The following is a 113393-nucleotide window of genomic DNA, read 5'->3' as shown; positions in this document are numbered from 1 at the left end:
CGCCAGCTTCCGCTCCACCGACAAGCGCGGCGGCGCCAACGGTGCCCGGATCCGCCTGGAGCCGCAGCGCGGCTGGGAGGTCAACCAGCCCGACCAGCTCGCGAAGGTCCTGGACACCCTCGCGGGCATCCAGCGGGAGTTCAACGACGCCGGCGGCGCGAAGATCTCCCTCGCCGACCTCATCGTCCTGGCCGGTTCGGCCGCCGTCGAGAAGGCGGCGCGCGACGCCGGCTCCGAGGTGACGGTGCCGTTCCGCCCGGGCCGCACCGACGCCACCCAGGAGCAGACCGACGTCGAGTCGTTCCGCGTGCTCGAACCGCGCGCCGACGGGTTCCGCAACTACCTGCGTCCGGGCGAGAAGACCCCGCCGGAGGTGCTGCTCGTCGACCGGGCCTACATGCTCGACCTGACCGCGCCCGAGATGACCGTCCTCGTCGGCGGCCTGCGCGGTCTCGGGGCCAACGTCGGCGGCAGCCGCGACGGCGTCCTCACCGACCGGCCCGGCGTGCTCACCAACGACTTCTTCGTCAACCTGCTCTCCCCCGGCACCCGGTGGACGGCGTCGACGTCGCGGGAGCACGGGTACGAGATCCGCGACTCGGCCACGGACGAGCTGAAGTGGACGGCCACGGCGGTCGACCTCGTCTTCGGCTCCAACTCCCAGCTACGGGCCCTCGCCGAGGTGTACGCCAGCCACGACGCCCGCGACAAGTTCGTGACCGACTTCGTCGCGGCCTGGACCAAGGTCATGGAGCTCGACCGGTTCGACCTCGCCTGATCCCGCTCCAGCCGCCGAGCCCGGTCGATCCACAAGCGATCGACCGGGCTCTTCCATCGACCAGCGGCGGCGCCCGCGGTGCCCAGGACGCTAAGCGGCCGCGGCGGTGGCGATGGGCGCGGGCTTGAAGCCGTTGACCACGAGGTAGACGCCGAGGGAGACCTCCCACAGCGCGATCGGGACGGTCAGCAGCGCGGACGCCGGCGAGACCTGGTCCCAGAGGCCGAACATCGTGGCGGCGGCGGAGGTGACCAGCAGCGGCACACCGGCGAGCCCGAGCAGGGGAAGGACCCGCGGCACGAGGCGGGACCGGTACAGCGCGGTGCCCAGGAGCAGGGCGTTCACGGCGGGGAGGAAGCCCTGTCCGAGGAGGAACGTCCAGTCCCGCAGGGCGATCAGTGCCTGGCCGGTGACCAGCCCTTCCGGTCCGACGCCGGCCTGCCGCAGGGTCACCACCGACATCAACGTCACGATGCCGGCGACGATGGTGGCGGCCTCCAGGACCCGTACGCCGACGAAGCCCAACGCGAGGCCTTCGTCGTGTCGCTTGAGCACCGGATAGAGCACGACGGCCGTGCCGATGCAGGCGAGGGCCACGATCATCTCCAGGACGCCGCCCCAGATCACGCCGGTGTCCGGGCCCGGGCCGGCGATGTAGTCCGGTTCGCGCACCGGACCGTAGAGGGCGAGGGTGGGGATCGAGGCGAAGGTGAGCAGGTAGAGCACGCCCGCGACGAGCGCGGTCCTACGCAGGGGGGTCATCGGAACTCCGTTCGGTCGTGCCGGGCTCATGCCGACCCGTCGCGGGTCGCGCCGGCGGGTTCGTCCGCGTACGGGGGCGGGCTCGGCCGCCGCGGTGCCCGTACTCCCTTGAACAGCAGCCATCCGCCGCCGATCACCTCGAAGAAGAAGGCCGGTAGGTAATGAACCATCACTCCCCCGGCACTGTTCTCGGCGCCGGATACGATGACGGCGAGGTTGCCTACCGCCATCACGACGTATGCGAAGACACCCCACGCGGCAAGTGCGCGGGGCACATAGTTCGACGTGAACAGCAGATAGGCGAAGACACCGTTTCCGAGCGCGAGGAATATCAGCCCGAGGTTGAAGCCGGCGGTATGCGCGCCCACGTACGTGTTCGCCAATTCCTGGAGCTGGTCCCCGTTGAGCGCCCGCAGGTCGCCGGAACCACTGAGGACCGACGACGCCATGAGAAAGCTGAGCCCGTTCATGGCCATGATGGTCGACTGCGCCGTCCTCCACAGCAGTGCGAGCATGGCGAGGCCCGGACTCACCGGCCTGAGCAACACGTAGAAGGCGACGGCCATCACGATGTCGCCGGCGAAGATGAGGATGTCGGCGGCGATGCCGATCCGAAACAGCTGTTCGGACGCCACGATGTTGTGCGCCGTCGCCGCGACGTCGTCGACCACGATGATGTGCGAGGGGACATAAGCCTGGGAAAAGAACGCGGCCGCCATCAGGAGCAGCAAAACGAATCCCGCGACCCGCGCCGCCGTACGTTGGGATTTGTCGATCGCCATGACACGAGCATGCGGCGAGGGCGGTGGCGGCACATCGGAACATGGGCCCGAGCGGAGCCGGCCCATAGTAGGGGAAGGAGACCGTACTTCCAGCGCTTGGTCTGGTCGGGCCGCGGCCGCGCGGTGCGCGTCACCAGCGGGTACGGATGTTCCAGCGGGTGCGGTACACCGGCCGCCCGCAGTGTGGGACGAAGGCGATCGCCATCATCCCGGCGGTCATGACCGCGGCGACCGCGATCGCCGGCAGCCCTCGGGCCATCGGGCCGGCGACTGACAGGACGACGACGCCGATGGGCAGCCGCCACAGCATCGCCCGTAACACCACCAGTGCGTACGCCGCGCGGCCGGCGAGGAACACCACCGGCCCGGCGACCACGACGGCGAGTGCCGCCGGATGGGCCGGGCCGCTGGGATCTCGGGCGACGATGTCACCGCCGGCCGCGACGAGGACCACGCCGGCCACCATCACCAGATGCGCGTACGCCGCGACCAGCCCGATCCGGCCGGGATTGGTGGCCTCGTCGATTCCGATGGCGAGATGGCTGGCGACGTAGACGATGTAGGTCCGCCACATCGTCACGGTCAGGACGAACAGCAGGACCACCCCCGCGGTCCGCAGCGACACGAATGGCGGGTCTCCGTACAGCCGGACCCCGACCAGGATGATCTCGCCCAGGGTGACGATGAACATCTGCCGGTAGCGTTCTGACAGGTGCTCGCCCCCGACCCGCAGCTCCTCGGCGCTCGACCGACCCAGCCGGGGCAGCGGATAGCCGAAGAGGCCGACCGCGAAGTCCGTCGTGACCGCCACCGCCCAGAGCACCAGCCTCGCCGGGCCGGGCAGGAACGCGCCGACCAGCCACAGCACGCCGGTCAGGCAGAACCAGACGAGCACGCGCATGGGCCGCCTGCGCAGCGCGTGCCCCCGCAGGGCGGCGACGAGGATGAGCCCGCGATAGAGATGCAGGCCCACGTACGCGGCGGCGAAGGCGAACCCGTTGGGCCCCTCGAAGGCGCTGCTGACGGCCAGCGACATCAGCAGTCCGCCGAACATGACACCGAGCACGATCAACTGGACCAGCGGCAGGCCCGGGTCGTACCAGTTGGTGGTGTACGCGGTCACCGTCCAGACCCACCAGATCGCGGCGAGCAGGACCACGGTCTCCAGCGCGTGGTTCCAGCCGAGATCGCCGGTCAGCCGACTGGACAGCCGGGTGAGGGCGACGATGAGGCCCAGGTCGAAGAGGAGTTCCAGGTAGGAGATCCGGCGTGGATCGCCGCGACCGCGCAGGACCCACCCCGACCGCGCCCGCGCCACGGCCGCCGGTTTCCCGCGACAAACCCGTCCAAACCCCCGCCGGAGGTGCCGTCGGCCGCGCGGCCGGTCAGTCCGGGTCCGTCGTTGCCGTGCACGGGACGCGGGCCTGGTGGTCGCCGGCCGCCATGGAACGCCTCGACCAGCCGCCCGCGGGGCCTTCCCACTAAACCCATAGATTCAATAGACTATGTGGCCATGGGAAGATCAGCGCGTCGCCGCCGTCTCCAGGCCGCTCTCGGCGCCCTCCTGATCGCCGCCGCGGGTGTGCTCGCCGGATGTGGCGACGACGCCTCCGGTGGCGAGGCGGCCCCGCTGCGCGTCGGCTACCAGCGTTACGGCAGCTTGAGCCTGCTCAAGGCCCGCAACGAGGCGCCCGGCGTGACCTGGTCGCTGTTCGAGAGCGGGCCGGCCCTCACCGAGGCGCTCAAGGCGGGGTCGATCGACATCGGCGAGACCGGCGAGGCGCCGCCCATCTTCGCCGCCGCCGGCAAGATCCAGTTCAAGATCGTGGCGACCTCGGACGAGGTGCCGCAGGGCGAGGCCGTGCTGGTCAAGGAGAGCAGCGGGTTCACGACCTTCGCCGACCTCAAGGGCCGGACGGTCGCGTTGAACAAGGGCTCCAACGTGCACTGGCTGCTGGTCAAGCTGCTGCGGGCCAACAACATGACCCTGGCGGACATCACCGTCAAGTACCTCAAGCCCGCCGAGGGGCGGCCCGCCTTCGACTCCGGGCAGGTCGACGCCTGGGTCATCTGGGACCCGTACTTCGCCCTGGCCGAGCGGCCCGGCGTCAAGATACTCGCCGACGCGACCGGGCTGGCCGGCAACCGCGAGTACATCCTCGCCGCGCCCGAAGCCGTCGAGAAGAAGGCCGACCAGGTGCGTGACCTGCTCACCAGGCTCGACACCACCACCGAGTGGGGCATCGCGAACCCCGACGAGCGGGCCCGCGTCCTCGCGCCGGAGCTGAAGATCCCCGAGGACGTGGCCAAGCGCTCCCTGGACCGCAGCGCCAAGCCGCTCGCCCCGGTCACGCCGGCCATCGGCGACGAGCTGCAGGCGATCGCCGACGGCTTCGCCGAGCTGAAGCTCATCCCCGAGCCGATCGACATCAAGGCCCGCGTCGACACCCGGTTCACCGAGGTCTTCACATGACGACCGCGGTGACCCCACGCCCCCCGGCCACCACCCGGAAGGCGCCCGCGCGGGCACCCAGGACGGCCCGGCGCTGGCGGTGGCAGCGCGCCGCCACGCCCGTCGCGCTGGTCGCGCTCTGGGAGATCTCCTCGCGTACCGGCGTGCTGCCCGAGGAGAAGCTCTCCCCGCCCAGCCAGGTGTTGCGCACCGGCTGGCGGCTCGCCGCGGACGGCACGCTCGCCACCCACCTGCTCGACTCGCTGACCCGCGCCGGCGCCGGCCTCGCCATCGGCGCCGGCCTGGCGCTGGTGCTCGGCTCGGTCGCCGGCCTGCTGCGGATCGGCGACGACCTGGTGGACCCGCCGGTGCAGATGGCCCGGATGCTGCCCCACCTCGCGCTGGTACCGCTGCTGATCATCTGGGTCGGCATCGGCGAGGAGCTGAAGATCACGCTGGTGAGCCTGGGCGTCTTCTTCCCGATGTACTTCAACCTCTACGCCGGCATCCGCGACATCGACGAGCGGCTCGTCGAGGCCGCACGCACCTGCGGGCTCGGCGCGCTGGCCCGGATCCGCCACGTCATCCTGCCCGGCGCGCTGCCGTCGCTCTTCCTCGGCCTGCGCCTGGCGACCGGCGCCGCGTGGCTGAGCCTGGTGGTCGGCGAGACGGTCGCCACGCAGAGCGGCATCGGCTTCCTGATGATGGAGGCCCGCGAGTTCAGCCAGACCGACGTGGTGCTCGTGGGTCTGTTCGTCTACGCCCTGCTCGGCCTGCTCTCCGACCTCGTACTCCGGATCGCGGAAAGGAGGGCGCTGACATGGCGACGCGGCCTGCGGGCGACGTAGTCACCGCCACCGCGGTGCGGCGCGCCTTCGGGGAGACGGCGGTCCTGGACGGCGTCGACCTCACGATCGGCGCCGGCGAGGTGGTCGCCCTGCTCGGCGGCAGCGGCTCGGGCAAGACCACCCTGCTGCGGATACTCGCCGGCCTCGACCCGGACGCGACCGGTGACTGGCGGGTGCGCGGCAGCCTGGCGGTCGTCTTCCAGGAGCACCGCCTGCTGCCGTGGAAGCGGGTCTCCGACAACGTGGCGCTCGGTGTGGCCGGCCCGGACGTGCGGCGCCGCACCGCCGCGGCGCTGGCCGAGGTGGGCCTGGCCGGCCGCGAGCGGGCCTGGCCGGCCGAGCTGTCCGGCGGGCAGTCCCAGCGGGTCGCGGTCGCCCGCGCGCTCGTCCGCGAACCGGACCTGCTGCTGCTCGACGAGCCCTTCGGCAGCCTGGACGCGCTGACCCGGCTGCGGATGCAGGCGCTGTTCGGGCGGCTGCGCGCCGAGCACGGCTTCGCCGCGCTGCTCGTGACCCACGACGTCGAGGAGGCGCTGCTGCTCGCCGACCGGACCCTCGTCCTGGACGGCGGCCGGATCGTCGACGACGCGCCGGTGCCGCTGGCCCACCCGAGGGCGCCGGACGACCCCGGCTTCGGCACGCTGCGCCGGCACCTGCTCGACCGCCTCGGCGTACCGGCCGCCGCCTAGCACTGCCGCGTCAGTGGCGTGACAGGGCCGTGACTGGCGGCGCGCCGACTCTTGCGGGCGGTGGTGTCGCTCGCCCTCACCCCACTGGACAACCTCGTCTTCGACACGTTCTTCACGTGGATCCCCTTCGAGGGTGCGGGCGGCAGCGCCACCACCTACCTCGACGGGTACGCACACTCGCGCCTGGTCGTCACGATGCTGATCTGCCTTCCGCTGACCGGGTTCGCCCTCCCCCTCGTCGAGGAGCTCTACTTCCGCGGATTCCTCCTCCCCCGCATCTCCCACCTGCGCTGGAGGGCGCCCGTGCTCAACACGGTGCTGTTCTCGGTGTACCACTTCTGGGCGCCGTGGACGGTACTGTCGAAGGTGATCTTCATGTTTCCGGCGGTCTGGCTGGTCTGGCGCAAGCACGACATCCGGCTGTCGATCGGCATGCACGCCGGCACCGCCCTGCTCATGGCCACGATCGGCACCATCGCCCTGATCCTCGGCCTCGTGCCGTAACGCTCGAAGGCGCACGGCGCGCCGTCCACGGTGGACGGCGCGCCGGCGTCAGCCGGGCTGGAGCCGGCCGAACCGGCTGCGGTGGAAGACCAGCGGCGACGGGTCGCTCAGCCCGGCGGGGCGGACCGCGTGCAGGCGCAGCAGGACGATCGTGTGGTCGCCGGCGGGTACCTCGCGGTAGATGGTGGTGTCGAAATGGGCGAGTCCGTCGTCGAGGGTGACCGCCCCCTCGGCCGTCGCGGTGACGGTCAGTCCGTCGAACCGCTGGCTGACGGCGCCGGCCAGCTGGCGGGCCACGGTGGAGTGGTGGTCGGCCAGGATCGTGACCCCCAGATGCGCCGCGCGCCGCAGGTCCGGCCAGGTCTTCGACGCGTTGGCGATGGAGAACGACACCAGTGGCGGGTCGAGGCTCACCGACGTGAACGAGCTGGCGGCCAGGCCGACGGGCGCGCCGTCGACGAGGGCGGCGACCGCGACCACCCCGCTGGGGAAGATGCCGAACACCTCGCGCAGCCGGTGGGGGTCGAGGTCCTGGTTGGTACGCAGGGTGGTCACGTGGCCGCCTCCTCCCGGATCCGTAGGAAGGCCGCGACGACCGGCCCGGTGGCCGCCAGCCAGTCGGCGTAGGCGGCGGGGTCGTCGTGCTGCCGGTCGATCACGAACAGGCCGCGCCCGGGGACCGTCGCGCCGATCTCGGTGAGCACGGGTCGCAGCGTGAGCTCCGCGGCCAGGTGATGGTGCGGTGCCGCGCCGAGCAGCAGCGGCACGGCCAGGCCGCGCAGGCCCGTACCGCCGGCGAACCGGTCGAGGAAGAGCTTGAGCAGGCCGGTGTAGGTGCCCTTGTAGGTCGGGCTGGCCACCACGACCAGGTCCGCCGCGCCGACCTCGGCCACCAGGTGGGCCACGCCCGGGTCGTCCCAGTCCAGCAGCGCCGGGCCCAGGGTGGCCAGGTCGACGGTGAGGTCCGGCTCGCGCCCGGCGAGCTGCCGGGCGACGTACGCCGCGGCCGCGAGGGTGCGGCTGGCCGGCCGGGGGTTGCCGACCACGACCGCGATCCGCGCGCTCATCGCGCCACCGCCGGGGCCGGCGCGCCGAAGGGTACGGCCGGGGCCAACCGGCGGCCGGGGGCCGGATGGCGCCAGAGCCCGCGGCGGGACAGCTCGGGCAGCACCCCTTCGCCGAACCGGTACGCCTCCTCCAGGTGCGGGTAGCCGGAGAGCACGAACTCGGTGATGCCCGCGTCGACGTACTGCTCGATCAGGTCGGCGACCTGCTGGTGGCTGCCGACGAGCGCGGTGCCGGCGCCGCCGCGGACCAGCCCGACACCGGCCCACAGGTTCGGGTGGATCTCCAGCCCGTCCTTGGTACCGCCGTTGAGGGCGAGCATCCGGCGCTGGCCTTCGGACTCGCTGCGCCGCAGGCCGGCCTGGACCTGGCGGATCTGGTCCTCGGAGATGCCGGCCAGCAGCCGGTCGGCCTCGGCCCAGGCCTGCTCCGCGCTGTCCCGGGCGATGGTGTGCACCCGCAGCCCGAAGGCGACGCTCCGGCCCCGCCGCTCGGCGAGTTCGCGCACGCGGCGTACCTTCTCCGCGACGGCGGCCGGCGGTTCGCCCCAGGTGAGGTAGACGTCGACGTGCCGGGCCGCCACGTCGAGGGCCGCCGGCGACGACCCTCCGAAGTAGACGAGCGGGACCGGGTCGGGCAGTTGGGAGAGGACCGCGTCGGCGAGGCGGAAATGGTGGCCCTCGACGTCGACGGGCTTGCCGGACCACAACGCGCGGACGATGTCGAGGAACTCCCCGGTGCGCTCGTAGCGGGCGTCCTTGTCCAGGAAGTCGCCGTACATCCGCTGCTCGTGGCTCTCTCCCCCGGTGACCACGTTGAGCAGCAGCCGGCCGCCGGACAGGTTCTGGAAGGTACCGGCCATCTGGGCGGCCAGGAACGGCGAGACGAGCCCGGGCCGGAACGCGACGAGGAACTTCAACCGCTCGGAGACGCCGCTCAGCATCGCGGTGGTGATCCAGGCGTCCTCGCACCAGGCGCCGGTCGGGGTCAGGGCCGCTTCGAAACCGAGCTGCTCGGCCGAGCGGGCGATCTGCCCGAGGTACGCGACGGAGGCGGGGCGCCCGCCCGAGCCGGCGGGTGTGCCGTGGCCGCCGCCGACGATCTGCCGGCCGTCGCCGCCGTTCGTGGGGAGGAACCAGTGGAACTTCAGGTCGGTCATGGCTCACACCTGTCCGTGGTTGGGGGGCGGGGTGCCGTCGGCGGCCCAGCGGCCGAGGTGCTGGACCTTCCACGCGGCGGGGTCGTGGAGGGTGTGGGTGCGCGCGTTGCGCCAGTGCCGGTCGAGGCCGAGCCCGCCGGCGGCCGACCGGGTGCCGGCCACCTCGAAGAGCCGGCCGCTCGCTTCGAGGGCCGCGTGTGTGGTGGCCGCCCGGGCGGCGCAGACGGCGAGGGAGGCGTGCGCCGCGGCGGACGCGGTCAGGTCGGCGTTGGCCGCGTCGACGGCCCGGGCCGCCTCGGCCAGCAGTGCCTCGGCCGCCCGCACCGACAGCTCGATCTGGCCGAGGGCGTGCACCACGAGGGGATCGTCGGCGGCTCGCTCCACCTGCGCGTCCGGGTACGGCCGGCTCTTCTCGCGGACGAACGCGGCCGCGTCGGTCAGGGCCGCGCGGGCGATGCCGGCGTCGATCGCCGCGTGCAGCGCCTGCGCGTACGCGCCGTAGGTCTGCGGCCCGTCGAAGGTGACCGCGTACGGCGTGACGAGGTCGTCGGGTACGGCCACGTCGGTCAGCACCACCGAGCCGCTGGCGGTGGTGCGCTGGCCCAGTGCGTTCCAGTCGTCGACGACCTCGACGCCCTCGGCGTGCCGGTCCACCCAGGCGACGTGCAGCGGGCCGCCGTCGCCCCGGTGGGCCAGCACCGGGATCCGGTGGGCCAGCAGCGCGCCGGTGGCGTAGAACTTGCGGCCGTTGAGCCGCCAGTGTCCCGGGCCGTCGGCGGTCAGCGTGGTCCTGACGTCGCGCCCGTGCCGGGTGTTCGCCTCCGACTGGGCGTTGCCGAAGCGGCGGCCGGCCAGCACCTCGCCGAAGAGCAGCTTCCGCTGGGCGTCGGTGCCGCGCAGGCGCAGCTGGTTGACGTAGACGAAGTGGCTGTGCGGGATCTGGCCGATGTTGGGGTCGCCGGTCGAGAGCAGCCGGAACACCTCGACGACGGTCGCCACCGGCAGGTCGGCGCCGCCGAACCGCGCCGGGACGGTGATCGCCAGCAGCCCCGACTCGCTGAGCTGGTCCAGCTCGACCAGCGGCAGGACGCGTTTGGTGTCGCGGTCGGCGGCGTCCCGGGCGAAGGTGGCGGCGAGGTCGGCGGCGACCGCGACCGCCTCGGCCGGCCCGAGCACGGGTACGCCGCTCACGCCGACCCCAGCCGCGGCACCGCGGTGAGCAGCCGCCGCGTGTACGGGTGCCGGGGCCGTTCGAAGACGTCGGCGGCGGTGCCCTCCTCGACCACCTTGCCATCCTTCATGACCAGGATCCGGTCGCTCATGTGGTGGATCACCCCCAGGTCGTGGGATATGAACAGGTAGCTCACGCCGAGCTCGTCCTGCAGGTCGGTGAGCAGGTCGAGCACCTGGGCTCGGGGTCGAAGACGCGCCACCGGCCCTTCGACCTGGAACCACCGTCCTTTGTGGTGGATCGGACGGATCTTGGCCGGGTCGGCGAAGACCTTGCCGTCCCGGTCGGCGAGGATCGCGTCGTCGTCCCACGAGCCTTCCCAGAGCTTGTAGAGCACGTCGAGGTACTCGTCGGCCATCAGGTGCTTCGTCACCGCGGCCATCGCCGGTACCACCGACGCGGGGTCGTTGTCGGGGATCCGCAGCCCCTCCCGGATCGCGGTCGCCGCCGACCCGCGGAAGAGGATGAGGCGTTTCTTGGCGGTCACGGGCAGGTGCTCCAGGCGTTCACGGGCGCCACTCCAGGCTTGACGGGCGCCACTGCGGGCGTTGACGGGACTGCTCCGGGGGTTGACGGGCACTGCTCCGGGCGTCGACGGGCGCGCGGAGGCGCCGCGGTAGCGGGCAGTGGGTGTGCGGAGCCGCGCGCGGGCGGACCGGCCCGCGTCAGCTCACCGACAGCTGGCGGTGCGCCGGAGGTCGACGTGCCGACGGCAGACGAGACCCGGCTCGATCATCGGCACCTCCTCGCACGTCACGGGCCGAACCGGCCACAGGGTCGGGGTGATCGGCAGATCGGGCTGATCGGCAGACCAGGGTGATCGACAGATTCCCTATAAGCACTATAGGCTTAGTAGGTAATTGTCGCGCAAGCCGTCTCGTGGAAGGTGTTGCCGATCACCCGGACGCCAGACCCGATCACCCACGGGAGTGCGCCATGCGCATAGAGCAGCTCGAGTACCTCGCCGCCGTGACCCGCTACGGCTCGCTGCGCCGGGCCAGCGAGCAGCTGCACGTCTCCCAGCCGGCCATCAGCGAGGCCATCCGCAAGCTCGAACGGGAGCTCGGGGTGACCCTGCTCGACCGGCACCGCTCCGGCGCGCGGATCAGCCTCGCCGGCCGCGAGCTGCTCCAGCCGATCGTCGACGTACTGGAGTCGGTCGACCGGCTCAAGGCCGCCGCCGGCGACCAGCTGGCCACCCGGCGGTTGCTGCGCATCGGCACCGTCAACGCGGGCACCGCCTCGCTCGTGCTACCCGCCGTGCGCGCCTTCCAGGCCGGAAACGGCCGCGCCGCCGTCGAGATCCGCAACCTGCAACAGGACGAGATCCAGGTGTCGCTGGCCGAAGGCACCCTGGATCTCGGCCTGGTCAACCTGCTCGACGGCGACGACGTACCACCCGACCTCGAACCCACTCCCCTGCTCGTGGGCCGCCCCGCGGCCGTCCTGCCGGCCGGGCACCGCTTGGCCGCCCAGGCGACCATCTCGGCCGACGACCTACGCGCGGAACGCTTCGTCGCGATGCGCTCCGGCTACCTCATGTACCGCTTCGCCCACCGGCTCTTCGGCTCCGACCTGCCCGCCGCGTGGCACTCCACCGACGGCGCCGAGATGGGCAAGATGATGGTCGCCGAAGGCATCGGCCTCACCGTCCTGCCCGACTACAGCGTGCTCGGCGACCCGCTCGAACGGGCCGGGCTGATCGTCACCCGGCCACTGGCCGGCGACAGCACCGTCGTCACCATGACCGCACTGCACCGCCGCCAGGCGCGGGTGCTGCCCGCCGTACTCCAGGTGCTGCGACACCTGCGCGAGCACGCCCGACAGCCGCTGCCCGCCCGTACGGCGTGACGGCCCGCGGCGGGTTACCGCTGGCAGGAGATGGTGAGCTGGGCCCGGAAGACGTGCCCGAAGTTCGGGTCGTTGAAGGTCTCGAAAATGGCCGGCGTACCGACGATCGCGCACTCGCCGTAGAAGCCGACGGACTGCGCGGTGATCTGCGCGTCCCAGAAGGCGCTCTGGACGGCGACCTCCGCGGTCGGACCGCGGCCGCCGCCGTCGAACAGCGGGCTCGCGGCCGCCGGTGCCGCCGCCAGGGCGACCAACGCCGCGGCGCCCGCCACCACGCCAAGACCCGCACCGACGCGACGACCCACGTTTACTCTCATCGATCCACACCTTTCCGATAACCGACAGATACCCGCTGTCGCGAGGAACGCGACAAGGATCATGGTCGCCCGGGGCGGTCAAGGATCTGTCAAGATCGCAGATGGCGGCGCCCGCGGGCCGCCGTCGATCCGGCGGCGGTCATGGCGAGGCCGGACGGCGCGGCAGTGGGCGATGTCGGGGACCTTGCCCACTGCGAGCGGTCGCGATGGCCCCGCGCAACGGTCCGGACCACGACGAACGTCGCGGTAGCCCATCCCTTGGAATGCTTCACCGGCGAGTGCCGCCGCGTTCGTCCCTTTCGGCCAGGCGCTGAGCTTGCCCGTCGTGCACATCGCTCACCCACTCCCAGCCGGGCTTGGCCGATGGGCCGATCCGCGGGTCACTGGGGACCTCGCCCTCGCGCAAGGCGAGCACGTACGCCCGATCCCGCTCGATCCGCGCGGGTACCTGATCAGCCGCGCCGACCGACCCGTGGCCGGGGACGAGGACGTCGACCTCGCCCGCCACGGCCTCCAGCAGCCGCAGCGCCGCGAGGTAGTCCTCGATCGGGTCGGCGGTGTCGTTCAGGTCGAGCATCGGAACCAGGACGTCGGAGAGCATGTCGCCGGCGACGAGGACGCCGCGATCCTCGACGAACAGCGCCGCATGGCCCGGTGCGTGCGCTTGATGCTCGATGATCCGGACCCCAGGGCCGTCCCAGGGAATCCGCGCCGTCCCGGCGGGCAGGGCGGTGACGAGGCCGTACAGGTCCAGCGGCACCTGATCGGCGATCTCCGTTTCGGCCAGGTGCTCTGTGATGCGGGCCTTGGCACCCGGGTCGGACAGCTCGTCGCGGACAGCGGCCGCGCAGCGGGCGGTGCCGTACCGGGGGGCCGCGCCGAGCTCGGCGTGCCAGAGGAGGTGATCCCAGTCCGGATGCGTCGAGAAGCCGGCCACGACGGTCTGGCCCGCACGGGACAGGTCGTTCGCGAGGCAGGCCATCTCGTGCTCCCGGACCCCGGGGTCGACGAGCAACACGCCGGCGCGGCCCTGCACGACGACGGCGTTGCTCTGGACGAACTCGCTCTGGTGGACCAGCACACCGTCCGCGACCCGGGTCAGCACGGGCTCGCCTCCTTCACGTCGCGGATGGCGTAACGGTGCGTCGTGCCGCCCCGCTCGAACGACCGCCGCTCGAGCAGGGCGAGCGCGATCGGCCGGTCGCGGTCATCGCCCAGTGGTTGCGTTCTGCAACCACTATATTGGGGGCGTCAGCGGTTCATGCGCGATGCGGGCCCGACGTTCATCGAGGAGCTCATGGACGAGCTTCGGGTGCGCCACCTGGACGCCCCGCCCAAGCCGCACGACGGCCCGGGACCCCTCGATCGGCTGAACGCCGCCTACGCCGCCGAGCAGGAACGGGTCGGACACCACCGCGCGGCGGGCCCGCCACACGACTGATCGGCGCGACGGCCGGCGAGCATCGCCTCGACGTCGCCCCGCCGCCCCCTCGTCCGGGACGGGTTTCGCGCCAGCCAGGTCCGCACGATGCCGGCGGCGCGCTCCACATCGGCTTCCGTGGACGGCGCCGTCCCGCCACGGGCCGCGCGCGGCTGGTCCCGGTTCTGCGGTTGAATGATGCCGTCGTGGCGAGTCGAGCAGAGGGAGCCCGTCGATGATCACCGATCCAACGGTCGCTCGCATCGGCCAGGGGGTCGAGCTGCACCATGGTCAGGGCCAGCGTGACGCCGCTCGCGACGTGTTCGCGCGGATCTGGGAGGAGATCGGCGGAGAGCAGGGGGATCCGCTGCACGTCTGCGTGCTCGCGCACTCGATGGCTGATGTACAGGACGACGTCCACCAGGAGCTGATCTGGGATCAGCGCGCCCTGGCGGCGGCCGACCTGCTCACCGACGACCGGGTGGCACAAGCGGGGGTGACGCTGTCCGTGTCCGGCCTGTATCCGTCGTTGCACCTCAACCTGGCCGACTGCTACCGCAAGCTCGGTGATCTCGGCCGGGCCCGGGAGCACCTCCAACGGGCGCGGGCGGGGATCGGCGCGCTTGGCGATGACGGGTACGGGCAGCTGATCAAGGACGGCCTGGATCGGCTGGCGCGGCAGCTGACCGCCGAGTAGAGCCTCCGGGGTCGGGCGGCGCGTCCAGCTTTTGGATTCTTGCCCCGGTCCACGCCGCCGGCTGTAGACCGCATGCGCGGGGTCCCCGGGGAAACGTGGAGCGCAGCGGAGCGTTTCTTGGGGTGCTTTCGGCGGCGAGCTTGGCGCTCGCCGAAAGCCCCGGCCTCCGCTGCCGGACCCGCGACACAAGCCCACCCCAGCGCCGAAGCCGCGCTCACCGGCGCGGCGCATGCGCGGTAAGCCATGGGCCGCACGCACAGACGGGGCAGGTCGAGAGCTTCCCGCACACACACGTCCACCTCCGGCCGCGGCCGGGGTGGAGAGGTGCCGTGGACGCACGGCCGCCGGCTCCCCGCAGGGGCCGGGGTGAGATCGCCGGTCGCGGAGGGTGAGGCCGGTGATCGATGGCCTTGATCAAAATCAGGACGAGCGAGATAGGGTCCGGACCGTCGCTCCGGCGGCCTGACCCTCCACCGCTGGTCACCCTCCTCCCGGTCGGTCTGGCCGACGAGCACCGGGCGGGCGTTGAGATCGTGGTATCTAGGTGCCCTCGGAGGGGCACCGGAGTACCACGATCGCGGCCCGCGGAGGGTGAGGCCGCGGGAGCAACGGTCCGGACCACCGCGGACGTCGCGGTAGCCCGAATCGGGGTTTGGTGCGGGTAGCTCTCCACGATCCGCGGACCGCGGACGGGGCTGCGGTAGGGTGAATCGATCTTCCGGATCGTGGCAGGGGGTTGCCGCGGTGGCGACCGACGTGACGCCCGAACTGGCCGAGGCGATCCAGCGCGGCTACGACCAGCGCGACCGGGCCGACATGGCGCCGACGATCGCCTACTTCCAGGCGCTGCTCGCCGAGCACCCAGACCATCCCGTCGTGCTGTACGAGGTGGGCGGGGCCTACGACACCGCGGGCCAGGAAGAGACCGCCCGCGGCTACTACGAGCGGGCGCTCGCCCTCGGCCTGGACGGCGACGTGCTGCGCCGGTGCCTGTGCCAGTACGCCAGCACGCTGCGGTGGCTCGGCGAGCTGGACGAGTCCCTGGCGGTGCTCGACCGCGCCCGCGGCCAGTTCCCCGGCTCCGATTCCGTCCGCGTCTTCCGCGCCCTGACCCTCAACGACGCCCAGCGGCCGGACGAGGCGGTGGCCGAGTTGCTCACCGTCGTCACCGAGCACGCGGAGGTCACCGACCTCGGGCGGTGGGCGGTCGGGCTGCGCGGCCTCGCCCGGTGGCTCGCCGACGGGCGTCCCGCGTAGCGCGTCCCGCACGAGGCTCGTGCTCAGGAGGGGGCGTGGCGAGTTCTCCTCGGGGTGTGACAGCCGCGTCACCGCGGAGGATGGGCGAGGGCGGCGCGCACTCCAGCCAGCATTGTGTGTGCCTGCGAGGTCGTCTGGGTGATCCGCGGTGGCGACTGCCCGATCTCGCCGAGCAGCCTCTGGACACCTTCGGCGAAGCCCGGTGGTGCGATCGGCAGCCCGGCCGCCGATGCCACCATGCCTTTCTCGTTGATCAGCCATCGACGGGCCCGGCCGTGCAGCGCGTGGCAGGCCACGCCCACAGCGCGAAACAGGCACCCGGCCGCGTATGTCGGGTCGGCGCCGTCCGCGCCGTAGCGGGCCAGCCGCAGCGCGAAGTCCGCCTCCCACAACCCGTCCACGAGCGCCTCCCCCAGCGCCGCCGGGTACCGCCGGGTCTGCGCCCGCAGGTCGGCGACCTCCCCGCTGGGGTCGGCGAGCACCCGGCACAATGCCACCTCCCCGGCGTAGGCATGCGAGTAGAAGCCCAGCGGATGGCCAACCTGGAACCCGACCTCGTAGCGGCCGGCCCGGCAGTCGTCCCACACCCGGTGCACCCGGTCGACATCGCGGTAGATCCAGTCCACCCGCCGACCCTGGACAGTCAGCCAGCCGCCGCCGTCGACCCACGGTCCCCAACCGCCCGGCGCCGTCACCTCGACCGGCTCGTCGGCCACCCGCCCCGCCAGCTCCCGCAACGCCGCCACGTCGAGCGCGCCGCGGTAGTACAGACCCAGGTCGAAATCCGAATCGGGGCGGTGGGTGCCGCGGGCGCGGCTACCGCCAAGCACGACCGCCACCACCCCGCCGACCGACACCAGCCGCTCGCCGAGCTCCACCAGCGTGCTGTCGTCCACAACCTCGGATTCCACCACGCCCCGCTCCCCCGCCTCCAACCGGCCAACAGCGACGAGCCGCCGCACGGGTGGGTGGACTGGTGGTCCGGCCGACCTCGCGCCGGCCTCACGTCAGGTGTCGGGCGAAGAACCGGTTTCCGGCGTCCCCCTCGAACCACGGGACGCCGGTGTGCCCGCCCATGTTGGCGTGCAGCGTCTTCTCCGTGGAGCCGAAGGCGTCGAACAGGTCCAGGGCCAGCTGCCGGTCGTTTCCCTCGTCGTCCCACTGCAACGTGCAGCGGAATGGTGACCTGCCGGGCCTCCTCGAACAGGGCACGGGGCACGAAACTCCCGGCGAACAGGAGGGCGGCCGAGACGCGCGGCTCGACCACCGCCAGCCGGATGCCGATGGCGATCACCCCTCCCGCGTACCCGACCGGGCCGCCGATCCCGGGCAGCGAAAGGAGGGCGTCCAGGGTGGCCCGCCACTCCGGGACCGCCGTGTCGACCAGCGGGAGCACGAGCCGGTCCACGATCTCGTCGTCGACCGGCTCACCGGCCGCCAGCGCCCCGCGCAGGTCGGCGCGGGCCTGGTCGGCGGCGGCGCAGCGGGGCCGGTCACCGCTCCCGGGGAGCTCGATGGTGGCCGCGGCGAAGCCCTCCGCCGCGGAGCCGGGGTGTGTGGCGTAGCCTCGCGGTGATGGGCTATGCCGGCGGCCGCGGGGGCGGTTCGAATCGGATGGGCGAGTCTGCCGCGGCGCGGTTGTTGGTGGCGGCGCGGGCGGGTGACGGCGACGCGTTCGGCCGTCTGGTGGGGCCGCTGCGGGACGAGCTACGCGCGCACTGCTACCGGATGCTGGGGTCGACGCACGACGCGGAGGACGCGGTGCAGGAGACCCTGGACCGGGCGTGGCGTGGCCTGGAGCGGTTCGAGGATCACGGGTCGATCCGGCCGTGGCTGTACAAGATCGCCACGAACCGGTCGTTGACGATCATCGAGCGGCGGGGGCGGCGGGAGCTGCCCACCGACCTGAGCCCGGCGGGGGCGCCGCTGGCCGAGGCGGCGTGGCTGGAGCCGTACCCGGATCAGCTGATGGGCTGGACCGAGCGGTTGAGCCCGGAAGCCCGCGCCGTCGCGCGGGAGAGCGTGGAGTTGGCGTTCGTCGCCGCCCTGCAGCACCTGTCGGCGTCGCAGCGGGCGGTGCTGCTGCTGCGCGACGTGCTCGGGTACGCCGCCGGCGAGGTCGCCGACGTGTTGGACACCACGGCCGCCGCGGTCAACAGCGCTCTGCAGCGGGCCCGCAAGGCGGTCGCCGAACTGTGCCCGGACCCCAGCCAGCGGCAGACCCTCAGGACGCTCGGCGACGCGGCACAACGGGAGTTGGCCCGGCGGTACATGGCGGCGTGGGAGGCGGGCGACGTCGACGCCATCGTGGCGATGCTGGCGAAGGACGCGCGGTACTCGATGCCGCCGCTGACGACCTGGTACGCCGGCCGGGCGGACATCCGCGGGTTCCTGGTCGACGCGGTGCCGCGGCATCGCTGGCGGTTCCTGCCCGCGCGGGCGAACGGCCAGCTCGCGTTCGGCACGTACCTGTGGAGCGACCAGCGGGGCGCGTACGTCCCGGCCGGCCTGGACCTGCTGGCGCTGCGCGGGCGGCAGGTGGCCGAGGTGGTCTCGTTCCTGGACGCCGACTTCCCGGCCTTCGGCCTGCCGGACCGCCTGACTCGCGATGAGTTTGCGGACCGGCCCGGGTTGTAGTCCTGACGGACACGTCAACCAACGAGGACGGAGCAGACCATGGGTACCGACGAGGAGCAGATCCGCACCCTGATCGAACGCTGGGCGCGGGCGGTCCACCGCGGCGATCTCACCGCGGTGCTCGCCGACCACGCCGAGGACATCGTGATGTTCGACGTGCCGCCACCGCATCAGGGGGTGCGTGGCCTGGACGCCTACCGCGAGACCTGGCCGCCGTTCTTCCAGTGGCAGGCGCGGGGCGCCGTGTTCGAGATCGAGTCGCTGGACGTCACCGCCGGTGACGACGTCGCGTTCGCGTACGCCCTGCTGCGCTGCGGCACCGAGCGGGACCTCGCCGACGATCCCGGCAACCGACTGCGGCTGACGTTGGGTCTGCGCAAGCGGGACGGCCGGTGGGTCGTCGTCCACGAGCACCACTCCTTCCCGCTCGCCGACGCCGCCACCGCGGCGCGGCCCGCGCCCGACCGGGACCGCACCGCCGCCGAGCGGGACCTGCGCCGGCTGCACCAGCGCTGGTTCGACAGCACCGCCGCCAAGGACCTCGACGGCCTGATGGCCCCCATCGCCGACGACGTCGTCTCGTACGAACACGACCAGCCGCTGCGGCACGTCGGCATCCGAGCCGTCCGCGAAGTCTGCGCGGCCGGACTCGACGCGGCCGGCGACGGCACCGTCACCTGGACCGTTCCCGACCTGAGAATCCTGGTCGACGGCGATCTCGCCGTCGCCTGGGGCCTCAACCACATCCGGGTCGAACCCGCCGACGGCCAGGCCGTGGAGAGCTGGTCCCGCGGAACCCGCGTCTTCCAGCGCGGAGACGGCGCCTGGCTGATGACCCACCAGCACCTCTCCTACCCCTACGATCCGGCCACCGGCGACGCCAGGACCGACCTGCGCCCGTAACCGGGGCACCGGGACCACCTCACGGGTGCGGCTTGCCGTGCGCGGCCAGCGGTATCCGGAAGGGGCGCCCGGCCGGGGGCCGGCAGCCGGACCGTCCGGATCTACCCGGCGGACTCGACGGAGGTCCGACCCGGCCGGGGACACAGGCAGAACGGGTGGCCCGCCGGGTCGGCGAAGACCCGGTGCCGGGTCGGGCTCGCTTGGTGGTCAAGCCGGGCGGCGCCCAGGGCGAGGACCGCGTTTTCCGCCGCGTCCAGGTCGTCGACCCGGAAGTGGAGGTGAAGCTGCATCGACGAGGCCGGGTCGGGCCAGGTCGGTGGCTGGTAGCCGGGCGCCCGTTGAAACGACAGGTGCAGGTCAGCGTCCTGGCTCTCGCCGACGGAGTACCAGTCCGGGTCGGCGTACACGATCGGCCAGCCGGTGACCCGGCTGTAGAAGTCGGCGAGCGCGGCGGGATCGGGACACTCGAGCGCGACGCCACTCAGACTCCCGACACCGCTCATTGACCCGCTCCTCTCGCTGCCCGCCGTTGAGCGTAGCGAGGATGCGGCGCCGGCAGCGCGCCGGCCGCCGTCCGCGTCTGGCCGATCGCGGTGTACGAGCCAACCCCAGGTCGAGTTAAGGATTCTTGACACCATGTCGGGGCTGTTTTACCTTCGACATGTCAAGTTTTCTGTACATGGTCCCAGGCATTCGAATCAAGGAGAGCTCATGCGAACCCCTCCACGCCCCCGCTCCGATCGAGAGCACGCGCTGACTCGTACCGCCCGCGTGACCGGGCTGTTCTACCTGGGCGTCGCCATCACCGGCGTACTCGGGTTCCTGATCATCCGCCCGCGGCTCTTCGCCGCCGACGACGCCCAGGCGACGCTGGCCAACCTGGTCGCGCACGAGTCGCTCGCCCGCGCCGGCGTCGCCTTCGAGCTGGGCATGGTCGTCACCCAGACCCTCGCCGCCGTCTGGTTCTATCGCCTGTTTCGCGGCGTGGACTCCTTCGCCGCGAGCGGGATCGCCGCGTTCGGCCTGGTCAACTCGGTCGTGGGCCTGGTGAGCGCGGCCCTGCTGGCCACGGCGGTCGAGGTATCGGTCGACCCGGTCGGCGACGCGGCCGCGAACGTCCAGGTCCTGTACCTGGTCAGCAACGGCCTGTGGGGCGTCGGGGCACTCTTCTTCGGCCTGTGGCTCATCCCCATGGGCTGGTGCGTGCTGCGGTCCGGCTGGATGCCCCGCGTCCTGGGCTGGATCCTCGTCGGTGGCGGTGTCGGGTACGTGCTCAGCGCGTTCGTCCGGTACCTCGCCCCGGACGCGCACGTCGTCGCCGAGGCACTCGCGTACCCCGCCTCCGTCGGCGAGTTCTGGATGGTCGGCTACCTGCTCGTCCGCGGCGTGCGCCGGCGGGCGTTGGACCAGGCGCCGCCCGCCGTACACACGCCGGCGCCGGTGGCCGGCTGAACCGTGCACCGCCCACACCTCCCGCCCGTGCCACCGAAGGTTCTGTGCCTCGAAGTCGGCGTAGCCCAGCACGCACGGGCAGCCCGGCGGCCAACATCCGCGCGCGGGTGCGATCCGGCGCGGGCGTGGTCCGGGCGTCAGGCCGCCACGGTCACCGCGATCCGCTCGGAGAACTCCACGAGGCGGTTGGAGAACCCCCACTCGTTGTCGTACCAGCCGAGCACCTTGACCTGGTCGCCGACGGCTTCGGTCAGCGGCGCGTCGAAGATCGACGAGTAGGGGTTGCCGACGATGTCCGCGGAGACCAGCGGCGCCTCGGAGTACTGCAGGTAGTGCCGCAGCCGCTCGGAGCCGGCCGCCTCGCGGAACGCCGCGTTGACCTCCTCGACGCCGGCGCGCCGCCGCAGCACCACCGTGAGGTCGGTGATCGAGCCCGCCGGCACCGGGACGCGCAGCGCGGCGCCGGTCAGACGCCCGTCGAGCTCCGGGATGACCTTGCCGATCGCCTTCGCCGCGCCCGACGAGGTCGGGATGGTCGAGACGGCCGCCGCGCGGGCCCGGCGCAGGTCGGAGTGGGGCGCGTCGTGCAGCCGCTGGTCGCCGGTGTAGGCGTGGATCGTCGTCATCAGCCCGGACTCGATGCCGAACGAGTCGTTGAGCACCTTCGCCAGCGGCGCCAGCGAGTTCGTGGTGCACGAACCGTTGGAGAAGACGTCGTGGCTGTCCGGGTCGAGCCGGTCGTCGTTCACCCCGAGAACGAACGTGGGGACGTCCCCCTTGGCCGGCGCCGAGACGATGACCTTCCGCGCGCCGCCCTTGAGGTGGGCCGCCGCCACGACGCCGTCCGTGAAGTGGCCGGTGGACTCGATGACGATGTCGGCGCCGACCTCACCCCACGGGATGGCGGCCGGGTCGGACCGCGCGAAGACCCTCATGCGCTTGCCCTGAACGGCGATCGCGTCGCCGTCGAAGGCGACGCCGTCGAGGTGGCCGGAGATGGAGTCCCACTCCAGCAGGGTGGCCAGCGTACGGGCGTCGGTGAGGTCGTTGACCGCGACCACCTCGACGTCGGCGTCGTTCGCCAGGGCCGCGCGCAGGTAGCCGCGCCCGATCCGGCCGAACCCGTTGATGCCGATGCGTACCGTCATGGCGTTCGATTCCTCCTGTTGTTCTCGTGGTTGGGCACGGATGGTGCCGCCGCCCGGAGCAGGTCGAGGACGCCGGCGCGGGCGCCGTCGAACGGGCCCGGGTCCTGCTGCGCGATCGCGAGCACGTAGCCGCCCTGCAGGACGGCCATCAGGGTGTGGGCGAGGTGCTCGGGGTCGAGGTCGTCCCGCAGCTCGCCCGCGGCGATGGCCTCGCGCAGCGCCTTGACCCAGCTGACGTGGACCTGAGCGAACGCGCGCGCCACCGGAGCCAGCAGCACCGGATCCTCCCGGACCTGCGGGTCCTGCGTCATCCGGCCGACCTTGCAGCCCTTGAGGGCGTCGCGCGGACGCATCAGGTATGCCTCGATCCGGGCCATCGGGGCGCCCGGACCGTCGAGCTCGGACGCGGCCGGCAGCAGGTCGGCGACGTTGCGCTCGAGGGCGGCGAGCGCGAGGTCCCGCTTGGTCGGGAAGTGGTGGTACATGCTGCCCTGGCCCACGCCGGACCGCTCGCGCACGTTACGCGGGCTGGTGTCGGCGTAGCCGCGCTCCCACATGAGCTCGCCCATCGTGTCGACCAGGAGCTGTCGCGAATCCATCGCCTCACTGTACATACCAGTAGGTACAGCACCTCGACCGCCCCCACCCGCCGGCGGAGGCGGGCCGGCGAGCGCCGGTGAACTCTTGCGGGTTTCGTGGCGGCGTCGACATGACCGACGGACGAACGTCACGTCGACGGCGGCCAGCGGCCCGAAGATCCGCCTGGCCCGGGGCCCGGAGGCGGCGACGCCACGCCCTATCTCAACGATGGTCGTCGATCCCAAGGGCGCGTGGAGGACGTTTATGATCACCGCGTGCGGTGGCGGCGGATCCTCGTGTTCGGCTTGACCGGTCTGCTGGTGGTGGCGGTCGCGGCGACCGCCGTCGGGATCTACTCCTACGGTTCCTTCTACGGCTGGTGGGCCCGCCCGACCGTGCGTGACGCCCCGGTCGTGGAGCCGGCGGCCGTGGAGCCGATCGCGCGCGGGCTGCGCATGCCGTTCGACCTGGCTTTCCTGCCGGACGGGTCGGCGGTGGTCACCGAGCGGGAGAGCGGCCGCCTACGGAGGGTCACCGCGGACGGGCAGGTCACCGAGGTCCGGACCATCACCGAGATCGCCCATCCGGTCCAGGGCGGGCTGCAGGGGGTCGCGGTCTCCCCCACCTATCAGCGGGACGGCTGGATCTACATCTTCCACACCACCGAGCGGGACGACCGGGTCAGCCGGCTACGGCTGGACTCGCCGGCCCCGCTCGAGCCGATCCTGACCGGCATCACCCCGGGCGAAATCCACAATGGAGGGCGGATCAGGTTCGGTCCGGACGGCATGCTCTACGTGACCACCGGCGAGGCCGACGACCGTCCCAAGGCCCAGGATCGCAACGACCTGGGCGGCAAGATCCTCCGGGTCACACCGGACGGGAAACCCGCACCGGGCAACCCGATCGACGGCTCACCGGTGTACAGCTGGGGGCTGCGCGACCCGCAGGGAATCGCCTGGGACGAGACCGGCCAGCTCTACGCCTCCGACTTCGGCCACCACAAGCTCGACGAGCTCGACCGGATCGAGCCCGGCGCCAACTACGGCTGGCCGGAGGTGGAGGGCACCGGCGGGGAACCGGAGTTCACCGACCCGATCGCGACGTGGAAGCCGGCCGACGCCTCACCCAGCGGGATCGCCTACCACGACGGCCGGATCTGGATCGCCTGCCTGCGCGGGGAGCGGCTCTACCGGATCAACACCGACGGCTCGTCGGCGGAGCAGCTGCTGACCGGGAAGTACGGCCGACTGCGGCAGGTCACGCCGGCCCCGGACGGCTCGCTGTGGGTACTGACCAACGGCCACGCCGCCCCCGACTACGACATGATCCTGCGGGTAACCCCCTGACCGCCTGACCCGGGCCGGTGTCCGGCCCCGCGTCTCTTCCCTGTGCTCGCCGCACCTTCCGAAGGCGAAGCGCCCGGCCCGGGAAAGCCGTTGACCGATCGACCGAGTGGAAGTTAGGGTACCCTTTGTTACCCCCTATAACTTCACTCGGGAGTGAGCGACGGTGCCTGGCAGGGCCCACGCCGGCGGGCGCGCGCCGCGCATCAGCACGGACGACATCGTCCGGGTCGGTCGGGCCCTGGGCATGGGCGCGCTGAGCGTGAAGGCGGTCGCCGCCGAGCTCGGCGTCACCGCGGCCGCGCTGTACCGCCACGTCGACGGGCGGTGGGGGCTGGAGCGGCTGGTCGGGGAGAGCGTCCTGGCCGAGCTGGTCCTGCGGGACGATCCGCGGCACGGCATCGAGCCGCATCTGCTGTCGTTCGCGCTGCAGCTGCGGGCGTTCACCCTCACCCGTCCGGGGATGGCCCGGTACATGCAGGTGCTGTTCCCGCGCGGCGAGGCCGGCCGGCGGGTGCTGACCGCGGAGGTCGAGGCGCTCGCGCGGCGCGGCTACGCGCCGGACGCGGCCGTCGTGGTCAGCGGCGCGGTCGCGTCGCTGACCATCGCGATGGCGGCGTCGGAGGAGCAGAGCGTCGCGGTGGAGCGCGAAGATGCCGGCGGGCTCGACCGCGAGCGCCGGGCCGCGACCGCGGGCCTCGACGTCGACGACCGCCTCGCCCCGGCGCACGCCGCGCTGCCGCGGGTGCCGCGAGCGGAGTACGTGCGGCTGGTGCTGACCGGCGCGATCCGGGGCCTGCTCGGCGTGGCCCCGCCCGGCCGCCCGGTCGCCGACATCGTCGCGGACCTCGCCACCACGGAGAAAGACCTCGCCACCACCGAAAAAGACCTCGCCGCCGAGGATCTCGCGATCGAGAAGGAGTCATAGATGGCCAAGCGCGGATTCAGCGGAGTGGTCATCCGGAGCTACGGCGCCCGCGACCACGAGGTCACCGTGGTCGGCAAGGAGTCGCTCGCGCCGCACTTCGTGCGGGTGCGGCTGACCTCCGCGACACTGTTCCAGGACGCCGTGGCCGTACCGACGGCGTGGCTGCGGTTCTGGTTTCCGGACCCGGACGGCGGGGAGAGCGAGCACCAGCGGGCGTACACGATCTCCTCGGCCGACGAGACCACCGGCGAGTTCACCATCGACATGGTGCTGCACGAGCCGGCCGGCCCGGCCTCGCTGTGGGCCAAACGTGTCGAGCCGGGCTGGACCATCATGGCGACCTCGCTCGGTTCGTCGAAGTTCGACGTGCCCGAGGAGCCGCCGGCCGGGTACCTGCTGATCGGCGACTCCGCCTCGATCCCGGCCGTCAACTCCATCCTCGCCGCCGTCCCGGTGGACGTGCCGGTCGAGGTCTATCTCGAGCAGCACGACGACGCCGACCCGCTCGTCCCGCTGACACCGCATCCACGGGCGCGGATCCACTGGGTACCTCGGCAGGGGCCGGCGTCCCTCGCGGCCGCGATCGAAGCCCGGGACTGGTCGGACTGGTACGCGTGGGCCGGCCCGGAGTCGGGTTCCCTCAAACACCTGCGCACCCGCCTGCGCGACGAGTTCGGGTTTCCGAAGTCCGAGCTGTACGCCCAGGCGTACTGGTACTACGGCCGCGCGTTCGGCAAGCGGCGCGGCACGCCCGAGCCGGAGCCCGCCGCGGCCCCCGAACCCGCGCCCGCCGCCGCCGCACCGTCCGGCCCGGCGGTGCGCGGGGCGTGGCGGGCCCAGGGCGCGGGCCGGTTGCTCGCGCCGCTGAAACGGACCCTGATCCTGTCCGGCGCGCTACAGGCCGTGGTCACGCTTGTCCAGCTCGCCCCGTTCGTACTCCTGGTGGAGCTGGCGCGGCGGATGCTGGCCGGGGCCGCGGAATCCACACTGTGGACCCTCGGCGGCTGGGCACTGGGCCTCGTCGGCGCCGGTACGCTCCTCGGCGGGGCGCTCACGCTCTGGCTGCATGCCGTCGACGCCCGGTTCGCCCGCGACCTGCGGCGGCGGCTGCTGGGCAAGCTCGCGCGGCTGCCGCTGGGCTGGTTCACCGCCCGCGGCTCCGGGCACGTCAAGCAGGTCGTGCGGGACGACACGCTGGCGCTGCACTACCTCGTCACGCACGCCGTCCCCGACGCCGTCGCGGCCGTCGTCGCACCGGTCGCCGTCCTGGCGTACCTGTTCGCCGTGGACTGGCGGATCGCGCTGGCACTGTTCCTGCCGGTCCTCGTCTACGTCATGACGATGACGGTGATGGTCGTCCAGTCCGGCGCCCGCACCGCCCTGGCGCTGCGCTGGTCGGAGCGGATGAACCGGGAAGCCGCCGGCTATCTGGAGGGACAGCCGGTGATCCGGGTGTTCGGCGGTGCCGCCGGGTCGACCTTCCGCGCCCGCCTCGACGAGTACATCGGGTTCCTCGACGACTGGCAGCGGCCGTTCACCGGCAAGAAGACACTGATGGACCTGGCCACCCGACCGGCCACATTCCTGCTGCTGATCGCCTTCCTCGGTACCTGGCTGGTCAGCTCCGGCGCGATGGATCCGGTGTCGCTGCTGCCGTTCCTGCTGCTGGGCACCACCTTCGGGGCCCGGCTGCTCGGCATCGGCTACGGGCTCAGCGGGCTGCGCACCGGCCTGCTCGCCGCCCGCCGGATCCAGACCACGCTCGACGAGTCCGAGCTACAGGTCCGCGCCGGGCCCGCCGCGGCGGCGGCCGAAGCGCCGGGAACGGTCGTGTTCGACCGGGTGGACTTCGGGTACCGGCCGGGTGTCCCGGTCATCCACGGCGTCTCGATCGTGCTGCGGCCGGGCACGCTCACCGCGCTGGTCGGCCCGTCCGGCTCGGGCAAGTCGACCCTCGCCGCGCTGCTGGCCCGCTTCCACGACGTCGACACCGGGGCGGTCCGCGTCGGCGGCCACGACGTGCGCGACCTGACCGCCGACGAGCTGTACGCACGGGTCGGGTTCGTGTTCCAGCAGACCCAGCTCGTCCACGGCACCGTCCACGACAACATCGCGCTCGCCCTCCCCGACGCCAGCCGCGAGCGGGTGGAGGCCGCGGCGCGGGCCGCGTACCTCCACGAGCGGATCCTGCGCCTGCCGCGCGGCTACGACACCGTCCTCGGGCCGGACGCCGCCCTCTCCGGCGGGGAACGGCAGCGCCTCACCATCGCCCGCGCGATCCTCGCCGACCCGGCCGTTCTGGTGCTCGACGAGGCCACCGCCTTCGCCGACCCGGAGTCGGAGTACGCCGTCCAGCGGGCACTCGACCGGCTCACCGCCGGCCGCACCGTCCTGGTCATCGCCCATCGCCTGCACACGATCACCGGCGCCGACCAGATCGTCGTGCTCGACGGCGGTCGGGTCGCCGAAACCGGTACCCACGACGAGCTCCACGCCGCCGGCGGCCGCTACCGGCAGCTGTGGGACGCCGGCGCGAACCGCACCACCGCGCGTGCGGAGGCGACCCTGTGATCCGCACCCTGCTCCAGCTCCTGCCGGCCGACCGGCGCCGGCTGGCCGCCGGCCACGCGGCCCTCACCGTCCTGGGCGTGGCGCTGCGGGCCGCCGGCGCGGTCCTGCTCGTACCCCTGGTCGCCGACCTGTTCGGCCCCGACCCGGGCGGAGCGTGGCCGTGGCTGGGCGCGCTGGCCGCCGTCACCGCCGCCGGCTGGGCGGTCGACACGGCCGCCGCGCGGATCGGGTTCGACCTCGGCTTCGCGTTGCTGGACAACGGGCAGCACAGCATCGCCGACCGGCTCACCCGGATCCGGCTGACCTGGTTCACCGCGGCGCACACCGCGACCGCGCGGCAGGCCGTCGCGACCACCGGACCCGATCTCGTCGGGCTGGTCATCTACCTCGTCACGCCGGTCGCCGGCGCGGTGCTGCTGCCCGTCGCGATCGGGCTCGCCCTGCTGCCGATCTCCGTGCCGCTCGGCCTCGCCGCCCTCGCCGGCGTGCCTGTGCTGCTCGTGGCGTTCTGGACCACCCGCCGCATCGGCCGGGTCGCCGACCGGACCGCCGAGGACGCCAACACCGCCCTCACCGAACGGATCGTCGAGTTCGCCCGTACCCAACCGGCGCTGCGCGCCGCCCGGCGCGCCGAACCGGCCCGCGGTCTCGTCGGCGCCGCCCTCGCCGCCCAGCACGGGGCGACCGTACGGCTGGTGCTGCTGCAAATTCCCGGGCAGCTGCTGTTCGGCCTCGCCAGCCAGGCCGCCCTGGTGCTGCTCGCGGGTACGACCACGGCACTCGCCGTTCGGGGCGATCTCGGCGTGCCCGAGGCGATCGCGCTCCTCGTCGTCGTCGCCCGCTACCTGGAGGCGTTCGCCGCGCTCGGCGAGCTCACGCCCGGCATCGAGACGGCCACCACCGCCCTGCGCCGGATCCGCGCGGTACGCGACGCCCCGACCGTCTCCATCGGAGCGTCGGCGCGGCCGGGCACGGCGACCGGCGCGCCGCGGATCCGGCTGGAGCGGGTCGCCTTCCGCTACGCCGACGACGGCCCGCAGGTGCTCGACGGGCTCGACCTCACCCTGGAGGCGGGCACCACCACCGCCATCGTCGGGCCCTCCGGATCCGGCAAGAGCACCCTGCTCGCCCTCCTGGCCGGTCTGCACCAACCGACCGCCGGACGGGTCCTCGTCGACGGCGACGACACCGCCGCCCTCGCCCCGGACGAGCGCCGCGCCCTGGTCAGCGTGGTGTTCCAGCAGCCGTACCTGTTCGACGGCACCATCCGCGACAACGTCCTCGCCGGTGACCCCGGCGCCGGCGAAGACCGCCTCGGGCACGCGGTCGCGCTCGCCCGCGTCGACGAGGTCACCGCCCGCCTACCCGACGGGGAGCGCACCGCGGTCGGCGAAGCCGGCACCGCCCTGTCCGGCGGGGAACGCCAACGGGTGAGCATCGCCCGGGCACTGCTCAAGCCGGCGCCCATCCTGCTCGTCGACGAGGCCACGAGCGCGCTGGACACCGAAAACGAGGCCGCCGTCGTCCAGGCCCTCGCCGACCGCACCACGCCCCGTACCCGGGTCGTCGTCGCCCACCGCCTCGGCAGCATCCGCCACGCCGACCGGGTGGTGTTCCTCGAGGACGGCCGCGTCGTGGAGGACGGCACCGTCGAGGGACTGCTGGCCGCCGGTGGCCGGTTCGCCGACTTCTGGCGCCGGCGCGAGGCGGCCACCGGATGGCGGGTCGTCTCGGCGGGCGGTAGCGACACCTGAACGCGGCGGTGCCCACTCGACCCCGCCGACCTCAACGGGTCTCGTTCCAGGCCTCGGCGAGGATCGCCTCCACGTCCTCGTCGGTGAGCTGGCGGTAGTCCTCGTACCAGGCGCCGACCGCGGTGAAGTCGGTCGGGACGCGAAGGCAGACGATGGCGTCGGCCTCCTTGCCCAACGCGACACCGGTCTCGACGGCGCAGACCGGCGTCGCGAAGACCAGCCGCCGCGGGTTCCGCATCCGCAGCTGGCGCAGCGCGGCCGTCGCGGTGACGCCGGTGGCGACGCCGTCGTCCACGACGATCACGGTGCGGCCGGCGACATCCGGAGGCGGCCGGTCCCCGCGGTAGCGGCGCAGCCGGCGGCGTGCCTCGGCCCGCTCCGCGGCGACCGTCGCGGTGATCTCCGGCCCGGTCAGGTCGACCTGGTGTACGTGGGCGCCGAACATGGGCGGCCCGTGCGCGCTGACGGCGCCGATGCCGAACTCCGGCCGGCCCGGCATGCCGATCTTGCGAGCGACCACCACGTCCAGGTCGCCGCCGATCGTGCCGGCGACCTCGTAGCCGACCGGGACGCCGCCGCGCGGCAGGGCGAGGACCAGCGGGCGGCCCGATACCCCGTCCTGGCCCAGGTGGGCGGCGACCTCGGCGCCGAGCGCATGGCCGGCCTCGGCGCGGTCACGGAAGGCGGCTGGATCGGTGGATGGCATGGCGGACCCTCTCGTTCCGGTGCTGCTCGACGAGGTCCGTACCCGCCTGTCCACGGCGGTAAGCGTGCCGGTGATCACCATGTTTTGTCCCGATGTACGCCCTTTCGGCGCCGGGCGGTGGCCGGGGGCGTAGGGATCGCGTAGCGAAACGGGGTCGAGGCGCTTGGCGGGTGCACCGTGGAGGGCATGACCTTGTTGGACGTGATCCCCTCGCTGCGGGCGTCGCTGCCGCCGAGCCTGCCGGCCCAGCTGTGGCCGGCGACCACGGCGCGCGGCGGCCACGGGGAGATCCAGGTGGGCGGCACCGGCCTGGCCGGCGTCGCCGAACAGTTCGGCACGCCACTGTATGTGCTGGACGAACAGGACGTCCGGGCGCGCTGCCGGCAGTACACGGCGGCGTTCGGCGCGACCGGCGTCGCGTACGCCGCCAAGGCGCTCACCTGCCGCGCGGTGCTGCGGTGGGTCGCCGAGGAGGGGCTGGGCCTGAGCGTCTGCTCGGCCGGCCAGCTCGCCGCCGCGGCCGCCGTCGGCTTCCCCGCCGACCGCGCCATCCTGCACGGCGACGCCAAGACCCCCACCGACCTGGAACGCGCGCTCGCGTACGGCGTCGGCACCGTCGTCATCGAGTCCCCCACCGAGGTCGCCCGCCTCGCCGCGCTCGCCAAGGGCCGCCAGCGGGTGCTGCTCCGCGTGCTCCCCGGCCCCGGCCGCCCCGGCCTCGACCCGGCCGCCGCGCTCCCCGCCGGCCCCGACACCGACCGCTTCGGCCTGCCGGCCGACTCCCTCGCCGGCATGCTGCGCCGCATCGCCGACCAGCCCGCGCTCGACCTGGTCGGCCTCGACTTCTACCTGGGCTCGCAGGTGACCCGCTTCGGCGGCTACGAACGCGCCATCGACCAGCTCGTCGCGCTCGCCGCCACGCACCGCGTACCGCTGCGCGAGATCAACCTCGGCGGCGGCCACGCGGTACCCGGCACCGAGGCGGAGGCCGAGTTCGCGCTCCCGGCCTTCGCGGCGCGCGTGCGCACCATCCTCCAGATCTCCAGCCAGCGGTACCGGGTGCCGGTGCCACGGCTGGTCGTGACCCCCGCCGGGCGATCGTGGCCCGGGCCGGCGTCGCGCTGTACCGAGTCCTGGCGGTGCGCCGGGACACCGGCGGGCGCCAGCTCGTCGCCGTCGACGGCGGGCTCAGCGACAACCCGCGCCCGGCCATGTACGGCGCCCGCTACACCGCCGCCCTGGTCGGCCGGCTCAGCCGCGACACCACCCGGCCGACGACGGTGGTCGGCCGGCACGACGAGGCCGGCGACGTCATCGTGCGGGACGCGCCGCTGCCGGGCGACCTGCGCCCCGGCGACCTGCTCGCGGTGCCCGGCTCGGGCGCCTACCACCTGCCGCTCGCCTCGAACTACAACCTGGTGCCCCGGCCGCCCCTGATCGGCGTCCACAATGGAGTCGCGAAGGTGCTGGTGCGCCGGGAGACGATCGACGACATCCTCGTCCGCGACCTCGACCCGGGCACGGCCTGAGCACCGCGGGACCGCCCGCGCCAAGCTGTCCATCGTGGACGCACGGTGGTCGCCCGTCCCCGCGCCCGAGCCGCCTTCTGCACAATGGTCGCCATGGACGAGGGCAGCGCGAACGAGGCATGGTGGCGGCGGCAAGCCGCCGCACAACGCGTCAAGACGGCGTAGGTTTTTGCCCGGGCCCGTTGCCGGACCGGGCCGACCGCCGGACCGTGAAGACGTGAGCACCTCTATCAACCGGCGCGACATCGTCCGCGAGGCGCGGTCGCGGCGGGCGTGTCGGGCCGACCGGTCGGCGGCGGCCGCTTTCCTGTTCGTCAGGGGCCTGGCGCTGGTGGTGTTGCTGTTTCTGGCCGGCGTCGCCCTGCTGTAGCCGCGCGCGCGACGCCGGCCGGCTACTGCCACCGCATGAGCGTCGACGCGACGAAGTGGTTCGGATCCAGTAGGCAGGTGTCACCGCCTGCAGGACGACAGCGCGCCGGCCGTGGCGGGATCGTGATGTCTTCCGACACTTCAGATGGAGACGTCCTGTGGCAGCGTTTTTGGCTCGGCTCGGCCGGTTCGCTTTCCGGCGCCGCGGTCCGGTGGTCGTCGTGTGGCTGGCCGTCCTGGCCGGGGCGGTCTTCGCGGGTCTGACGGCGGCGTCGGTTCCCGATGACGACTTCTCGGTGCCGGGCATCGAGTCGCAGACCGCCTTCGACCTGATGCGGGAGCGGTTTCCCGGGATCACGGCCGATGCCGGCGACGCGACGGTGGTGTTCGTGGCACCGCGGGGCGACCAGGTGACCTCGGCGCCGTACCGGTCGGCCATCGAGTCGGCGGTTCGGCGGCTTGGCGAGGGTGGTCAGGTCGCCATGGTGGATGACCCGTTCGAGGCCGGCGCGGTCAGCGGCGACGGGTCGGCGGCGTACGCGAGCGTGATGTACACCGTGAAGGCCAGCGGGGTCACCGAGGCCAGCCGCGCGGAGATCGACGCCGCTGCCGACGTCGCCAGGAAGGCGGGGCTGACCGTCGAGGCCGGCGGGAGCGCGATGGAGGCCGGCGGCGGTGGGGGTGTCGCCGAGATCATCGCCATCGGGTTGGCCGCCGTGATCCTGCTGGTCACCTTCGGGTCCCTGGTCGCCGCGGGGCTGCCGCTGCTGACCGCGCTGCTCGGGGTCGCGGTGAGCATGCTGTCGATCCTGGCGGTCAGCAACGCGCTCGGCCTGTCCGCGACCACCGGCACCATGGCGATGATGCTGGGCCTCGCGGTGGGGATCGACTACGCCCTGTTCGTGGTCTCCCGCTACCGCGAGGAACGTGCCCGCGGCCGGTCCGCGGTCGAGGCGGTCTCCCTGGCGGTGGGCACCGCCGGCTCCGCCGTGGCCTTCGCCGGCCTGACCGTCGTGATCGCGCTCGCCGGCATGGCGGTGATCGGCATCCCGATGCTGACCAAGATGGGGCTGGCCGCCGTCGCGGCGGTGGTGGTGGCTGTCCTGGTCGCGCTCACCCTGGTGCCGGCGGTCCTCGGGTTCGCGCCCGACAAGGTGCTGACCCGCTCCGCACGGCGCACCGCGGGTGGAGCCGGCAAGGCCGCGGGGCGTGGCGGCGCACGGTGGGCGCGGCTGGTGCTTCGCCGCCCCGTCGCGGTCCTGCTCCTGGGTGTGGCGCTGCTCGGCGCGCTCGCGATCCCGGCCACGGCGCTGCGGCTGGGCATGCCGGGGGACGAGTCCAGGCCGACCTCGACCACCCAGCGCCGTGCCTACGACGCGCTGGCGAAGGCGTTCGGGCCCGGGTTCAACGGCCCGCTCATGATCGTGGTCGACGCCAAGGGCGCGGCCGACCCGAAGAGCGCGGCCGACTCCATCGCCGGCCACATGGCGCGGGTCGACGGGGTGGTATCGGTCTCGCCGGCGATCCTCAACGACGCCGCAGACACCGCGATCTTCGAGGTCGTCCCCTCCACCAGCCCCACCGACGAGGCGACCAAGGACCTGGTGCGCGACCTGCGCGACGCGCGGGCCGAGCTCACCGGCGGCACGGGCGCGACGTTCCAGGTCACCGGGACCACCGCGGTCAACATCGATCTGGCCGGCAAGCTCCAGGACTCGCTGGTGCCCTACCTGGCCACCGTGGTCGGGCTCGCCGTGCTGCTCCTGCTGGTGGTGTTCCGCTCGATCCTGATCCCGGTCAAGGCGGCCCTGGGGTTCCTGCTCTCGGCGCTGGCCGCCCTGGGGGCGATGGTCCTGGTGTTCCAGAAGGGGTTCGCCGCCGGCCTGCTCGGCGTCGAGCAGACCGGTCCGATCATGAGCGCGGTGCCGATCTTCATGATCGGGATCGTGTTCGGGCTGGCGATGGACTACCAGGTGTTCCTGGTGTCGCGGATGCGGGAGGACTACGTGCGGGGCGAGGAGCCGCGCGAGGCGATCGAAACCGGCTTCCGGCACAGCACCCGCGTCGTCGCCGCGGCCGCGTTGATCATGATGGCCGTCTTCGCCGGGTTCATCGCCGAGCACGACCCGTTCATCAAGATGATCGGTTTCAGCCTCGCCGCCGCGGTCTTCCTCGACGCGTTCGTGGTCCGCATGGCCATCGTCCCGGCCGTCATGGCGCTTCTGGACCACCGCGCCTGGTGGCTGCCACGGTGGCTCGACAGGATCCTGCCGCGGGTCGACGTCGAGGGCGCGAGCCTGGAGCGGGATCCGCTGGGCGCGCCGGAGCCCGAGCGGGAGCCGGTGCCCGCAAGCGCTCCGTGACGGCCTCGCCCGGGCGACAATTGATCCGGTACCGCCGGTGCAGCGCGCGAGGAGGAGCGGCCATGGCCAGCCTGGAGTACGCCGAGCGGCATCCGCGGCTGACCGACGCGGTCATCGTGCTCGCGCTGCTCGGTGCGGCGGTGATCGGGGCAAATCTGATCGGCCCGGGTGAAAGCCGTCCGCAGGACATCTGGGTCGCCGAGGTGGTGACCGGGATCGCCTGCCTGGCGCTGTTCAAGGCCCGCGAGCGCCCGCGCGGCACGGTCGTGGTCGCCACCGTCTGCGCGGTCGTCACGGGGAGCCTCGGTTTCATCCTCTCCCCGCTGCTGCTCGCCCCGCTGATGGTCGCGCTGTACTGGCTGGCGGCCACGACCGACTCCCGGACGACCTGGTGGTACGGCGGCGTCGCGACCGTGCTCACCGTCGGCACCGCCGTGGGGGTCGACTTCGACGAGATGGTGGCGCTGCGCGCCATCGGGCCCGCCCTGTGGCTACTGCTCCCGCTGGCGATGGGCAGCAGGATCCGGCTGCGCCACGCCTGGCTCGACGCCGTCCAGGCGCGTGCCGAGCACGCCGAGCGGACCCGCGAGGAGGAGGCCAGGCTGCGGGTCACGCAGGAGCGGATGCGCATCGCCCGCGACCTGCACGACGTCGTCGCCCACCACATGGCGGTGGCCAACGCGCAGGCCGGCACGGCGGCCCACCTGCTGGAGTCCGATCCGGCACTCACCAAGAAGATCCTCACCGACCTCAAGGCCACCACCTCCTCGGTCATGCTCGAACTGCGCGACACCGTCGGTGTCCTGCGCCAGACCGGTTCCGACGCCGAGACCCTCGAACCGGCGCCGGGGCTGGCCCAGCTCCCGGACCTGCTGAAGGTCTGCGGATCCGCGGGCCTGGCGGTCAGCCTCGAGATCGAGGGCGAGCCCCGGGAGCTGCCGCCCGGGATCGACCTGACCGCGTACCGCATCATCCAGGAGGCGCTGACCAACGCCACCAAGTACTCCGCCTCGGCGACGGCCGCGCTGCGCCTCCGCTACGGCGGCACCAGGCTCACCATCACGGTCACCAACGACCGGCGCTCCAACGAGCAACCACGCCGCGGCTCGACCGGCTACGGCATCATCGGCATGCGGGAACGAGCCAACGCGGTCGGCGGCGACCTGCGGGTCAGCGACAGCGGTGCGGCCGGTTTCGAGGTCGTGACCGCCCTTCCGCTGCCTCCCCATACCCCGGCACCCCAGGCGGCGCTGTGACGATCCGGGTCCTGCTCGCCGACGACCAGGCGCTGCTGCGCGGCACGTTCCAGATGCTCATCGACTCCTGCGACGACCTCGAGGTGGTCGCCGAGGCCGCCGACGGCGCGCAGGCCATCGCCCTGGCCCGGGTGCACCATCCCGACGTCGTCGTGATGGACCTGCGGATGCCCGGCACCGACGGGCTGACCGCCACCGAGACCATCTGCGCCGACCCCGCCCTGACCGGCACCCGGGTGCTCATCCTCACCACCTTCGAGAACGACGAGCACGTCGCCCGCGCCCTGCGCGCCGGCGCCAGCGGCTTCCTCGGCAAGTACGTCACCACCGACGCCCTGCTGGCGGCCATCCGTACCGTCGCCAGCGGTGACAGCCTGCTCTCCCCCGGCGCGACCAAGGCCCTCATCACCCAGTTCCTCGCCACCCCGCCACCACGCGCCGCCGCACCGCCGGCCGCCGCGCCGGGGATCCGCGACCTGACCGACCGCGAACGCGAGGTCATGAGGATGGCTGCCGACGGCAGGACCAACGACGAGATCGCCAAGGAGCTCCACCTCAGCGTGCTCACCGTACGCAGCCACGTCCAGCGGGCCATGGCCAAGGTCGGTGCCCGTGACCGGGCGCAGCTCGTGGTCGTGGCCTACAAGAACGGCCTGGTGTCGCCGGACGCCCCGTAGGGGTGTACCGCGATCGCAGTACGCCGCGGTGTCTGCGGCTGGACGATGTCGCCGCCCGGTGTTCCGGCGAGTCTTGAGCGATCGAGCCAGACAGCTGGAGGGTGGCACATGATCGAGGTGAACGACCTCAGCAAGCGGTACGGCGAGAAGCTCGCGGTCGACTCGTTGAGCTTCGCCGTACGGCCGGGCGTGGTCACCGGCTTCCTCGGCCCCAACGGGGCGGGCAAGTCGACGACGATGCGGGTGATCATGGGCCTGGACCGGCCCACGTCGGGGCAGGTACGCGTCAACGGCCGCTCGTACGCCCAGCTCAAGGCGCCGCTGCGGGAGATCGGGGCGCTGCTGGAGGCGAAGGCGATCCACCCGGGTCGCCCGGCGTACCACCATCTGCTGTCCCTGGCGGCGAGCAACGGCATCGGCAAGGGCCGGGTGCTCGACGTCATCGACATGGTCGGTCTGAGCGAGGTGGCCCGCAAGCGGGCCGGCGGGTTCTCGCTCGGCATGGGGCAGCGGCTGGGCATCGCCTCGGCGCTGCTCGGCGACCCGCGGATCGTCATGCTGGACGAGCCGGTCAACGGGCTGGACCCCGAAGGCGTGCTGTGGATCCGCAACCTGCTCAAGAGCCTGGCCGGGCAGGGGCGGACGGTTTTCGTCTCCTCGCACCTGATGAGCGAGATGGCGCTGATCGCCGAGGACCTCATCGTGATCGGGCGGGGCCGGCTGCTGGCCGCCGGACCGATCGCCGACTTCATCGCGCGGGCGTCGAGCCGCGGCGTACGGGTGCGTTCGCCGCAGGCCGCCGGCCTGCGCGCCCTGCTGCTGGGCGAGGGCGTCACCGTCACCAACGCCGAACCGGGCGTGCTGGAGGTCACCGGGCTGGACCCCGCGCGGATCGGTGAGCGCGCGGCCGCCGCCGGCCTGGTCCTGCACGAACTGTCACCGCGGGAGGCCTCGCTGGAGGAGGCGTTCATGGAGCTCACCCGCGACGCCGTCGAGTACCACGCCACAACCGACGCGCTGGCCACCGCCGGAAGGACGAACCGATGAGCACCACCACCCTCACCCGCCCCGCGGGCGACCCGCGGGTCACGCCGTCGCGGGTACTGCGCATGGAGTGGATCAAGTTCTGGTCGCTGCGTTCCACAATCTTCACGTTGGCGATCACCGCGCTGCTCACGATCGGGATCGGATCACTCATCAGCGGCCTCGTCGGCTCCGGGGACGGCGGGCCCGGCCAGAACGACTTCGGCGATCCGGCCTCGATCAGCCTGGCCGGGGCGATGCTCGCCGCGCTCGCCACCGCCGCGCTCGGCGTGCTGATGAGCACCGGCGAGTACGCCTCGGGGATGATCCGGGCCACCCTCGCCGCGGTGCCGGCACGCCTGCCGGTGCTCTGGGCCAAGGCGACCGTCTTCGCCGCGGTGAGCTTCGTGCTGATGCTCGGCACGTCGCTGGTGGCCTTCCTGGCCGGCCAGGCGATCCTCTCCTCCCGCGGCTTCGACAGCGTCACGCTCGCCGATCCCGGGGTGTTCCGGGCGGTCGTCGGCGCGGCGGTCTACCTGACCGGGGCCGGGCTGATCGGTCTGGCCGTGGGCGCGCTGCTGCGCAACACCGCCGGCGCGATCACGACCGTGGTCGGCGCGCTCTTCGTACTGCCCGGTCTCGTCCAGCTGCTGCCCGCCAGCTGGGGCGACACCATCTCCCCCTACCTGCCCTCGAACGCGGCCGGGTCGTTCATGGCGGTCGAGGCCACCAGCCCGTCGCTGTCGGCCTGGTCCGGGCTGGCCGTCTTCGCCGGCTACGTCGCCGTACTGCTGGCCGGCGCGGCCGTACTGCTCAAGCGCCGCGACGCGTGACAGTACGGTGAGTACATGATCGGCCCGGCGTGGCTGCGGCGGGTGAACCGTAAGTACCCGTACCTGCTCGACGCCGCCCTCGCCACCCTGGTGGCGGGGGTCGGCGTGCTGCCGCTGGTGCTCGGGTTCGGCCCCGACGGTCATCAGCCGACCGGGGCCGACGCGGTGGCCGCCGGGATCGCGTTCGTCCTGCTGCTGGCCCGGCGCCGGGCGCCGCTGGCCGTGCTGGCGCTCGCCGTCCTCGGCCAGATCGTGCTCACCGCCGCGTCCGGCGACCGGACGCCCGTGCTCGAGGCCGCCGCGGTCATCGCGGTCTACACCGTCACCCGGACCGCCAGCCAGCGGGTCGCGGTGGTCGCCGCCCTCGCCACGGCCGCCAGCCTGTACGCGACCAGTGCCGTCACGGCCGGTTCGGTCACCGGCGCCGAGAGCCTGGGGGCGATCGCCTGGACCGGCATGGCCGCCGCCATCGGCGGGACCGTCCGCACCTGGCGCGACTACCTCGCCGCGACCGAGGAGCGAGCGGTCCGCGCCGAGGCGACCAAGGAGGAAGAGGCCCGCCGCCGGGTCGCCGAGGAGCGCCTGCGCATCGCCCGGGAACTGCACGACGTGATCGCCCACCACATCGCCTTGATCAACGTCCAGGCCGGGGTGGCCAGCCACGTCCTGCGCAGCCAGCCCGACCAGGCGGACGAGGCGCTCGGCCACATCCGCCAGGCCGGCCGCACCGTCCTGGACGAGCTCGGCTCCCTGCTGTACGTGCTGCGCCAGTCCGGGGAGGAGGCGCAACCGACCGAGCCCGTCCCCGGCCTGTCCCGCCTCGGCCACCTCCTGGAGACACTGACCGCCGCCGGGCTGCGCATCCAGCACCGGCAAGCCGGACAGCCACGGCCGCTGCCGACCGCCACCGACCTGGCCGCGTACCGGATCATCCAGGAAGGGCTGACCAACGCCCACAAGCACGGCGCCGGCGGGGCCCGGCTGCTGGTCGACTACCGCCCGGACGTGCTGCGCATCGAGATCCGCAACGCTGTGCGCACCCGCCCGCCCGCGGCGACGGGCACCGGAAACGGGCTGACCGGCATGCGCGAACGCGCCCACGCCGCCGGCGGCAGCCTGGACGCCGGACCCGACCCCGACGGCACCTTCCACCTCGACGCCCGCCTCCCCCTGCCCGACCTGCCGGCCGCCGGGCACCCCGCCGCGATGGAGACCGCCGGATGACCATCCGCGTCCTGCTCGCCGACGACCAGGCCCTCATCCGGGCCGGGTTTCGCATGCTGATCCAGAACGCACCCGACCTCGATGTCGTGGGCGAGGCGACGAACGGGCACGAGGCGGTGCGGCTGGCCCGGCAGACCCGCGCCGACGTCATCCTGATGGACATCCGCATGCCCGACCTCGACGGCCTCGCCGCCACCCGGGCCATCACCGCCGACGACGCCCTGGCCGGGGTACGGGTGCTGATCCTGACCACGTTCGAGGCCGACGAGCACGTCTTCCAGGCCCTGCGCAGCGGGGCCAGCGGCTTCCTCGGCAAAGGAGTCGAACCGGCCGACCTGCTCGACGCGATCCGGGTCGTCGCCAGCGGCGAGGCACTGCTGTCGCCGAAGGCCACCAAGGCGCTCATCACCCGCTACCTCGCCGGCCCGGAACCCGCCACCGGCACCGCACCGGCCGAACTGGCCGCCCTCACCGAACGCGAGCGCGAAGTGCTCACCCTCGTCGCCGCCGGGCTCTCCAACAACGCCATCGCCGAACGCCTCTACGTCTCCCCGCTGACCGCGAAGACCCACGTCAACCGCATCATGGCCAAGCTGGGCGTACGAGACCGCGCCCAACTCGTCGTCCTCGCCTACCAGACGGGCTTCGCCCGTTCCGCCTCCCCGTGACCACGACTCGGGGCCTGCGGCCTGGCCTGGTCCAGCGGGTCGGCCCGCTGGGGCCGGCCGGTGATCGTGCCCAGCGCGGCGGCCACCAGTTGGATCGCCGCGATGCCCCGCAACCGGATGCGAACGGGTCTTCGTCACCACCTCACGACAGCGGATCCGCCGCTACTGCTCCCCCGCCTGCGCCAGCCGCACCCGGGTCACCGCGCACCGCGCACGCAAACGACGGTCCGCCTGATCCGGCCGGCGGCCAGCCGGGCCTCACCGCTCAACCGCGCGGTGAGCGCCCGCCGCACCTTCCGTCCACATCGGAGTACGTCCGCTCGCGGTTCGTCAACCGCGGCCCCGGCGACATCACCCGCTTCTTCACCGCGCGCCCCACCCAACCGGCACCCGCCTCGTCGGCATGAGCGTGCGTTTGGTAAAGGTGGCCGGGTTGCGGTGTCTGCTTGACTGGCCGCGTGGAGCTAAGTATCGACGCCGGTGACGTGTCGCTGCCCGCCACGCTGGACACACCGCCCGAGCGTCCGGCGCGCGCCGGTGTGGTCGTCCTGCACGGCTCCGCCGCGCCGCGACGTTCGTCATTGCTGTACGCGCACCTGGCACGCGAGCTTCCCCAGGCTGGCGTGGCGGTGCTGCGCTTCGACCGCCGCCCGCACACGCACGGCGACGTGCCGTTCGCCGTCCAGGCAGACGACGCCCTCGCGGCCGTCACGCGACTGCGCCGCGAGATCGACGGCGTCCCGGTGGGCCTGTGGGGGTGGAGCCAGGGCACCTGGCCGGCGACCGCGGTCGCGGCCCGCCGGCCCGAGCTGATCGCCTTCCTCATCCTGATCGGCACCAGTGGGGTCAGCCCCGCGGTCCAGATGCGGTACGGGACCGCACAACAGCTACGGCTGCACGGCTACGGCGACGCCGACCTCGCCGGACTGGCCGACCTACGCCAAGCCCTCGAGAGTGCCGTCCGCGGGCACATCGACCGCCGCAGCGCCCAAGCGGTCATCGACCGCTACGCCGACCGGCCCTGGTTTCCGCTGGCCTACGTCCCCCGCGACCTGAACGATCACCCCGGCACCTGGGACGACATGGACTACGACCCGGAGCCGTTCATCGCCCAGGTACGCTGCCCGACGCTGCTGTTCTACGGCGAGAACGACGAATGGACCCCCGCCGGGCAGAGCATCGACGTATGGCGACGCACCGCCGGCACCGCCGACCTGACCGTCCACCAGCTCGCTGGCTGCACCCACGCACCGACCCTCGCCGGCGCCGACACACCCCAATCCATCAGCACCGACTACACCAACACACTGCTCGCCTGGCTGCGCGGACGAACCAGCCACCGACCGCAATAGCCACCCGTCACCGCGGCTCCTGCGGGGGCGGTCAGCGGAGCAGGTTGGCGTCGAGGAAGGCGGCGACGACCGCGGCGATGTCCGGGCGGTCAAGTCGCAGAGCGTGACCGCCGTGGGTGATCAGCGAGTGGACCGGATGCCCGGCACGCAGCAACGCCGACACCAGCGCGGCGGTCTGGCTGACCGGTACGGCGGTGTCGTGAAGGCCGTGAACGACCAGCACCGGCACCTGATTGCCGACGTGGCTCAGCGGGATGGCGTCGACCGTCAGCGGATCGCCGGCCGCCGGTTCGTGGCCGAGCAGATCCCGCCACGGATTGTCGCCCGAGCGCGTGGTCCGCAGCGCGCGGAGCCAGTCGTCGGCGAGCGGGTCGACCGGTGGCCAGAACGCCAGTACGGCGTCGACGTCACCCGGCTCGGCGACGCCGCGCAGGCCCAGCTGCAACGCCAGATGTCCACCGGCTGAGTCGCCGGCGACCAGAAACGGCACACCAGCGCTCCGGGCCCGCGCGAGCGGCTCGTGCGCGGCCGCCCGTACGTCGGCCAGCTGCGCCGGCCAGGGCGCCTGGTGGCTGAGCCGGTAGCGGCCCGGCACCACCGTCAGCCCGTGCCCGGCCAACGCCGCGCCGTCTTCGGTCGACCATCCGCGCCAGCCACCACCCGGCAACCACAACACCACGCCCCGCTCCGTCACCGCCCCAGCATGATGCGCCCCTCACCCGCCGGGCTACCAAACCCACCCGCCTACCTTCGAGTAATTGTCGCGCGGCTACCCTGACGGGCTTGTCGTCTGGTGTAGCGGCTGGGCGCCGTCGATGAAACGGTCCAGGGCCGCGCCGTGCAGCACGACGCCGGCGACCGGGTCACGCAGCGCGCGGGTGGTCAGACGGGCCACCGGCAGCCGGCCGGGTTTCCGCGCCGCGGCCAGCACGACGTTGCCGTACCGCCGGCCGCGTAGCATCGCCCGGCCGGCGATCAGGCAGACGTCGGCAAACACGGCGCGCAGCGTCGCCGCCTGGACCCGCGAGTAGCCCAGCGGGGGCAGATCGGTCAGGTTGACGGTGTAGAGCCCGTCGGGCCGCAGCACCCGCGCCACCTGCGCCGCGAATTCGACACCGGCGACGTGTGCCGGCATCTTGGCCGCCTCGTAGACGTCGGCGAGCACCAGGTCGTAGCCGGCGGCCGGCTCGGCCTCGATCGCCTCTCCGGCATCGGCCAGCCGCACCCGCAGATCCCCATGGGGCAGCGGGAGCTCGCGCTGTACCAGGTCGAGCAGGGCGGCGTCGCGCTCCACCACGACCTGGGTCGAGTCGGGACGGGTCGCGGCCAGGTAACGCGGCAGCGTGAAGCCGCCCCCGCCCAGGTGCAGGGCGTCTACCGGCTCCCGCTTGGGCGCCGCCGCGTCGATGACCGAGGCCATCCGGCGTACGTAGTCGAAATGCAGGTACGTCGGGTCGACCAGGTCCACATAGGACTGGGCCACGCCGTCGACGTACAACACACGGGCCCCCGGACGGGTCGAAACAGGCACGAGCTCGATGACATGCGAGGCGACCGGCACCCGTACGGCGGCACGTCGTCGCTGGTGTCGGGCCATAGCGCACACCGTATCCGACCCGAAAGAGACCTGGTCTACCGCGCTGCGGCGGGCGGTGAGCGCGACGTCGGCGGGAGGGTGGCTTACGCGACAAGCGTGGGCACGCTGACCGCCGACGCGTCGGGCCGGGCCGGGTGGCCGGTGTCGTACCGATGTGTGAGGCTTCGGGGTATGGCGACGTTCGTTCTGATCCACGGCGGCGGGGGCAGCGCTTGGGACTGGCATCTTCTGGTTCCCGAGCTGACCGGCCGCGGCCACGACGTGGTGGTGCCGGAGCTGCCGATCGAGGACAGCTCGGCGGGCTTCGCCGAGTTCTGCGAAACCGTCGTGAACGCGATCGGCGGCCGCGGCGACCTCGTGGTCGTCGCACACTCCTATGGCGGGTTCACCGGGCCGCTGATCGCCGACAAGCTGCCGGTGCGGCTGCTGGTGCTGCTCAATCCGATGATCCCCAGACCCGGCGAGAAGCCCGGCGACTGGTGGGACAACACCGGCTACCGCGGCCCGGAAGGGCTCAGCGAGCAGCAGCAGTTCTTCAACGGCGTACCGGCCGACGTCGTCGCGCGGGCCGCGGCGCACGGCCGGGACCAGGTCAGCGGCGAGTGGAACGAGCCCTGGCCCCTGGACGCCTGGCCGCGCGTGCCGACGAAAGTGCTCATCGGCCGCGAGGACCGGTTCTTCCCAGCGGACTTCCAGCGCCGGGTGGCCGCCGACCGGCTCGGCACCGCCCCGGACGAGATCGACGGCGGCCACGCATTGACGCTCAGCCACCCCAAGCAGCTCGCCGACCGGCTGACCGGATACCTGCGCCCGGCCGGCGGCGGATGAACTCACCGGGGCGGGAGCAGCCCGCGGCCGGCCATGTAGGCTCGCAGCGTCTCGGCGTCCTCGGCTGACATCAAGCGGCGTGGAATCACGGTCGCCGGCATCCGTCCGACGTAGACGATCCAAAACTCCGGGGTGGCTTTTACCCGTGCGACCCCGTCCCAGGCGATCCCGCCGGACTCCGAGCCGCTGCGCATCATGATGTTGTCGTCGGTGATGTCGTACGCGCCCTCGACGGCGTAGCGACCGGAGCGACGCCGGGCGCGCCACCGCACCCACGGCGGGTACAGCATCGACAGCAGGCCACCGACGACCAGCGGCATGCACAGCAGCGAGAGCTTGTCGCCCCACGCCAAGCCTCCGGAAACGGCCAGACCGATCGCCCCGACCGCCGCCAGCACCGCGCCGATCAGCTCGTACTTGCGCAGCCGAACGCGGCTGAGCGCGTCGGCCACGCGGCCTGGGTAGGCGGGATCGGCTGGCACGTCGAAACGGATGTGCACGCCAAGACGATAGTGCCCCACCCGCCGGCCGCGTCCCTGGGCTCTCGACTCACTCGACCAGGAGCGCGTCCCGCATGCGTTCGGAGAGCCACGCGCGGAAGGCGTCGTCGGTCCAGCCGCGGCGGCGCACCAGGGCGTCGTAGAGAGCCGGGTCGTTGAAAACCCACAGCACGTCGACCGCCCGCTCCACATCGGACCCCTGACGCAGCGGACCGAGTGCGTTGACCCGCTCGACGACCATGCGCGCGCCGATCCTCCGGTTACGCAGCAGCGTCTCCCACACCTCGGCGACCTCGGGTCCCTGGTCGGCGGCGCGGCGGACGGTCTCGAAGATCGGCGCGGCGCGGCTGTTGATCCGGGTGGCCGCGGCCGCCTCACCGTCGTCGAGTTCGTCAACCCGCCCGGATTCGCGCCGCCCGTGCACCGGCACCAAGCCGAGGACGAACTGTTCTACCTGCTATCCGGGACCGCCGAGTTTCGCTGTGACGGGGAGAGCTTCACCGCCGGGCCGGGCGACTTCGTGCTGCTGCCGGTCGGGCTTCCGCACACCTTCCTCGTCGGCCCCGACGAGCCGCTGCGCACGCTGCAGATCACCACCCCGTCCGGCTTCGAGCGCTTCGCCGCCGAGGCCGGCACACCCGCCGTCGAACGCCGGTTGCCGGACCCGGCGCCGATCGATCCCGCCGCCCTGGGGCATGCCGGCGCCCGGCACGGCATCGAACTGCTCGGGCCACCCCCACAGCACTGACCAGCTGCCGGCCCGTGGCGCGGGCGGTCGGCGGCCGGCTCAGCCGGCGTAGCAGCTGATCTCCATCCCGTCCTCGACCGGGAAGTCCACGCTCAGGTATCCGCTGGCCGGGTCCCGGACGTAGTCGAGGTAGGGCCGCACGGTGGCGAAGCTCGTGTCATCGCCGATCACGAGAGCGCCGGGAGCCAGTTGCGGCTCGAGTAGCCGCAGCACCGGCAGGTACAGGTCCTTCCAGCCGTCGAGCAGCACCAGGCCGACCGGGCCGTCGATGGCGGCGAGGGTCTGCCGCGCGTCGCCCGGCAGGACCTCGACCACGTCGGCCACACCCGCATCGGCGAGGTTGGCCCGGGCCGCGGCGACCTTGGCCGCGCTGAGCTCGGTGGTCACCACCTTCCCGGCTCCGTTGTCGCGTACGGCGGCGGCCAGGTAGAGCGTGGAGATCCCGTACGACGTGCCGAACTCGACGACGGTCCGCGGCCGAGCCGAGCGGACGAGGCTGTAGAGCAGCCGGCCACCCTCGGCGGAGACCGGCAGGTAGGCCGACGCGAGGGCGTCGGCGCGCTGCTGAGCGGAGGCGTCCGGCGGCGGCGGCGCGAGGTGCAGATCGTCGTCGTGCCGGGCAGCGTCGTGCAGCCGTTCGAGGACACCGCGGAGGGGTTCGGTCAACAGTGCGGTCATGACCGCTAGAGTAGACGGGACGTTGCGTCTACTCAAGACAAGGAGATGGCTGTGCATCGCGGAAACCGGCACGGACGCAGCGAGCAGGCACGGCTCGCCGTCCTGGAGGCGGCCGATGACCTGCTGGTGGAGAAGGGATTCGCCGCGCTCACCGTGGAGGGGATCGCGCAGCGGGCCGGTGTCGCGAAACAGACCATCTACCGATGGTGGCCATCGAAGACCGACATCCTGCTGGAAGCCTTCCTCACCGACGCCGCCGAGGAACTGACCCCACCGGACACCGGCGACCTGACGCGGGACCTGGTCACACACCTCACAGCGATCAGCCGCTTCCTGACCGCCTCGGACGCCGGAGCGGTATTTCGCGCGCTCGCCGCCGAAGGCCAGCACAACCCCCGACTGGCGGCTCGATTACGCGCCGAACACCTCACCCACCAACGGGCCCGCGACCGGCAGCCGCTGGAGCGTGCCCAGCGGCGGGGCGAACTGCCGGCCGAAGCCGACCTCGACACCCTCGCCGACCGCCTCGTCGGACCGCTTTACTACCGGGCGCTGGTAACCGGCCAGCAGATCACCGAGGCGTTCGTGGCACAGCTGGTCAGAGCAACCCTCGCCGGCGCCTGACGCGGACGCTCACGGACGCGCGGATACCTCCGGCACCGCCGAGAGCAGGTCGTCATACGGGCCGGTGCGGCGCCCCTCGTGCGCGACGGAGCGTCCGCACATCGGCGACAGCGTGTCGGAGCAGCCGGTCGGAGTCGTAGCCCGGCCGTGTGTTTCGATGCTGCCGTGACAAGCACAGATGAACCACCGCAGGTCGTCACCGCCAGCCGCGACATCGCCGCGCCCGCGGTGGAGATCTTCGAGCTGATCGCCGACCCGTCGCAGCAGCCACGCTGGGACGGCAACGACAACCTGGCCCAGGCGCCTTCCGGGCAGCGCGTCCGCGCGGTCGGCGACGTCTTCGTCATGGCGCTCACCGTGGGCAGTGTCCGGGAGAACCACGTGGTCGAGTTCGTCGAGGGGCGCCGCATCGCGTGGCGACCGAGCGAACCCGGCCAGCCGCCACCCGGTCATCTGTGGCGGTGGGCACTCGAGCCGATCGACCCGGCGCGCACGCGTGTCACGCACACCTACGACTGGACACAGCTCAGCGACGACAAGCGCATACCGCGCGCCCGAGCGACCACGGCGGACAAGCTACGCGCCTCGCTCGACCGGCTCGCCGCGCTGGCCGAACGCCGCTGATCCAGGCCCGTCGCGGTCAGCACGCGGCCGGCGAGCCGCGGCGCGATGAAATCGGAATGCCGGCAGGGAGCCCGCCCCGAAAGCGACCGCCGAAGGCACGGCCATCGGTCTGATGTGGACTTCGCCGCAACCGGCCGCGCGACCGGCGCCGGGCCTCACGGGGAGTGTCCATCATGGCCAACCGGGTTCTGGTCACGCGACCGCTTGCGGCGCCAGATGCGCCGGGCGATCAGGGGAAGCGGCGCGAGCAGGACGACCACCAGCGCGTACGCCCACCACTGGGCCTCCCACATCGAGGGCTCGATGCCGGGGCCGCCGAGCGTGCCTTCCTCGAGCAGGTCGCGGGCGTAGTCGGCGCAGCCGATCCCGGCGGCGGTCAGCGGCAGCGTCCGCGTGCCGGTCGGTGTGAGCGCGACCGTTTCGCATGAGCGGTCGTCGCGGGTCAGTTGCGCGATGGGTTCGCCGTCGCGCCAGGCGACGACGCTCGGGGTGCCGCGCCGGCCGCGCGTGGTCTCGTCGGTGACCGTGCCGGTGGCGACGTCGATCCGCTGGAGGTGCCAGGTCTGGCCGGCGCACTGGGCCCCCCAGGCGCAACCCTCGGCGGCGGCGAGCAGGATCTGGGCGCCGTCGGGCGTCCACGCGGCGGGCCCGGCGAGCCGCTGCCGCTCGGAAACGGTCACCGTGCGGGGCGGGTCCGGGGAGTCGGTGTCGACGATCGTCAGCACGCTTTCCGTACCGGCGCCGAGGGCGTGCATGGCGATCGTGTCGCCGTCCGGGGAAAACGCCGCCTGCCACCTGGTCGCGTCCGGAAACGTGCCGATCGTGCGTACGCCACCGCTGGCGGCGTCGACCAGGACGGCCTCGTCGTCCGGGCCGTCGAGCTCCTCGCCGTCCGGGCCGTAGCCGGTCGCACCGCCGTCCGGCATGATGACGCCGACCGCGGTGCGGCTGTCGGGCGCCCACACGGCCGGCACGTAGCCGGTGAGCGAGCGGTCCAGGTCGCGGGTCTGGCCGGTGACCAGGTCGCGCAGGTTCCGGTCGAGCAGCCAGCGGCCGTCCGGGGAGAGCACGGCGGGCTCCAGGCCCATTTCGGTGTAGTCCAGCCGGTAGCCGTCGTCGGCCCCGACCAGCACCAGCGCGGTCTCCAGGTTGAGGCTGTGGCCGGTGGTGAAGGCGAGCTTGACCGGCCCGTTCGGGTCGCCGTCGAGGGTGCGCTGCCACAGGTGCGGCTCGGCGACCGAGGAAGGCAGCACCGTCGCGCCCGTGCCGGCGAACTGGAGGCTGGTCCGCGACCGCTGCGGTGCCCAGACCAGGGCCGCCGCCACCGTCAACAGGCAGGCCAGCGCCGCGGCGGTCCGGCGCCGTCGCCGCCTGCGGCGTCCGCGCCGCCACATGTCCTCAGCCGGGGGTACCGGTGGGGCCTGCTCCGTCGCGTCGAAAAGCACCCGTGCCAACCGGGCCGTCATCGGGATACCTCCTGCGTGTCGACGGGGTCGGCGGCGCCGCCCCGGGTTGGAGGGGGTCGGGAGACACTTTGCTCAGGACGCGTAGCCGCGGGGGCGAAGGTCCTCGATCCGGTCGTCGGCGCGGCGGGTGGCCAGCCTCAGCTCGCCGGTCTCCCGGTCCATCAGCTCCAGGTCGACGGTTCCGTCGAGCCGGTGGTGCAGCAGCAGAACGCCCTCCGGCGCCGTCACCAGTAGGTCGCGGGCGTCGGTCACCGGGTCGGCCGGCCTACCGCGCGGGGCCGCGCGAAGTACGGGGTCGGGCAGCTCGATGCGGCGCTGCGCCGCGCCGCTGCCGGTGTCGACCACGAGGACGTCGTCGGCCGACACGGCGGTCACGTCGCCCACGGCCTGCGCGATCCAGGTGCGCATGATGGCGTGGGAGCCGTCGACCAGCACCTGGCCGGGCGTCACGTTGAGCTGCTCTCCCGGCCGCAGGACCCCGGCGATCCGCCGCAGGGGAAGGGTCCGCGCCGCGCGGGACGGGTGGAGTACGCCGAGCGACTCCACGCCCGTGCGCGGGGCGTCGGGCTCCGTGCCGAGGTACACGGTGAAGATCTCGCCGGAACCCGACACGCCCAGCACGAACGTGCCCGGCGGCAGCGTACGACTCCACACCGGTCCCCCGGCGGTCAGGTCGATCAGGCGCAGAGTGTGGTCACCGGCGGGTGCCGTGGTCTCGGCCAACGCCGGTGCGAGCACGAGCCACCTGCCGTCCGACGACCAGCGCCAGGAGATCCGGTCCGGAACGGTGGTGCTGAGCTCCCGCCGGCCGCCGTCGCGCAGGTCCTGCATCAGCAGCCGGTGATCGACGTCCAGCAGCAGCCACCGGCCGTCCGGCGAAAGGGCCAGGGCGACCGGATCGCCCGCGTCCGGGATCGTGTACTGCCGACCGTTCTGGGCGAGCAGGATCGTGTCCGGCCGCCCCCGCACCCGGTAGAGCAGCGAGCCCAACCCCACGCGCTGGTTCGCGCCCAGCACCGGCGGTGCCTGCGCGGGCGCCGCGACCACCTCCGGCAACCACGGCACCGGACCGGCCACCATCGAGTCACCGGTGCGGGTCGACGCGAGCGGGATCCAGACGCCGCCCACCACCAGCGCGACCACCGCTAGCGCCGCGACCGGCGCGTACCGGCGCGCCCGGGCCCGCCGCCGCGCCGCCCGCACCGCGCGGTCGGTGACGTCGTACCTCCTGGCCTGCTCCGCCACATCGGACAGGAGCTCGCGCAGGTCACTCATCTCGGCACCTCCGTGGAACGTTCGAGCAGCTCGGCGAGTTCCGGCGCCAGAGCGCGCAGCCGGCCGACGGCGTGGTGGGTCTGGCTCTTGACCGCGTTGACGGAGCAGCCCAGCACCTCGGCGGCCTCGGCCGGCGACAGGTCCTCGAAGAACCGCAGCACGATCGTCGCCCGCTGCCGGGCGGTCAGCCGCGCCAACGCCCGCCGCAGCATCAGCCGGCGCGCCACCGCCTCCGCTTCGTCCACGGTGGACGGTCGCTCGGGGGGCGTGTCGGTCAACACCTCGGCGCCCCGGCCGCGCCGCCGCCAGGCGCTGATCCGCTCGTTGTAGAGGATCCGGCGCACGTACGCGTCCGGGTCGGCCGCCTCGCGGACCTGGTGCCAGCGCAGCGCGACCTTCATCAACGTGCTCTGGACCAGGTCTTCCGCCGCGTTGTGGTCACCCGCCAGCAGGTAGGCCACCCGGGACAGCGACATCAGCCTGGCCCGCACGAACTCCTGGAAACCATCGCGGTCCTCCACCCGTACCCTCCGATGCGCGCCGGCTCGCCATAGATGTACACGCCGAGCCGGCCCGAAAGGTCAGAAGCCCACGCAAAGAAGTGGCTGTGATCGAAGCTCCCCTCAAGTCGTTCTAGCGACTTGAGGGGAGCCTCGATCACAGCCGTGGGGACCGCCGGCTAGCGCTCGACGGACAGCGGCTCGTAGTTCTGCCGCACGACGCCGTTGCCGAAGACCCTGGAGTCCTTGAGCCGCATGCGGACCCGGCCGAGGCCGTGGAAAGGCCGGTCCGCCTCGCTCCACACGACCGGGTGCAGCCAGAAGTGGACCTCGTCGACGAGACCCGCCGCGACCAGCGCGAAGGCGAACTTGCCGCAGCCGTAGGTCAGCAGGTCGCCCTGGTGCTCCGCCTTGAGGTGGCGCACCCGCTCGGCGAGGTCGCCCTCGATGAGCGTGGCGTTCCAGTCCAGCGGGCCGGTCAGGCTCGTCGAGGCCACGTACTTCGGGATGCCGTTGACCCGGTCGGCGAAGTCACCGGTGGTCTTCGTCCAGATTGGAGCGAGGGCCTCGTACGTCTTGCGGCCCAGCAGCATCGCGCCGGCGAGGCGCACCTCGTCTTCGCCGGCGGCCTCGTGCGCGCCGTCCGGCTCGTACCATCCGATGGACGGGCCGATGCTGGCGTCCGCTGACATCTGCACCGTGACGATCGACCTACCCATGGCTCCCCCGCCGCTCAGGAGAGCTTCGCCAGGTAGGCGGCGAGCGAGTCGTACGACTCCCGGGCGCCGTCGGCCATGCCGGAGGCGACCATGCCGTCGCGGTCCTGCTTGGTGTCGAACCGGGTGACGCTGGTGACCACGGTCCGGCCGTCCTCCTCGGTGAGCTCCAGGGTCTCGACGCAGACGTGGCCCGGCATGCCCTCGAACTCGAAGGTCTGCACGATCCGCTCCGGCTCCCGGATCTCCCGGTACTCGCCGCGGAACGCGTAGTCGCCGTCCGGCGCGTGCTCCACGAAGCGCCAGCTGCCGCCGGGGCGGAAGTCCATCTCGCAGTCGAGCGGGTTGCCCCGACCCCACCAGTGCTTGACGTGCTCCACCTGCGAGTGCGCCGCGAAGACCAGCGCGCGCGGCGCGTCGAAGACCCGCACCATCTTGATCTCCAGGTCGGACGGCAGGGTCACGGTCAGGTTGTCGCTCATCTCAGTCCTCCGCTCGGGTGTCACGCTCTTGAATCTGTCGCAGGTATCCGCCGAGGGCGTCGTACCGCTGCTCCCAAAAGCGCTGGTACTCCGCGATCCACTCGGCCACCTCGCGCAGCGGGCCCGCGTCGAGCCGGCACGGCCGCCACTGCGCCTGCTTGCCGCGGCTGATCAGGCCGGCGCGCTCCAGCACCTTCAGGTGTTTGGAGACGGCCTGGAGGCTGATCGGGAACGGCTCGGCGAGCTGGTTGACGGTCGCCTCACCCTCCGCGAGCCGGGCCAGGATCGCCCGGCGCGTGGGGTCCGCGAGCGCGCCGAACACCTCGCTCAGCCGGTCCACCCCGCCGCCTTTCTCAACCACTTGGTTAATCAACCTATACGTTGAATATGCTCCACCCCGCGCCCCTTGTCAACCCGGTCCAGGAAAAACGCCTGGCCCCGGCGGCCGGGGCCAGGCGTCCACTGTGGAGCGTCAGGAGGTCGCCGGCAGCGGCACCGGCTCGGGCTTCGCGGCGGGGGCGGCGACCGCGCGGGCCAGCAGCCCGTACGCGGCCAGCAGGAGCAGCGGCGCCACCAGCCCCGGCACCCGCCCGACCGTCAGCGCGAAGAACGCCACCACCCCCGCGCCGGCCAGCACCGGCACCGGCCAGCGCACGAGGCCGGCGCGGGCCGCGGCCACCGGCACCAGGACCAGCCCGAGCAGCGCGCCGAGCATGCCGGGCACGGCCACGCCGAGCGACAGCGACGCGTCCCCCTCCACCCGAGCGGTCACCGCGTCCACCCGCGCCGGGTCGAGGACCTGCTCGGCGGCGAGGGCGGCGTAGTCGCCGATCATCAGGCCGTTGAAGTGCAGCAGGCCGAGCAGCGCGACCGCGCCGGCCACCTGAGCCAGCCGCCAGCCACGCCCGGTGAGGCGCCCGGTGACCTCGACGACCGCGGGCACGAACAGCAGCCACGCCAGGTGCAGGAAGAACGCGCTGGCCTGGGCCGCCGCGGGATCCGCGGCGAAGTCGGCGGCGATGTGGAAGGCGCCACCCGGCAGCGTGGCCATGCCCGCGGCCAGCGCGAGCGGCGCGCCGATCAGGCAGACCACGCCGAGGGTACGCCGGAACGGGGCGGGCCCGTCCTCGGCGGTCCCTGCCGGCGGGCGTGCCCACAGGCGCGCGGCGAGCACGGCGTTGGCGACGGTGAGCAGCACCGGGCCGGCCAGCGACAGCGGCGGTTCCGTGATCGCGAAGAGCAGGTACAGCACGAAGCCGGGCAGCGCCACGGCCGGGTACCACCATCCGGTGTGCCCGGCCCGCGCGGCGGCCAGCGGGGTGAGCAGCGGCGCCAGCGCCCAGCCGAGCAGCCCCGGCACCTGCCAGCCGGCGGCCAGCCAGCCGTACCCGCCGACCTGGTCCTCGACCCGCTCGAAGGTGGCCACGTCGGTGACCTCCAGGACGGCCAGGCCGAAGTAGTCGGAGAGGGTGAGCCCGGCGAACGTGGCCAGCCCCAGCACGGCGGCCGGCCAGGCGATCGTGGCGAGCACCCGGCCGCGGCGGCGGATCGGGGCGAGCAGCGCCAGCAGGCCGGGCACGAAGAGCACCCAGGACCAGTGCAGCAGCAGCGTGTGCAGGCGGGCCGCGCCGGGGTCGGCGGCGATCGCGGCGGCGAACTCCACGTCGCCGAGCGCCGGGTCCACCGCCGTGGCGGCGGTGAGCAGGATCGGCGCGGCGACCAGGCAGGCGAGGCCGGCGCGGCGGCGGGCCAGTCGGGCGGGTGACAGCATGACGTCGTTCCCTTCGAACGTCTCTCGGTGACGCCTGGCGACGCTAGGCCGCGGACCACCCCAAGATCGCCCGCACGGGGAGCGATCGCGGGTCCCCCGCGAGGCGGACCGCGGATCCCCCCGCGGGTGGGCGAAATCCCCGCCACAGCGCCCGTACGCTCGGCGAATGCGACTGTGGCGGATCAAGCGGGTAGACCTCGTGGTCGCTGTCGTGTTCCTGACCGTCGGTCTCGTCGAGGAGCTGACCGCCCCGCACCGCCTGCCGTACTGGTGGCTCCGCCTCGGCTTCGCCGCCGCGCTCGTCGTGGTGCGCCGGGGCGCGCCGCTGGCCACGCTCCTGCTCGATGTCCTGGTCGTGCAGGTGCTGTGGCTGCCGAGCGAGGTCGACGACTACCGGGTGTGGCAGGCGTTCTGCCTCTTCATCGGCCTGCACACGGTCGGCCGCGAGATCATCCTGCGCGGCCCCGACCGCGACCCGTGGTGGCGCCGGCTGCTGGCCGCCGCGATGCTCGCCACGACGGTCGCGGTCCTGGTCGGGCAGCGCACCACGATGACCTCCGACGTGTTCGCCTCGGCCGGCTACACGGCGGCGGCGTGGCTCTCCGGCCTGCTGCTGCAGATCCAGGCCCGGCGCGACGCCGAGCGGTCCGCCGCGCTCGCCGCCGCCCAGGCGCTCCGCGCCGACCAGGCCCTCGCCGACGAGCGCGCCCGGATCGCCCGCGAGCTGCACGACATGGTGGCCCACAGCGTCACCGTGATGGTGCTGCAGGCGGCCGCGGTGCGCCGCCGCCTCGGCCCGGCCCAGGAGGCCGAGCGTGGCCTGCTCTCCGGGGTGGAGCAGGCCGGCCGGGACGCGGTGACCGAGCTGCGCCGCACGCTCGGGCTGCTGCGCGGGGCCGACACCGCCGGCACCGTCCCGCAGCGTGGCCTCGCCGACCTCGACGAGCTGCTCGACCAGATCCGCGAGGCCGGCGTCGCCGTCCAGCTCGCCACCGAGGGCGAGCCGCGGCCGCTGCCGGCGAGCCTCGACCTGTCGGCCTACCGGATCGTCCAGGAGGCCCTGACCAACGTGCTCAAGCACTCCGCCGCCCGCCGCGCCGCGGTCACGATCGGATACGGGCCGGAGGAGCTCCGGATCACGGTCACCGACGCCGGCGGCGGGCGACCCCGGACCGGCGCCACGGTCGGTGCCGGGCACGGCCTCGTCGGGATGCGGGAGCGGGCGGCGATGTTCGGCGGGCGGCTGGTCGCGGGGCCCGAGCCCGGCGGCGGATACCGGGTCAGCGCGACGCTGCCGCTGGCCCGCCCGCACGCGTACGCGCAGGTGCGCCGGTGATCCGGGTCGCGCTCGCCGACGACCAGGCGATGATCCGCGCGGGCCTGCGCATGGTGCTGGAGACCGAGCCCGACCTGCGGGTGGTGGCGGAGGCGGCGGACGGCGCCGACGCGCTCGCCGTGACCCGGCGCACCCAGCCCGACGTGGTGCTGCTCGACATCGCGATGCCCCGCCTCGACGGGCTGGCCGCGGCCCGGCGGATCGCCGCGCTCCCGGCACCGCCGCGGATCATCATGCTGACCACGTTCGACAGCGACGACAACCTGTACGCGGCACTCCGCGCCGGCGCGAGCGGGTTCCTGCTCAAGGTTTCGCCGCCCGAGCAGCTGGTCGCCGCGATCCGGGTCGTGGCCGGCGGGGCCGCGCTGCTCGACCCGGCCGTCACCACCCGGGTCATCGCGGCGTTCGCGCACCAGCCCGCGCCGCAGCCGCCACCCGAGCTGGCCCAGCTCACCCCGCGCGAGCTCGACGTGCTGCGGCTGCTCGCCCGCGGCCTGTCCAACGCGGAGATCGCCGACCGGCTCACGCTGGGCGAGGCGACCGTCAAGACCCACGTGGCGCGGGTGCTGATGAAGCTCGGCCTGCGCGACCGGGTCCAGGCCGTGGTGTACGCGTACGAGAACGGCGTCATCCGGGTCGGCGGGTGAGGCCGAGGAGAAACTCGGCGTTGCCGCCGGTCTCGGCGAGCCGTTCCAGCAGGTGTTGCAGGGCCTGCTGCGGGCTCTGGCCGTGCAGCGCGCGGCGGAGGCGGGCAACGACGGCGGCCTCGTCCACGCCGAGCAGCCGCTCGTCCTTGCGGGTGCCGGAGCCGAGCACGTCGACGGCCGGGTAGAGGCGGCGGTCGGCGCTGGCCCGGTCGAGGCGGAGCTCGGCGTTGCCGGTCCCCTTGTACTCCTCGTAGATGAGCGTGTCCCCGGCCGACCCGGTCTCGACCAGCGTGCTCGCGACGATGGTCAGCGACCCGCCGTCCTCGATGTTGCGGGCGGCGCCGAGCAGCCGCTTCGGCGGGTGCAGGGCGGTCGTGCTGATGCCGCCGGAGAGGATGCGGGCGTTCGAGGGCGCGGTGTGGTTGTACGCGCGGCCCAACCGGGTCAGGGAGTCGAGCAGCAGCACGACGTCGTGGCCCAGCTCGACGAGGCGCTTCGCGCGTTCGACGGCGAGCTCGGCGGTGGCGGTGTGCTCGTGCGGCGGCCGGTCGAACGGCGAGGCGATCACCTCACCCTTGACCTCCCGCCGCATGTCGGTGACCTCCTCCGGCCGCTCGTCGACGAGCAGCACCATGAGGTGGCACTCGGGGTGGTTGCGGGTGACGGCGGCGGCGATCGCCTGCAGCACCATCGTCTTGCCCGCCTTGGGCGGCGAGACGACCAGCGCCCGCTGGCCCTTGCCGATCGGCATGACCAGGTCGACGACGCGGGTGGTGAGGATGTGCGGGTCGGTCTCGAGCCGCAGCCGTTCGGTGGGGTGCAGCGGCGTGAGGTCGTAGAAGTCGGGACGGGACCGGGCCTGGTCGGGCGCCATGCCGTTGACGGTGTCGAGCCGGACCAGCGGCGCCGGCTTGGCCGCCCGCCGCCCCCGCTGACCGCCGTCCCCGCCTTCCCCGCCGCCCCCGGTCACCGCGACCCGGGCGGCGGCCTCGGCCTTTCCGGCCCGCGCGGCGGGTCCGGCCGGCCCGGCGGGTCCACTGTGGTCGGACGCCGGCGGCTGCCCGGCCGCGACCGCCCCGGTGACCAGGTCGCCGGGGCGCAGGCCGTGCCGCCGGACAAGCGCGGCGGGCAGGTAGGCGTCGCCGGGGCCGGCCGTGTAGCCGCCGGTGCGCAGGAAGCCGTGCGCGCCGGCGATGTCGACGATGCCGCTGGCCGGAGTCAGCGGGCGCGCGTCGACGGCGTTCTCGTTGTCGTTCAACGGGTTCTCCTCGGGATGTGAGAGAGCGTGCGGTGACACCCTGGACGGCGACGAAGGCCGCGGGAACGCGTGCGGGAAGGCGACACGGGCGTTACGCCAGCTTTGTCTACCCTCGGACCGTCACGTCCTGATCGGGGTGGGACACCTGGGGCGGGCGGCAGATGTGCCGGCATCCGCGGCAGGCGGCTACGACCAGGTTAGGCCGTCTCCGCCCCAAAAGCAAAGCGCCGCCCCCGCCGTCGCTCCCCGGCCGCCGTCCGCCCGCCGCGCCGGTCCACATCGGACAGAGGGCCGGTGTCCCCGCGGCGCGGGGACGCACTGCCGGTGGCCGGGCCCGCACCAGCGGTGGTTCGCCCGCGCCGCCGGTGGCCGCCCGCACCACCGCTAGAGCATCCTAGGAGGCTGGGTCGGATGCTCCGACAGGTCGTCCGGACCCGGTGATCGTTCACCCGAAACCCGCGTCTTCCCCGGCGTTTCACGCGGAAACCGGGCGAACGATCACCGGCACCCGCGCGGCGCCGCCGCAACCCGGCTCGAGCCGACTCCGCGACACGATGCGGACCCCGGCGCGGCCTAACGGTTGACGAAGGTCGGCTCGCTCAGCGGCCCCAAGGAGACCTTGGAGAGTCAGGGTCCGTATGGCGCCCTGACTCTCCAGGATCTGCGCGATCGCGCGCCGGCTAGCTCTCGTAGCCCCACTGGGGCAGCGACTTGTCGAGGGCCCGCTCCACGGCGGCGACCTGGGCGGGGGTGAGCTCGTGCCGGTACGCGGCGTCGCGCTCGGTGTGGAAGTGGTGCCGGGCGAAGCCGGCCTCGAAGCGCGGTGTCCACTCCAGACCCAGGAAGCTGAGCATGCGGGCGGTCTGCTCGTTGGGCGCGCGGACCAGGTCCTCGTAGCGGACGTCGAGCCACTGCGCGGCCGGGTGCACGGCGCGGGCCTGCGCGTACGCGTCCATCAGCATCCGCCAGCCGAGCGCGGCCAGCACCGGGAACGAGCGGCCGGAGTCCTCCCACTCCTGGCGCAGCGGGGCGGGCAGCGGCCCGTACAGCCAGTTGTCCGGCCCGCGCCACCCGTCCCACCAGCCCATCTGCAGCCACGAGTTGGCCACCGCGCGGCCGTCGCGGACCACGTGGATGACCCGCAGGTCACCGAACGCCGCGTGCAGGAACCCGGTGCGCGGCCAGCCGGTCAGGTGCTGCAGCAGCACGTCGCAGCGCTGCCGCTCGATCCGCCGCTGGAAGAACGCCCGCAGCCGGGCGGCCATCCGCGGCGTCAGGTCGTCGGCGAGCAGGTCGCGGCAGGGGCGGGAGAAGCCGGCGAAGACGTGCCGGTCGATCAGCCGGTACGCCTCCGAGGGGGCGACCCGCAGCCGGCCCCGCTCCAGCAGCCGGGTGCTGTGCCTGAGCGAGGTCATGCCCGGCGGGCGGGGCGCCATCCGCCGGTACACGCGGCCGTTGAACCGCCCGTCGAGGTTGAGCCGGGAGAGCTTGTCGTCGACCCCGGAGATGAACCCGACCGCCGGATGGCGGGTGAGCAGCTCCTGTACCAGGGTCGACCCGCACCGCCCGGTGCCCACGACGACGGCTAGCACGGCCTCATCCTCGTCCTCCCGTTGCCCGGGTGGGGGCGCCGGCCGGCGGACCGGCGGCGGCGCGGCGCAGGGGGTAGCGCCAGCGCCACAATAAGGGCGCGGTGATCGCCGTGACCAGAGCGAAAGCGGGTCGGGACAGGCCGCGCACCCATTCGTCGTCCGCGACCACCGGTGTGGGCCCGGTCCGGTGGCGGGACGGGTTGCCGGCGACGGCGTGGGTGGGTGCCAGGTGGACGGTGTGCGCGTCGAACGGCACCGCGGGCACGCCGGCGAAGTCGGCGATCCGCCGGGTGACGCCGGCCGGGTCGGCGGCGAAGTCCTCGTACCGCACCCGCAGGTAGCGCCCGGAGCGGCGCCAGAGCAGCGCGGCGGTGGCGTTCCAGACCAGCCAGAGCAGCGCCGCCTTGGCCACCGGCGGCCGGCTCATCAGGCGGGCGTCGCCGGGGCCGTCCAGCCCGCGCCTGCGGCGCCAGGAGAAGGCGGTGGCCCGCGGGTCGCGCACGAGGTGGAGCACGCGCACCTCGACGCCGGGCAGGCCGTCGACGAGCAGGCCGTACGGCGGGAGCTTGGAGGAGTCGACGACGAGGTCGCCGCCGAGCGCCGCGTAGAGGGCGGCGACCGCCGGATGCGGCTCGACCCGGCGGCGCCACAGCAGTGCCGGCAGCCGCCGCATCCGCAGCCGGTCGCGCAGCGCGGCGGCGACCGCGGCCGGGTCGGCGTCGACCTCCTTCATCACCCGGGTCCACATCGGACACCGCGCGAAGGACTGTCCACAGCCGCACGGGCGGTCCTCCACGGCGCCGCGCTGCCACAGGTAACGCAGCTCGCCGGCGGCGAGGACGCCGTCGGCCTGGCCGAGCACGTTGGTGACCAGTGTGGAGCCGCTGCGGCCGCTGCCGGCCACGAAGAGCACCCGGGTCACGCCGGCGCTCCACTGTAGACGGCGCGGAGGCGGGCGAGGTGGACGTCGGGGGCGAAGTCGCGCTCCACCTTGGCCCGGCCGGCCTTGCCCATCGTGAACGCCCGCTCCGGGTCGGCGAGCAGGGGGGCCAGCGCCGCGGCGAGCGCGGCCGGGTCGCCGGCCGGGACGATCGCGCCGTCGACGCCCGGCTCGACCAGCTCGGGCAGCCCGCCGAGGCCGGTGGTGACGACCGGCAGCCCGCAGGCGAACGCCTCCAGTACCGCCATCGGTTGGTTTTCGTGCCAGCGGGACGGGGCCGCCGCCACCCGGGCCCGCCGCATCAGCTCGTGCAGGTCGTCCTTGGCGAGCCGGCCGTGGAACGTCACCAGCCCCGGCGCCGCCCGCGCCGCGAGCCGCTCCAGCTCGGCCCGGGCCGGCCCCTCCCCCGCCACGTCGACCCGGAAGCCGCCGAGCCCGGCCGCGGCGATCAGCGTGTCGACGCCCTTTTCGGCTACCAGACGCCCGGCGTACACCACGCCGTCACCGGGGGCCGGCGCCGGCGCGATGACCGTTCCGTCCACGAAGTGGCTGACCACGCGGAGCCGGTCGGGGTAGACGCCCGCCTTCGCCATCACCTCGGCCAGGAAGCGGCTCGGACTGACGAAGGCGCGCACCGGCCCGTACGCGCCGGTGACCCGGTGCAGCCAGGTCTCGGCGGCCAGCACCGCGCTGTGGCCGAGGGAGCCGTCCTTGCACCGCGTGCGCGCCGCCTGCCAGGGACCGCCGGTGACGCAGGCGTCGCAGACCGCGCCGCCGGCCAGCAGCTGGTAGCTGGGGCAGGCGAGCTTGTAGTCGTGCATGGTCAGCACGCACGGTACGCCCGCGTCGGCCGCGGCCCGCAGCACCGACGGCGACAGCTGGTGGTACACGTTGTGCGCGTGCACCACGTCGGGCCGGAAGTCGGCGATGGCGCGGGCCAGCCCGCGGCGGCTGGCCGGGGAGTGGAGCATCCGGCCGACCGCGGCGGCGCGCCTGGCGAGGCCCGGTGGTGGCGGCTCCAACTGGACGTACGGCGGGAAGAAGTGGCCGTACCGCTGAGGCGCGTCGTTGTCCGGATGCGCCATGCCGAAGTACGCCACCTCGTCGCCGCGGGCACGCTGCAGCGCGGCGAGGTCGAAGAGGTAACCCTCGGCTCCGCCCCGCCGGTAGAGGAACTTGTTGACATGCAACACGCGCATCGACCGTGAGGCTACAGGCATGCGAAGATGCTGTGCGTGCCAGCAGTCGATCATCCCAGCGCGGTCGCGTACACCGCGCGGCGCATCGCCCGGCACGTGCGGTGGGCGCGCACCGAGGGGCTGCGCCGGCTGGTCGAGGAAGACCGGCTCAACCCGGTCGAACGCGCCACCACCGCCTGGGCCAAGCTCCGCTGGCGGCGCGCGCACGGCGTCACCCCGGGCCAGGCCACGCCGGTGTACGTGGTGGGGCTGCAACGCTCCGGCACCAACATGCTGATGCGCGGCCTCGACACGGCGCCCCAGTTCGAGGTCCGCAACGAAAACGACCGGCGGGTCTTCCACCGCTTCCAGCTCCGCTCCGACGCCGTCCTCGGCGCCGCGATCCGCTCCAGCCGCCACGCGTACGTCATCGTGAAGCCGCTCTGCGAGACCCACCGCGTGGACGAGCTGCTCGCCCTGCCCGACCTGCCGCCCGGCCGCGCGCTGTGGGTGTGGCGCGACGTCGACGACCGGGCCCGCTCGGAGGTCGCCAAGTTCGGCACCGCCAACCTCGACGCGCTGCGCGCCATCGCCGGCGGCACGATCGGCGACCGGTGGCAGGGGCAGCGCCTCGACCCGGCCGCCCGGGAGCTGATCGGCGGCTTCGACTACGCGGCGATGAGCCCGCACACGGCGGCCGCCCTCTTCTGGTACGTGCGCAACGACCTCTTCTTCCGCCTCGGCCTGCACCGCCGCGACGACGTGCTGCTCTGCTCGTACGACGCGCTGGTCGCCGACCCGCAGGCGGTGACCCGGCGGCTCTGCGACTTCCTCGGCCTCCCCTTCGACCCGCGGCTCTGCGCGCACGTCGAGCGCCGTACCCCGCGGCGCCGCCCGCTCGACGTCGACCCGCGGGTGCGGGCGCTCTGCGACGAGCTGACCGAGCGGCTGGTGGCCCATGCCTGACGCGCCCATCTTCCTGCTCGGCTGCCAGCGTTCCGGCACCACGATGCTGCGCCTCGTACTCGACTCGCACTCCCGGATCAGCTGCGGCCCGGAGACCCGCTTCCTGACCGACATGGAGCGGATCGTCGGGCGGGACTGGGAGCGGCTGGCCCGGTTCGGCTTCCCCCGCGAAGACTGGCTGCGCCGCATCCGCGAGTTCTTCGGCGGCGTCCACGCCGACTACGCGGCCGGGCGGGGCAAGGCCCGCTGGGCCGACAAGACCCCGCTCTACGCGCTCGCCATCCCGTTCGTCACCGAGGTCTTCCCGGACGCGCAGATCGTGCACGTCATCCGCGACGGCCGCGACGTGGTCGTCTCGCACCGCAAGCGGTTCGGCTACTGGTCCGCGGTCAAGTGCGTGGTCAAATGGCCGCGCTACATCCGGGTCGCCCGCGCCGCCGGCCGCGCGCTCCCGCCGGAGCGCTATCACGAGCTGCGGTACGAGGAGGCGGTGCGCGAGCCGGAGAAGACGTTGCGGGCGCTGTTCGAGTTCCTCGGCGAGCCGTGGGAGCCGGGCGTGCTCGACTACGGCGACAAGGACCACGACGTCGCCGACAAGTACACCGCCGAGGCGGACAAGCGCCGCGCCGCCGCCCGTACCGACGCGCAGATCTACGGTTCGCGGGTGGGGACGCACCGGCGCGAGCTGGACCCGTTCCTGCGCCTGCTGGTCTGGGTCTTCTCCCGCCGGACGCTGCGCGAGCTGGGCTACCGATGAGGCGCTGGCTGGTCGTCCTGCTCGTGGCCCTGTTCGTCGCGGGCTGCACGTCCTCCTCTCCGGCGCCGGTCGTCACGAGCGCACCACCTGCGCCCACGCCGGCCGGCGCCACCCTTTTCGGTGCCCACTGGGACTGGAACCGGTACGAGCGGTTCACCCCGTTCCTGCGCAAGCTTTCCGGCTCGGCCACCTACCACGAGCTGAGCTGGTGCGACATCGAGCCGGAGCAGGGCAAGCCGGACTGGAGCGCGGTCGACCAGGTGGCGCAGCGCAGCCGCGCGCTCGGCATCACCCTGCACCTGAAGATCCGCACCGGGGTCTGCTGGGCGACCGGCGGCACCGCGCAGCACGTACGCGGGCAGGCGGGCAAGACCGAGTCGGCGATGCCCCGCGACCTCGCCACGTACAAGTCCTTTGTGGACAGCGTGGTGCGCCGCTACGCCCCGTACGGCGTGACCGAGTACGCGATCGAAAACGAGGTGAACGCCCCGCAGTACTGGGCCGGCTCCCCCGCCGACTACACCACGCTGGTCACCGCGGCCGCCGAGGCGATCCGGGCCGCCGACCCGAAGGCCCTGGTCGTGGACTCGGGCATCAGCAGCGTGGCGTACGGCTGGGGCGTGGCCGACCGGCTACTCAGGGCCGGGCAGGACGCCGAGGCGGTGCGCGCGTACAACGCGTACTTCCAGCGCCGCGTCGGCACGAGGGGCAAGCAGATCCCGGCCGTCTCCAGCCCGGCCGACCTGCGCGCGGCGCTCACCGTGGCGCAGAACGCGCGCAACCTGGAGTACCTCGCCGCGACCGAGAAGCTGCTCGACGGCAAGGTGGTCGACGTACGGCAGGTGCACTTCTACGAGCACTGGAGCGCGGTACCCGACCTGCTGGGGTACCTGTCCGCGCAGACCCCGGCCGGCACCCCGGTCGAGGCGTGGGAGGTCGGCCAGTTCTGGCGCGACGGCGACGCCGACGCCGCGTCCCGCTCCGCCGAGATGGTCAAGGCGGTCGCCCAGCTCGCCGCCGGCGGGGTGCGCGAGGTGATCTGGCTGCCGCTGGCGTACAACCCGGACAACCGGCAGGGCAGCGAGGTCCGCTACGGCCTGCTCGACCCGGACGGCAAGGAGCGCACCGCCGGCCAGATGCTGGCCGGCTTGGCGTCGCTCGCCCAGGGCGCCACGGCGGAGCCGGTGCGCGACAAGGGCCTGACCGGCGCCGCCTTCCGCCGCGGCTCCGAGACCGCGCTGGTGGTGTGGGCATCGGCCGGCCCGGTCACCGTTCCCGGCGCCGCCGGCCTGACCAGCGGCGCGGTCGGCGGGGCGCCGTCCGCCTCCGGCGCCGTCGAGGTGGCGGCCGACCCGGTGGTCCTGAAAGCCCGACGCCCGCCTGCCGACATCATCTCCAGCGCCCGCCAAGGCGGCTGACGACCACGCCTTGCGGGGGTGCGTCCCGCCACGCGCTGTGCTGCCGGCCCGTGGTTCCGGGGCGGAGGGCGGGGCTGGTCAGGGATGTGGCGTGGTGGCGTCGGCCGCGGCCTGGGGGAAGTAGAGCTCGAGCTTGCGGCGCAGGTGTCCGGAGTAGACGAAGCCGAGCGCCGCCGTGCGGCGGAAGCAGCCCACGGCGCCGGTGGTGACGTCGACCGCGACCGGGCGGGCGACGCTGCCGAAGCGGACGAGTTGGCGCTGCGCCGCCCAGGCCAGCGCGGCCGGGTCGGCGTGGGTGCCGACGAGGGCGGGGAAGACGGCGACGCCGGACTGGAGGCCGCGCAGCTGGCCCTTGCGCGCCTGCGCGTAGTCGAACGCGGTGTTGGTGAACGCCTCCAAGCCTGCCTGGGTGACGGTGGCCGCGGGGGCGACGACGGTCAGCAGGTGCAGCTTGGTCGCCATCCAGCGGAGCCGGAAGTCGGCGCGGTAGCCGACCAGGACCGGCGTGCCGTGCCAGTCCTCGGTGCTCACCTCGCACCCGTCGGCGGCCAGCCGGGCCGCGGTCGCCTGGATGTACGCGTCTACCGCCTGGTCCGCCATCACGACGTCCTCCCTCTCCCGAGCGCCCACCGGCCGAGACCCGCGCGCACCCCGGCCGGAAACCGAACACCGACATCCCGGCCGGAAACCGGGCGCACCCCCGGCCGGAAACCGGACGCGCCCGCTACATCTAACCGGACGGCCAGGTCCGCGGCCACCCCAGCAGGTCGGCCAGGCGGTCGTTGTGCGGGGCGAAGTGCGCGCGGAGCTCGCGTGCCACCTCGGGTGGGGGGCCGTCCCGGTCGACGCGGCGGGTGTGCACCGCGAACTCCGGCGGGGTGAACGGCGCCAGCCCCAGGAACGCCAGCACCTGGGCGTAGACCGCGGCCGGGTCGGCGTAGAGGTCCTCGCTGCGCAGTACGAGCATCCGGTCCCGGGGCACCTGCCGGAACCAGCGTTCGAGCTGCTCGGCGTAGCGGCCGCGGGCGGCGTACGAGTAGCGGCGCCAGCCGTCCGGTGTCGCCGAGCGTTCCTGCTCGGCGGCGAGCGCGGCGGCGAAGTCCAGGGGCTCGTGGCCGTACGAGCGGGTGTGCAGGTAGTGCGACCAGGCGCGCTCGACCGGGTCGCGGAGCAGGGCGACGTAGCGGCCGTCGGGCAGGGTGGCGGCCGCCCGGGACGGGGCCTGCGGGTGGAAGAGGTAGAGCGGGCTCGCCTCGAAGCAGACGAGGCCGGGAGCGGCCGGCGGGAAGTGGCCCCGGTACCAGCGCTCGCCCCGTCCATAGTGGAGGCTGAAGAACTGGAGCTCCTTGCCGGTGGCGGCGCGGACCTGGGGGTGGGCGGCCAGGTAGCTGTGCAGGGAGGTGGTGCCGCAGCGCTGGCCGCCGACGACGAGGAAGTCGGGCAGCGCGCCCGGGGTCGTGGCCCAGGCACGGGCGCTGCGGACGGCGCGGCGCAGGGCGTCGACGGCGGGGCGGCGGCTCACGGGCGGACCCGCCGGCGGGCCAGCGCGCGCAGCACCATCGTGTCCTCCTTGGACAGTCGCAGCGCGAGGATGGCGGCGACGTACACGAGCGCGATCGTCGACAGGCCGGCCACGAGGCGGGCCGGGCCCTCGGGGAGCAGCGCCCGGACGGCGAGGGCGGCCACGAGCGCGGCCACGCCGGCGGCCAGGCCCTTCGCCAGCCCCGCCGTCACCGGTACGGCGCGGACCAGCCACCAGACCTGGGCGACCCGGGCCAGGTTGACCGCGACCAGCGAGGCGCTCCAGGCGACGGCGGCGCCGACGATGCCGTGGGCCGGGATGAGCCAGAGGTTGAGGCCGACGTTGAGGACGAGGGCGCCGATGTTGTCGAACATGTTCAACGACACCCGGCCGGACATGTTGAGCAGGGTGCCGCAGGGACCGGTGGCGGCGTTGACGAGCTGCCCCACGGCGAGGATCACGGTGACCGTGGCCCCCTCGGCGAAGCCCGGGCCGAACAGGGGCAGCAGCGACGACGGGAAGACCAGCAGCGCCACGAACGCGGGCAGCGACAGCCGCACCACCCAGCCGGTGGCGGCCTTGTAGACGCGGCGGACCTCGCGCCGCTCGTCGCGGTGGTAGAGGTACGCGATGTACGGGCCGAAGGCGGCGTTGATCGGGGCGAGCACGAAGATGGCGACGGTGACCAGGCGGGTGGCGACCGTGTAGACGCCGATGTCCTCGTTGGCGAACGCGCCGAGCAGCAGCGTGTCGATCCAGATGAGGCCGGTGGAGGCGAGCGACGAGGCCCAGCTGACCGTGGAGAAGCTGAACAGCTGCCGGGGCCGGTACGCGGGCGGGGCCGGGGCGACCGTGCGCATGAGGCGGAGCAGCGCCCCCACGGCCAGCGCGGCGGCGCTCCAGGCGGCCACCACCACGGCCCAGAGCGCGCCGGTGACGCCGAGGCCGGCGAGCAGCGCGACCCCGGTGAGCAGGAGCCGGGTGAACGGCTCGTAGAGCTGCCCCACCAGCGTGAACGGCCGCTGGGTGCGCCAGCCCCGGGTCGCGGCCAGCGCCGCCTCGCAGACGACGGCGGCCGGCAGGGCGAGCGCGACGAGCCGCAGGCCGCCGGTCAGCCCCGGGTCGTTCAAGACCTCGGCCAGGGCGGGCGCGAAGGCGGCCAGGACGACCGCGATCAGCACCGCACCGGCACCGGAGATGGCCAGCCCGAGCCGCACCGTGCCGCGGATGCTCGCCGGGTCGTCGTCGGCCAGGTGCACCGCCACGAAGCGGGTCAGCCCGGCCCGGAAGCCGGAGAGGGAGAGCAGCCCGAGGAGGGCGAGCAGGGCGTAGCTCTGGGCGTACCGCCCCACCTCGTCGGTGCCGAGCGAGCGGGCGAGCAGCAGCATGACCAGGAAGAGCGCGCCCTGGCTGCAGAGCGCGCCGAGCAGGTTGAGGCCGCCGCCGCGGGCCATGCCGCGCACCTGGCGGTCGCCGTAGTCCGATGTGGACTCCGGGGCGGTGGAGGTGGCCGGGGCGCTCACGCGGCCCGGGAGAGCACCGGCGGCTGCCCGGCGGCGGCCGCCGGCTGGGCCCGCCGGGCGAGCAGTTCGAGCACCACGACGAGCAGGACCGCGAGGAGGAGCCCGGCGGCAGCCGCGGGAGGAACGGTGGTGGCCAGTGCCCGTACCCGGGAAACGACGCGGACGTCGCCCACGCTCGCCACCTGGGCCGGATCCGCGGCCTGGGCCTGGGCCCTGGCCCCCTGCAGGCCCTGCCGCGCCTGGGAGAGTGCGCTGGTCGCGGCGTCGCGCTGGGCCAGCAGCGACTGGTAGTCGGGCAGCTTGGGGCCGAGCGCGTCGAGCCGCTTCTGGGCGGCCTCCAGCGCGGAGGTGGCGGCGGAGACCGCGCGGCTGTTGCCGACCGCCTCCATGGAGAGCTTCTGCTGGCGCAGGTTGGCGATCTCGGTGAGCGTGGCCTGGTAGAGCTTGTCCGGCTGGGAGACCTTGTTGGTCTTCTCCCAGTCGGCGATCGCGGCGGTCGCCGAGGTGACGTCGGCGCTGGCCGCGGCCACCTGCTCGGTGGCGATGTTGACCTGGGAGGCGAAGAGGAAGTCGAGGGCGCGGCGGGCGGTGGCGGTGAGCACCGGCTCGACGGTGGCCCGCTTCGCCGCCGTGTAGGTGAGGGTGAGCTGGCTGCTCGCCCCGACCTGCGCCACCGCGAGGCCGTCGCGGAGCGTGCCGGTGCCGACGCCGGTGTCGGCGGCGACCTGGTCGAGCACCCGGGGCGAGGTGGCCGCCGCCTTGAACGCGGCCACGAACTGGCTCGCCCCCTGCGTGCCGGTGTACTGCTGGGCGGCGGCGCCACCGACCAGGGCGGGCGCGGCCACGTAGCAGGTGGCGGTGTACCGCTGCGGCGCGAGACCGATGTACAAACCGACCGCCAGGGCGGCGGCGAGCGGCACACCCACCAGCACCCACAGCCGCCGCCGGGCGATCCGCAGATAGTCGACGATCTCCACGCTAGCGCTCCTCCGAAGGGTCTGTGCTGCCTACGCTCGCTTCGCTCGCTGACGCCCCAGGGCGGCCGACGCGCTGCGCGCTCGTCGCTGCGCTCCTCGCCGCGGAGCTTGCCAGCCTCCTGGGTCGGGCGGCAACGAGGCCGGCCATCGCCGCGAACGCGACGAAGTACCACAGCGTAACGACATTGGATATCACGTTGGAGGCGGCACTCACCGCCACGAACGCGACCGCGCAGCCGGCGAAGCCGACCGCGATCCCCCGGTCGAGCGTGCCCGGCGGCGCCCGCCGGACGGCCAGGGCCGCGGTGTGCAGGCAGAGCAGGATCATCCCGAGGTACGCCAGGAGGCCGAGCACGCCGGTCTCCACGTACGCGCGGAGGAAGTCGTTGTGCGGCTTCTTGGCCTCGTCGGTCTCCCGCTGGGTCATGTTGGGGCCGATGCCGGTGACCGGGTTGCGGTTGGCCAGGGTGACCACCTGTGACCAGTACTCGGCGCGCCAGGCCAGCGTGTTGCCGGTGGGTCCGCCGCCGACCTCGCGGGCGTCGCCGAGCTGGGCGAAGCGGTCGGCAACCCCGGGCGCGACCGCGACGGCGGCGACCGCGGCGAGGCCGAGCGCCACGACCAGCCGGGCGCTGCGGTGCAGGACGGCCACGACGAGCAGCCCGATGGCGGCGCCGAGGATCGCGCTGCGGGTGTTGGTCAGCGCGAGGAAGCCGAGCGAGAGCGCGAGCAGCACGCCGAGCCCGATCTTCGCGCGGCGGCCGAGGAACCGGTAGACGCCGCACCCGAAGATCACCATGAACATCAGGTAGCGGCCGAACGTCGTGGACTGGCTGAACGGCCCGCTGATCCGGGTGAAGCTCCCCTTGACCTCCGACGGCGGCGAGCCGAGCAGCGACATCAGCACCGTGTAGGCCAGGGCGAGGGCGAGCGAGACGTACACGGCCAGGAGCACCCGGCGCACCATCCCCTGCCGGGGCAGCAGCTGCTCCAGCACCAGGAACATCGCCACGACGGTCAGGATCCGCAGCACCTCCAGGGCGCTGCTGGACGGGCGGGCCGAGCCGAGCGTGGAGACCGCGCCGGTCGCCGCGACCAGCACGAGCGCGACGCCGAGCGGCGAGGTCTTCACCCGCCGGCCGGCGCGGGCCTGCGCGGCCAGCCAGAGGCCGGCGGCGAGCAGGAAGAGGACCCCGACGAGGGTGGACGGGTCGAGCGCCCGGGCCGTGCCGCCGTCGCCGCCGGTGCCCGCCGTCGGCCCGCTCAGCTTGAACAGGTCGACGCAGGAGCGGGCGGCGAGCATCAGCAGCACGTACGCCGCGAACCGGGTCAGCGCGAGGACCGCCACGAGCACGCCGGCGGTGACCGCGAGCGGGAGGACGGCGAGGGTGCGGCTGCCGCCGCCGATCGCGAACGCGGACACCACCGCGGTCGCCGCGGCCGCCAACGCCGCGGCGGCGGTCAACGCTGTCCCCGCCGGCCTTACCGGACCTCGAAGCAGTACCGTCACGCTGCTCTCTCGCTCGTGCCCCGCTGGGACCTTAGCGTGTCCCGTGGGACCTTAGCGCTTCGCGGCCAGCTCCAGGTAGAGCCGTTCGAGCTGGCGTGCGGCGGCGTCCCAGCTGTAGTGGGCCGTCACCCGGCCACGCAGCCCGAGCGCGCCGGCCCGCTCGGCCCGCGGGTTGGCCAGGGCGGCGCGGAGCGCGCGCACCAGGTCGTCTTCGTCACCGTCGCGGAACAGCCGGTGACCGGGCCCCTCCCGCTCCAGCACCTCCAGGTGCGGGGAGATGTCGCTGGCCACCACGGGCAGGCCGTACGACGCGGCCTCCAGCAGCGTCAGCGGCAGGCCCTCCACATGGGACGGCTGCACGAAGACGGCCGCGTGCGAGTAGAGCTCGGCGAGCAGGTCGCCGTAGGCGAAACCGGTGAAAACCACGCGCGGGTCGCCCTCCGCGGCCGCTTTCAGCCGCGCGACGAAGTCATCCGTGTACGACGAGCCACCGACCACCGCGAGCTTGACGTCATCCGGTATCCGCCGGAACGCCCGGATGAGCAGGTCGGCCCGCTTCTCCGGGACCAGCCGCCCGACCAGCAGCACGTACCGCCCGGGGGTGAGCCGGAAGCGGGCGGTGATCTGGTCCGGCGGCGCGTGGTTGGCCGGGTTGACGCCGTTGGGGTGGTACCGGGTCAGCCGCCCGAACTCCGCGTCGTAGTGGGCGGCGAGCCCGCGGGAGACCGCGATCCGGGCGTCCGGGACGTGCCCGCTGAACCAGTACGCCGTGTTGAGCACCGTCCGCGCCGCCCGCCCCCATTTGGCCCGGGTGTGGTCGAGGCCGTGCACGGTGAGTACCACCTTGGCGCCGGAGAGGTAGCGCGGCAGCGGCGCCACCAGCCCCGGCCCGAGCCCGTGGTAGTGCACGACGTCCGGCCGCTGCCGCATGGCCACCATCGTCGACGCGGCACTGTGGACGATCGCGTCGAGGTGCTTGCTGGCCACGGTGCGCACCCGGCGCAGCCGCACGCCGCGATGTGTCTCGGCGGCCAGGTCGCCGTAACTGTCCCGACAGAAGACCGTCACCGTGTGCCCGTAGGAAGCCAGTCGGCTGCCCAGCTCCTCGACGTGCCGCTCCACGCCCCCGTACGTGGCGGGCATCCCCTTCTGCCCGATCATCGCGATCGACAGCGGCCGCCAGTCGGTCTCCGGCGCGTCGCGCTGGCGGGGGATGGAATGTGCGGCTTCTCGGCTGAGCTGCTGCAGATTAACGGCGGCTTGGTCGCTGGCCGTCATCGGTCCTCCTCGTCGGGGTCGGCGGAGCAACCGCCGCGCCGACGACGGTGTGGAGGTGAAGATCGTGTCGCTGGGTGGGACGCTAAGCCATGGAGCGGCCGCGCGCCACCCCCGAAACCGCAGCTGGTGTCCACAGTGGTGTGGTCGCGCGTCGGCCCGCCGGGCCGACGCCGAGCGGTCCGGTGAGCCGGAAACTGCCGAGAAACCTCGCCGACATCATGCGTGCCACAGCATGTAAGCCGCCGTAAAGTTGTTGACATTAAACGCCGGTGATCACGTATCTGGCAACACCCTGACCGGCTCCGGCCAGGGGCGAAATCTCACAGCGCCAGCGCGGCCCATACAGTCCACTGAGGACAGTGGATCGCGGGGGCCGAATCCGGCCAAATCGGCGCAACATCTGCTCATCACGCGTTACGGTCAGATGACGCGAAGCGAGGTGCGTCATGACCGTGCCGGTGAACGCCGGGGTGGATGGCCCGCGGGCCGAGGCGCCGCGCGCGCGGCCGGGTCGGGCGGCCCGGGCCGGGCGCTGGCTGGGCGCGGTCGCGTTGCTGGTGGTGGCGGTGGTACTGGCGGTGGCGTCGATCACCGCGGTCTTCGTGCGCGAGCAGCTCCTGGACACCGACCGGTACGTGGCCACGGTGGCGCCGCTCGCCCGCGACCCGGTCGTACAGGGCGCGATCGCCGACCGCCTCGCCCGGGAGGTGGTGACCCGGGCCGACCTGGCCGGGCTGGCCCGGGAGGCGGCCGCGTGGCTGCGCGCCGAGGGGGCGCCGCCCGCGGTCGACCAGCTCCTCCCGCCGGCGGTGAGCGGCGTGGAGTCCTTTGTGCACAGTGAGGTGCTCGGGATGGTCCGCACCGAACGGTTCGCCGCCGCCTGGGACGAGGCCAACCGGGTGGCCCACGACGACCTGCGGGCGGTGCTGACCGGCGGCTCGAGCGGGGCGGTCGCCAGCGCCGGTACGGATGTCACCGTCGACCTCGGCGCCGTGCTGGAGACGGTCCGGCAGCACCTGGTCGCGGCGGGCTTCACGCTGGCCGGGCAGATCCCGCGGGTGTCGGTGCCGTTCACCGTCTACTCCTCGCCCGACCTGCCCACCATCCGCCGGTACGTGACCTGGCTGGACCGGGTCGCCACCTGGCTGCCGTGGCTGGTGCTGGCCCTGCTCGCCGGGGCCGTCGCGCTCGCCCCGGACCGCCGCCGCGGGCTGCTGCTGGCCGGCCTGTCCGTCGCGGTGGGGCTCCTGCTCGCGCGGGGCGGCATGGCGCTGGCCCGGGACCACTACCTGGACGGCCTCTCGCCGGGCGTCGACTCGCGCGAGGTGGCGGCGCACGTCCTGGACACCGTGACCCGAGGGGTGCGCGAGTTCGTCACGCTCGCCGTCGCCGTCGGCCTCCTCGTCGCGGCCGGCGCCTGGCTGGCCGGCCCGGGACGGCTGCCGGTCGGGCTGCGCCAGCTGGTCACCCGCGGGGTGGACGCGGCCGGGGCCGGCCTCGACCGCGCGGGGCTGCGGCCGGGCCGCCCGCACGCCGGGGGCCCGGCCAGGCGGCGGGCGGCATGATGGGTACGTGACGATCGCGCGGAGCTACGTCGACTTCGGGGTCCGGGAGGCGCGCGGGGTCTCACCCGCGTACGAGCGGCTGGCGCTCGCCGTCGCGCGCGACGAGGAGCTGCTCGCGCTCGCCGCCACGCTGCCCGCGGGGAAGCGGCAGCCCAACCTGCTCTTCGGGGTGGTACGGCTGCTGGGCGGGCCGGTCGAGGACCCGGCCGCGTTCCGCGCGTACGTGCTGGCGAACTGGCCGGCGGTCGCGGCCGAGGTGCGGGTACGCGTCACGCAGACCAACGAGGCCGGCCGCTGCGCCGTGCTCCTGCCGGTGCTGGCCGCGCTCCCCCAGCCGCTCGCCCTGCTGGAGGTGGGCGCCTCGGCGGGACTGTGCCTCTACCCCGACCGGTACGGCTACCGCTTCGACGACCGGGGGGTCGGCGACGGCGAGCCGGTGCTGGAGTGCTCGACCGTGGGGGTGGAACCGCCGGCCGCCGTACCGGAGATCGCGTGGCGTGCCGGTCTGGACCTGAACCCGCTCGACGTGGCCTCCCCCGCGGACGTCGCGTGGCTCGACGCGCTGATCTGGCCGGAGCAGGCGCACCGCCGTGCCCGGCTGCGGGCCGCGGTGGCCGTGGCGGCGGCGGACCCGCCGCCGCTCGTGCGGGGTGACCTGGTCGACGACCTGCCGGCGCTGGCCGCGCGGGCGCCGGCCGGCGCGACGCTGGTGGTCTTCCACTCGTCGGTGCTCTACCACGTGCCGGCGGCGCGGCGGGCCGAGTTCGTGGCGGTGGTGCGCGGGCTGCCCGGCCACTGGGTGTCGGTCGAGGGGCCGGAGGTGCTGCCGTTCGCCGGGCTGCCGGAGCCGCCGGACGGGGCCTTCTACAACGTGCTCGCGCTCGACGGGGTGCCGCTCGCCTGGACGCGCGGGCACGGCCAGGCGATGCGCTGGTTCGGCCCCTCGCTCACCGAGGGGCGGGCCGCCGCCCGGCCGCCGGCTGGAAGCCCTTGACGACCGTCCGGAGCGCCGGCGAGATCCCGCCCAGACCCGCTCGTCTTGGGCCAGGCGGCCGTTCGGGCCGGCGTCGGTGGCGGCAAGACGTGTGCGGCGATCCGTGGAGTGAGGCCCTCGGCGGCGATCGCGGCCGGGTTGGTGACCAGCGGTACTCCAGATACCTTATGAGTCCGCCATAAGGTATCTGCGGTACCGCTGGTGCCGCCGCACGGACATCACAGCCTCGATCAAGTTACCGAGAGTGGCATCGGGTCCGGACCCCCGACGGACGTCGCGGTAGCCCGAGGTCTTTGTTGATGATCGAGGACCGACCAGCGGCGGCGGCCGGCCGACAGTCCGATCCGGATGCTGGTGTCCGGTCCTTACGATCGCTGCCGTGGACGGCTCGTTGGTCGGCCGCGACGCCGTGTACGAGCGGGCGTGGCGGGCGCTGGGTGCACCCGGCCCGGTGCTGCTGGAAGGGCCCGCGGGCATCGGCAAGACGGCGGTGTGGCGGGCCCTCGTCGCGGCCGCCGAGCGGGCCGGCTGGCAGGTGCTCACCTGCGCGCCCACCGAGTCGGAGGTGGCCCTCCCGTTCGCCGCGCTGGCCGACCTGCTGCGGCCGCTCGCCGGCCGGGTGCCGGGCCTCCCCGGGCCGCAGCGGGCCGCCGCCGAGGCCGTGCTGCTGACCGCGGAGACGGCGGAGGGAGTGGCCGACGAGCGGGCGGTGGGCGCGGCGACCCGTTCGCTGCTGGAGGCGGCCGGGGCGCGGGTGCTCGTCGCGGTGGACGACGCGCCGTGGCTGGACCCGTCGAGCGAGCGGGCCCTGCGCTACGCGCTGCGCCGGCTGGGCGGTGAGATCGCCGTGCTGGTCACCTGCCGTACCGAGGGCGCGCTCCTCGGGCTGGACGACGCGCGGCTCACCCGGATCGCGCTCGCCCCGCTGGGCGTGGGGGCGCTGCACCACGTCGTACGGGCGCGGCTCGGCGTCTCCCTCAGCCGCCCGCTGGTCGCCCGCATCGCCCGCGAGTCCGGCGGCAACCCGCTGCTCGCCATCGAACTGTCCCGCGCCGTCTCCCGGCTGCCCCGGCCGCCACTGCCGGGCGAGGAGCTGCCGGTCGGCTCGTCACTGCGCCAGCTGCTGCGGGACGCCCTGGCGGCGCTGCCCGAGGCGAGCCGGGACGCGGTGCGCCGGGCCGCGCTGCTCACCGTGCCCACGCTCGCCGACCTGGCGGCGGCGGGGGTGGCGGCGGAGGCGTTCGACGCGGCGGAGGAGGCCGGGCTGCTCGCGGTCCACCCGTGGGCGGGCGCCCCGGCGCCCGCGGCGCGGGCCTCCGCCGCCTCCGGCTCCGCCGCCATCGTCTCCGGCTCCGCGGCCGTCGTCTCCGGCTCCGCGCGCGCGGTGTCCGGCCCGGCGGAGCGGGCTTCCGCCGGCGCGGACCACGCCTCCGGCTCCGCGGCCGTGGTCTCCGGCGCCGCTTCCGCCGGCCCGGAGCGGGTCCACGCCCCGGCCGGGCGGGGGGCGGGGCTGCGGGTGGAGTTCGCGCATCCGATGTACGCGGCGGCGGTCGTCGCGGGCATCCCGCCGGGCGTGCGCCGCCGCCTGCACCGGACGCTCGCCGACGCGGTCGCCGACCCGGACGAGCGGGCCCGGCAGCTGGCCCGCTGCACCGACGAGCCGGACGCGGCCGTCGCCGCCGAGCTGGCCGCCGCCGCGGACCGGCAGCGGGCCCGGGGCGCGCCCGCGGTCGCGGTCGACCTGTACGAGCGGGCCGCCGCCCTCACCCCCACCGGCGACCCGGCCGACCGGGGACGCCGGCGGCTGGCCGCGACCCGGTGCCGGCTGGACAGCGGCGACTACGCCGCCGCCGGCGCGGCCGCCGACGCGGTGGCCACCGACCACAGTGGAGAGCTGCGGGCCGAGGCGCTGCTGCTGCGGGCGATGGTGGCGTGGTGCGCCGACGACCTGCCGGGCGCCGTCGCGGCCGGCGAGCGCGGGCTGGCGGCGGCCCCCGCCGGCACGCCCCTGGCCGGCCGGATCCACGCCCACCTGGCCCTCTTCCACGACGCGCCGCGGCCGGCCCGCCGGCACGCCGAGGCCGCGATCGCCCTGATGTCCACCGTGGACGGTGACCGCGGGCTGCTGGCGGGCGCGCTGTTTCAGCTCTTCTTCCAGGAGGTACGCGCGGGGCTGCCGGCCCGCACCGAGCTGCTCGACCGGGGGCTGGAGCTGGAGGACGGGCACCCCTCCTGGCTGGCCGGCACGGTACCGGCGATCTGGTGGAAGGCGATCGACGAGCACGACCGCGCCCGGGAACGGCTCGACGCGCTCCTCGGCCACGCGGTCACCGCCGGCGACGAACCGTGGCAGCACGAGCTGCTCACCCACCTCGGCGAGGCGGAGCTGATCGCCGGGCGGTGGGACGCGGCCGCGCGGCACATCGCGGCCGCCCGAGAGCTGGGCGAGCAGCTCGGCACCGGGCTGGTCGGCGAGACCTGGCTGGGCGGGACGCTCGACGCGTACCGGGGGCGGCTCGCCGCGGCCCGCCAGGTGGCCGAGGAGGGGCTGCGCCGCGCCGGCGAGCTCGGTGACGCCTGGGGGCGCCGGATCCACCTGCAGCTCGCCGGGTTCGTGGCGCTGTCGGCGGGGCAGGCGCGGGAGGCCGTGGACGCCTACCGCGAGCTGGTCGCTACGATCGGCGGCGCGGGCATCGTCGAGCCGCTCGGGCAGCGCTTCGAGCCGGACTGGATCGAGGCCTGCGTCGGCGCCGGCGACCTCGACGCCGCCGCGGACGGCCTGGCCCGGCTCGCCGAGCGGCACGCCCGCCGGTCCCGCCCGTGGACCGCGCTCGGCCTGGCCCGCAGCCGCGTGCTGGTGACCGGCGCCGCCGGCACCGACCCCGCCGCCGAGCTGGCCGAGCTGGCCGCCGCGCGGGACGCGGTGCCGGCCGGGACGGTACCGCTGGACCGGGCCCGCTGCCTGCTGGTGGCCGGCATGGCCCACCGCCGCGCGCGCCGCAAGCGGGAGGCGCGGGTGGCGCTGGAGACGGCGGCGGCCGAGTTCGCGGCGATCGGCGCCGGGGCGTTCGAGGCCCGGGCCCGCGCCGAGCTGGCCCGGATCGGCGGGCGCACGGCGGCGCCGACCGAGCTCACCCCGACCGAGGAACGCGTGGCGCGGCTGGCCGCCCAGGGGCGCACCAACCGGGCGATCGCGGATGCGCTCTACATCAGCCCGAAGACGGTCGAGGCCAACCTGGCCCGCGTGTACCGCAAGCTCGGCATCGCCACCCGCGCCGAACTCGGCGCCGCGATCGCCCGCACCCCCTGAGCGGCCGCGCCCCTCGCCGCCCGGCCCTCGCCGTTGACCAGGGAGTTGGTGCCGTGTCGGGCGTGCCAGTCCCTGGTCAACAGCGAGGGGAGCGGGGGCGGGGCGGGCATCGCGTAGGGAAGTCCCTGATTCGTCGCCGGGTGGTGCGGGCCTAGCGTGCGGTGCGTGAGCGATCGACTGTTCGCCGTGGAGCGGTACGACGTGCCGGGCAGTGAGCCGGCGTCGCTGCCGGCGCTCGACGGCGCCCGCCTGGTCGCGGCCGTGCACCTCCCCGCCGACCAGGTCGTGCTCGCACTCGTGGAGGGGCGGGACGAGCGCTCGGTCGCGGCCGCCGCCACCGCCGCCGGCTGGCGCGTGGACCGGCTCCACCCCGCCACCTGGATCGCCGAGCGCACACCATCGCCGCGGTCACCGTCACCGTCACCACCGTCGCCGTCGCCGTCGCCGCCGCCTTCACCGTCACCGCCTTCACCGCCGCCGCCGGCACCGGCACGGGCGAGGGGCGGCGCGGGCGCGCCGGTCGCCGGCGCTACCGGGTTCGCGCCGCGGCCGTCACGCCCCGAGCCGGTCCCGGCGCCGATCACCCCAGACCGCAAGCCAGCCGGGAAGACCGAGCCGGCCGAAGAGACCAAGCCGGCCGAAGAGACCAAGCCGGCGGAAAAGACCAAGCCGGCGGAAAAGACCAAGCCGGCGGAAAAGACCAAGCCGGCCGAAGAAAGCAAGCCGGCGGAAAAGAGCACGGCAGGCGCGGAGCGCAAGCCGGCCGGAAAGAGCAAGCCGGCAGGGAAGGGCCAGGCAAGCAAGGAGAGCAAGGCAGGCGCGGAGAGCGAGGCGGCCGGAAAGAGCGAGCCGGCTGAAGAGGGCAAGCCGGCCGGAGAGAGAGGGAACCGATGAGACGAATGCTCGCCGCACTGGCGGTCGTGGGCGCGCTCGCCGCGTGCGGCCGTGCCGAGGAGGCGCCACCGGCGGCACCGCTGGAGACCGTCGTCCCGGTGGAGGAGACGGCCGCGGCCGGGGAGACGGCGCCACCCACCGCGTCCGCTGTGGACCCGTGCGCGCTGGTGTCCAAGGCGGAGGCCGAGGCGCTGGCCGGCCTGAAGATGCAGGACGCGGTACGGGCGCCGGAGTCCTGCTCGTACACCACCCCGCCGACCGGTACGACCGGGCAGGTGGAGGTCTACATCGGAGACGGCGCGAAGAAGCAGTACGACATCGAGCTGCAGCTCGGGCACGAGCTCGCCCCGCTCTCCGGCGCGGGTGACGAGGCGTACACCTACGTGGACGGCCTGACCGTCTACGTCAACAAGGGTGGCGTGTGGACGTCGCTGCACCTGGTACGGATCGACGACCCGGCGAAGTTCCGCGCCCGCCTCGAAGAGCTGGCCCGCACGATGAGCACGCGGTACTGAGCGGTGGCGCGGCGGTGGTTGGCGGCGCTTCTCGCCGTCGTGGTGGTGGCGGGCTGCGGCGGTCAAGCAGGCCCCCGAGGGGAGCTGAGCGAGAACGAGTTCCGCTACGGCCTCGCGCCGAAGCGGCACGACGACGTCACGCTCCAGCCGGACGTCGTGCTGGTCGAGGGCGGGGCCGAGGCGGTCCGCTCGGTGACCGCCGACGGTCTCACGTGGACGATCGACGCGGGCGCGAAGGGGGCCGCCGACCTCGTACCCGGGAAGGTGATGTTCGTGACCGCGCGCGGCGTCGGCCGGGTCGTGGACGCCCGGCGCGCCGGCGACACGGTGGCCGTGACGATCGCGCCGGTCGCTTTCACCGACGTGGTACGGGACGGCGACTTCGCCAGCGACGGCCCGGTGCCGCTGGACGGCGTCGTGTCGTACCGCTCCGAAGGTGCACTGTGGACGGACGAGAAGGCGGTCGCGGAGGCCGGTGCCGCGGAGCCCTCGCCCGCCGGGCGTTCGGTGCCGCTGCGCCGCCACGCCCCGGGCGACCGGGAGCGGGTGGAGATGCCCCGGCCGGTCGCCGGCGTGCCGAAGACCACCCGGACCAACGGCTTCGAGGTGACGCCGACCTGCTGCGCCGGCGGGGTGGGGGCGCGGCTGCGGTACGACGACAACGAGATCCGCATCGAGGCCGGCTTCATGCTCAAGATGGACAAGCCGAGCGCCCGCTTCCACCTCGCCGTCGCCGGCGGCAGGATCACGACCGCCGAGCTCCAGGTGTACGGCGGCGCCGGCATCAAGGTCGACGTGACGGCGGCCAGCGCGATCGGGCACCTGCGCCAGCTCGACCGCACGTTCACCGTCCCGATCGACTTCAGCGTGCCGGTCGGGCTGATCCTGGGCATCCCGTTCACGCTCAGCGCCAACCAGGAGGTGCTGGTCAAGACCGCGTTCAGCGCGAAGAACGGCAACGTGCGGGCCGCCGGCGAGTACGCGATCGGCGGCACGCTCGGCTTCGGCTACCGGGACGGGAGCTGGGGCGCCTACAAGATCGACGGGCCGCACATCAAGAGCAGCCTGCTCGACTCCGTACGCGGCGTGTCGGTCGGCGCCAACGGCGTGGTCCTCGACTTCAAGACCACGTTCCGGCTGGGCATCGGCGCGCTCGGCTTCACCGCCGGCCTCAACTTCGGCATCGTGGTCTCCACCGGCGTGGCGCGCGGGTCGGCGCTGGCCCAGTTCTTCCCGCTCGTACCCGGTGAGCGGAGCCTCGACTGCCGGGGCGCCTCCCTGACCGTCGACACCACGTTCAACGTCGGGTACACGATCCCGGCCGTCGTGCAGAAGGTGGTCAACTTCTTCCTGCGCGTCTTCAACGCCAAGCCGATCGCCCGCTCCGGCGGCATCCCCGACCCACCGGCCCGCGCCAACGTCTTCAGCCGCGCCCAGTACGAGCCGAAGGGCTGCCAGGCCTGACCGGAGGAGAAATCACCGGTTTCGGCGCAACATTCCCGTGCCTGCTGGAGTCTGGTATGCGTGGGGGTCCGGGGATGGGTCTACGTCGCGCTCGTCCCCCTCGTCGCCGGCGCGGCCGCCCGGATCTGGCACTGGGCGCACGACCGGCCGCTCTGGCTCGACGAGCAGATGATCGCGATCAACGTGCGCGACGGCGGCGGCTTCCGCGGGCTGGCCGGCCCGTTGCTGCACCACCAGAGCGCGCCGCTGGGCTGGCTCTGGGTCGAGCGGGCGTTCCTGCTCGCGTTCGGCTCCGGCGAACGGGTGCTCCGCCTCCAGCCCCTGCTGTTCAGCCTGGCCACGCTGGTGCTGGTGTGGCTGGTGGTGCGCACGTGGTTCGGCCCGCTCGGCGCGCTCACCGCCGCGCTGCTGTTCGGCCTCTCACCCGCCCTGATCCGGTACGCGGCCGAGCTCAAGCAGTACTCCGCCGACGCGTTCTGCGCCCTCGCCCTGCTGGCCCTGGCCGCCTGGGCCGCCGCCCGCCCCCGCTGGACGCACGCGTGGTGGGTGGCGGCCGCGGTCGCGTCCTGGCTGAGCATGGACGCCATCCTGGTCACGCCCGGCCTGGCCGCGGTGCTGGTGGGCGCGGCGTGGCGCCGGGGCGGATGGCGGGCCGCGCTGCGCGCCGCGAGCCTCGCCCCGGTCTGGCTCGCCGCCGCCGGCGTGCACTACCTGGTCGCGCTCCGGTACACGACCGGCGAGCCGCACCTGCGCCCCTGGTGGCAGCAGCGCGGCGGCTTCCCGGACGGCAGCCTGTGGAGCTGGCTCGCGCACCGCCCGGCCGGCCTCGCCGCCGACCCGCTGCGGCTGCCCGAGGGCCCGGTGACGGTCGGGTTCTGGCTGCTGGTCGCGGCCGGGCTCACGGTCCTCCTGGCCCGGCGCACCCCGCTCGGCCTGCTGCTCGCCGCGCCGCTGGCCACCGGCGTAGCCCTCGGCGCGGCACACGCGGTGCCGCTCGCCAGCCGCCTGGCGATCTGGCTGCTCCCCTCGCTCTACCTCGCGGCCGCCGCCGGGGTCGAGGCGATCGCGGCGCTCACCCCGCGCGCCCGGATCCCGGCCGCCGCGGGACTCACCGTGGTCGCGGTCGGCGCCGGCTTCGTCCTGGTCCCACAGATCGAGTACGCCCTGGCGCCTCCCCGCCTCGTCGACGGTGTGGACGACCGGGCCGCCATGGCGTGGCTGGCCGCCGAACACCGCCCCGGCGACCTGGTGCTGGTCTCGGTCTCGTCCATCCCCGCCGTCCGCTGGTACTCCAGCATGGGCACGCTGCGCCCGGGCCGCTTCGTCCGCCCGGTCCCGCCCGGCCCGGACTGCTCCCCGCAGGCCCTGCCGGCGGCCCTCGCCGGTCAGCGGCGGGTGCTCGCGTACTCCGGGATCCGCACCGACCCGGCCACCCCGGCGGTGATGGAGGCGCGCCTCGCCGAGCAGGGCCGGATCGTCCAGCGCCGCGACTTCCGCGCCGGCGTCGGCTGGCTGGTCGACCTGCACCCACCGGCCCCGCCCGCGCCGGTGCTGCCCGGCCTGAAGACCAGCTGCCTGCAACTGTCCGCGTTCGGCCGCCGCTAGAGAGCTTTCGGAGTCGGGTGATTGTGATCGAAGCTCCCCTCAAGTCGCGAGAACGACTTGAGGGGAGCTTCGATCACAGCCGGGGGGAGAGCGGGGTTGCGCGGGGCGGCCATCTGATTGATACTTTTCAATACTTCTGGAGCCGGCGTTGAGGCCCGGGGCATGCCTCGACGAGCCAGCGCGCGGCGTTTCGAAGGATCTCGCGGACGGTCGCCGGCATCCCGGCTCCGCACCCACCGTCCTTCGTCAGGAGGCCCCACAAGATGCACTTCCATCGTTACCGGTCGCGGCTGCTGACCGCGGCGGCGGTGACCGTCGTGGCCGCCGGGAGCGGCGTCGTCACGGCGCTCGCCGCGCACGCCGCGGCCCCCGGCTGCGGCGTGGCCTACTCGGTCGCGTCGCAGTGGCAGGGCGGCTTCACCGCGAACGTGACCGTCACCAACCTCGGCGACCCGCTCAGCTCGTGGACGCTGACCTGGAGCTACGCCGGCGGCCAGCAGGTCACCCAGGCGTGGAACGCGACCGTGTCGCAGAGCGGGAGCGACGTCACCGCGCGCAACGCCAGCTACAACGGCGGCATCGGCACCAACGGGACCGCGTCCTTCGGCTTCAACGGCTCGTGGAACGGCAGCAACCCGGCGCCGGCGAGCTTCACGCTCAACGGCACCACCTGTACCGGCGCTCCGGTCACCGGCACGTCGACCAGCCCGCCCGGCGGCGGCCCCACGACGCCGCCACCGACGACCCGGCCGCCGACCGACAACCCGGACTGGGGCCGGGCGCTGCCGCCGGCCGGCGCGCCGCACAGCCACGCGTACCACATCGTCGCGGCCGCCGACGGCACCGGCTACACGCCGAAGGCCGGCGAGTGCTCCCGCGAGATCCACGCGCGGTACTGGGCGTACGGGCCGGACGGCAAGGTGTACCCGACCTGGCACCCGGCGCGGGACCCCAGCGGCTGCGCGTTCGGCCACGAGCACGGCGACGACCCGCGCACCTCGGACCTGTACGGCACCGCCGGCTGGCCGCCCTTCGGCTACACCAGCGAGGTGATGCTGGACAGCATGCCCGAGTCCAGCCACCGGCACGAGGACCACGTCGGGCACAAGGTGCTGGCGGTCAACAACTCCAACGTGATCCAGGGCGACAACGGCACCAGCTTCTTCCCGCCGCAGGGCCCCACGGTCGCCACCTGCGACATCCTGCTCAAGTTCCACCAGGGCACGCACTCGCCGGACGCGTTCAGCAACAACGTCCACGAGCTGCTGCTCGACCAGCGCTGCACCGCGACCAACGGCGGCCAGGTCACCGAGGCCCGGTACAGCGCGATGATCCCGCTCGGGCGGGCCGGCGGGTTCAGCCCCAGCGAGTGCCCGGGCTTCGGCGGCCAGTTCGTCAACGTCCAGCCCGCGGTGCCGGCGGACTCGCCGTCGGACACCCGGTCGCTGGGCCGGCTGATCACCGAGCCGGGCTGCGTGCAGGCGATCCGCGAGGGCCGCACGCACAACGACCCGCTCTACCCCAACCCGGTGCCGTTCACCGTCTCCGACATGGACGACTTCTGGTTCTCCGACGTCCAGGTGACCGGTTCCGGGCTGAGCTTCCGGATCGCGCCGCTGTTCTACGTGGTCAACCCGTCGCGCTACTACGACCCGAGCCAGCCCAACCGGCTGGGCCGGATCGTCGACCTCTGCTACACGGACCTCGCCGGCGGCAGCTCCTGCGACCAGGTCCGCCAGGTCACCCAGCAGACCGGGCAGCGGGTGGCGTGGGACGACCCGCGCTCGCCGTTCAAGGGCACGCTGCGGGAGTTCCGGCCGGGCACGTTCACGGTGCAGAACAGCGGCCCGACCACCGTCTACACCGACGTGTACGGCCGCAACGCCGCCACCGCCCCGTTCGCCGGCTCGATCCAGCAGTACTTCGCCGGCAGCGGCGGGAGCGCGCTGTACGTCCGCGGCTCGACCAAGGACTACGGCGCCAACTCGGCCGACCAGATCCACGCGCCGAACTGACGCCCACCGGCGTGGAAGGGGCCCGCGGCGCTCACCCGCCGCGGGCCTCCGCGCGGCCTCCCCGAAGGCAGCTCGCCAAGGATCCGTCAGGAACGGCCGAGATCGGGCCGGACGGTGTAGTCGGTGAACCCAACCACGTTGCCCCACGGATCCCGGATCTCGAACGCCCACCCGGTCGGAACGAGAAACGGCGGCGCCAGCGGCCGCACCCCGGCGGCGGACAGCTCCTCGGCGGCGGCGCGGGCGTCGGGTACCTCGAACCACACCTTCTGCCCGCCGGCCCGCGGCGCCTCGGTGACACCGACCCCCAGACCGGGCGTCTCGTCGCCGACCTGGAACAGCGCCATGCCCATCTCGTCAAAACGCTTCGCCACCGGCAGGCCGACCACGTCGCGGTAGAACTCGACCGCGCGGGCGAGGTCGCCCACCGGCACGAACACGTTGTCGACGCCAAGCACCTTCATCGCGGCCCTCCATCTCACTCTCCACCCCGAGCTTCACTCTCCACCCGACCGTCCGTCCCCGGTCGCCGGATCGCCAGGGGCCAAGGACCCGTCCCGACCGGGCTGCCGCGGCCATCCCGCGAGGCATTGACGTCCCTGGATTGAATCGTTACGATCCGAGCGCGGAAAGCGCTTTCCGGCTCGCCGCGACACCGCGCGGACGCCGCGCCTCGAACGGGCACCGGTCCGCGAGCGGAACCCGCGCGGCGGACCGGCCGGCCCACGCCGACGACACAGGAGGAGATCGTGAGAAAGCGGCACTGGCGGCTGGCACTGGCCGGCCTCGCCGCGGCGGCGCTCGCCGTCACCGGCAGCGTGGTGGTGACCCGGGCGGCCGACGCGGCCACGGTGGACACCAGCGCGACGTACGTCTTCGTCAACCGCAACAGCGGCAAGGCGATGGACCTGTACGAGTGGTCCACTGCGGACGGCGCGCCGATCAACCAGTTCACCCGCAACGACCTCGCCGTGCAGCAGTGGCGCTTCGTCGACGTGGGCAGCGGCTACTACCAGGTGCGCTCGGTCCACAGTGGCAAGGTGCTCGAGATGCCGAACGCGAACGACGGGACGCAGCTCGTGCAGATGCCCGCTGTTAGCGATAACACCCGGCAGCACTTCCGGCTCGCCGACTCCGCGGGCGGCTACGTGCGGTTCGTCAACCGGCACAGCGGCAAGGCCCTCGACGTCTGGGAGTGGTCCACAGCGGACGGTGCGATGATCGCGCAGTACGCCGACCTCGACGGGGCCAACCAGCAGTGGCAGCTGGTCAACCTCGGCAGCGGCGGCGGCACCGGCTGCGGCAGCGGTTCGTTCAACGCCGAGGCGGTGCTCAGCGGCAGCACCTGGACCGCGCGCAACGGCTCCAGCACCGTCTACACCGGCACCGACATGCGCGCGGCCGTACAGGCGGCGATCGGCAGCCTCACCGCCGGCCGTACCAGCAAGCAGCGGGTCGTGGTCCGCGGCTCCGGCTCGATGAGCGCCGGCTCGCGCATCTCGCTGCCCAGCTACACGACGATCGACGTCTGCGGCACCATCAACGTGACCGGCTCCGGCTCCGGCGACCAGGCGCCGATCTACTCGCGCGGCACCACCCAGGTCGAGGTGCAGCACCTCAACGTCACCGGCGGCCCGCTCTACGGCATCTTCATGCGCAACGTCACCAACGTGATCCTCGGCCAGATCGACATGCGCCTCTCCGGCGGGCTCGGTGTGCGCATCGACAACCGCGGCGACACGTCACAGTGGACCCGCAACGTACGGATCGACAACGTGTACGTCTCCGGCGCCAGCTCGCACGCGGTCGAGACGTACGGCGTGGACGGCATCACGATCGGCACCGTGACCGCCCGCAACGTCGGCGAGTCCGGCCTGCTGCTCAACGAGACCATCAACGCCACCGTGACCACTGTGGACGCGGAGAACGCCGGCGCCGGCACCGGGTACGCCGCGTTCCGGATGGCCAACCGCAACGGCCGGATCGGCTCCAGCTACGGCACCAACGTCCGGGTCGGCACGGTCCGGGCGCGCGGCGGCGGCCGGGGCGTCTTCTGCGTCTCGGAGAGCGGCGGCGCGCAGATCGACCGGGTCGACATCGCCAACACCGGCAACAACGCCATCCTGATCGAGAACTGCTACAACGTGAACATCGCCGCGAACGGCGGCACGATCAGCGGCGGCGGCGAGGTGCGGCTGGCCGAGCGGACCGAGTTCGCCGGCAACCGCGACATCACGTTGCGCAACTTCACGCTGGTCAACAACCGGATCGTGGAGAACCCCTGCGCCGACAACCTCACCATCTCCAACATCACGCTCAACAACTCGACGATCTCCCGCTGCTAGGCCATGGTGATCGAAGCTCCTTCGAAGCCGTTGGAACGACGTCGAAGGAGCTTCGATCACGGGCGGGGCCCACAGCTGGTTCACAGGCGGATCACAAGGGGCTCACCGGCGGCGCCGGCACCGTTTGGTGCGGCGCCGGGTCCGGGGCCACGATGTGATCGGAGGAGCCATGCCGCAGCAGTACGAGGGACGCCCGCTGCCCCGCCCCGACGAGGAGCTCGTCGACCAGGGCCTCGGCTTCGACCTGGGCACGCTGATGGGGCGCCGGCGGCTGCTGAAGGCGCTCGGCCTGGGCGTCGCCGGCGCCGGCCTGGCCGCGTGCGGCGCCACGTCCGCGCCGTCGTCCGCCCCCTCGCCGGCCGGCACGAGCGCCGCGACGAGCGCGACCGGCGCGGCGGGCACCACCGGCGAGATTCCCGACGAGACCGCCGGCCCGTACCCCGGTGACGGCTCGAACGGCCCGAACGTGCTGGACGACAGCGGCATCGTCCGCGCCGACATCCGCTCCAGCTTCGGTGGGTCGAGCGGCACCGCGCAGGGCGTACCCATGACGCTGGAGCTGGCGATCCGCGATCTGGCCGGCGGTGGCGGGCCCTTCGCGGGCGTCGCCGTGTACGTGTGGCACTGCGACCGCGAGGGGCGCTACTCGCTCTACTCCGACGGCGTCCAGGACCAGAACTACCTGCGCGGCGTGCAGGTCGCCGACGCGGCCGGCACGGTCCGCTTCACCAGCGTCTTCCCGGCCTGCTACGCGGGGCGCTGGCCGCACGTCCACTTCGAGGTCTACCCCGACCAGGGCAGCATCACCGACGCCGGCAAGGCGATCGCCACGTCGCAGGTCGCCCTCCCGGAAGACGTGAGCCGCCAGGTGTACGCCCAGGCCGGCTACGAGCGGTCCGTCGAGAACATGTCGCGGCTCAGCCTGGACAGCGACAACGTCTTCGGCGACGACGGCGGCGCCAGCCAGCTCGCCACGGTGACCGGCGACGTCACCGACGGGTACGCGGTCTCGCTGACCGTGGGCGTCGACACGGGCACCACCCCGACCGGCGGCGGCCAGCCCGGACGCTGACGCGGTGTGAGCGCTCCAACACCGGCGGTGCCGGCCTCATCGGGTGAACGGGCCGGTGCCCGCGCCGGGTCCGTCCACGTAGGATCTGCGCATGGTGGACCCGGACGGCGAACTCAGGGACAAGCTACAGACCGACGTGCCGCACGCCGCGCGGATGTGGAACTACCGGATGGGCGGCAAGGACAACTTCCAGGCGGACCGCGCCGCCGGTGACGCCGTCGCCGGGGTCTACCCGGAGATCGCGGTGATGGCCCGCGAGTCGCGCAAGTTTCTGATCCGGGTGGTGCGGCACCTGGCCGCCGAGGCCGGCATCCGGCAGTTCGTCGACGTCGGCACCGGCCTGCCCACCATGCAGAACACGCACGAGGTGGTCGAGGGCGCCGACAAGCTGGCCCAGAGCGGCGGCGTGCCGTACGTCCTGCGCTCCCCCGACGACCTGGCCGCCTGTTTCGAGGGGTTGACGCTGGTCGAGCCCGGCCTGGTACCGATCCCGCTGTGGCGCCCGGACGAGCCCGACCCGGTCGCCATCGACGCGTACGGCGCGGTGGCCAGGCGCCCCTGAGCACCCCCGCCGTACGCGGTCGCCGGCCCGCGCCGCCGCGACGGCGGTGAGCGCCAGGTCACTCGACGTCCTCGGCGGCGACGTCCTCGGCCGGCACCAGGTCGCCGTCGCGTTCCACGCGCACCTCGCCGCGTTCCGCCGGCGGCCGCACCTGCGCGGTCTCCCGGTCCGGGTCGTTGCCGGGGTGCATCAGCACCGCGTCGGTGTCCGACGCCTTCTCCCGGCTCTCTTCGGGCTGTGCCATCAGTGCCTCCTCCATTTTCGGGTGCCCCTACATAGGGGCAGCTCGGGGCGCGATCGGGCCAGGCGGCCCGCGGTCACGCCGGGCCGGCGCCGCGGGGCGTCGCGCGCGGTGCGGGCCGGCCGAACGCGAGCGGGGCCAGCCGGCGGACCCGGTACAGGCGGGCGGAGAGCCGGTCGCGGACCTCGGTGCCGGCGCGGCGGCGGCGGGCCGGCGGACGGTCCAGGTAGCCGTACGCGGCCATCTCCGCCCCGGCCACCTCCTCGATCGCGGCGATGTCCGCCGGCGGCAGCACCTCCCGCCAGGCGGCGGTCCGCTCGGTGGTCACCGCCTGCAACGCGCTGGACTTCCACCACTCCCAGCCGTGCACGATCCCCGCCGGCGGCGGTGCGGCCGCCGGGCCGCCGGGCCGGACGGCGAGCAGCTCGGCGAGCCGCTCGCGGGCGCCGTCCGGGTCGGCCACCACGTCCTCGTACCGCAGCAGCAGGCAGCGCCCCGGCCCCAGGTGGCGGGCGGCGGCGCGGAGCTGGCGCTGGTCGAGCGCCCACTCCTCGGCCAGCACGGTCGCGTCCTCGATGCCCCACGGCACCGAGCGGTGCGACACGGCGACCGCGCGCGGGTCGCGTACCACGCCGACCAGCCGCAGCCGCGGGTCGGCCTCGGCGAGCGGGCGCCACCAGAGCAGGTGCTCGGGGGTCTTCTCGCCGTACCGGGCGGCCGGCGGGCAGAGCGCCACCACCACGGCCGCGAAGAGGTCGAGCAGGGTGTCGCAGCGCCGCCCGACCAGGTCCAGCACCTCCCCGGTGTCCAGCCGCAGCCCCGCGCTGGTGGGCAGGTGCCGGAAGTCCTCCAGCTCCCGCTCCACCTCGCCCCGGCTCAGCGGGAACCGCCGGCGGGCCAGCAGGCGGGGCGCGTACCGGTGCAGGAAGTGGGTCTCCGGCGGCATCGCGACGCCGGGCAGCTCGCAGCAGAGCCGCTGGGTGAGCGTGGTCCCCGAGCGCGGCGTACCGACGACGAGGAAGGAGAGCGCACTCACCGGGCGGGCATACCCGGGCGATTCAGGGGCAAACGTCGCGGGTGACGATCCGCACCGCGATGATCACCGGCCCGGCGCCGCCGCACCTGGACGGGGTGGCCGACTACGCCGCGCGGCTGGCGGGCGCGCTCGGCGGCGCCGGACTGGACGTCGAGGCGGTGCCGCTGCGCCCGCCGGCGCCGGGCCGCTGGCTGGCCGCCACCGTCGAGGCGGCCGATCGGGTCCGGCGGATGCGGCCCGACCTGGTACACGTCCAGTTCGCCCCGTCGGCGTACCGCTTCTCGGCCCTCCCCGGCCTGCTCCCCCGGCTGCTGCCGGCCGGCACGCGACTGGTCACCACCCTGCACGAGTACGGCTGGTGGACCGCGCCGGCCTGGATCCCCGCGCCCGCCTGGCGCCCCCTGGAACGGCTGCGGCTGTGGGACCGGGAGACCGCCCTGCTGGTACCGGCGAGCCGCGCGGTCGTCGTCACCAACCCGGACCACGGGGCGGAGGTGCGGCGGCGGACCGGGCGGCGGGCGGTGCTCATCCCGATCGCGCCGAACGTGGACCGCGCCGGCCCGCCACCCGACCGAGCCGCCACCCGCCGCCGGCTCGGCCTCGGCTTCGAGGACTTCCTGCTCGTGTTCTTCGGCTTCGTACACCCGGTCAAGGGCGTGCGGTACCTGCTGGAGGCCCTGCCCGCCCTGCGCTCCGTACGGCCCGGCGTGCGGCTGGTGGTCGCCGGCGGGTTCGCCTCGCAGGCGCTGCCCGAGGGCGAGGCACGGGCCTTCCGGCGCGAGCTCGAGACGCTCGCCGACCGGCGCGGGGTGGCCGGCGCGGTCACGTTCACCGGCTACCTGCCCGCCGACGAGGTCTCCGCGCTGCTCGCGGCGGCGGACGCGGCGGTGCTGCCGTTCACGGCCGGGGTGTCGGTGAGGAGCGGCGCGCTGCTCGCGGCGCTCGCGCACGGCGTGCCGACGGCGGTGACCGTCCCCGACCAGCCGGACCCGCGGCTGCGCGACGGCGAGAACGTCGCCGCCATCCGGGCCCGCCGCGACGCCGCCGCCATCGCGGTCACGCTCCGCCGGCTGATCGTCGACGCCCGGCTCCGGGAGCGGCTCGCCGAGGGCGGGCGGTCGCTGGCCGCCGGCCACACCTGGCCGGCCGTGGCACGCGCGCACCTCGACCTGTACGAGCGGGTGCTGGCCGATGCCTGACGGATCCTTTTCGGAGATCCTGGTCGTCGACCTGCTGGGCGGCATCGGTGACCTGGTCATGGTGCTGCCGGCCGTGCACGCGCTGGCCGCCAGCCATCCCGGCGCCCGGCTGCGGGTGGTGACCCACGAGCCCGGCGCCGGCCTGCTCCGCGGCGACCCGGCCGTCACCGGGGTACGCGTCCCCGCGGACGGCGGCGAGCGGGACGCGGTGGCCGCCGAGCTGGCCGAGCGGCGCCCGGACCTGGCGGTCACCACCACCCGGTACGGCGGCATCCCCGACCTGCTGCGCGGCTCGGGCGCGCGGTGCGTGACCGACCTGTGGCGCCGGCCGCCGCCGGACGAGCTGGTCGGCGACCGCTACCTGCGCATCCTGGCCGAGGAGGGGGTGCTCGAACCGTCCACGGTGGACCCGGTACCCCGGCTTCGGCTCTCCACCGGCGAGCGCGCCGACGGGGCCCGGGCGCTGGCCGCGCTCCTCGGCCCCACCCGCCGCCGGCCGGTCGTGCTGGTACCGGAGGCGGGCATGGCGGTCAAGCTCTGGCCGCGGCGGCGCTGGAAGGAGCTCGTCGCGATCCTCGACGGCCTCGGCGTCCCCGTGGCCACCGCCCCCGCCGACCGGCCCCTGCGCGAGCTCGCCGCCCTCTTCGCCGACGTCGCCCGGCGCGGCGGCGTGGTCGTCGGCGGCGACACCGGGCCGCTGCGGGTGGCCGGGGCGAGCGGGGCCCGCACGGTCGCGCTCTTCGGGCCGACGCTGGCCAGCCGGTACGGCCTCGGCGACCCCGCCGCCACCCACCTGCAGGGCCGGCCCGACTGCCCGTACCGCCGGCCGACCGCGATCACCACCCAGGTCTGCTGGTGGCACGCCGACTGCCCGCTCTCCCCCACCGAACCGGAGTGCATGGCGGACATCCCGGCCGCCGGCGTCGCCGAGGCGGTGCTCCGGAGCCTGACGGCGCGGCCCTGAATGGAGCACCCCGCCGCCCTCGCCGGCCCGCCGATCGACTGGGCCGCCCTGCGCCGGATCCTGGTCGTACGGCCGGACAACCTCGGCGACGTGGTGATGGCCGGCCCGGCGGTACGCGCGCTGCGCCGGGCCGCACCGGACGCGCGGCTGGACCTGCTCGCGGCCCCCGCCGGGGCGGCCGTCGCACCGCTGCTCCCGCACCTCGGCGCGGTGCTCGCCGCCTCGGTGTCGTGGCAGCAGCTCGACCCCGACGCGGTGCCGCCGGACGCCGACCACGGCCTGGTCCGGCGGATCGCCGGCGGCCGGTACGACGCGGCGGTGGTCCTCACCTCGTTCTCCCAGTCCCCGTGGCCCGCCGCGTACCTGTGCCGGCTGGCCGGGGTGCCGGTGCGGGTCGGCGAGTCGAAGGAGTTCGGCGGCGCCGGGCTCACCCACTGGGTGCCCGCCCCGCCGGACGGGACCCACCAGGTCGACCGGATGCTGCACGTGCTGGCCCGGGTCGGGGTACCGCCGGCCGGCGCGCGGCTGCGGCTGGACCTGCCGGAGGGCGCCCGCGCGGAGGCCCGCGAGGCCCTCGCCGGGCAGGGCCTCGCGGCCGGCGAGCCGTACGCCCTGCTGCTCCCCGGCGCCTCCTGCCCGTCCCGCCGCTACCCGCCGGAGCGCTTCGCCCGGGTCGCCGGCCTGCTCGCCGGCGCCGGGCTGCGGGTGGTGGTCGCCGGCTCGGCCGCCGAGTCGGCGCTGGTCGAGCGGGCCGGCGGCGGGGTCACCGGGCTCGGCGTGCCCGGGCTCGCCGCGCTCGTGGCCGGCAGTACCGCCGTGGTCTGCAACAACAGTGGCGGCGCGCACCTGGCCAGCGCGTTCGGGCGGCCGGTGGTGGTGCTCTTCGCCGGCACCGAGCAGGTGGCCCAGTACGCCCCGCGCTTCACCCCGGCCACCGTGCTCTCGGTGCCCACCCCGTGCGCGCCCTGCCGCCAGCTGCGCTGCCCGTATGCCCAGGAGTGCCTCGACGTGCCGCCCGAGGAGGTCGCGCGGGAGACGTTACGCCTGGCCGGCGTGCGGGTATCCATCGCCTGGTGACCGACGACATCACCGCGCACGTGCGGCCCCACCTCGAACCGGGGGGCGAGCGCGCCGGCGCGGACCACATCGTGCACGCCGTCCTGCGCGCCCTCGGCGACCGGCTCCCGGCCGGCGAGGCGGCCTACCTCGCCGACGGGCTGCCGGCGGCGCTGCGGCCGTACCTGCGGCACCCCGGCGAACCCGCTAGCTGGGACGACGAGGCGCCCCGCAACCGGGAGGACCCGATCGGGCGGATCGCGCTGGCCTGCGACACCGACGAGGAACACGCCCGCCGGTACGCCCGCGCGGTCCTCGCCGAGCTGGCCGCGACCGTGCCGCCGTCCGCCGTCTACGACGCCCAGGTGCAGCTCCCGGACGACGTGCGCGAGCTCTTCCCCGACCCGGTGCACGCCGTGGGCCACGACGGCCCGTGATCGAAGCTCCCGTCACGTCGCTAGAACGACTTGAAGGGAGCTTCGATCACGGCGGGGGCGCTACTCGCGCAGCGTCACCTCCCACGCCTCCACGCGGCGGTCGACCACGGTCGTGGGGACCTCCAGGTGGTAGGCGCCGCTCGGCACGACGCCGGCGCCGCCGTACCGCTCCAGGACGGCGAGCTGCGCGGCCGCGTCCTCGCCCTGGTGGTCCGGGGGCAGCTCGCGCCAGAAGTCGAAGCCGCCCGAGGCGACCAGCTTGGCCCGGTCGAACAGGACGCAGCCGCCGATCCAGGAGACCTTGTACGCCCGCCACTCGCCCGGGGCCAGCCGCAGCCGTTCGGTGAGGTGCAGCAGGTTGGCGGCGGCGTGCAGGCCGGACCGCCACCACTCCGGGCTGCCCGGGCGTACCCGCTCCGGCTCGGGCCGGCGGTCCCACTGCTCGTACTGCCGGTGCGAATCCGGGCGCACATCGTCCCGATAGGACAGGCCGTGCACCGCGTTGCCGACGAACCCGCAGTCCAGCGCGCCGATCGCGGACACCAGCCGGGCGAGCGCGGCCGGTTCCAGCCAGACGTCGTCGTCGAGGCAGAGCACGTAGCGGGCGGCGGAGCGGGAGAGCAGGTGGGCGCGGTGCTCGGCCAGCCCGCGCCGGGGCAGGTGGCGGCCGAGCAGCACCGGGTGGCCGCGGTGGCGCAGGATCCGTACCACCCCCTCGACGGCCGGGTCGGCCCAGCTGGGCGCCGCGTCCGACTGGTCGCTGACCGCCACGCCGAAGCCGGCGCCGTCCTGCGCCGCCAGCCCGGCGAGGGTCGCGGCGAGCGCGGCCGGCCGGTCCCGGGTGGGGATCAGCACGTCGACCGTGCGCGGCGCCCGGAACCGGTCGGCGTCGCCGGGATCGAGCGGCCGGGTCACGCCGCCCGCCCCCGCGCCCGGCCGCGGCGGGCGGGGCTCACGGCGTGAACTCCCGGTGCTGGGACCGGATCCGGTCGATGATGGCGGAGGTGGAGCGGTCCGGCACGTACCCGAGGGTGCGCACCTCACCGCCGAGCCGCCGGACCAGCGCCGCCTCCGGTACGAGCTCCGGCGGGTAGTCGCCGCCCTTGACGTACAGGTCGGGGCGGACCCGCTCGATCAGCGCCGCCGGCGACTCCTCCTCGAAGACCACGACGTGGTCGACGCAGGAGAGGGCGGCGAGCACCGCGACCCGGTCCTCGACCGGTACGACCGGGCGGCCCGGCCCCTTGAGGCGGCGTACGCCGGCGTCCGAGTTGACCGCCACGACCAGCAGGTCGCCCAGTTCGCGGGCCTGGCGCAGGTAGCTGACGTGGCCGCGGTGCAGCACGTCGAAGCAGCCGTTGGTGAAGACCACCCGGGCGCCCCCGGCCCGCCGGCGGCGTACGATCCGGTCCAGCCCGTCCGGGTCGACGAGCGTGGCCCGCCCGGTCAGCGCGGCGCGCAGCGGCTCGGCGTCGCAGACGCAGGTCCCCTCGCAGGCCACCCCGACGGCCGCGGCGGCCTGGGCGACCTCGGCGGCGGCCTCGACCGGCACGCCGGCGGCGAGGGCGAGGGTCATGGCGGCCAGGTACGCGTCGCCGGCCCCGACCGTGTGCGCCTCCGGCGCCGGTGCCGCCCGGGTGGTGTACGTCCCGTCCGCCCCGGCCACCACGGCGCCCTCGCTGCCCAGCGTGACGGCCACGACCTCCGCCCCGAACTCCCCGCGCAGCCGCCGGGCCACCGCGTCGGCCGGCCGCGCCAGCCCGGTCTCCGCCAGGCTCGGCGCCATCACCGTCGGCGCCAGGTCCCGCCACGGGCGCAGGTCGTGCGCGTCGAGCGCGACCAGGTCGAAGCGGTCGCGGTGCCGCACCAGCCAGCGCCGTACCGGCTCGGGGAGCCCGCCCAGCCCGTAGTCGGCGACGACCAGCAGCCGCTCGGGGGCGCGGTCGAGGGTGTCGAGCAGCGCGCGTACCGCGCTGGGCGGGAGCGGGCCGCCACCCGCCTCGTCCTCCCGCGCGACGATCTGCCCGCTGGCGAGGAAGCGCCGCTTGACCGGGGTGCTCCGGCCGCGTACCCGGATCGTGCGGTCTTCTACCCGGTCGGCGGCGAGGCGGGCCGCGAGCCGCTCGCCGGCGGGGTCGGCCCCTACCACGGCGGCGAGCGCGGCGCGGGCGCCGAGCGCGGCCAGGTTGGCGGCCGCGTTGCCGGCGCCGCCGGCGCAGACCCGGTGGCGGCGGAGGGTGAGCACCGGTGCGGGCGCCTCGCGCGAGACGCGCTCCGCGTCCGCGAACCGCCACTCATCGACCATCACGTCGCCGACCACGAGCACGGGGAGGCCGTCCCACGCGTCGAGCGCGGCCGCTTGCCTGGACTCGTCCACGCGCGCGGGTTTCCACCGGGAGGGCCCGGATAAACGCGGCGCTCACCGGGTAGCCGGAGCGGCATGGGTGGCCTCGTCGACGGCGTGGGGCGCATCGCGGTCCTGCGCGCCAACGCCCTCGGCGACCTCGTCTTCGCGCTGCCCGCGCTGGACGCGCTGCGCGCCGCCTACCCGCGCGCCGAGATCGTGCTCCTCGGCGGCCCGCTCCACGCCGAACTGCTCACCGGCCGCCCCGGCCCGGTCGACGGCGTCGCCATCCTCCCGCCGGTCGAGGGGCTGCGGCCACCCGGGCCGGGTGAGACGCCGGTGCCGGTCGAGGAGTTCCTGGCGGGCGTCCGCACCGCCCCCTTCGACCTCGCCGTGCAGCTCCACGGCGGCGGCCGCACCAGCAACCGGGTCGCCGCCGCGCTCGGCGCCCGGGTCACCGCCGGCCTGCGCGCGCCGGGCAGCCCGCCGCTGGACCGCTGGGTCCCGTACCTCTACTACCAGCCGGAGATCGCCCGCTACCTGGAGGTGGTCGGGCTGGTCGGCGCCGCGCCGGTCACCGTCCGGCCCACCCTCGCGGTCACCGCCGCGGACCTCGCCGAGGCCCGCCGGGTGGCGGGCGCGCCGTCACGGCGCCGGGTGGTCGTCCACCCGGGCGCCACCGACCCGCGGCGGCGCTGGTCCGCGGGGCGTTTCGGCTCCGTCGCGGGCGAGCTCATATCCCAGGGGTACGAGGTGGTGGTGACCGGCACCACGGACGAGCGCGACGTCGTGGCGCGGGTCGCCGCCGCGGACCGCCGGATCCGGACGCTGACCGGGGAGCTGTCGCTGGGCGGCCTGGTCGGGCTGCTGGCCGGCGCGGCGGCGATCGTCGCCAACGACACCGGCCCGCTGCACCTCGCGACCGCGGTGGGCACGCCGAGCGTCGGCATCTACTGGGTCGGCAACCTGGTCAACAGCGCGCCCCTCTTCCGCGCCGGCCACCGCCCGGTGCCGTCGTGGCGCGTCCACTGCCCGGTGTGCGGCGCCGACTGCACCCGCGACCTCTACCCGGCCCGCCCCGGCGACGGCTGCCCCCACAGCGACTCCTTCGTGGACGACATCCCGGTCGAGGAGGTGCTCCAGGCCGTCTACGACCTGACCGACCCGCGCAAGGCCGCCGCCGGCCCCCTGGCCGGCCGCCGCTCCGGCATCGGCTACTGACCGCCCGCCGCCACGTCCGTGCCGCCCGCCGACGGCGCGGCGGTGCCCGCGGGAAAGCGCCCGCGCGTGGGTTCCACAGCTGGCGGACCGTCGCTCATTCCCGCGGCCCAGCCCTCGGCAGCGCCCGATCTCACCCCGGCCCTGCGGGGAGCGAGCGGCCGTCCAGAGGTCCGTGCGCCCACGACACCTCACCACCGCGCCAGCGCCGGGCGGACGGATGTGTGCGCGGGAAGCTCTCGAGCTGCCCCGTCTGTGCGTGCACCCGGCAGCGAGCCGGGGTGGGCTTGCCCCGCGGAGCCGGCAGCGGAGGCCGGGGTTTCGGCGAGCGCCAGCTCGCCGACGGCCGCAGCGGTGCCCGCGGGAGCAAGCGGTCCACAGCTGCGGCGGACCGGGACAAATCGCGGCTGTCTCTGGGCAGACCCTGGTACTTGGCCGCACCCGGAGCGACAGCCAGATACCACGATCTGCGCCCTGGGCTGATCTCCGAGCGTCGATCATGGAAAGCGTGGTCGGCGTGCTGATCGTGCGCCCGGAATCTACGTGGGCGTGCGGGCGAAGACGCACGCGTTGTAGGTCGTGGTAATTCCAGTGCCCGTATAGAGCCGTAACTGGCTCGGGCTCGGTGTCGATCCCTGCCCGAGCGGCCGGCGATAGAGAGACGTCGACGTACGGACGTGATCGGATGCCAGCCTTGCCCGATATGCCCGTTGGTGAATGTAGGTTTAGATTTGATCTAGAACGTTTAGGGCTCTATATCAGCCCTAGATGTTCTAGATCTACTTCGATCCGGTCCTACGACCAAGCCGGCGGAGTTGACGAACAGCGCACCGCCAATTATGCGAACGGCTCCAGAGGGGCACCGAAATACCGCGATCTCCTGCCGCCCGGGGTTCGCGCCGGGGCCCGCGGTGGTGCGGTCAGCCGCTGCCCTGGATGCCGGCCTGTGCCGCGGCCGCCAGCAGCACCGCGGTGCCGGTGGCGGCGGCGGTGAGGGCGGCGAGCAGCAGGGTGCGTGCGCGTCGGCTCATCGGGACCTCCCTTCCACGAAGGGCGCCAGTATGGGCGCGGCGCGGCCGGCGCGCCAGAGCACTCAGGTGTCGGTGGTCAGGATCAGCACCTTGCCCACCGCGCCGGCCTCGACGGCGGCGTGCGCGGCGGCGGCCTCGTCGAGCGGGTAGTAGTGCAGCGGGAGCCCGGCCTCGGAGCCGACCCGCAGCACGCCCTCGGCCGCCGCGGCCGCCACGTCGTAGACCGCCTTGGCCTTGGCGGCCTCGGTCAGCGTGTAGACGAGCACGAACTGCCAGCGCGCGTTCGGGCCCATCAGCGGGCGGACCGGCAGGGTCAGGGTGTCGCCGCCGTCGGTGGCGTAGGCGGCCACGCAGGCGTGCGCGGCGGCGACCTGGACGTCGATGGCGGCGTTGGCGCCGGGCGCGACCTCGACGACCGCATCGACGCCGCGCGGGGCGATCCGCCTGACCTCGGCGACCACGTCCTGCTGGCGGTAGTCGACCACGTGGTCGGCGCCCGCGGCGGCGGCGAGCTGGGCCTTCTCCGGGCCGCTGACGGTGGCGACCACCGTGGCGTCCGCCCAGCGGGCGAGCTGGACGGCCGCGTTGCCGACCGCGCCGGCGCCGCCCTGCACCAGCACGACCCGCCCCTCCATCGCGCCGGCGTTGATCCGGTCCGGCATCGCCTCGCCGGCGGTGAGGCAGCGGTGCGCGGTCAGGAACGGGATGCCGAGGCTCGCGCCGAGGTCGAACGAGGCCGGGCCGAGCCGCACCACCTGGCGGGCCGGCACCAGCGTGTACTCGGCGGCCGTGCCCCAGGGGCGCTGCCAGGCCGCCTCCCAGACCCAGACCCGCTCGCCGACCAGGGCGGCGTCCACGCCGACGCCGACCGCCTCGACCACGCCGGCGCCATCCTGGTTGGGGATCTGCCAGCCGCCGGGCGGTGCCGTGCCGCCGCGCCGGGACTTCCAGTCGGTCGGGTTGACGCCGGAGACCGCGACCCGCACCAGGACCTCGCCGGGGCCGGGCTCGGGGACCGGCCGCTCCACGACCTCCAGGACGGACGGGTCTCCGCCACGGGTGTACACAACCGCTCTCATCGGCGCTCCTCCTGACTGCGTGCCCGGTCAGTTAACCCAAGTTCCCCGGCCGGCGGTGCACAATCCGCCCGGGATCCGCGGCTCAGGCCGGTTTCGTGGCGATCAGCACGTCGCGGACGATGGCCTGGTCGACGCGGTGCCGCAGCGCCGCCCACGGCCCGCCGTCGCGCACGTCCAGGCCGGCCTTCGCGAGCGCCTCGGCGGCGTCCTCGCGGCGGGCCACGTAGGTGTTCCAGGAGACGCCGAGCGCGCCGCCGGGGCGCAGGAGCCCGGCCCAGACCGGCGCGGCCGCCGCGAGCAGCGCGAGGGGGTCGCGGGCCAGCCCCTTGGCGGGGGTACGGCTGCCGTGCTGCACGCCGTACGGGGCGTCGGCGACGACGACGTCGACCGTGCCCGGGCGGAAGAACTCGCCGGCCCGGACGGTGTCCGCGTTGACGACGTCGAGCAGCTGGGTGGCGCCGGCCTTCCGCTCCTCTTTGGAGGGTGCCAGCTCGATCCGCAGCCGCCGGCCGACGACCTGCCGTTCGCGCCGTACCGGGCCGGACTCCAGCACCCGGTGCTTGACCCGCTTGCGCTTGAGCCACGTGGTGACGAACGCCTGGTACGCCTCGAAGTCCTTCTGGTCCAGGTCGACGCCGGCCGCGTCGAAGCCGTACATCAGCGCCTGGTTGAGCGTGGTGCCCCGGCCGCAGAGCGGGTCGAGCACCGTGAAGCGCCGCTCCAGCAGCTCACCGGCCCACGCGGAGGCGAGCAGCGTGGCGTTGAGCAGCAGCTTGGTGAACTGCTCGTTGGTCTTCCCGGCGTACTTCTGGATGGTGAGCAGGTCGTCGTCGTAGCGGTCCAGCCGGTGCCGCTCGACCGGGCGGAGCAGGTCGCCGACCCGCTCGTAGAGGGCGAAGAGCGCGGACATGTTGCCGAGCAGCGCCAGGTCGCGCCCGGTGAGCGGGTCGGCCTCGAACGTGACGTACCGGACGCCGCCGATCGTCACCGCCTCCGCGTCGCCGATCCGCCCGCCGAGCACCGCCTCGCCGAACAGCGCCAGCTCGGTCCGGGTCAGGTCGACGGCGGAGCCGGCGTACACGCGGTTGGTGCCGGGCGAGACGAGCAGGGCGTACGTGGTCATGGTCGGGCGAGTATCGCATGGGGCCGGCGGTTCCCCGCCGGCCCCATGCCGGTCAGGCGTCAGGCGGCGTCGTCGTCGGTCACCGTCAGCCAGGCGAACCCGTCGCCGATCACCACGCCGGTCGGCGCCGAGATGGTCGTCTTGTAGCGCAGCTCGGCCGGGTTGACCGCGGTGTTGCCGGTCAGCGGCACCTGGATCGTCACCTGCTTCGTCCACTTCGGAAGCGTGACCGGGAACGACAGCAGCGGCACCTGTCCCGCCGACGCCGAACCGCTCGCGGCGGTCTGCACGTACAGCCTGGCCGGCTCCGTGAGCCGGTCGCTCAGCGTCAGCCGCATGGTCGCGGTGCCGGTGCCGTCGCCCTCCGCCACCGTGGCGTCGGCGATGCTCACCCGTACCGCCCCGGTCGGGCCGCCCCGCCCCACGCCGGTGCTGTCGAACGCGATGTCGGACAGGTACGCGCCGCCGGTCGGGGTGGCCGGCCTGATGGTCACGTACCTCAGGTTGTCCTCGTCCACCCGGCGGGCGAAGTCGTCGACCGGGACGCGTACCGTGCGCAGCCAGGTCTTGCCGAGGCGGTTCATCCCGTTCGGAGTGTTGGTGGAGGCCGGGAACGGGGTGAGCGCCGGGCTCACGTCACCCACCCGCACCGTCGCCGACCGTCCCTTGTGGTCGGTCACGGTGACGTCCAGGTCGACGTCGCCGACCGCGGTCTCGTCCCGCGCCAGGCGGAACGTGAGCGCGTCGTACCCGTCGGCGTCGCGCTGGCCGGGCCCGAGCGCGATCCGCACGCTCGGCGCGACCGACGCCTCGCTCCACTGGAGCCGGAGCACCGGGCTGGTCGGCACCGACGTGGCGAACGTCGCCGGTGTCCAGTGTGGAATCTTCGAGGTCTGCGTCGTCGCCGAGCAGGGGGTCTGGCCGGCCGGCACCCGGGAGGCCACGCTGTGGCAGTACGCGCCGAGGTCGAAGCCGGTCACCGAGACGTTGCCGGCCGGCCGTTCCAGCGGCGCCAGGTCCTCCCGCCGCGACGAGGGCTGCTGCGCCTGGGCGTACACCTCGGCGCGGCCGGCCGACGGGACGGTGCCGTTGGTGCCGTCGAAGAGCGGCAGGAACGCCTTCTCCCCGCCCTGCACCAGCCGGAAGAAGCCGGCCATGTACGCGGTGCCGACGGCCCGCTGCTCGGCCGCGGTCAGCCGGGTGGGGCTGGCGCTGCCGCAGACCTCGTCGTTGGCCGGGGACCAGTCGTCGCCGGAGGGCGCGACCGAGTCGCCCGGGGTCCACTCGGTGTTGAAGAAGTTGTGGTCGGCGCCCATGATCATGAGCGAGGAGCGGAGCACGTCGTCGTCGAGCGAGTAGCGGGTGTCGTCGAAGAAGTGCTGCCCCTGCTGGTTGGAGACGTCCCCGTCGCAGTACGGCAGCAGCACCGCCATCGGCACGTCCGGCAGGCTGGCCCGGCCGAAGTCGACCGGGGCGAGCGGGAGCACGGCGCGGACCCCGTACGGGTGGCGCCGTTCGGCGTTCATCAGCGCGGCCTCGACCACGCCCTCACCGCCCCGCGAGTGCCCCATCAGCCCCACATTGGACAGGTCGAGGCGGCCCTTGAGCGGGTGGCCGCGCTTCTGGTTCCACTGGGCCAGCAGGTCGAGGTGCTTCATGACCAGTTCGCCACGGGCGGCCGCGCCGTTGTCGTCGGTGAAGCTGGCGTCCTTGGCGTTGACGCCGTTCGCGCTGACCGACACCACGACGTAGCCGTGGCTGGCCAGGGCGACGGCCGTCTCGGTGTAGCCGAGGTAGCTGTCGATCGGGATGAACCCCTCGGCGCACGGCCAGTTGGTGTTGTTGGTCTGCCGGGTCGTCGGGTTGTAGCAGGCCGAGTGGCGCCCGTGCAGGAAGACGACGACCGGCCGCTCGCCGCGCGCCTTCGCGGGGGCGTAGACGGCGGCGCGCAGCTCGACCGGCAGGCCGCTGAGGCCGGGCAGCGTGGTCGGGGTGTCGCCGAGGTCGTAGTCCAGCCGCTCCACCGCGTACTTCCCGGGGGTGGCCGGGTCGGTGTAGACCGGCTTGCGGTGGAAGGGCTTCGGCGTGTAGTGCCAGGGCGCGGAGCGCCGCGCGGCCGCCGCCGCGCCGGGCACCTCGCCGTTCCAGGCGACCTCGACGCTCCCGGCACCGGCGACCGCGGGGTCGGTGGTCTCGGTGGTGAGCGTGAGCCCGTCGGGCGACTCCTTGGCCGCGCCGACGACCTGGCCGTCGACGGCGAGCTCCGGGGCGGCGTCGCGCACCGGCAGCGGCTCGGCGAGCGACAGGGTCACCCGCCAGCCGCCCTCGGGCAGCGGCTCGACGGTGAATCCTTTTGCGTCCGTCGATTCGTTGGTAGGGTCGCCCGGGTCGGCCCCGGCGGGTGCACCGAGGCCGGCGGCGAGCAGGATGGCAGCGAGCACCGCGGTCGTGCGGGCGGCGGCGCGCGTGGGAGCGAAACGGGGCATGTGCCGTATCTCCTTCTCGCGCTGAGGGGTCAGCGCGGGCGGAGACTATGGCAGCCGTGTTCCAAATGATCTCCGTTGGGAAACGCCCCGGTTACCGCTCTTCACAAGCCCGTTCACATGATCATTTAGTGCGCCAGATCGGTCATGCCGGCGGCGGCTCCCGCCCGCCGCCCGGGCGGCGGCGATCGCGTGCGCGCCTTCGACGGCTGGAACAGCGGTGCTGTCACGGGAGCCGTTCGACAGCACTGTCGCTCCAGTCGTGCCGGCGCGGGCGGCGCGACCCGAGCGCGGCCTCAGTCGCGCGCGGACGCGAGCCGGAAGGTCGGGTGGTCGGCCGGGTCGGGCAGGCTGCGGAACGCCGCCTCGACGTGCGGCATCTTCGCGAAGCGGGCGAGGTAGGCGTCGAGGATCGGCTGGCGCTGCCCCACCGGCACCTCCTCGGCCCCGAACTCCTCGACCCGCTGCTGCCGCGCGAGCCGGCCGCGGCCGGAGGCGCGCAGGTCGAGCGCCCAGTCGGTGGTGCCGAAGACGGAGACGAGGTAGCGCTCGCCGCCGTGGTCGAGCACGACGACCGGCGTGGTGCGCCACTCGCCGCTGCGCCGCCCGGGCACCGAGAGCCGGGCGACGATGGCCGGCCGGAACAGCGGGGCCAGCACGTTGCCCACCTTGCGCTGCATCCACGGCGGCTTGAGGTACCTGCGCGCGGTCATGGCGCCCCCCCCGTCCAAGAAACGTGGTGTTACTGCAACATTGGGGCAACCGTAGCATTGATGGTCGCCTCCGGCGGTACCCTGCGGTATGCGGGACGGACGTCGCAGCCTCGACGAGCGCTTCGCCGGCGAGACCCTGGACCCGGACGTGTGGCTCCCCTACTACCTGCCGCACTGGAGCTCCCGCGCGGCCAGCCGGGCGACGTACGCGGTGCGCGGCGGCGAACTGCGCCTGACCATCCCGCCGGGCCAGCCGCTGTGGTGCCCCGACCGCCACCCCGAGCCGATGCGGGTGTCCTGCGTGCAGAGCGGCGGCCGCACCGGGCAGCAGCCGTTCCGGGAGGGGCTGGCGGTGCGCGAGGAGCAGCCCGAGTTCTGGGGCTACACCCCGCGGTACGGGCACGTCGAGATCCGGATGCGCGGCGTCGTCAGCGCGCGCTCGATGTTCGCGTTCTGGCTCTCCGGCGTCGAGGACCGGCCCGAGCACTCCGGCGAGATCTGCGTGGCCGAGATCTTCGGCGACGCGGTCCACGACGGTACGGCCGCGGTGGGCATGGGGCTGCACCGCTTCCGCGACCCGTCGCTCACCGAGGAGTTCGCCGCCGAGCCGCTCCCGCTGGACGTAAGCGACTACCACACGTACGCCGTCGACTGGCGCCCCGGCTCCCTGGTGTTCACAGTGGACGGTGAGGTGGTCCGCGAGGTCGGCCAGGCCCCGGACTACCCGGTCCAGCTCATGCTCGGCGTATTCGACTTCCCGGCGAAGGGCGACCCGTCCCACCCGACGCCCCCGGTCCCGGAGATGGTCGTCTCCCACGTGGCCGGCCACCCCCTCGCCCTCGCCTGACCGGGCGGCCGGCGGCGGCCCGCCGCGTCCACAGTGGCGGGCGGGTCCGCGGGGCCGGCGGGGGTGACGGGCCGCCCGAGGGGCCGCGCCGGACTGTGTCGTGCGCCGCGTTTGCCGGGATTGTCGCCGGGGTAGCCCGGACAGGAGCCGGCCCAGCCGGGACGGACAGGAGCCGGCCCAGCCGGGGCGGCCGAACGTGAGCCGGGCCAGCCCCGACCATTGGGCGAGCCCGGAACAAGAGCCGGGACAGCCCGGAGAGGCCGAAACGGGCAGGGACGCGACACCGGGACCGGAGGTGGGCGACATGACGAGCGGGTACTGGGGCGGGGGCCCGTTCGGGCAGGACCCGTTCGAGGAGTTTCTCGCGCAGTTCTTCGGGGCGCAGCAGGGGCGGCGCATCGACCTGGCCCGGCTGATGAGCCACGACGCGCGCGAGCTGATCCAGAGCGCCGCGCAGATCGCCAACGAGTGGGGCAGCCCAGACCTGGACACCGAGCACCTGCTGTGGGCGATCTGCCAGCGCGAGCCGTTGCGCCAACTGCTCGCCCGCGCGGGCGCCGACCCGGGCGCGCTGGCCACCGAGATCGAGCGGCGGGCCCAGCGGGGCGACCCGCGGCAGGAGCCGCCCGCGCTCACGCCGGCCGCCAAGCGGGCGCTGCTGCAGGCACACCAGATCTCGCGTACCCTCGGCGCCTCCTACCTCGGACCCGAGCACATCCTGCTGGCCCTCGTGGCCGGGCGCGACACCGAGGCCGGGCGGATGCTCGGCGCGCGCGGGGTCACGCCGGACTCGCTGCGGCAGGCGGCGCAGAGCCAGAGCCAGATGGCGCCGGGCCAGGCCGGCGCGCCCGCGGCCACGCCGACGCCGACCATCGACCGGTACGGGCGGGACCTCACCGCGCTCGCCCGCGACGGCAAGCTCGACCCGGTGGTGGGGCGGGCGCAGGAGATCGAGCAGTGCGTGGAGGTGCTCGCCCGGCGTACCAAGAACAACCCGGTCCTGATCGGTGAGGCCGGCGTCGGCAAGACGGCGATCGTGGAAGGTCTCGCCCAGCGGATCGTGGAGGGTGAGGTGCCGCGGACCCTGGGTGGCAAGCGCCTGGTCCAGCTCGACCTGACCGGCCTGGTGGCCGGCACCCGCTACCGCGGCGACTTCGAGGAGCGGCTCAAGAGCCTGATCGACGAGGCCCGCGCCAACACCGACGACCTCATCGTCTTCATCGACGAGATCCACAGCGTGGTCGGCGCCGGCTCGGCCGAGGGTGCCACCGACGCGGCCAACATGCTCAAGCCGGCCCTCTCCCGCGGCGAGCTGCACGTGGTGGGGGCGACCACGCTCGACGAGTACCGCCGGTACGTGGAGAAGGACGCCGCGCTGGAGCGGCGCTTCCAGCCGATCCTGGTGCCCGAGCCGAGCGTCGAGGACACGGTCGAGATCCTGCGCGGGCTGCGCGACCGGTACGAGGCCCACCACGGGGTGCGCTTCACCGACGAGGCGCTGGTCTCGTCGGCCGAACTCTCCGACCGGTACCTCACCGACCGTTTCCTGCCGGACAAGGCCATCGACCTGATCGACCAGGCCGGCGCGCGGGTCCAGCTGCGCAGCCGGGCGCCCGCCACCGACGTGCGCGAGATGGAACGCCGCATCGAACAGCTCTGCCGCGACAAGGACCAGGCGGTCGCGGACGAGCAGTACGAGCGGGCCAGCCAGATCCGCGACGAGGTCGGCGAGCTGCGGCGGCGGATGTCCGACGTCGAGGGCGGCCACAACGGGGTACCCGAGGTGACCGCCGAGGACGTCGCCGAGGTGGTCTCCCGAGCCACCGGCATCCCGGCCCGTCAGCTCAGCGAGGAGGAACGCCACCGCCTCGCCAACCTGGAGCAGCGGCTGCACGAGCGGCTGGTCGGCCAGGAGGACGCGGTGCGCGTGGTGGCCCAGGCGATCCGCCGCTCCCGTACCGGCCTCGGCGACCCGAACCGCCCGATCGGCAGCTTCCTCTTCCTCGGCCCGACCGGCGTCGGCAAGACCGAGCTGGCCCGGGCGCTGGCCGAGTCGATGTTCGGCGACCAGGACCGGATGGTGCGGCTGGACATGAGCGAGTTCCAGGAACGGCACACGGTCAGCCGCCTGGTCGGCGCCCCGCCCGGGTACGTGGGCTACGAGGAGGCCGGCCAGCTGACCGAGGCGGTACGCCGCCGCCCGTACTCGGTGGTGCTGCTGGACGAGATCGAGAAGGCCCACCCGGACGTCTTCAACCTGCTGCTGCAGGTGCTCGACGACGGCCGCCTCACGGACAGCCAGGGGCGCACGGTCAGCTTCAAGAACACCGTGCTCATCATGACCAGCAACCTCGGCTCCGAGCTGATCGGCCAGGACCAGGCGCTCGGCTTCGCCAGCGAGGCGAACCGCGGCGACCGGGACGCCCGCGACCGCGTACTGCGCCGGCTCCGCGAGGAGCTGCGCCCCGAGTTCCTGAACCGGATCGACGAGATCGTGGTGTTCCAGCGCCTGACGGCGGAGCAGCTCGCCGAGATCACCGACCTGATGCTGGAGCAGACCCGCCGCCGCATGCACGCGCAGGGCATCACCGCGCACTTCACCGGTACGGCGATCGGCTGGCTGGTCGACCAGGGCTACGAGCCCCAGTACGGCGCCCGCCCGATGCGCCGTACCATCCAGCGCGAGATCGACAACCGGCTCTCCGAGATGATGCTCGACGCCCGCCTCTCCCCCGGCCAGGAGGTGCGGGTCGACGTGGGCCCGGAAGGCACGCTCACCTTCGAGGTCACCCCGCGCCTGGAGACCGCACCAGCCTAGCGTTCGCTTGGACGTTCACGGACGAAGACACAGATCCGGGCTACCGCGACGCCCGTCGTGGTCCAGACCGTCGCTCCCGCGGCCGCACCCTCCGCGGTTTCACACCCCGTCCGGCCCGCAATCCGCGCGGACAACGACCAGATCCACCTCGTTCGCCGAGATCGTGGTACTCAGGTGCCCCGCAGGGGGCACTGGAATACCACGATCACCGTGGGCAAGGTCGGCGCGGCCCGGGCACGGGCCCAGCTCCGTGATCGACTCAAGGTGAGTGGCATCGGGTCCGGACCGGTCGCTCCCGCGGTGCCCCGTCTGTGCGGGCAGCTCCAGAGCTCCGCGCACGCACATCCCGGGTGCGGCGGACAGCGCGACCAAACCCGCGCGGAGCCGGCCGCGGAGGGCGGGGAAGTCGGCGAGCGCATGCGGTCCGCGGGTGACCCGGGCCGGGGCAAACGCAAAGGGGCAAATGCGAATCTCCGCTGGCCGCCGGGCTAGCCGGCGCCGCCGACGGGGGGTGGGTTGTCCGGTGGGGGTTCGGTCTCGTCGGGGTCGACGATCACCGGGCGGAGCCAGGCCCAGAGGACGAACAGGATGCCGAAGACCAGCATGGCCAGGCCGGCCCAGAGGTTGGCGTTGACGTCGCCGGTCTTGGCGCGGTCCTCGGCGGACTCGGCGACGATGCCCATGACGACCAGGACGACGCCGTAGAAGCCGACCAGCAGGCCGATCACGGTGCGCACGTCGGAGAAGCCGGCGCGGTGCGGGGCGGCCGTCCGGCCGGTGCGGTGTTGGTCGCTCATCTCGGACTCCTCGGGGGCGGTCAGCGGAAGACGACGTTCAGGGCGACGACGAGCACGAGGGAGATGCCGGCCAGCTTGACCGGCGACCGGTACCAGGGCAGGCGGCTCGCGGCCGGGTCGGTGCGCTGCTCCTTCGGGGTCTCGGAGTAGACCAGCCCGCGGAGCTCGGTCGCCGGCTTGGCCGCGGTGGCCCGGCTGACCAGCACGCTGACCACCACGTCCACGACGAACGCCGCGCCGGCCGCGACGAACGCGGCGCCCTGGCCGGGCAGGTTGTAGACGCCGCCCTCGTTGAGGCCCCAGACGGTGACCGCCGCCGCCGTGCCCGCGACCAGGCCGACCCAGCCGGCCGTGGCGGTCATCCGCTTCCAGAACATGCCGAGGATGAACGTGGCGAACAGCGGCGCGTTGAAGAAGCCGAAGAGCGTCTGCAGGTAGTTCATCAGGTTCTCGTAGCCGGACGCGATGAACGCGGTGCCGATCGCGAGGATCGTGGCGCCCACCGTGGCCAGGCGCCCGACGGTCAGGTAGTAGGCGTCGGGCCGGTCCTTGACCACGTACCGCTGCCACAGGTCGTAGCTGAAGACGGTGTTGAAGGCGGAGACGTTGGCGGCCATGCCGGCCATGAACGCGGCGAGCAGGCCGGCGAGCGCGACGCCGAGCAGCCCGTTCGGGAGGGTGTCCCGGATGAGCAGCAGGATCGCCTGGTTGTACGTGGTGCCGCCGCCGTCGCCGCCGGCCTTGAGCGAGGCGGTCTCGGCGACCAGCACGCCGGCGATCATGCCGGGGATGACCACCACGAACGGGATGAACATCTTCGGGAACGACCCGATGATCGGCGTGCTCCGCGCGGCCGACATGCTGTGCGTGGCCATCGCGCGCTGCACCTCGACGAAGTTGGTGGTCCAGTAGCCGAAGGAGAGCACGAAGCCGAGGCCGAACACGATGCCGAGCACCGACAGGAACGAGTTGCTGAACCCGGCGAGCTCGTTGCCCGGCCACGAGCTGAGCTGCTCGGCGCCGCCGCCCTGGGCGTTGGTGACCTTGTCGATCAGGCCGTCGACGCCGCCCACCCGGTGCAGGCCGATGAGCGTGAGCGGGAGCAGCGCGGCGACGATCACGAAGAACTGGAGCACCTCGTTGTAGATCGCCGCGGAGAGGCCGCCCAGCGTGATGTAGCTGAGCACGATCGCGGCGGCCAGGACCAGCGCCACCCACAGCGGCCATCCGAGCAGGGTGTTGACGACGCTGGCGAGCAGGAAGAGGTTGATGCCCGCGATCAGCACCTGGGCCACCGCGAAGCTGAGCGCGTTGACCAGGTGGGCGCCGGGACCGAAGCGGCGCAGCATGAACTCGGGCACGCTGCGCACCCGCGACCCGTAGTAGAAGGGCATCATCACGACGCCCAGGAAGAGCATCGCCGGCACCGCGCCGATCCAGTAGTAGTGCATGGTCGGCATGCCGTACTGGGCGCCGTTGGCGGACATGCCGATGATCTCGACCGCGCCGAGGTTGGCGGAGATGAACGCCAGGCCGGTGATCCAGGCCGGCAGGGAGCGCCCGGCCAGGAAGAAGTCGAGGCTGTCCGAGATCCGCCGGCGGGCCGCCAGGCCGATCAGCAGTACGACGGCGAAGTAGACGGCGACCAGCACGTAGTCGATGAAGCTGGCGTCGATCCGCAACGCTTCCTCCACGGCACGTCTCCTCCGCTCGTGGCCGCTGGCGGCCGTTCGCAACGAGGGCCACGTACCCACGAAACAGGAAAAAGAATCATGCGGGGCGGATTTGGGCGTTTGTCCTCGTCAACTGGGCGAAGGCGTCAACTGGGCGAAGGCGGCGGAGCGTGGGTCTGGCGGAGCACCAGGTCGGCGCGGAGCACGACCGACTCGGGCGCCGCTCCGTCCACGTCCGGGCCGAGCTGCGACAGCAGCAGCCGTACCGCCTCGGCGGCCATCCGCCCGGTGTCGTGGCGGACCGTGGTCAGCGCGTACGGCTCCCAGCCGGCCATCGGGATGTCGTCGAAGCCGGTCACGGTCAGCTCCCCCGGCACGTCGACACCGCGCAGCCGCGCCTCGTGCAGCACGCCGAGCGCGATCGTGTCGTTGGCGCAGAGGATGGCGGTCGGACGGTGGGCGGCGCCGAGCAGGGACCGGGCGGCGGCCACCCCGGCGGCGTGGTCGACGCCGCCGCGCAGGACCCGGGTGCGGACCGCGCGCCCGGCGGCCAGCACGCTGCGGAAGCCGGCCTCGCGGTCGAGGCTGGTGCGCAGCCGGCGCGGGCCGAGCACCAGCGCGACCTCCCGGTGGCCGAGGCCGGCCACGAGCGTGGCGATCTCCGCGGCTCCCTGCCGGTTGTCGGCGGCACAGGTCGGATGACCCGCCTCGGGTACGAGCCGGTCGACCAGCACGTGCGGCACCCCGTGGGCGGCCAGCTGCCCGGGTACGGCCGAGCCGGCCCGCGCGGCGGTCACCAGCACCCCGTCCACCGAGCCGTCGGTGACCTGGGAGAGCACGGCGGCGTCCCCGCTCTCGGCGATCAGCGTCGTGCGGTACCCGGCCGCGGCCAGCGCCTGGTGCAGCGGCACGACCAGCTGCGGGCGGAACGGGCTGAGCAGGTCGTCCGGGCCGCAGACCACGGCGATCCGGCGGGTACGGCGGCTGCGCAGGACCCGGCCGGACTCCTGCGGCACGTACCCGAGCTCCAGCGCCGCCTTCCGTACCCGCTCGCGGGTGGCGGCCGACACCTGCGGGTGGCCGGCCAGCGCCCGGGACACCGTGGGCTGGGAGACGCCGGCGGCCTTGGCGACGTCCTTGCTGGTGGGTACCCGGGTCATCGGCGGCCCCTTGGCGTGCATACGTATGCGGATCACCGTCGCCCGGCGGCCGAGCAAGCGGAGGGGTGGCGGAACGCGTGGCGCTCCGATGATCAGCCTAGTCCAGTCGCGGCGCGGGCACGGCTTCGCGGGGGGCTTGACAGCACCGGCTTTCATATCGACTATCGATGTATCGCTTTTCGATAAGGGGGCACCGCGATGCCGATCAAGGTACGCCTGACGCGGCTGGACTGGCTGGGGCTGCTCTGGTTCGGCCTGGTGGGCGCGCTGCTGTTCACGGCGGTGGCGACCCTGTTCCAGGTCACCGTGGCGCCCAGCGCGGCGTTCACCGTGGGGGTGCCGCTGAGCCAGGCGGGCGGCCTCGCCGGTCCCGGCCGGCTGCCGGACGGCGTCTCCGTCGAGCCGTCCGCCCAGGTGCGGGCGCTGGTCGAGGAGCCGACCGCCACGCAGAGCCTGCTGCACATGGCCACCTCGCTGCCGACCAAGTGCGTGGTGATCGCGATGCTCTTCCTGCTGGTGCGGATCGTCCGGGAGGCCCGGCGCGGCGACCCGTTCACCGCCGGCAACGTACGGCTGCTGCGGCTGCTCGGCCTCACCGTGATCGCCGGCGGGCTGGCGGCCGACGTGGTCGAGGAACTCGCCTACCGGGCCCTGGCCGCCCCGATCGTGGACGGCCCGGTCGGCGGCTTCTTCTGGAGCGGGTGGTGGCTGGTCGGGATCGCGTTCCTGGCGATCGCCGAGGTGTTCAAGCGGGGCGTGCGGATGCGGGTCGAGCTGGACGGCGTGATCTGATGCCGGCCGAGGAGGACCGCGTCGAGGTGCACCTCGACAAGCTGCTCGCCGACCGCGGCATGAGCCTCACCGAGCTCTCCGCCCAGGTCGGGGTGACGCTGGCCAACCTGTCGATCCTCAAGAACGGGCGGGCCCGCGCGATCCGCTTCAGCACGCTCACCGCGCTCTGCGAGGCGCTCGACTGCCAGCCCGGCGACCTGCTCACGATCCACCGGCCGGCCCGCCGCGGGGCGCGCCAGCCGTAGGTCAGCTCCCGACCACGCAGCCGGTCCCGTTGAGGGCGAACGCGGTCGGCGCGGCGTTGCTGACGCTCCAGGCGCCCTGCATGCCGAAGCTGACGCTGCCGCCCGGCGGGACGCTCCGGTTCCAGTCCGCGTTCTGCGCGGTCACCACGGCGTTGGTCTGGACGGCCCGCGTACCCCATGCGGAGGTGACCCGCTGGTCGCCCGGGAACGCGAAGGTCAGCGTCCACCCGTCCACCGCCGTCGACGGGCTGGTGTTGCGGATCGTCACCGCGGCCACGAAGCCGCCGCTCCACTGCGCCTGGTTCGTGTACGTCACCAGGCAGAGCCCCGGCGTCACCGGCGGGTTGGTCGCGCCCTGCACGGTCAGCAGGTTGGTCGCGATCGACACGTTGCCGGCCGCGTCGCGCGCCCGTACGTAGAACAGGTTGCGCCCCGGCCCGAGCGGCACGCCCGCGCCGGTACCGGTCACGGTGGCGAGCAGTGTCGAGATGTAGAGCCCGTCGAACCTGTAGACGTCGTACCCGATGACGCCCACGTCGTCGGTCGCGGCGGTCCAGGCCAGCTGCGCGGTCGTGGCCCCCTGGCCGGCCAGCTCCAGCCCGCCCGGCCGGCTCGGCGGCGTGGTGTCCGGCCCGGTGTCGGTGTTCGGCGTGACCACCTGCACCGAGTTCGAGGCCGGCGAGCGGCGCCCCATGCTGTCCCGCGCCGACACGTAGAAGCTGTACTGCTTGGCGCGGGAGATGTTCGCCGTGACGGTGGCGGTGGTGACGTTGCCGACCTGCGTGCTCCAGACGATGTCGTTGAACGCCTGGGTGTACGTGATGTCGTAGGCCGTGACCGCGCAGCAGCCCGGCGTCGCGGCGGTCCAGGTCAGCGTCACCGACCCGGTCGTGACGGCGCTGGCGGTGAGGCTGCCCGGCGCGCCCGGCGGGAACGGCGAGGTGCCCGGTGTGGTCGGCGTCGTGGGCGGGGTCGGCGGGGTCGGCGGCGACGTGTCCAGCGCGGCGGCGCCCGGCAGCGGGCTGGCTCCCGCGCCCGGCACCGCGACGACCAGCGCCCCGAACGCGGCCGCCGGCAGGAGGGTGGCGGCCAGCAGACCCGGCAGCAGACGACGGATACCCGCGGTGGAACGCACGCCTGACATGCTCCGACAATGCGCCAGCCATCGACACGCGTCAAGGTGTGTCAGCTCGAGCCCGGCTCGAACCTCGCTCGACGCACACACGTCCGAAAGGCAGATCCCGTCCGGAGAAACGCGATCACAGCCCTGGCGAGGGCGGGATCGGGCGGAGGTGGAGGAACTCGGTCACGCCGAGGGCGGCCAGGATGGGACGGATCGGCAGCGGCACGGCCGAGCGGGTCGGGTCGTCGACCAGGCGCGGGTCGGTCAGGTGGACCGGGCGGCGGCGGATCTCGACCGTGCAGCCGCCGGCGGCCAGCACGTTGCGGGTCCAGTCGCCGAGGCCGTAGGTCAGCGCCACCACGTACCCGTCGGTGGTCTTGAAGATGTTGACCGGCGTGCGGTAGGCGCGGCCGCTGCGGCGGCCGCGGTGGACCACGATGCCGAAGCCCGGCAGGTGCCGCGCGACCGGGCCGAGCACCCGGTTGCCCACGACGCGGTTGGCCCTGGCCAGTCGGCGGGGAAGGACCACCCGCCCACCATACGCTCGGCCGGGCGGGAATACCGGTCCGGGAGAACGGCGGTAGGCGCGGTCGCGGGCGGGTAAGAAGGAGGCATGGCGCCGACCAGGAGCGGGTCGGGGCGCGGGGAGACCCTCGACGAGTACCGGCGCAAGCGTGACTTCGCGCGCACGCCCGAGCCCGCCGGCGACGGTGGCCGCCCGGAGGCGGGCGCGCCGCGCTTCGTCGTGCAGCGGCACCGGGCGCGGCGGCTGCACTACGACTTCCGCCTCGAGGTCGACGGCGTGCTGGCCAGCTGGGCGGTGCCGAAGGGGCCGACGCTCGACCCGAAGGCGCGGCGGGCCGCGTTCCACGTGGAGGACCACCCGATCGAGTACATCGACTTCGAGGGGATCATCCCGTCCGGCGAGTACGGCGGCGGCGACGTCATCGTGTGGGACGCCGGCACCTGGCGCCCGGCGGACGGGGTGGACGACCCGGGGCGCGCACTGGCCGGCGGCGAGCTGCACATGGACCTGTTCGGGGAGAAGCTGCGCGGCCGCTTCGTGCTGGTCCGCACGGGCAAGGACGGCGACCGGGAACGGTGGCTGCTGCTGCACAAGCGGGACGAGTTCGCGCGGGGCGGGTGGGATCCGGAGGAGCACCCGCGTTCGGTGCGCAGCGGCCGCACCAACGACGAGGTCAAGGCCGACCCGGAACGCATGTGGCGCTCCGACCAGCCGGCCGCCCGCGCCGCCGTACCGCTCAAGGCCACCGCCGACCCGGCCGGCGACGGCGCGCTGCGCGAACTGGACGAGTTGCGCGGGTCGGGTGGCGTGTGGCACGTCTTCGGCCGCGACCTCAAGGTCACCAACCTCGACAAGGTGCTCTTTCCGGGACTGCCGGGCGAGGAGCCGGTCACCAAGCGGGAGCTCCTGCGGTACGCGGCGCGGATCGCCCCGACCGTGCTGCCCTACCTGCGGCGGCGGGCGTTCAACATGCACCGCTACCCGAACGGCGCGCAGGCCAAGGGCTTCTGGCACAAGGAGCTGCCGCGGCACGCGCCGGACTGGCTGCCGCGCTGGACCAACCCGGACGCCGACCCGGGCGAGACGCGGACGTACCTGGTCGTGGACGAGCCGGCGGCGCTGGTGTGGGCGGCCAACTTCGGCGCGCTGGAGTGGCACGCCTGGACCTCCACAGTGGACCATCCGGACCGTCCGACGTGGGCGCTGATCGACCTCGACCCGGGCGCGGAGACCACCTGGGAGGACCTGCTCGCCCTCGCCCGCCTGCACCGTACCGCCCTGGAGCACGTCGGCGCCTTCGCCCGGCCCAAGGTCACCGGGCGGCGCGGCATCCAGATCTGGGTACCGGTCACCCAGCGCGGCTGGCGCGGACCGGACTTCGCCACGACCCGCGCCTGGGTGGAGAAGCTGTCGCGTACCGTCGGCGCGGTCGTACCGGACCTGGTCAGCTGGAAGTGGGAGGTGAAGGAGCGGAAGGGCAAGGCCCGCCTCGACTTCACCCAGAACGCGGTCAACAAGACGCTCGTCGCGCCGTACAGCCCGCGCCCGGCGCCCGGGGCACCGGTGTCGGCGCCGATCGGCTGGGACGAGCTCGACGACCCCGACCTGCGCCCCGACGCGTTCACGATCCGCTCCATAGTGGACCGGATCGAGGCGAAGGGCGACCTCTTCCGCGACCTGCTGGACCACTCGCAGCGGCTGCCCCGCCTCGACTGACGCCGGCTACGGGCGGACGACGGCGGTGACCTCCACCTCCAGCACCGCCCCGGGCAGGAACAGGCGGCTGACCTCGACCGTGGTGCTCGCCGGCGGGAGGGTCGCCGGCGCCGCCGGGAAGAGGGCGCGGCGGACCGCGGCGTAGGCGGGCAGGTCGTCCAGGTCGGTCATGAACGTGCGGACGTGCGCGACGTCGGCGAGCGTCGCCCCGTGCGCGGCGAGGACGCCGGCGACGATCTCGAAGATCCGCTCCGCCTGCGCGCCGGCGTCGCCGGGGGCGACCACCGCGCCCGCGTCGTCGACCGCGACCTGGCCGGCGAGCAGCAGCAGCGCGCCACCGCCGCCGGTGTCCAGCCGGGCCACGTGGGCGAAGCGATCGCCGAACGGCGCGGCCACCGCCGCCGGGTTGTCCAGGGTCAGCTCCATGGGAGCCCAGGCTAGGGCCGTGGGCGGCATGCGACCAACGAATGTCCGGCATGGCCGCCATGCGTCGCTAGCATGGGGCGGTGGAGACCCGGCTGCTGGAGGTGTTCCGGACCGTCGCGCGGTACGGCTCGATCACCACCGCCGCCCGCCAGCTCCGCTTCACC

General features: G+C 73.8%; 109 protein-coding genes and 4 pseudogenes (2 of these 113 cut by a window edge). 60 read left to right on the top strand and 53 right to left on the bottom strand.

Annotated features, from left to right (window positions below):
* A protein-coding gene (gene katG, locus RB614_RS11040) for a catalase/peroxidase HPI (protein WP_308712321.1) crosses the window boundary here: on the top strand, positions 1–778 show its 3' portion. 1499 nt of this gene lie to the left of the window's left edge; only the last 778 of its 2277 coding nucleotides appear in the window; the start codon falls outside the window, past its left edge; its stop codon occupies positions 776–778.
* A 90-nt stretch (positions 779–868) separates the two neighbouring features.
* Here the strand turns inward: katG and RB614_RS11035 are convergent, their stop codons facing one another.
* The 3 genes from RB614_RS11035 to RB614_RS11025 all read right to left on the bottom strand — a co-directional run bounded on the left by RB614_RS11035 (position 869) and on the right by RB614_RS11025 (position 3640).
* Positions 869–1540, bottom strand: coding sequence for a DUF4386 domain-containing protein (locus RB614_RS11035; RefSeq protein WP_308712320.1), 672 nt, complete (start codon positions 1538–1540; stop codon positions 869–871).
* Positions 1541–1566: 26 nt separating this feature from the next.
* Complete coding sequence (locus RB614_RS11030; protein WP_308712319.1) at positions 1567–2322, bottom strand: DUF4386 domain-containing protein; 756 nt, start codon at positions 2320–2322, stop codon at positions 1567–1569.
* A gap of 130 nt (positions 2323–2452) precedes the next feature.
* Positions 2453–3640: a low temperature requirement protein A gene (locus RB614_RS11025; RefSeq protein ID WP_308712318.1), complete on the bottom strand. Its 1188-nt coding sequence runs from the start codon at positions 3638–3640 to the stop codon at positions 2453–2455.
* A 195-nt stretch (positions 3641–3835) separates the two neighbouring features.
* On the opposite strand from RB614_RS11025, the gene RB614_RS11020 reads away from it, so the two are divergent.
* Genes RB614_RS11020 through RB614_RS11005 form a run of 4 tightly spaced genes read left to right on the top strand, consistent with a single transcriptional unit; the run spans position 3836 to position 6815 of the window.
* Positions 3836–4795: an aliphatic sulfonate ABC transporter substrate-binding protein gene (locus RB614_RS11020; RefSeq protein ID WP_308712317.1), complete on the top strand. Its 960-nt coding sequence runs from the start codon at positions 3836–3838 to the stop codon at positions 4793–4795.
* The gene (locus RB614_RS11015) at positions 4792–5622 is read left to right on the top strand and encodes an ABC transporter permease (protein ID WP_308712316.1); all 831 of its coding nucleotides are present in this window, start codon (positions 4792–4794) and stop codon (positions 5620–5622) included. The genes RB614_RS11020 and RB614_RS11015 overlap by 4 nt, the downstream gene beginning before the upstream one ends.
* Positions 5595–6311, top strand: a complete 717-nt coding sequence (locus RB614_RS11010) for an ABC transporter ATP-binding protein (protein WP_308712315.1) — start codon at positions 5595–5597, stop codon at positions 6309–6311. The genes RB614_RS11015 and RB614_RS11010 overlap by 28 nt, the downstream gene beginning before the upstream one ends.
* Positions 6312–6371: 60 nt before the next feature.
* Complete coding sequence (locus tag RB614_RS11005) at positions 6372–6815, top strand: CPBP family intramembrane glutamic endopeptidase (protein ID WP_308712314.1); 444 nt, start codon at positions 6372–6374, stop codon at positions 6813–6815.
* A gap of 48 nt (positions 6816–6863) precedes the next feature.
* Here RB614_RS11005 and RB614_RS11000 read toward each other — a convergent pair whose 3' ends face one another.
* From RB614_RS11000 to RB614_RS10980, 5 genes are read right to left on the bottom strand one after another with little or no spacing between them, the layout of a single operon-like run.
* Positions 6864–7370 carry a flavin reductase family protein gene (locus RB614_RS11000; RefSeq protein WP_308712313.1) on the bottom strand — a complete coding sequence of 169 codons (507 nt, stop codon included), beginning with the start codon at positions 7368–7370 and terminating at the stop codon, positions 6864–6866.
* Entirely contained in the window at positions 7367–7882 is a 516-nt protein-coding gene (locus RB614_RS10995; protein ID WP_308712312.1) for an NADPH-dependent FMN reductase, read from the bottom strand. Before RB614_RS10995 ends, RB614_RS11000 begins: the two co-directional genes overlap by 4 nt.
* Positions 7879–9039 carry an LLM class flavin-dependent oxidoreductase gene (locus tag RB614_RS10990; protein WP_308712311.1) on the bottom strand — a complete coding sequence of 387 codons (1161 nt, stop codon included), beginning with the start codon at positions 9037–9039 and terminating at the stop codon, positions 7879–7881. Before RB614_RS10990 ends, RB614_RS10995 begins: the two co-directional genes overlap by 4 nt.
* 3 nt (positions 9040–9042) lie before the next feature.
* Complete coding sequence (locus RB614_RS10985; protein WP_308712310.1) at positions 9043–10230, bottom strand: SfnB family sulfur acquisition oxidoreductase; 1188 nt, start codon at positions 10228–10230, stop codon at positions 9043–9045.
* On the bottom strand, positions 10227–10757 hold the full coding sequence (locus RB614_RS10980; protein ID WP_308712309.1) for an ABC transporter ATP-binding protein: 531 nt from the start codon (positions 10755–10757) through the stop codon (positions 10227–10229). Before RB614_RS10980 ends, RB614_RS10985 begins: the two co-directional genes overlap by 4 nt.
* A gap of 449 nt (positions 10758–11206) precedes the next feature.
* Here RB614_RS10980 and RB614_RS10975 point away from each other — a divergent pair, with 449 nt between their 5' ends.
* Positions 11207–12121, top strand: coding sequence for a LysR family transcriptional regulator (locus tag RB614_RS10975; RefSeq protein WP_308712308.1), 915 nt, complete (start codon positions 11207–11209; stop codon positions 12119–12121).
* A gap of 14 nt (positions 12122–12135) precedes the next feature.
* Here RB614_RS10975 and RB614_RS10970 read toward each other — a convergent pair whose 3' ends face one another.
* Together RB614_RS10970 and RB614_RS10965 are read right to left on the bottom strand one after the other, a co-directional pair.
* Positions 12136–12438 carry a hypothetical protein gene (locus RB614_RS10970; RefSeq protein ID WP_308712307.1) on the bottom strand — a complete coding sequence of 101 codons (303 nt, stop codon included), beginning with the start codon at positions 12436–12438 and terminating at the stop codon, positions 12136–12138.
* Positions 12439–12706: 268 nt separating this feature from the next.
* Positions 12707–13543: an MBL fold metallo-hydrolase gene (locus RB614_RS10965; protein WP_308712306.1), complete on the bottom strand. Its 837-nt coding sequence runs from the start codon at positions 13541–13543 to the stop codon at positions 12707–12709.
* Between the two features lie 156 nt (positions 13544–13699).
* On the opposite strand from RB614_RS10965, the gene RB614_RS10960 reads away from it, so the two are divergent.
* From RB614_RS10960 to RB614_RS10950, 3 genes are all read left to right on the top strand, one after another.
* Complete coding sequence (locus RB614_RS10960) at positions 13700–13879, top strand: hypothetical protein (protein WP_308712305.1); 180 nt, start codon at positions 13700–13702, stop codon at positions 13877–13879.
* A gap of 214 nt (positions 13880–14093) precedes the next feature.
* Positions 14094–14555: a hypothetical protein gene (locus RB614_RS10955; protein WP_308712304.1), complete on the top strand. Its 462-nt coding sequence runs from the start codon at positions 14094–14096 to the stop codon at positions 14553–14555.
* A 744-nt stretch (positions 14556–15299) separates the two neighbouring features.
* Positions 15300–15812: a tetratricopeptide repeat protein gene (locus RB614_RS10950; RefSeq protein WP_308712303.1), complete on the top strand. Its 513-nt coding sequence runs from the start codon at positions 15300–15302 to the stop codon at positions 15810–15812.
* A gap of 68 nt (positions 15813–15880) precedes the next feature.
* On the opposite strand, the gene RB614_RS10945 is transcribed toward RB614_RS10950, so the two are convergent.
* A complete protein-coding gene (locus RB614_RS10945) occupies positions 15881–16726 on the bottom strand; it encodes a nucleotidyltransferase domain-containing protein (protein WP_308712302.1) in 846 nt (281 codons plus the stop codon).
* Positions 16727–16814: 88 nt separating this feature from the next.
* Positions 16815–16979, bottom strand: coding sequence for a hypothetical protein (locus tag RB614_RS10940; protein ID WP_308712301.1), 165 nt, complete (start codon positions 16977–16979; stop codon positions 16815–16817).
* Between the two features lies 1 nt (position 16980).
* On the opposite strand from RB614_RS10940, the gene RB614_RS10935 reads away from it, so the two are divergent.
* The 3 genes from RB614_RS10935 to RB614_RS10925 are packed head-to-tail and all read left to right on the top strand — an operon-like array spanning position 16981 to position 19352.
* On the top strand, positions 16981–17388 hold the full coding sequence (locus RB614_RS10935) for a hypothetical protein (protein ID WP_308712300.1): 408 nt from the start codon (positions 16981–16983) through the stop codon (positions 17386–17388).
* 38 nt (positions 17389–17426) lie between these two features.
* Complete coding sequence (locus tag RB614_RS10930) at positions 17427–18449, top strand: sigma-70 family RNA polymerase sigma factor (RefSeq protein ID WP_308712299.1); 1023 nt, start codon at positions 17427–17429, stop codon at positions 18447–18449.
* A gap of 39 nt (positions 18450–18488) precedes the next feature.
* A complete protein-coding gene (locus RB614_RS10925; RefSeq protein WP_308712298.1) occupies positions 18489–19352 on the top strand; it encodes an SgcJ/EcaC family oxidoreductase in 864 nt (287 codons plus the stop codon).
* 101 nt (positions 19353–19453) lie between these two features.
* Here RB614_RS10925 and RB614_RS10920 read toward each other — a convergent pair whose 3' ends face one another.
* A complete protein-coding gene (locus RB614_RS10920) occupies positions 19454–19855 on the bottom strand; it encodes a VOC family protein (RefSeq protein WP_308712297.1) in 402 nt (133 codons plus the stop codon).
* 208 nt (positions 19856–20063) lie between these two features.
* Between RB614_RS10920 and RB614_RS10915 the strand changes: the two genes are divergently transcribed.
* The gene (locus RB614_RS10915; RefSeq protein ID WP_308712296.1) at positions 20064–20804 is read left to right on the top strand and encodes a DUF4386 domain-containing protein; all 741 of its coding nucleotides are present in this window, start codon (positions 20064–20066) and stop codon (positions 20802–20804) included.
* 137 nt (positions 20805–20941) lie between these two features.
* Here the strand turns inward: RB614_RS10915 and gap are convergent, their stop codons facing one another.
* A complete protein-coding gene (gene gap, locus RB614_RS10910) occupies positions 20942–21952 on the bottom strand; it encodes a type I glyceraldehyde-3-phosphate dehydrogenase (RefSeq protein ID WP_308712295.1) in 1011 nt (336 codons plus the stop codon).
* The gene (locus tag RB614_RS10905) at positions 21949–22551 is read right to left on the bottom strand and encodes a TetR/AcrR family transcriptional regulator (protein ID WP_308712294.1); all 603 of its coding nucleotides are present in this window, start codon (positions 22549–22551) and stop codon (positions 21949–21951) included. Before RB614_RS10905 ends, gap begins: the two co-directional genes overlap by 4 nt.
* Positions 22552–22806: 255 nt before the next feature.
* Between RB614_RS10905 and RB614_RS10900 the strand changes: the two genes are divergently transcribed.
* From RB614_RS10900 to RB614_RS10885, 4 genes are all read left to right on the top strand, one after another.
* Positions 22807–23880, top strand: coding sequence for a PQQ-dependent sugar dehydrogenase (locus RB614_RS10900; protein WP_308712293.1), 1074 nt, complete (start codon positions 22807–22809; stop codon positions 23878–23880).
* 163 nt (positions 23881–24043) lie between these two features.
* Entirely contained in the window at positions 24044–24805 is a 762-nt protein-coding gene (locus tag RB614_RS10895) for a hypothetical protein (protein WP_308712292.1), read from the top strand.
* Positions 24806–27376 carry an ABC transporter ATP-binding protein/permease gene (locus RB614_RS10890; RefSeq protein ID WP_308712291.1) on the top strand — a complete coding sequence of 857 codons (2571 nt, stop codon included), beginning with the start codon at positions 24806–24808 and terminating at the stop codon, positions 27374–27376.
* Positions 27373–29130 (top strand): ABC transporter ATP-binding protein, encoded by a 1758-nt coding sequence (locus tag RB614_RS10885; RefSeq protein WP_308712290.1) that lies wholly within the window; start codon positions 27373–27375, stop codon positions 29128–29130. Before RB614_RS10890 ends, RB614_RS10885 begins: the two co-directional genes overlap by 4 nt.
* Before the next feature lie 31 nt (positions 29131–29161).
* On the opposite strand, the gene RB614_RS10880 is transcribed toward RB614_RS10885, so the two are convergent.
* The gene (locus RB614_RS10880; protein WP_308712289.1) at positions 29162–29836 is read right to left on the bottom strand and encodes a phosphoribosyltransferase; all 675 of its coding nucleotides are present in this window, start codon (positions 29834–29836) and stop codon (positions 29162–29164) included.
* A gap of 186 nt (positions 29837–30022) precedes the next feature.
* Here RB614_RS10880 and RB614_RS10875 point away from each other — a divergent pair.
* From RB614_RS10875 to RB614_RS10825, 12 genes and pseudogenes are all read left to right on the top strand, one after another.
* A pseudogene (locus tag RB614_RS10875) lies at positions 30023–30874 on the top strand (diaminopimelate decarboxylase family protein); the annotation flags it as partial.
* Between the two features lie 62 nt (positions 30875–30936).
* Positions 30937–31158 (top strand): annotated as a pseudogene (locus RB614_RS10870) (diaminopimelate decarboxylase); the annotation flags it as partial.
* A 424-nt stretch (positions 31159–31582) separates the two neighbouring features.
* The gene (locus RB614_RS10865) at positions 31583–31735 is read left to right on the top strand and encodes a hypothetical protein (protein ID WP_308712288.1); all 153 of its coding nucleotides are present in this window, start codon (positions 31583–31585) and stop codon (positions 31733–31735) included.
* Positions 31736–31892: 157 nt separating this feature from the next.
* A complete protein-coding gene (locus tag RB614_RS10860; protein ID WP_308712287.1) occupies positions 31893–34097 on the top strand; it encodes an MMPL family transporter in 2205 nt (734 codons plus the stop codon).
* 62 nt (positions 34098–34159) lie between these two features.
* The gene (locus RB614_RS10855; RefSeq protein ID WP_308712286.1) at positions 34160–35353 is read left to right on the top strand and encodes a sensor histidine kinase; all 1194 of its coding nucleotides are present in this window, start codon (positions 34160–34162) and stop codon (positions 35351–35353) included.
* Positions 35350–36030: a response regulator transcription factor gene (locus RB614_RS10850; RefSeq protein ID WP_308712285.1), complete on the top strand. Its 681-nt coding sequence runs from the start codon at positions 35350–35352 to the stop codon at positions 36028–36030. Before RB614_RS10855 ends, RB614_RS10850 begins: the two co-directional genes overlap by 4 nt.
* A gap of 108 nt (positions 36031–36138) precedes the next feature.
* Positions 36139–37077: an ATP-binding cassette domain-containing protein gene (locus tag RB614_RS10845; RefSeq protein WP_308712284.1), complete on the top strand. Its 939-nt coding sequence runs from the start codon at positions 36139–36141 to the stop codon at positions 37075–37077.
* Complete coding sequence (locus RB614_RS10840; protein WP_308712283.1) at positions 37074–37886, top strand: ABC-2 transporter permease; 813 nt, start codon at positions 37074–37076, stop codon at positions 37884–37886. Before RB614_RS10845 ends, RB614_RS10840 begins: the two co-directional genes overlap by 4 nt.
* Positions 37887–37901: 15 nt before the next feature.
* Entirely contained in the window at positions 37902–39110 is a 1209-nt protein-coding gene (locus RB614_RS10835) for a sensor histidine kinase (protein ID WP_308712282.1), read from the top strand.
* Positions 39107–39778 carry a response regulator gene (locus RB614_RS10830; RefSeq protein ID WP_308712281.1) on the top strand — a complete coding sequence of 224 codons (672 nt, stop codon included), beginning with the start codon at positions 39107–39109 and terminating at the stop codon, positions 39776–39778. Before RB614_RS10835 ends, RB614_RS10830 begins: the two co-directional genes overlap by 4 nt.
* Positions 39779–39890: 112 nt before the next feature.
* A pseudogene (locus RB614_RS44280) lies at positions 39891–40013 on the top strand (CGNR zinc finger domain-containing protein); the annotation flags it as partial.
* A 223-nt stretch (positions 40014–40236) separates the two neighbouring features.
* On the top strand, positions 40237–41130 hold the full coding sequence (locus RB614_RS10825) for an alpha/beta hydrolase family protein (protein ID WP_308712280.1): 894 nt from the start codon (positions 40237–40239) through the stop codon (positions 41128–41130).
* Between the two features lie 31 nt (positions 41131–41161).
* Here the strand turns inward: RB614_RS10825 and RB614_RS10820 are convergent, their stop codons facing one another.
* The gene (locus RB614_RS10820) at positions 41162–41824 is read right to left on the bottom strand and encodes an alpha/beta hydrolase fold domain-containing protein (RefSeq protein ID WP_308712279.1); all 663 of its coding nucleotides are present in this window, start codon (positions 41822–41824) and stop codon (positions 41162–41164) included.
* A gap of 75 nt (positions 41825–41899) precedes the next feature.
* Positions 41900–42727, bottom strand: coding sequence for a spermidine synthase (locus RB614_RS10815; RefSeq protein WP_308712278.1), 828 nt, complete (start codon positions 42725–42727; stop codon positions 41900–41902).
* Between the two features lie 171 nt (positions 42728–42898).
* Between RB614_RS10815 and RB614_RS10810 the strand changes: the two genes are divergently transcribed.
* Positions 42899–43555, top strand: coding sequence for an alpha/beta fold hydrolase (locus tag RB614_RS10810; RefSeq protein WP_308712277.1), 657 nt, complete (start codon positions 42899–42901; stop codon positions 43553–43555).
* 2 nt (positions 43556–43557) lie between these two features.
* Here RB614_RS10810 and RB614_RS10805 read toward each other — a convergent pair whose 3' ends face one another.
* Both RB614_RS10805 and RB614_RS10800 read right to left on the bottom strand, forming a co-directional pair.
* Positions 43558–44055 (bottom strand): YcxB family protein, encoded by a 498-nt coding sequence (locus RB614_RS10805; protein ID WP_308712276.1) that lies wholly within the window; start codon positions 44053–44055, stop codon positions 43558–43560.
* Between the two features lie 49 nt (positions 44056–44104).
* Positions 44105–44485, bottom strand: coding sequence for a hypothetical protein (locus tag RB614_RS10800; protein WP_308712275.1), 381 nt, complete (start codon positions 44483–44485; stop codon positions 44105–44107).
* Here RB614_RS10800 and RB614_RS10795 point away from each other — a divergent pair.
* Positions 44474–44803: a cupin domain-containing protein gene (locus RB614_RS10795; RefSeq protein ID WP_308712274.1), complete on the top strand. Its 330-nt coding sequence runs from the start codon at positions 44474–44476 to the stop codon at positions 44801–44803. The two genes, RB614_RS10800 and RB614_RS10795, sit on opposite strands and share 12 nt — an antisense overlap.
* A gap of 39 nt (positions 44804–44842) precedes the next feature.
* On the opposite strand, the gene RB614_RS10790 is transcribed toward RB614_RS10795, so the two are convergent.
* A complete protein-coding gene (locus RB614_RS10790; protein ID WP_308712273.1) occupies positions 44843–45481 on the bottom strand; it encodes an O-methyltransferase in 639 nt (212 codons plus the stop codon).
* A gap of 51 nt (positions 45482–45532) precedes the next feature.
* Between RB614_RS10790 and RB614_RS10785 the strand changes: the two genes are divergently transcribed.
* Positions 45533–46105, top strand: coding sequence for a TetR/AcrR family transcriptional regulator (locus tag RB614_RS10785; protein WP_308712272.1), 573 nt, complete (start codon positions 45533–45535; stop codon positions 46103–46105).
* A gap of 165 nt (positions 46106–46270) precedes the next feature.
* Entirely contained in the window at positions 46271–46729 is a 459-nt protein-coding gene (locus RB614_RS10780) for an SRPBCC family protein (RefSeq protein WP_308712271.1), read from the top strand.
* A gap of 155 nt (positions 46730–46884) precedes the next feature.
* On the opposite strand, the gene RB614_RS10775 is transcribed toward RB614_RS10780, so the two are convergent.
* From RB614_RS10775 to RB614_RS10745, 7 genes are all read right to left on the bottom strand, one after another.
* On the bottom strand, positions 46885–48195 hold the full coding sequence (locus tag RB614_RS10775; RefSeq protein WP_308712270.1) for a WD40 repeat domain-containing protein: 1311 nt from the start codon (positions 48193–48195) through the stop codon (positions 46885–46887).
* Positions 48196–48267: 72 nt separating this feature from the next.
* On the bottom strand, positions 48268–49470 hold the full coding sequence (locus tag RB614_RS10770; protein ID WP_308712269.1) for a hypothetical protein: 1203 nt from the start codon (positions 49468–49470) through the stop codon (positions 48268–48270).
* Positions 49467–49991, bottom strand: a complete 525-nt coding sequence (locus tag RB614_RS10765; protein ID WP_308712268.1) for a SigE family RNA polymerase sigma factor — start codon at positions 49989–49991, stop codon at positions 49467–49469. Before RB614_RS10765 ends, RB614_RS10770 begins: the two co-directional genes overlap by 4 nt.
* 158 nt (positions 49992–50149) lie before the next feature.
* On the bottom strand, positions 50150–50689 hold the full coding sequence (locus RB614_RS10760) for a dihydrofolate reductase family protein (RefSeq protein ID WP_308712267.1): 540 nt from the start codon (positions 50687–50689) through the stop codon (positions 50150–50152).
* A gap of 14 nt (positions 50690–50703) precedes the next feature.
* The gene (locus RB614_RS10755) at positions 50704–51168 is read right to left on the bottom strand and encodes an SRPBCC family protein (RefSeq protein WP_308712266.1); all 465 of its coding nucleotides are present in this window, start codon (positions 51166–51168) and stop codon (positions 50704–50706) included.
* Position 51169: 1 nt separating this feature from the next.
* Positions 51170–51529, bottom strand: coding sequence for an ArsR/SmtB family transcription factor (locus RB614_RS10750; RefSeq protein ID WP_308712265.1), 360 nt, complete (start codon positions 51527–51529; stop codon positions 51170–51172).
* A gap of 111 nt (positions 51530–51640) precedes the next feature.
* Positions 51641–52939, bottom strand: coding sequence for a hypothetical protein (locus tag RB614_RS10745; protein ID WP_308712264.1), 1299 nt, complete (start codon positions 52937–52939; stop codon positions 51641–51643).
* Positions 52940–53105: 166 nt separating this feature from the next.
* Between RB614_RS10745 and RB614_RS10740 the strand changes: the two genes are divergently transcribed.
* Entirely contained in the window at positions 53106–54275 is a 1170-nt protein-coding gene (locus RB614_RS10740; RefSeq protein ID WP_308712263.1) for a sensor histidine kinase, read from the top strand.
* Complete coding sequence (locus tag RB614_RS10735; RefSeq protein ID WP_308712262.1) at positions 54272–54922, top strand: response regulator transcription factor; 651 nt, start codon at positions 54272–54274, stop codon at positions 54920–54922. The genes RB614_RS10740 and RB614_RS10735 overlap by 4 nt, the downstream gene beginning before the upstream one ends.
* On the opposite strand, the pseudogene rho reads toward RB614_RS10735, so the two are convergent.
* The 4 genes and pseudogenes from rho to RB614_RS10715 form a co-directional block, all read right to left on the bottom strand.
* A pseudogene (rho, locus tag RB614_RS10730) lies at positions 54903–56144 on the bottom strand (transcription termination factor Rho); the annotation flags it as partial. The gene RB614_RS10735 and the pseudogene rho overlap by 20 nt on opposite strands.
* 716 nt (positions 56145–56860) lie before the next feature.
* Complete coding sequence (locus RB614_RS10725; RefSeq protein WP_308712261.1) at positions 56861–57772, bottom strand: sulfotransferase family protein; 912 nt, start codon at positions 57770–57772, stop codon at positions 56861–56863.
* A gap of 4 nt (positions 57773–57776) precedes the next feature.
* Positions 57777–58694, bottom strand: coding sequence for a sulfotransferase family protein (locus tag RB614_RS10720; RefSeq protein WP_308712260.1), 918 nt, complete (start codon positions 58692–58694; stop codon positions 57777–57779).
* Entirely contained in the window at positions 58691–59911 is a 1221-nt protein-coding gene (locus tag RB614_RS10715) for a glycosyltransferase (protein WP_308712259.1), read from the bottom strand. The genes RB614_RS10720 and RB614_RS10715 overlap by 4 nt, the downstream gene beginning before the upstream one ends.
* 36 nt (positions 59912–59947) lie before the next feature.
* Here RB614_RS10715 and RB614_RS10710 point away from each other — a divergent pair, with 36 nt between their 5' ends.
* Genes RB614_RS10710 through RB614_RS10700 form a run of 3 tightly spaced genes read left to right on the top strand, consistent with a single transcriptional unit; the run spans position 59948 to position 63031 of the window.
* On the top strand, positions 59948–60856 hold the full coding sequence (locus tag RB614_RS10710) for a sulfotransferase family protein (RefSeq protein WP_308712258.1): 909 nt from the start codon (positions 59948–59950) through the stop codon (positions 60854–60856).
* Positions 60849–61613 (top strand): sulfotransferase family protein, encoded by a 765-nt coding sequence (locus RB614_RS10705; RefSeq protein WP_308712257.1) that lies wholly within the window; start codon positions 60849–60851, stop codon positions 61611–61613. The genes RB614_RS10710 and RB614_RS10705 overlap by 8 nt, the downstream gene beginning before the upstream one ends.
* Positions 61610–63031 (top strand): hypothetical protein, encoded by a 1422-nt coding sequence (locus tag RB614_RS10700; protein WP_308712256.1) that lies wholly within the window; start codon positions 61610–61612, stop codon positions 63029–63031. Before RB614_RS10705 ends, RB614_RS10700 begins: the two co-directional genes overlap by 4 nt.
* A 78-nt stretch (positions 63032–63109) precedes the next feature.
* Here the strand turns inward: RB614_RS10700 and RB614_RS10695 are convergent, their stop codons facing one another.
* The 6 genes from RB614_RS10695 to RB614_RS10670 all read right to left on the bottom strand — a co-directional run bounded on the left by RB614_RS10695 (position 63110) and on the right by RB614_RS10670 (position 69841).
* Complete coding sequence (locus RB614_RS10695; protein ID WP_308712361.1) at positions 63110–63631, bottom strand: levansucrase; 522 nt, start codon at positions 63629–63631, stop codon at positions 63110–63112.
* Positions 63632–63761: 130 nt separating this feature from the next.
* Entirely contained in the window at positions 63762–64553 is a 792-nt protein-coding gene (locus RB614_RS10690; protein WP_308712255.1) for a sulfotransferase family protein, read from the bottom strand.
* On the bottom strand, positions 64550–66076 hold the full coding sequence (locus RB614_RS10685; RefSeq protein ID WP_308712254.1) for a flippase: 1527 nt from the start codon (positions 66074–66076) through the stop codon (positions 64550–64552). Before RB614_RS10685 ends, RB614_RS10690 begins: the two co-directional genes overlap by 4 nt.
* A complete protein-coding gene (locus RB614_RS10680; RefSeq protein ID WP_308712253.1) occupies positions 66073–67053 on the bottom strand; it encodes a Wzz/FepE/Etk N-terminal domain-containing protein in 981 nt (326 codons plus the stop codon). The genes RB614_RS10685 and RB614_RS10680 overlap by 4 nt, the downstream gene beginning before the upstream one ends.
* A 1-nt stretch (position 67054) precedes the next feature.
* A complete protein-coding gene (locus tag RB614_RS10675; RefSeq protein WP_308712252.1) occupies positions 67055–68518 on the bottom strand; it encodes an O-antigen ligase family protein in 1464 nt (487 codons plus the stop codon).
* 96 nt (positions 68519–68614) lie between these two features.
* Entirely contained in the window at positions 68615–69841 is a 1227-nt protein-coding gene (locus RB614_RS10670; RefSeq protein ID WP_308712251.1) for a glycosyltransferase family 4 protein, read from the bottom strand.
* A gap of 446 nt (positions 69842–70287) precedes the next feature.
* Here RB614_RS10670 and RB614_RS10665 point away from each other — a divergent pair, with 446 nt between their 5' ends.
* The 8 genes from RB614_RS10665 to RB614_RS10630 all read left to right on the top strand — a co-directional run bounded on the left by RB614_RS10665 (position 70288) and on the right by RB614_RS10630 (position 82203).
* Positions 70288–71406, top strand: a complete 1119-nt coding sequence (locus RB614_RS10665; protein WP_308712250.1) for a hypothetical protein — start codon at positions 70288–70290, stop codon at positions 71404–71406.
* A 7-nt stretch (positions 71407–71413) separates the two neighbouring features.
* Positions 71414–72400, top strand: a complete 987-nt coding sequence (locus RB614_RS10660; protein WP_308712249.1) for a DUF2332 domain-containing protein — start codon at positions 71414–71416, stop codon at positions 72398–72400.
* 379 nt (positions 72401–72779) lie between these two features.
* Positions 72780–75710 carry an AAA family ATPase gene (locus RB614_RS10655; RefSeq protein ID WP_308712248.1) on the top strand — a complete coding sequence of 977 codons (2931 nt, stop codon included), beginning with the start codon at positions 72780–72782 and terminating at the stop codon, positions 75708–75710.
* Positions 75711–75875: 165 nt separating this feature from the next.
* Complete coding sequence (locus tag RB614_RS10650; RefSeq protein ID WP_308712247.1) at positions 75876–76604, top strand: hypothetical protein; 729 nt, start codon at positions 75876–75878, stop codon at positions 76602–76604.
* A complete protein-coding gene (locus tag RB614_RS10645; RefSeq protein WP_308712246.1) occupies positions 76601–77119 on the top strand; it encodes a hypothetical protein in 519 nt (172 codons plus the stop codon). The genes RB614_RS10650 and RB614_RS10645 overlap by 4 nt, the downstream gene beginning before the upstream one ends.
* A gap of 18 nt (positions 77120–77137) precedes the next feature.
* Entirely contained in the window at positions 77138–78583 is a 1446-nt protein-coding gene (locus tag RB614_RS10640; RefSeq protein ID WP_308712245.1) for a hypothetical protein, read from the top strand.
* Positions 78584–78643: 60 nt separating this feature from the next.
* Positions 78644–80188, top strand: coding sequence for a glycosyltransferase family 39 protein (locus tag RB614_RS10635; RefSeq protein WP_308712244.1), 1545 nt, complete (start codon positions 78644–78646; stop codon positions 80186–80188).
* Positions 80189–80451: 263 nt separating this feature from the next.
* Positions 80452–82203 (top strand): cellulose-binding domain-containing protein, encoded by a 1752-nt coding sequence (locus tag RB614_RS10630; RefSeq protein ID WP_308712243.1) that lies wholly within the window; start codon positions 80452–80454, stop codon positions 82201–82203.
* Between the two features lie 86 nt (positions 82204–82289).
* Here the strand turns inward: RB614_RS10630 and RB614_RS10625 are convergent, their stop codons facing one another.
* Complete coding sequence (locus RB614_RS10625; RefSeq protein ID WP_308712242.1) at positions 82290–82667, bottom strand: VOC family protein; 378 nt, start codon at positions 82665–82667, stop codon at positions 82290–82292.
* A 312-nt stretch (positions 82668–82979) separates the two neighbouring features.
* On the opposite strand from RB614_RS10625, the gene RB614_RS10620 reads away from it, so the two are divergent.
* The 3 genes from RB614_RS10620 (at position 82980) to RB614_RS10610 (ending at position 86182) form a co-directional block, all read left to right on the top strand.
* Positions 82980–84548 (top strand): RICIN domain-containing protein, encoded by a 1569-nt coding sequence (locus RB614_RS10620; RefSeq protein ID WP_428982971.1) that lies wholly within the window; start codon positions 82980–82982, stop codon positions 84546–84548.
* 169 nt (positions 84549–84717) lie between these two features.
* Positions 84718–85620 (top strand): intradiol ring-cleavage dioxygenase, encoded by a 903-nt coding sequence (locus tag RB614_RS10615; protein WP_308712241.1) that lies wholly within the window; start codon positions 84718–84720, stop codon positions 85618–85620.
* Positions 85621–85711: 91 nt separating this feature from the next.
* Positions 85712–86182: an SAM-dependent methyltransferase gene (locus RB614_RS10610; RefSeq protein WP_308712240.1), complete on the top strand. Its 471-nt coding sequence runs from the start codon at positions 85712–85714 to the stop codon at positions 86180–86182.
* Positions 86183–86240: 58 nt separating this feature from the next.
* Here the strand turns inward: RB614_RS10610 and RB614_RS10605 are convergent, their stop codons facing one another.
* Both RB614_RS10605 and RB614_RS10600 read right to left on the bottom strand, forming a co-directional pair.
* Positions 86241–86426: a hypothetical protein gene (locus RB614_RS10605; RefSeq protein ID WP_308712239.1), complete on the bottom strand. Its 186-nt coding sequence runs from the start codon at positions 86424–86426 to the stop codon at positions 86241–86243.
* A 73-nt stretch (positions 86427–86499) separates the two neighbouring features.
* The gene (locus RB614_RS10600) at positions 86500–87459 is read right to left on the bottom strand and encodes a sulfotransferase family protein (RefSeq protein ID WP_308712238.1); all 960 of its coding nucleotides are present in this window, start codon (positions 87457–87459) and stop codon (positions 86500–86502) included.
* 41 nt (positions 87460–87500) lie between these two features.
* Here RB614_RS10600 and RB614_RS10595 point away from each other — a divergent pair, with 41 nt between their 5' ends.
* The 4 genes from RB614_RS10595 to RB614_RS10580 are packed head-to-tail and all read left to right on the top strand — an operon-like array spanning position 87501 to position 91115.
* Positions 87501–88658 carry a glycosyltransferase gene (locus RB614_RS10595; protein ID WP_308712237.1) on the top strand — a complete coding sequence of 386 codons (1158 nt, stop codon included), beginning with the start codon at positions 87501–87503 and terminating at the stop codon, positions 88656–88658.
* The gene (locus RB614_RS10590; RefSeq protein ID WP_308712236.1) at positions 88651–89622 is read left to right on the top strand and encodes a glycosyltransferase family 9 protein; all 972 of its coding nucleotides are present in this window, start codon (positions 88651–88653) and stop codon (positions 89620–89622) included. Before RB614_RS10595 ends, RB614_RS10590 begins: the two co-directional genes overlap by 8 nt.
* Positions 89623–90699: a glycosyltransferase family 9 protein gene (locus tag RB614_RS10585; protein WP_308712235.1), complete on the top strand. Its 1077-nt coding sequence runs from the start codon at positions 89623–89625 to the stop codon at positions 90697–90699.
* A complete protein-coding gene (locus RB614_RS10580; protein WP_308712234.1) occupies positions 90696–91115 on the top strand; it encodes a DUF2267 domain-containing protein in 420 nt (139 codons plus the stop codon). Before RB614_RS10585 ends, RB614_RS10580 begins: the two co-directional genes overlap by 4 nt.
* A gap of 60 nt (positions 91116–91175) precedes the next feature.
* Here the strand turns inward: RB614_RS10580 and RB614_RS10575 are convergent, their stop codons facing one another.
* Together RB614_RS10575 and rfaE2 are read right to left on the bottom strand one after the other, a co-directional pair.
* Entirely contained in the window at positions 91176–92030 is an 855-nt protein-coding gene (locus tag RB614_RS10575; protein WP_308712233.1) for a glycosyltransferase family 2 protein, read from the bottom strand.
* Positions 92031–92067: 37 nt separating this feature from the next.
* A complete protein-coding gene (rfaE2, locus tag RB614_RS10570; protein ID WP_308712232.1) occupies positions 92068–93492 on the bottom strand; it encodes a D-glycero-beta-D-manno-heptose 1-phosphate adenylyltransferase in 1425 nt (474 codons plus the stop codon).
* Between the two features lie 63 nt (positions 93493–93555).
* On the opposite strand from rfaE2, the gene RB614_RS10565 reads away from it, so the two are divergent.
* Positions 93556–94680 (top strand): glycosyltransferase family 9 protein, encoded by a 1125-nt coding sequence (locus RB614_RS10565; RefSeq protein WP_308712231.1) that lies wholly within the window; start codon positions 93556–93558, stop codon positions 94678–94680.
* Between the two features lie 1090 nt (positions 94681–95770).
* Here the strand turns inward: RB614_RS10565 and RB614_RS10560 are convergent.
* From RB614_RS10560 to RB614_RS10545, 4 genes are all read right to left on the bottom strand, one after another.
* Complete coding sequence (locus RB614_RS10560; RefSeq protein ID WP_308712230.1) at positions 95771–96787, bottom strand: zinc-binding dehydrogenase; 1017 nt, start codon at positions 96785–96787, stop codon at positions 95771–95773.
* Between the two features lie 82 nt (positions 96788–96869).
* A complete protein-coding gene (locus RB614_RS10555) occupies positions 96870–97910 on the bottom strand; it encodes a TRM11 family SAM-dependent methyltransferase (protein WP_308712229.1) in 1041 nt (346 codons plus the stop codon).
* Between the two features lie 59 nt (positions 97911–97969).
* Positions 97970–100396, bottom strand: coding sequence for an alpha/beta hydrolase family protein (locus RB614_RS10550; protein WP_308712228.1), 2427 nt, complete (start codon positions 100394–100396; stop codon positions 97970–97972).
* Positions 100397–100689: 293 nt separating this feature from the next.
* Complete coding sequence (locus RB614_RS10545; protein WP_308712227.1) at positions 100690–101106, bottom strand: nitroreductase/quinone reductase family protein; 417 nt, start codon at positions 101104–101106, stop codon at positions 100690–100692.
* A gap of 88 nt (positions 101107–101194) precedes the next feature.
* On the opposite strand from RB614_RS10545, the gene RB614_RS10540 reads away from it, so the two are divergent.
* Positions 101195–101953, top strand: coding sequence for a glycoside hydrolase family 16 protein (locus RB614_RS10540; protein ID WP_308712226.1), 759 nt, complete (start codon positions 101195–101197; stop codon positions 101951–101953).
* Between the two features lie 304 nt (positions 101954–102257).
* Positions 102258–104771 carry an ATP-dependent Clp protease ATP-binding subunit gene (locus RB614_RS10535; protein ID WP_308712225.1) on the top strand — a complete coding sequence of 838 codons (2514 nt, stop codon included), beginning with the start codon at positions 102258–102260 and terminating at the stop codon, positions 104769–104771.
* Between the two features lie 488 nt (positions 104772–105259).
* On the opposite strand, the gene RB614_RS10530 is transcribed toward RB614_RS10535, so the two are convergent.
* The 3 genes from RB614_RS10530 to RB614_RS10520 form a co-directional block, all read right to left on the bottom strand.
* A complete protein-coding gene (locus RB614_RS10530) occupies positions 105260–105568 on the bottom strand; it encodes a hypothetical protein (protein ID WP_308712224.1) in 309 nt (102 codons plus the stop codon).
* Between the two features lie 20 nt (positions 105569–105588).
* A complete protein-coding gene (locus tag RB614_RS10525) occupies positions 105589–107262 on the bottom strand; it encodes a sodium:solute symporter family protein (RefSeq protein ID WP_308712223.1) in 1674 nt (557 codons plus the stop codon).
* Between the two features lie 125 nt (positions 107263–107387).
* The gene (locus RB614_RS10520) at positions 107388–108401 is read right to left on the bottom strand and encodes a LacI family DNA-binding transcriptional regulator (RefSeq protein ID WP_308712222.1); all 1014 of its coding nucleotides are present in this window, start codon (positions 108399–108401) and stop codon (positions 107388–107390) included.
* A 198-nt stretch (positions 108402–108599) separates the two neighbouring features.
* Between RB614_RS10520 and RB614_RS10515 the strand changes: the two genes are divergently transcribed.
* A complete protein-coding gene (locus tag RB614_RS10515) occupies positions 108600–109193 on the top strand; it encodes a DUF2975 domain-containing protein (RefSeq protein WP_308712221.1) in 594 nt (197 codons plus the stop codon).
* Entirely contained in the window at positions 109193–109438 is a 246-nt protein-coding gene (locus RB614_RS10510; RefSeq protein ID WP_308712220.1) for a helix-turn-helix domain-containing protein, read from the top strand. Before RB614_RS10515 ends, RB614_RS10510 begins: the two co-directional genes overlap by 1 nt.
* Position 109439: 1 nt before the next feature.
* Here the strand turns inward: RB614_RS10510 and RB614_RS10505 are convergent, their stop codons facing one another.
* On the bottom strand, positions 109440–110582 hold the full coding sequence (locus RB614_RS10505) for a cellulose binding domain-containing protein (RefSeq protein WP_308712219.1): 1143 nt from the start codon (positions 110580–110582) through the stop codon (positions 109440–109442).
* A gap of 115 nt (positions 110583–110697) precedes the next feature.
* The gene (locus tag RB614_RS10500; RefSeq protein WP_308712218.1) at positions 110698–111090 is read right to left on the bottom strand and encodes a nitroreductase family deazaflavin-dependent oxidoreductase; all 393 of its coding nucleotides are present in this window, start codon (positions 111088–111090) and stop codon (positions 110698–110700) included.
* A gap of 84 nt (positions 111091–111174) precedes the next feature.
* Here RB614_RS10500 and RB614_RS10495 point away from each other — a divergent pair, with 84 nt between their 5' ends.
* Complete coding sequence (locus RB614_RS10495) at positions 111175–112803, top strand: non-homologous end-joining DNA ligase LigD (protein WP_308712216.1); 1629 nt, start codon at positions 111175–111177, stop codon at positions 112801–112803.
* Between the two features lie 6 nt (positions 112804–112809).
* On the opposite strand, the gene RB614_RS10490 is transcribed toward RB614_RS10495, so the two are convergent.
* Positions 112810–113229 (bottom strand): Rid family hydrolase, encoded by a 420-nt coding sequence (locus RB614_RS10490; RefSeq protein ID WP_308712215.1) that lies wholly within the window; start codon positions 113227–113229, stop codon positions 112810–112812.
* Between the two features lie 80 nt (positions 113230–113309).
* Between RB614_RS10490 and RB614_RS10485 the strand changes: the two genes are divergently transcribed.
* Positions 113310–113393, top strand: the 5' end (the start) of a protein-coding gene (locus tag RB614_RS10485) for a LysR family transcriptional regulator (protein WP_308712214.1). 846 nt of this gene lie beyond the right edge of the window; the window shows 84 of its 930 coding nt (coding positions 1–84); the start codon lies at positions 113310–113312; its stop codon lies beyond the right edge, outside the window.

It is taken from the genome of Phytohabitans maris (genome assembly GCF_031085175.1).
Classification (GTDB): Bacteria; Actinomycetota; Actinomycetes; order Mycobacteriales; family Micromonosporaceae; genus Phytohabitans; species Phytohabitans maris.
The sequence above is the reverse complement of the archived record's forward strand: the minus strand, read 5'-3'. Positions and strand labels throughout refer to the sequence as shown.

Excerpts from the sequence above, each read along its gene's own strand:
- RB614_RS11035 (WP_308712320.1), bottom strand. The coding sequence starts at position 1,540 with ATGACCCCCCTGCGTAGGACCGCGCTCGTCGCGGGCGTGCTCTACCTG.
- RB614_RS11030 (WP_308712319.1), bottom strand. The coding sequence starts at position 2,322 with ATGGCGATCGACAAATCCCAACGTACGGCGGCGCGGGTCGCGGGATTC.
- RB614_RS11020 (WP_308712317.1), top strand. The coding sequence starts at position 3,836 with ATGGGAAGATCAGCGCGTCGCCGCCGTCTCCAGGCCGCTCTCGGCGCC.
- RB614_RS11015 (WP_308712316.1), top strand. The coding sequence starts at position 4,792 with ATGACGACCGCGGTGACCCCACGCCCCCCGGCCACCACCCGGAAGGCG.
- RB614_RS11010 (WP_308712315.1), top strand. The coding sequence starts at position 5,595 with ATGGCGACGCGGCCTGCGGGCGACGTAGTCACCGCCACCGCGGTGCGG.
- RB614_RS10995 (WP_308712312.1), bottom strand. The coding sequence starts at position 7,882 with ATGAGCGCGCGGATCGCGGTCGTGGTCGGCAACCCCCGGCCGGCCAGC.
- RB614_RS10990 (WP_308712311.1), bottom strand. The coding sequence starts at position 9,039 with ATGACCGACCTGAAGTTCCACTGGTTCCTCCCCACGAACGGCGGCGAC.
- RB614_RS10975 (WP_308712308.1), top strand. The coding sequence starts at position 11,207 with ATGCGCATAGAGCAGCTCGAGTACCTCGCCGCCGTGACCCGCTACGGC.
- RB614_RS10970 (WP_308712307.1), bottom strand. The coding sequence starts at position 12,438 with ATGAGAGTAAACGTGGGTCGTCGCGTCGGTGCGGGTCTTGGCGTGGTG.
- RB614_RS10960 (WP_308712305.1), top strand. The coding sequence starts at position 13,700 with ATGCGCGATGCGGGCCCGACGTTCATCGAGGAGCTCATGGACGAGCTT.
- RB614_RS10955 (WP_308712304.1), top strand. The coding sequence starts at position 14,094 with ATGATCACCGATCCAACGGTCGCTCGCATCGGCCAGGGGGTCGAGCTG.
- RB614_RS10930 (WP_308712299.1), top strand. The coding sequence starts at position 17,427 with ATGGGCGAGTCTGCCGCGGCGCGGTTGTTGGTGGCGGCGCGGGCGGGT.
- RB614_RS10925 (WP_308712298.1), top strand. The coding sequence starts at position 18,489 with ATGGGTACCGACGAGGAGCAGATCCGCACCCTGATCGAACGCTGGGCG.
- RB614_RS10920 (WP_308712297.1), bottom strand. The coding sequence starts at position 19,855 with ATGAGCGGTGTCGGGAGTCTGAGTGGCGTCGCGCTCGAGTGTCCCGAT.
- RB614_RS10915 (WP_308712296.1), top strand. The coding sequence starts at position 20,064 with ATGCGAACCCCTCCACGCCCCCGCTCCGATCGAGAGCACGCGCTGACT.
- gap (WP_308712295.1), bottom strand. The coding sequence starts at position 21,952 with ATGACGGTACGCATCGGCATCAACGGGTTCGGCCGGATCGGGCGCGGC.
- RB614_RS10905 (WP_308712294.1), bottom strand. The coding sequence starts at position 22,551 with ATGGATTCGCGACAGCTCCTGGTCGACACGATGGGCGAGCTCATGTGG.
- RB614_RS10890 (WP_308712291.1), top strand. The coding sequence starts at position 24,806 with ATGGCCAAGCGCGGATTCAGCGGAGTGGTCATCCGGAGCTACGGCGCC.
- RB614_RS10880 (WP_308712289.1), bottom strand. The coding sequence starts at position 29,836 with ATGCCATCCACCGATCCAGCCGCCTTCCGTGACCGCGCCGAGGCCGGC.
- RB614_RS10855 (WP_308712286.1), top strand. The coding sequence starts at position 34,160 with ATGGCCAGCCTGGAGTACGCCGAGCGGCATCCGCGGCTGACCGACGCG.
- RB614_RS10845 (WP_308712284.1), top strand. The coding sequence starts at position 36,139 with ATGATCGAGGTGAACGACCTCAGCAAGCGGTACGGCGAGAAGCTCGCG.
- RB614_RS10840 (WP_308712283.1), top strand. The coding sequence starts at position 37,074 with ATGAGCACCACCACCCTCACCCGCCCCGCGGGCGACCCGCGGGTCACG.
- RB614_RS10835 (WP_308712282.1), top strand. The coding sequence starts at position 37,902 with ATGATCGGCCCGGCGTGGCTGCGGCGGGTGAACCGTAAGTACCCGTAC.
- RB614_RS10830 (WP_308712281.1), top strand. The coding sequence starts at position 39,107 with ATGACCATCCGCGTCCTGCTCGCCGACGACCAGGCCCTCATCCGGGCC.
- RB614_RS10815 (WP_308712278.1), bottom strand. The coding sequence starts at position 42,727 with ATGGCCCGACACCAGCGACGACGTGCCGCCGTACGGGTGCCGGTCGCC.
- RB614_RS10810 (WP_308712277.1), top strand. The coding sequence starts at position 42,899 with ATGGCGACGTTCGTTCTGATCCACGGCGGCGGGGGCAGCGCTTGGGAC.
- RB614_RS10790 (WP_308712273.1), bottom strand. The coding sequence starts at position 45,481 with ATGACCGCACTGTTGACCGAACCCCTCCGCGGTGTCCTCGAACGGCTG.
- RB614_RS10775 (WP_308712270.1), bottom strand. The coding sequence starts at position 48,195 with ATGACGGCCCGGTTGGCACGGGTGCTTTTCGACGCGACGGAGCAGGCC.
- RB614_RS10770 (WP_308712269.1), bottom strand. The coding sequence starts at position 49,470 with ATGAGTGACCTGCGCGAGCTCCTGTCCGATGTGGCGGAGCAGGCCAGG.
- RB614_RS10760 (WP_308712267.1), bottom strand. The coding sequence starts at position 50,689 with ATGGGTAGGTCGATCGTCACGGTGCAGATGTCAGCGGACGCCAGCATC.
- RB614_RS10755 (WP_308712266.1), bottom strand. The coding sequence starts at position 51,168 with ATGAGCGACAACCTGACCGTGACCCTGCCGTCCGACCTGGAGATCAAG.
- RB614_RS10745 (WP_308712264.1), bottom strand. The coding sequence starts at position 52,939 with ATGCTGTCACCCGCCCGACTGGCCCGCCGCCGCGCCGGCCTCGCCTGC.
- RB614_RS10740 (WP_308712263.1), top strand. The coding sequence starts at position 53,106 with ATGCGACTGTGGCGGATCAAGCGGGTAGACCTCGTGGTCGCTGTCGTG.
- RB614_RS10715 (WP_308712259.1), bottom strand. The coding sequence starts at position 59,911 with ATGCGCGTGTTGCATGTCAACAAGTTCCTCTACCGGCGGGGCGGAGCC.
- RB614_RS10705 (WP_308712257.1), top strand. The coding sequence starts at position 60,849 with ATGCCTGACGCGCCCATCTTCCTGCTCGGCTGCCAGCGTTCCGGCACC.
- RB614_RS10700 (WP_308712256.1), top strand. The coding sequence starts at position 61,610 with ATGAGGCGCTGGCTGGTCGTCCTGCTCGTGGCCCTGTTCGTCGCGGGC.
- RB614_RS10695 (WP_308712361.1), bottom strand. The coding sequence starts at position 63,631 with ATGGCGGACCAGGCGGTAGACGCGTACATCCAGGCGACCGCGGCCCGG.
- RB614_RS10670 (WP_308712251.1), bottom strand. The coding sequence starts at position 69,841 with ATGACGGCCAGCGACCAAGCCGCCGTTAATCTGCAGCAGCTCAGCCGA.
- RB614_RS10665 (WP_308712250.1), top strand. The coding sequence starts at position 70,288 with ATGACCGTGCCGGTGAACGCCGGGGTGGATGGCCCGCGGGCCGAGGCG.
- RB614_RS10645 (WP_308712246.1), top strand. The coding sequence starts at position 76,601 with ATGAGACGAATGCTCGCCGCACTGGCGGTCGTGGGCGCGCTCGCCGCG.
- RB614_RS10630 (WP_308712243.1), top strand. The coding sequence starts at position 80,452 with ATGCACTTCCATCGTTACCGGTCGCGGCTGCTGACCGCGGCGGCGGTG.
- RB614_RS10625 (WP_308712242.1), bottom strand. The coding sequence starts at position 82,667 with ATGAAGGTGCTTGGCGTCGACAACGTGTTCGTGCCGGTGGGCGACCTC.
- RB614_RS10615 (WP_308712241.1), top strand. The coding sequence starts at position 84,718 with ATGCCGCAGCAGTACGAGGGACGCCCGCTGCCCCGCCCCGACGAGGAG.
- RB614_RS10610 (WP_308712240.1), top strand. The coding sequence starts at position 85,712 with ATGGTGGACCCGGACGGCGAACTCAGGGACAAGCTACAGACCGACGTG.
- RB614_RS10605 (WP_308712239.1), bottom strand. The coding sequence starts at position 86,426 with ATGGCACAGCCCGAAGAGAGCCGGGAGAAGGCGTCGGACACCGACGCG.
- RB614_RS10590 (WP_308712236.1), top strand. The coding sequence starts at position 88,651 with ATGCCTGACGGATCCTTTTCGGAGATCCTGGTCGTCGACCTGCTGGGC.
- RB614_RS10585 (WP_308712235.1), top strand. The coding sequence starts at position 89,623 with ATGGAGCACCCCGCCGCCCTCGCCGGCCCGCCGATCGACTGGGCCGCC.
- RB614_RS10565 (WP_308712231.1), top strand. The coding sequence starts at position 93,556 with ATGGGTGGCCTCGTCGACGGCGTGGGGCGCATCGCGGTCCTGCGCGCC.
- RB614_RS10560 (WP_308712230.1), bottom strand. The coding sequence starts at position 96,787 with ATGAGAGCGGTTGTGTACACCCGTGGCGGAGACCCGTCCGTCCTGGAG.
- RB614_RS10555 (WP_308712229.1), bottom strand. The coding sequence starts at position 97,910 with ATGACCACGTACGCCCTGCTCGTCTCGCCCGGCACCAACCGCGTGTAC.
- RB614_RS10550 (WP_308712228.1), bottom strand. The coding sequence starts at position 100,396 with ATGCCCCGTTTCGCTCCCACGCGCGCCGCCGCCCGCACGACCGCGGTG.
- RB614_RS10545 (WP_308712227.1), bottom strand. The coding sequence starts at position 101,106 with ATGACCGCGCGCAGGTACCTCAAGCCGCCGTGGATGCAGCGCAAGGTG.
- RB614_RS10540 (WP_308712226.1), top strand. The coding sequence starts at position 101,195 with ATGCGGGACGGACGTCGCAGCCTCGACGAGCGCTTCGCCGGCGAGACC.
- RB614_RS10535 (WP_308712225.1), top strand. The coding sequence starts at position 102,258 with ATGACGAGCGGGTACTGGGGCGGGGGCCCGTTCGGGCAGGACCCGTTC.
- RB614_RS10530 (WP_308712224.1), bottom strand. The coding sequence starts at position 105,568 with ATGAGCGACCAACACCGCACCGGCCGGACGGCCGCCCCGCACCGCGCC.
- RB614_RS10520 (WP_308712222.1), bottom strand. The coding sequence starts at position 108,401 with ATGACCCGGGTACCCACCAGCAAGGACGTCGCCAAGGCCGCCGGCGTC.
- RB614_RS10515 (WP_308712221.1), top strand. The coding sequence starts at position 108,600 with ATGCCGATCAAGGTACGCCTGACGCGGCTGGACTGGCTGGGGCTGCTC.
- RB614_RS10510 (WP_308712220.1), top strand. The coding sequence starts at position 109,193 with ATGCCGGCCGAGGAGGACCGCGTCGAGGTGCACCTCGACAAGCTGCTC.
- RB614_RS10505 (WP_308712219.1), bottom strand. The coding sequence starts at position 110,582 with ATGTCAGGCGTGCGTTCCACCGCGGGTATCCGTCGTCTGCTGCCGGGT.
- RB614_RS10495 (WP_308712216.1), top strand. The coding sequence starts at position 111,175 with ATGGCGCCGACCAGGAGCGGGTCGGGGCGCGGGGAGACCCTCGACGAG.
- RB614_RS10490 (WP_308712215.1), bottom strand. The coding sequence starts at position 113,229 with ATGGAGCTGACCCTGGACAACCCGGCGGCGGTGGCCGCGCCGTTCGGC.